103 protein-coding genes, 1 tRNA gene and 1 riboswitch (2 of these 105 cut by a window edge) are annotated in these 115,343 nt (G+C 65.0%); of the genes, 76 read left to right on the forward strand and 28 right to left on the reverse strand.

Features of this window, described 5'->3' with window-relative positions; translation table 11 throughout:
- Positions 1-204, reverse strand: the beginning of a protein-coding gene (locus KTJ89_RS05930; protein ID WP_259357065.1) for a histidine phosphatase family protein. Its footprint begins 456 nt before the window's first position; only the first 204 of its 660 coding nucleotides appear in the window; the start codon lies at positions 202-204; the stop codon falls past the left edge of the window.
- 85 nt (positions 205-289) lie between these two features.
- On the opposite strand from KTJ89_RS05930, the gene KTJ89_RS05935 reads away from it, so the two are divergent.
- From KTJ89_RS05935 to KTJ89_RS05980, 10 genes are all read left to right on the forward strand, one after another.
- Complete coding sequence (locus KTJ89_RS05935) at positions 290-820, forward strand: MaoC family dehydratase (RefSeq protein ID WP_259357066.1); 531 nt, start codon at positions 290-292, stop codon at positions 818-820.
- Between the two features lie 8 nt (positions 821-828).
- Positions 829-1,632 (forward strand): HpcH/HpaI aldolase/citrate lyase family protein, encoded by an 804-nt coding sequence (locus tag KTJ89_RS05940; protein ID WP_139468672.1) that lies wholly within the window; start codon positions 829-831, stop codon positions 1,630-1,632.
- A gap of 13 nt (positions 1,633-1,645) precedes the next feature.
- Complete coding sequence (locus tag KTJ89_RS05945) at positions 1,646-2,311, forward strand: peptide deformylase (RefSeq protein WP_259357067.1); 666 nt, start codon at positions 1,646-1,648, stop codon at positions 2,309-2,311.
- Between the two features lie 87 nt (positions 2,312-2,398).
- Positions 2,399-3,574, forward strand: coding sequence for a hypothetical protein (locus KTJ89_RS05950; protein WP_259357068.1), 1,176 nt, complete (start codon positions 2,399-2,401; stop codon positions 3,572-3,574).
- Positions 3,575-3,625: 51 nt separating this feature from the next.
- Positions 3,626-4,156 (forward strand): peptide-methionine (S)-S-oxide reductase MsrA, encoded by a 531-nt coding sequence (msrA, locus tag KTJ89_RS05955; RefSeq protein WP_139468669.1) that lies wholly within the window; start codon positions 3,626-3,628, stop codon positions 4,154-4,156.
- Positions 4,144-5,031, forward strand: coding sequence for a nitroreductase family protein (locus KTJ89_RS05960; RefSeq protein ID WP_259357069.1), 888 nt, complete (start codon positions 4,144-4,146; stop codon positions 5,029-5,031). The genes msrA and KTJ89_RS05960 overlap by 13 nt, the downstream gene beginning before the upstream one ends.
- Positions 5,028-6,281 (forward strand): MFS transporter, encoded by a 1,254-nt coding sequence (locus KTJ89_RS05965; protein WP_181270903.1) that lies wholly within the window; start codon positions 5,028-5,030, stop codon positions 6,279-6,281. Before KTJ89_RS05960 ends, KTJ89_RS05965 begins: the two co-directional genes overlap by 4 nt.
- A 213-nt stretch (positions 6,282-6,494) precedes the next feature.
- Positions 6,495-10,448: an efflux RND transporter permease subunit gene (locus KTJ89_RS05970; RefSeq protein WP_259357070.1), complete on the forward strand. Its 3,954-nt coding sequence runs from the start codon at positions 6,495-6,497 to the stop codon at positions 10,446-10,448.
- Positions 10,449-10,472: 24 nt separating this feature from the next.
- Positions 10,473-11,234 (forward strand): CPBP family intramembrane glutamic endopeptidase, encoded by a 762-nt coding sequence (locus tag KTJ89_RS05975; RefSeq protein WP_259357071.1) that lies wholly within the window; start codon positions 10,473-10,475, stop codon positions 11,232-11,234.
- Positions 11,235-11,440: 206 nt separating this feature from the next.
- Positions 11,441-13,981, forward strand: coding sequence for a PhoX family protein (locus KTJ89_RS05980; RefSeq protein WP_310650275.1), 2,541 nt, complete (start codon positions 11,441-11,443; stop codon positions 13,979-13,981).
- Between the two features lie 89 nt (positions 13,982-14,070).
- On the opposite strand, the gene KTJ89_RS05985 is transcribed toward KTJ89_RS05980, so the two are convergent.
- Positions 14,071-14,712, reverse strand: coding sequence for a VOC family protein (locus KTJ89_RS05985; protein ID WP_139468664.1), 642 nt, complete (start codon positions 14,710-14,712; stop codon positions 14,071-14,073).
- Between the two features lie 121 nt (positions 14,713-14,833).
- Between KTJ89_RS05985 and lysX the strand changes: the two genes are divergently transcribed.
- Genes lysX through KTJ89_RS06000 form a run of 3 tightly spaced genes read left to right on the forward strand, consistent with a single transcriptional unit; the run spans position 14,834 to position 19,740 of the window.
- The gene (gene lysX, locus KTJ89_RS05990) at positions 14,834-18,109 is read left to right on the forward strand and encodes a bifunctional lysylphosphatidylglycerol synthetase/lysine--tRNA ligase LysX (protein WP_259357072.1); all 3,276 of its coding nucleotides are present in this window, start codon (positions 14,834-14,836) and stop codon (positions 18,107-18,109) included.
- 1 nt (position 18,110) lies between these two features.
- The gene (locus tag KTJ89_RS05995; protein ID WP_180345610.1) at positions 18,111-18,845 is read left to right on the forward strand and encodes a DUF998 domain-containing protein; all 735 of its coding nucleotides are present in this window, start codon (positions 18,111-18,113) and stop codon (positions 18,843-18,845) included.
- Entirely contained in the window at positions 18,817-19,740 is a 924-nt protein-coding gene (locus KTJ89_RS06000) for an alpha/beta fold hydrolase (protein WP_259357073.1), read from the forward strand. Before KTJ89_RS05995 ends, KTJ89_RS06000 begins: the two co-directional genes overlap by 29 nt.
- 26 nt (positions 19,741-19,766) lie before the next feature.
- Here KTJ89_RS06000 and KTJ89_RS06005 read toward each other — a convergent pair whose 3' ends face one another.
- Complete coding sequence (locus KTJ89_RS06005) at positions 19,767-20,255, reverse strand: inorganic diphosphatase (protein WP_101545791.1); 489 nt, start codon at positions 20,253-20,255, stop codon at positions 19,767-19,769.
- A 108-nt stretch (positions 20,256-20,363) separates the two neighbouring features.
- On the opposite strand from KTJ89_RS06005, the gene dacB reads away from it, so the two are divergent.
- From dacB to tilS, 3 genes are read left to right on the forward strand one after another with little or no spacing between them, the layout of a single operon-like run.
- Positions 20,364-21,857, forward strand: a complete 1,494-nt coding sequence (gene dacB, locus KTJ89_RS06010; protein ID WP_259357074.1) for a D-alanyl-D-alanine carboxypeptidase/D-alanyl-D-alanine endopeptidase — start codon at positions 20,364-20,366, stop codon at positions 21,855-21,857.
- Complete coding sequence (locus tag KTJ89_RS06015) at positions 21,854-22,870, forward strand: Rv3626c family coenzyme F420 biosynthesis-associated protein (protein WP_139907225.1); 1,017 nt, start codon at positions 21,854-21,856, stop codon at positions 22,868-22,870. The genes dacB and KTJ89_RS06015 overlap by 4 nt, the downstream gene beginning before the upstream one ends.
- Positions 22,857-23,879, forward strand: coding sequence for a tRNA lysidine(34) synthetase TilS (tilS, locus tag KTJ89_RS06020; RefSeq protein WP_259357075.1), 1,023 nt, complete (start codon positions 22,857-22,859; stop codon positions 23,877-23,879). Before KTJ89_RS06015 ends, tilS begins: the two co-directional genes overlap by 14 nt.
- A 3-nt stretch (positions 23,880-23,882) precedes the next feature.
- Here the strand turns inward: tilS and KTJ89_RS06025 are convergent, their stop codons facing one another.
- Complete coding sequence (locus KTJ89_RS06025) at positions 23,883-25,157, reverse strand: amidohydrolase family protein (RefSeq protein WP_259357076.1); 1,275 nt, start codon at positions 25,155-25,157, stop codon at positions 23,883-23,885.
- Positions 25,158-25,273: 116 nt separating this feature from the next.
- Between KTJ89_RS06025 and KTJ89_RS06030 the strand changes: the two genes are divergently transcribed.
- The 12 genes from KTJ89_RS06030 to KTJ89_RS06085 all read left to right on the forward strand — a co-directional run bounded on the left by KTJ89_RS06030 (position 25,274) and on the right by KTJ89_RS06085 (position 37,879).
- Positions 25,274-26,545: an MFS transporter gene (locus KTJ89_RS06030; RefSeq protein WP_259357077.1), complete on the forward strand. Its 1,272-nt coding sequence runs from the start codon at positions 25,274-25,276 to the stop codon at positions 26,543-26,545.
- Between the two features lie 47 nt (positions 26,546-26,592).
- Positions 26,593-27,144 (forward strand): hypoxanthine phosphoribosyltransferase, encoded by a 552-nt coding sequence (gene hpt, locus KTJ89_RS06035; protein WP_139468656.1) that lies wholly within the window; start codon positions 26,593-26,595, stop codon positions 27,142-27,144.
- A gap of 179 nt (positions 27,145-27,323) precedes the next feature.
- Entirely contained in the window at positions 27,324-29,510 is a 2,187-nt protein-coding gene (ftsH, locus tag KTJ89_RS06040) for an ATP-dependent zinc metalloprotease FtsH (protein ID WP_259357078.1), read from the forward strand.
- On the forward strand, positions 29,510-30,133 hold the full coding sequence (gene folE, locus KTJ89_RS06045; protein ID WP_172173815.1) for a GTP cyclohydrolase I FolE: 624 nt from the start codon (positions 29,510-29,512) through the stop codon (positions 30,131-30,133). The genes ftsH and folE overlap by 1 nt, the downstream gene beginning before the upstream one ends.
- Before the next feature lie 23 nt (positions 30,134-30,156).
- Complete coding sequence (folP, locus tag KTJ89_RS06050; protein ID WP_259357079.1) at positions 30,157-31,038, forward strand: dihydropteroate synthase; 882 nt, start codon at positions 30,157-30,159, stop codon at positions 31,036-31,038.
- Positions 31,035-31,991 carry a 2-amino-4-hydroxy-6-hydroxymethyldihydropteridine diphosphokinase gene (gene folK, locus KTJ89_RS06055; RefSeq protein ID WP_259357080.1) on the forward strand — a complete coding sequence of 319 codons (957 nt, stop codon included), beginning with the start codon at positions 31,035-31,037 and terminating at the stop codon, positions 31,989-31,991. Before folP ends, folK begins: the two co-directional genes overlap by 4 nt.
- A 28-nt stretch (positions 31,992-32,019) precedes the next feature.
- Entirely contained in the window at positions 32,020-32,481 is a 462-nt protein-coding gene (locus KTJ89_RS06060; protein WP_139468652.1) for a DUF3180 domain-containing protein, read from the forward strand.
- Entirely contained in the window at positions 32,478-32,978 is a 501-nt protein-coding gene (locus tag KTJ89_RS06065) for a PH domain-containing protein (RefSeq protein WP_259357081.1), read from the forward strand. The genes KTJ89_RS06060 and KTJ89_RS06065 overlap by 4 nt, the downstream gene beginning before the upstream one ends.
- 2 nt (positions 32,979-32,980) lie before the next feature.
- On the forward strand, positions 32,981-34,840 hold the full coding sequence (locus KTJ89_RS06070; protein WP_259357082.1) for a PH domain-containing protein: 1,860 nt from the start codon (positions 32,981-32,983) through the stop codon (positions 34,838-34,840).
- On the forward strand, positions 34,837-35,727 hold the full coding sequence (locus tag KTJ89_RS06075) for a Rossmann-like and DUF2520 domain-containing protein (RefSeq protein ID WP_259357083.1): 891 nt from the start codon (positions 34,837-34,839) through the stop codon (positions 35,725-35,727). Before KTJ89_RS06070 ends, KTJ89_RS06075 begins: the two co-directional genes overlap by 4 nt.
- Positions 35,728-35,771: 44 nt before the next feature.
- Positions 35,772-37,331 carry a lysine--tRNA ligase gene (gene lysS / locus KTJ89_RS06080; protein ID WP_259357084.1) on the forward strand — a complete coding sequence of 520 codons (1,560 nt, stop codon included), beginning with the start codon at positions 35,772-35,774 and terminating at the stop codon, positions 37,329-37,331.
- Positions 37,332-37,549: 218 nt separating this feature from the next.
- Positions 37,550-37,879, forward strand: a complete 330-nt coding sequence (locus KTJ89_RS06085) for a histone-like nucleoid-structuring protein Lsr2 (protein WP_092015973.1) — start codon at positions 37,550-37,552, stop codon at positions 37,877-37,879.
- Between the two features lie 294 nt (positions 37,880-38,173).
- Here KTJ89_RS06085 and KTJ89_RS06090 read toward each other — a convergent pair whose 3' ends face one another.
- Positions 38,174-39,064 carry a macrolide 2'-phosphotransferase gene (locus KTJ89_RS06090; RefSeq protein ID WP_259357085.1) on the reverse strand — a complete coding sequence of 297 codons (891 nt, stop codon included), beginning with the start codon at positions 39,062-39,064 and terminating at the stop codon, positions 38,174-38,176.
- Positions 39,065-39,214: 150 nt separating this feature from the next.
- Between KTJ89_RS06090 and KTJ89_RS06095 the strand changes: the two genes are divergently transcribed.
- Both KTJ89_RS06095 and KTJ89_RS06100 read left to right on the forward strand, forming a co-directional pair.
- Positions 39,215-41,755 carry an ATP-dependent Clp protease ATP-binding subunit gene (locus tag KTJ89_RS06095; RefSeq protein WP_259357086.1) on the forward strand — a complete coding sequence of 847 codons (2,541 nt, stop codon included), beginning with the start codon at positions 39,215-39,217 and terminating at the stop codon, positions 41,753-41,755.
- A 106-nt stretch (positions 41,756-41,861) separates the two neighbouring features.
- Complete coding sequence (locus tag KTJ89_RS06100) at positions 41,862-42,446, forward strand: amino-acid N-acetyltransferase (protein ID WP_139468645.1); 585 nt, start codon at positions 41,862-41,864, stop codon at positions 42,444-42,446.
- Positions 42,447-42,570: 124 nt separating this feature from the next.
- On the opposite strand, the gene KTJ89_RS06105 is transcribed toward KTJ89_RS06100, so the two are convergent.
- The gene (locus KTJ89_RS06105) at positions 42,571-43,602 is read right to left on the reverse strand and encodes an iron-sulfur binding domain-containing protein (RefSeq protein WP_259357087.1); all 1,032 of its coding nucleotides are present in this window, start codon (positions 43,600-43,602) and stop codon (positions 42,571-42,573) included.
- 36 nt (positions 43,603-43,638) lie between these two features.
- Here KTJ89_RS06105 and KTJ89_RS06110 point away from each other — a divergent pair, with 36 nt between their 5' ends.
- Positions 43,639-44,442: a hypothetical protein gene (locus tag KTJ89_RS06110; protein WP_259357088.1), complete on the forward strand. Its 804-nt coding sequence runs from the start codon at positions 43,639-43,641 to the stop codon at positions 44,440-44,442.
- Between the two features lie 4 nt (positions 44,443-44,446).
- Here the strand turns inward: KTJ89_RS06110 and KTJ89_RS06115 are convergent, their stop codons facing one another.
- From KTJ89_RS06115 to map, 3 genes are all read right to left on the reverse strand, one after another.
- Complete coding sequence (locus tag KTJ89_RS06115; RefSeq protein ID WP_259357089.1) at positions 44,447-44,839, reverse strand: VOC family protein; 393 nt, start codon at positions 44,837-44,839, stop codon at positions 44,447-44,449.
- A 43-nt stretch (positions 44,840-44,882) separates the two neighbouring features.
- Entirely contained in the window at positions 44,883-46,250 is a 1,368-nt protein-coding gene (radA, locus tag KTJ89_RS06120) for a DNA repair protein RadA (RefSeq protein WP_259357090.1), read from the reverse strand.
- A gap of 171 nt (positions 46,251-46,421) precedes the next feature.
- On the reverse strand, positions 46,422-47,189 hold the full coding sequence (gene map / locus KTJ89_RS06125) for a type I methionyl aminopeptidase (protein ID WP_259357091.1): 768 nt from the start codon (positions 47,187-47,189) through the stop codon (positions 46,422-46,424).
- Positions 47,190-47,561: 372 nt separating this feature from the next.
- On the opposite strand from map, the gene KTJ89_RS06130 reads away from it, so the two are divergent.
- On the forward strand, positions 47,562-47,810 hold the full coding sequence (locus tag KTJ89_RS06130; protein ID WP_259357092.1) for a hypothetical protein: 249 nt from the start codon (positions 47,562-47,564) through the stop codon (positions 47,808-47,810).
- 104 nt (positions 47,811-47,914) lie between these two features.
- Here the strand turns inward: KTJ89_RS06130 and KTJ89_RS06135 are convergent, their stop codons facing one another.
- From KTJ89_RS06135 to KTJ89_RS06145, 3 genes are all read right to left on the reverse strand, one after another.
- Complete coding sequence (locus tag KTJ89_RS06135) at positions 47,915-48,139, reverse strand: PLD nuclease N-terminal domain-containing protein (RefSeq protein ID WP_172173788.1); 225 nt, start codon at positions 48,137-48,139, stop codon at positions 47,915-47,917.
- Between the two features lie 194 nt (positions 48,140-48,333).
- Positions 48,334-49,869, reverse strand: a complete 1,536-nt coding sequence (gene amaB, locus KTJ89_RS06140; protein WP_259357093.1) for an L-piperidine-6-carboxylate dehydrogenase — start codon at positions 49,867-49,869, stop codon at positions 48,334-48,336.
- Between the two features lie 102 nt (positions 49,870-49,971).
- Positions 49,972-51,192, reverse strand: a complete 1,221-nt coding sequence (locus tag KTJ89_RS06145; RefSeq protein ID WP_259357094.1) for an NAD(P)/FAD-dependent oxidoreductase — start codon at positions 51,190-51,192, stop codon at positions 49,972-49,974.
- A 178-nt stretch (positions 51,193-51,370) separates the two neighbouring features.
- Here KTJ89_RS06145 and KTJ89_RS06150 point away from each other — a divergent pair, with 178 nt between their 5' ends.
- The 3 genes from KTJ89_RS06150 (at position 51,371) to KTJ89_RS06160 (ending at position 53,267) form a co-directional block, all read left to right on the forward strand.
- Positions 51,371-52,246, forward strand: coding sequence for a LysR family transcriptional regulator (locus tag KTJ89_RS06150; RefSeq protein WP_139468638.1), 876 nt, complete (start codon positions 51,371-51,373; stop codon positions 52,244-52,246).
- Between the two features lie 22 nt (positions 52,247-52,268).
- Entirely contained in the window at positions 52,269-52,871 is a 603-nt protein-coding gene (locus tag KTJ89_RS06155; protein WP_139468637.1) for a class I SAM-dependent methyltransferase, read from the forward strand.
- A 75-nt stretch (positions 52,872-52,946) separates the two neighbouring features.
- On the forward strand, positions 52,947-53,267 hold the full coding sequence (locus KTJ89_RS06160) for a putative quinol monooxygenase (RefSeq protein ID WP_172173783.1): 321 nt from the start codon (positions 52,947-52,949) through the stop codon (positions 53,265-53,267).
- A gap of 30 nt (positions 53,268-53,297) precedes the next feature.
- Here KTJ89_RS06160 and KTJ89_RS06165 read toward each other — a convergent pair whose 3' ends face one another.
- The gene (locus KTJ89_RS06165) at positions 53,298-54,218 is read right to left on the reverse strand and encodes a LysR family transcriptional regulator (RefSeq protein ID WP_172173780.1); all 921 of its coding nucleotides are present in this window, start codon (positions 54,216-54,218) and stop codon (positions 53,298-53,300) included.
- A 127-nt stretch (positions 54,219-54,345) separates the two neighbouring features.
- Between KTJ89_RS06165 and KTJ89_RS06170 the strand changes: the two genes are divergently transcribed.
- The 5 genes from KTJ89_RS06170 to KTJ89_RS06190 all read left to right on the forward strand — a co-directional run bounded on the left by KTJ89_RS06170 (position 54,346) and on the right by KTJ89_RS06190 (position 59,628).
- Positions 54,346-56,262, forward strand: a complete 1,917-nt coding sequence (locus KTJ89_RS06170) for an APC family permease (protein ID WP_259357095.1) — start codon at positions 54,346-54,348, stop codon at positions 56,260-56,262.
- On the forward strand, positions 56,259-56,960 hold the full coding sequence (locus KTJ89_RS06175) for an SDR family NAD(P)-dependent oxidoreductase (protein WP_181270880.1): 702 nt from the start codon (positions 56,259-56,261) through the stop codon (positions 56,958-56,960). Before KTJ89_RS06170 ends, KTJ89_RS06175 begins: the two co-directional genes overlap by 4 nt.
- Before the next feature lie 62 nt (positions 56,961-57,022).
- A complete protein-coding gene (locus KTJ89_RS06180) occupies positions 57,023-58,333 on the forward strand; it encodes a flavin-containing monooxygenase (protein WP_259357096.1) in 1,311 nt (436 codons plus the stop codon).
- Positions 58,330-59,046 (forward strand): SDR family NAD(P)-dependent oxidoreductase, encoded by a 717-nt coding sequence (locus KTJ89_RS06185; protein ID WP_259357097.1) that lies wholly within the window; start codon positions 58,330-58,332, stop codon positions 59,044-59,046. Before KTJ89_RS06180 ends, KTJ89_RS06185 begins: the two co-directional genes overlap by 4 nt.
- Positions 59,047-59,085: 39 nt before the next feature.
- Complete coding sequence (locus KTJ89_RS06190) at positions 59,086-59,628, forward strand: hypothetical protein (RefSeq protein ID WP_259357098.1); 543 nt, start codon at positions 59,086-59,088, stop codon at positions 59,626-59,628.
- Between the two features lie 89 nt (positions 59,629-59,717).
- On the opposite strand, the gene KTJ89_RS06195 is transcribed toward KTJ89_RS06190, so the two are convergent.
- From KTJ89_RS06195 to KTJ89_RS06205, 3 genes are read right to left on the reverse strand one after another with little or no spacing between them, the layout of a single operon-like run.
- Positions 59,718-60,545, reverse strand: coding sequence for an energy-coupling factor transporter transmembrane component T family protein (locus KTJ89_RS06195; protein WP_259357099.1), 828 nt, complete (start codon positions 60,543-60,545; stop codon positions 59,718-59,720).
- Positions 60,546-60,555: 10 nt separating this feature from the next.
- A complete protein-coding gene (locus KTJ89_RS06200; protein ID WP_259357100.1) occupies positions 60,556-62,088 on the reverse strand; it encodes an ABC transporter ATP-binding protein in 1,533 nt (510 codons plus the stop codon).
- The gene (locus KTJ89_RS06205; RefSeq protein ID WP_039206491.1) at positions 62,088-62,717 is read right to left on the reverse strand and encodes an ECF transporter S component; all 630 of its coding nucleotides are present in this window, start codon (positions 62,715-62,717) and stop codon (positions 62,088-62,090) included. Before KTJ89_RS06205 ends, KTJ89_RS06200 begins: the two co-directional genes overlap by 1 nt.
- 22 nt (positions 62,718-62,739) lie before the next feature.
- A riboswitch (TPP riboswitch) is annotated at positions 62,740-62,848 on the reverse strand.
- 371 nt (positions 62,849-63,219) lie between these two features.
- On the opposite strand from KTJ89_RS06205, the gene KTJ89_RS06210 reads away from it, so the two are divergent.
- On the forward strand, positions 63,220-65,019 hold the full coding sequence (locus KTJ89_RS06210) for a purple acid phosphatase family protein (RefSeq protein ID WP_259357227.1): 1,800 nt from the start codon (positions 63,220-63,222) through the stop codon (positions 65,017-65,019).
- A gap of 36 nt (positions 65,020-65,055) precedes the next feature.
- Here the strand turns inward: KTJ89_RS06210 and KTJ89_RS06215 are convergent, their stop codons facing one another.
- Both KTJ89_RS06215 and KTJ89_RS06220 read right to left on the reverse strand, forming a co-directional pair.
- On the reverse strand, positions 65,056-65,973 hold the full coding sequence (locus KTJ89_RS06215) for a universal stress protein (protein WP_259357101.1): 918 nt from the start codon (positions 65,971-65,973) through the stop codon (positions 65,056-65,058).
- A 157-nt stretch (positions 65,974-66,130) separates the two neighbouring features.
- The gene (locus KTJ89_RS06220; protein ID WP_139468629.1) at positions 66,131-66,670 is read right to left on the reverse strand and encodes a DUF4916 domain-containing protein; all 540 of its coding nucleotides are present in this window, start codon (positions 66,668-66,670) and stop codon (positions 66,131-66,133) included.
- 195 nt (positions 66,671-66,865) lie between these two features.
- Here KTJ89_RS06220 and KTJ89_RS06225 point away from each other — a divergent pair, with 195 nt between their 5' ends.
- The 10 genes from KTJ89_RS06225 (at position 66,866) to proC (ending at position 78,646) form a co-directional block, all read left to right on the forward strand.
- Entirely contained in the window at positions 66,866-68,362 is a 1,497-nt protein-coding gene (locus tag KTJ89_RS06225) for an MmgE/PrpD family protein (protein ID WP_139907247.1), read from the forward strand.
- Positions 68,362-69,267: a methylisocitrate lyase gene (gene prpB / locus KTJ89_RS06230; RefSeq protein ID WP_259357102.1), complete on the forward strand. Its 906-nt coding sequence runs from the start codon at positions 68,362-68,364 to the stop codon at positions 69,265-69,267. Before KTJ89_RS06225 ends, prpB begins: the two co-directional genes overlap by 1 nt.
- Complete coding sequence (locus tag KTJ89_RS06235) at positions 69,264-70,385, forward strand: bifunctional 2-methylcitrate synthase/citrate synthase (protein WP_259357103.1); 1,122 nt, start codon at positions 69,264-69,266, stop codon at positions 70,383-70,385. The genes prpB and KTJ89_RS06235 overlap by 4 nt, the downstream gene beginning before the upstream one ends.
- A 24-nt stretch (positions 70,386-70,409) precedes the next feature.
- Positions 70,410-71,237 carry an enoyl-CoA hydratase/isomerase family protein gene (locus KTJ89_RS06240; protein WP_259357104.1) on the forward strand — a complete coding sequence of 276 codons (828 nt, stop codon included), beginning with the start codon at positions 70,410-70,412 and terminating at the stop codon, positions 71,235-71,237.
- Positions 71,238-71,246: 9 nt separating this feature from the next.
- A complete protein-coding gene (locus tag KTJ89_RS06245; protein ID WP_139468624.1) occupies positions 71,247-72,224 on the forward strand; it encodes a Ppx/GppA phosphatase family protein in 978 nt (325 codons plus the stop codon).
- A gap of 188 nt (positions 72,225-72,412) precedes the next feature.
- Positions 72,413-74,131 (forward strand): glycerol-3-phosphate dehydrogenase/oxidase, encoded by a 1,719-nt coding sequence (locus KTJ89_RS06250; protein WP_139907251.1) that lies wholly within the window; start codon positions 72,413-72,415, stop codon positions 74,129-74,131.
- Positions 74,132-74,263: 132 nt separating this feature from the next.
- Positions 74,264-74,986 carry an MIP/aquaporin family protein gene (locus KTJ89_RS06255; RefSeq protein ID WP_139907252.1) on the forward strand — a complete coding sequence of 241 codons (723 nt, stop codon included), beginning with the start codon at positions 74,264-74,266 and terminating at the stop codon, positions 74,984-74,986.
- A gap of 59 nt (positions 74,987-75,045) precedes the next feature.
- The gene (glpK, locus tag KTJ89_RS06260; protein ID WP_139468621.1) at positions 75,046-76,578 is read left to right on the forward strand and encodes a glycerol kinase GlpK; all 1,533 of its coding nucleotides are present in this window, start codon (positions 75,046-75,048) and stop codon (positions 76,576-76,578) included.
- A 95-nt stretch (positions 76,579-76,673) separates the two neighbouring features.
- Positions 76,674-77,675 (forward strand): sugar phosphate isomerase/epimerase family protein, encoded by a 1,002-nt coding sequence (locus KTJ89_RS06265; RefSeq protein ID WP_139907253.1) that lies wholly within the window; start codon positions 76,674-76,676, stop codon positions 77,673-77,675.
- Positions 77,676-77,809: 134 nt separating this feature from the next.
- Positions 77,810-78,646, forward strand: coding sequence for a pyrroline-5-carboxylate reductase (proC, locus tag KTJ89_RS06270; RefSeq protein WP_259357105.1), 837 nt, complete (start codon positions 77,810-77,812; stop codon positions 78,644-78,646).
- A gap of 15 nt (positions 78,647-78,661) precedes the next feature.
- Here the strand turns inward: proC and KTJ89_RS06275 are convergent, their stop codons facing one another.
- Entirely contained in the window at positions 78,662-79,543 is an 882-nt protein-coding gene (locus tag KTJ89_RS06275) for a helix-turn-helix transcriptional regulator (RefSeq protein WP_259357106.1), read from the reverse strand.
- Positions 79,544-79,650: 107 nt separating this feature from the next.
- Between KTJ89_RS06275 and KTJ89_RS06280 the strand changes: the two genes are divergently transcribed.
- From KTJ89_RS06280 to KTJ89_RS06300, 5 genes are all read left to right on the forward strand, one after another.
- Entirely contained in the window at positions 79,651-79,992 is a 342-nt protein-coding gene (locus KTJ89_RS06280; protein WP_139468617.1) for a DUF485 domain-containing protein, read from the forward strand.
- Positions 79,989-81,641, forward strand: coding sequence for a monocarboxylic acid transporter (locus tag KTJ89_RS06285; RefSeq protein WP_172173732.1), 1,653 nt, complete (start codon positions 79,989-79,991; stop codon positions 81,639-81,641). Before KTJ89_RS06280 ends, KTJ89_RS06285 begins: the two co-directional genes overlap by 4 nt.
- Before the next feature lie 414 nt (positions 81,642-82,055).
- Complete coding sequence (locus KTJ89_RS06290) at positions 82,056-83,045, forward strand: hypothetical protein (protein ID WP_259357107.1); 990 nt, start codon at positions 82,056-82,058, stop codon at positions 83,043-83,045.
- A 283-nt stretch (positions 83,046-83,328) separates the two neighbouring features.
- Positions 83,329-83,399: transfer RNA gene (locus tag KTJ89_RS06295), tRNA-Gly, on the forward strand.
- Positions 83,400-83,677: 278 nt separating this feature from the next.
- On the forward strand, positions 83,678-84,361 hold the full coding sequence (locus tag KTJ89_RS06300; RefSeq protein ID WP_259357108.1) for a hypothetical protein: 684 nt from the start codon (positions 83,678-83,680) through the stop codon (positions 84,359-84,361).
- 122 nt (positions 84,362-84,483) lie between these two features.
- On the opposite strand, the gene KTJ89_RS06305 is transcribed toward KTJ89_RS06300, so the two are convergent.
- Together KTJ89_RS06305 and KTJ89_RS06310 are read right to left on the reverse strand one after the other, a co-directional pair.
- Complete coding sequence (locus KTJ89_RS06305; RefSeq protein WP_101546810.1) at positions 84,484-85,146, reverse strand: potassium channel family protein; 663 nt, start codon at positions 85,144-85,146, stop codon at positions 84,484-84,486.
- The gene (locus KTJ89_RS06310) at positions 85,139-86,557 is read right to left on the reverse strand and encodes a TrkH family potassium uptake protein (protein WP_259357228.1); all 1,419 of its coding nucleotides are present in this window, start codon (positions 86,555-86,557) and stop codon (positions 85,139-85,141) included. The genes KTJ89_RS06305 and KTJ89_RS06310 overlap by 8 nt, the downstream gene beginning before the upstream one ends.
- A 59-nt stretch (positions 86,558-86,616) precedes the next feature.
- Here KTJ89_RS06310 and KTJ89_RS06315 point away from each other — a divergent pair, with 59 nt between their 5' ends.
- From KTJ89_RS06315 to ccsB, 14 genes are all read left to right on the forward strand, one after another.
- Complete coding sequence (locus tag KTJ89_RS06315; protein WP_139907257.1) at positions 86,617-87,813, forward strand: acetoin utilization protein AcuC; 1,197 nt, start codon at positions 86,617-86,619, stop codon at positions 87,811-87,813.
- 250 nt (positions 87,814-88,063) lie between these two features.
- Positions 88,064-88,162 (forward strand): 30S ribosomal protein bS22, encoded by a 99-nt coding sequence (locus KTJ89_RS06320; RefSeq protein WP_009882927.1) that lies wholly within the window; start codon positions 88,064-88,066, stop codon positions 88,160-88,162.
- 72 nt (positions 88,163-88,234) lie between these two features.
- Entirely contained in the window at positions 88,235-88,480 is a 246-nt protein-coding gene (locus tag KTJ89_RS06325) for a glutaredoxin family protein (RefSeq protein ID WP_259357109.1), read from the forward strand.
- Between the two features lie 27 nt (positions 88,481-88,507).
- Positions 88,508-89,203 (forward strand): redox-sensing transcriptional repressor Rex, encoded by a 696-nt coding sequence (locus KTJ89_RS06330; RefSeq protein ID WP_039206526.1) that lies wholly within the window; start codon positions 88,508-88,510, stop codon positions 89,201-89,203.
- Positions 89,200-91,677: a glutamyl-tRNA reductase gene (hemA, locus tag KTJ89_RS06335; protein WP_259357110.1), complete on the forward strand. Its 2,478-nt coding sequence runs from the start codon at positions 89,200-89,202 to the stop codon at positions 91,675-91,677. The genes KTJ89_RS06330 and hemA overlap by 4 nt, the downstream gene beginning before the upstream one ends.
- The gene (locus tag KTJ89_RS06340) at positions 91,674-93,278 is read left to right on the forward strand and encodes a bifunctional uroporphyrinogen-III C-methyltransferase/uroporphyrinogen-III synthase (protein WP_139907261.1); all 1,605 of its coding nucleotides are present in this window, start codon (positions 91,674-91,676) and stop codon (positions 93,276-93,278) included. The genes hemA and KTJ89_RS06340 overlap by 4 nt, the downstream gene beginning before the upstream one ends.
- A gap of 1 nt (position 93,279) precedes the next feature.
- Positions 93,280-94,308 carry a porphobilinogen synthase gene (gene hemB, locus KTJ89_RS06345; RefSeq protein WP_181271823.1) on the forward strand — a complete coding sequence of 343 codons (1,029 nt, stop codon included), beginning with the start codon at positions 93,280-93,282 and terminating at the stop codon, positions 94,306-94,308.
- Positions 94,308-94,775: a MarR family winged helix-turn-helix transcriptional regulator gene (locus KTJ89_RS06350; RefSeq protein WP_139468609.1), complete on the forward strand. Its 468-nt coding sequence runs from the start codon at positions 94,308-94,310 to the stop codon at positions 94,773-94,775. The genes hemB and KTJ89_RS06350 overlap by 1 nt, the downstream gene beginning before the upstream one ends.
- Before the next feature lie 69 nt (positions 94,776-94,844).
- Entirely contained in the window at positions 94,845-96,206 is a 1,362-nt protein-coding gene (hemL, locus tag KTJ89_RS06355; protein WP_139907263.1) for a glutamate-1-semialdehyde 2,1-aminomutase, read from the forward strand.
- On the forward strand, positions 96,203-96,844 hold the full coding sequence (locus KTJ89_RS06360) for a histidine phosphatase family protein (RefSeq protein WP_139907264.1): 642 nt from the start codon (positions 96,203-96,205) through the stop codon (positions 96,842-96,844). The genes hemL and KTJ89_RS06360 overlap by 4 nt, the downstream gene beginning before the upstream one ends.
- A complete protein-coding gene (locus KTJ89_RS06365; RefSeq protein WP_139468606.1) occupies positions 96,841-97,440 on the forward strand; it encodes a TlpA family protein disulfide reductase in 600 nt (199 codons plus the stop codon). Before KTJ89_RS06360 ends, KTJ89_RS06365 begins: the two co-directional genes overlap by 4 nt.
- Positions 97,437-98,201 (forward strand): cytochrome c biogenesis CcdA family protein, encoded by a 765-nt coding sequence (locus KTJ89_RS06370; RefSeq protein ID WP_259357111.1) that lies wholly within the window; start codon positions 97,437-97,439, stop codon positions 98,199-98,201. The genes KTJ89_RS06365 and KTJ89_RS06370 overlap by 4 nt, the downstream gene beginning before the upstream one ends.
- Complete coding sequence (gene resB, locus KTJ89_RS06375) at positions 98,201-99,868, forward strand: cytochrome c biogenesis protein ResB (RefSeq protein ID WP_259357112.1); 1,668 nt, start codon at positions 98,201-98,203, stop codon at positions 99,866-99,868. The genes KTJ89_RS06370 and resB overlap by 1 nt, the downstream gene beginning before the upstream one ends.
- Before the next feature lie 155 nt (positions 99,869-100,023).
- The gene (ccsB, locus tag KTJ89_RS06380) at positions 100,024-101,028 is read left to right on the forward strand and encodes a c-type cytochrome biogenesis protein CcsB (RefSeq protein WP_139907266.1); all 1,005 of its coding nucleotides are present in this window, start codon (positions 100,024-100,026) and stop codon (positions 101,026-101,028) included.
- A gap of 515 nt (positions 101,029-101,543) precedes the next feature.
- Here the strand turns inward: ccsB and KTJ89_RS06385 are convergent.
- On the reverse strand, positions 101,544-101,987 hold the full coding sequence (locus KTJ89_RS06385) for a PLD nuclease N-terminal domain-containing protein (protein ID WP_139468603.1): 444 nt from the start codon (positions 101,985-101,987) through the stop codon (positions 101,544-101,546).
- 84 nt (positions 101,988-102,071) lie between these two features.
- On the opposite strand from KTJ89_RS06385, the gene KTJ89_RS06390 reads away from it, so the two are divergent.
- A complete protein-coding gene (locus KTJ89_RS06390; protein ID WP_101546796.1) occupies positions 102,072-102,362 on the forward strand; it encodes a DUF4229 domain-containing protein in 291 nt (96 codons plus the stop codon).
- Positions 102,363-102,499: 137 nt separating this feature from the next.
- On the opposite strand, the gene KTJ89_RS06395 is transcribed toward KTJ89_RS06390, so the two are convergent.
- The 3 genes from KTJ89_RS06395 to KTJ89_RS06405 are packed head-to-tail and all read right to left on the reverse strand — an operon-like array spanning position 102,500 to position 105,649.
- Entirely contained in the window at positions 102,500-103,432 is a 933-nt protein-coding gene (locus KTJ89_RS06395) for a 1,4-dihydroxy-2-naphthoate polyprenyltransferase (protein WP_062861278.1), read from the reverse strand.
- A 38-nt stretch (positions 103,433-103,470) separates the two neighbouring features.
- Positions 103,471-104,703, reverse strand: coding sequence for an AMP-binding protein (locus KTJ89_RS06400; protein ID WP_259357113.1), 1,233 nt, complete (start codon positions 104,701-104,703; stop codon positions 103,471-103,473).
- A gap of 25 nt (positions 104,704-104,728) precedes the next feature.
- Entirely contained in the window at positions 104,729-105,649 is a 921-nt protein-coding gene (locus tag KTJ89_RS06405; RefSeq protein ID WP_062861280.1) for a 1,4-dihydroxy-2-naphthoyl-CoA synthase, read from the reverse strand.
- 112 nt (positions 105,650-105,761) lie between these two features.
- On the opposite strand from KTJ89_RS06405, the gene KTJ89_RS06410 reads away from it, so the two are divergent.
- Complete coding sequence (locus tag KTJ89_RS06410) at positions 105,762-106,922, forward strand: o-succinylbenzoate synthase (RefSeq protein ID WP_259357114.1); 1,161 nt, start codon at positions 105,762-105,764, stop codon at positions 106,920-106,922.
- Positions 106,923-106,974: 52 nt separating this feature from the next.
- Here the strand turns inward: KTJ89_RS06410 and KTJ89_RS06415 are convergent, their stop codons facing one another.
- The gene (locus KTJ89_RS06415; RefSeq protein WP_259357115.1) at positions 106,975-107,685 is read right to left on the reverse strand and encodes a hypothetical protein; all 711 of its coding nucleotides are present in this window, start codon (positions 107,683-107,685) and stop codon (positions 106,975-106,977) included.
- 15 nt (positions 107,686-107,700) lie between these two features.
- Entirely contained in the window at positions 107,701-109,227 is a 1,527-nt protein-coding gene (locus tag KTJ89_RS06420; protein WP_259357116.1) for an alpha/beta hydrolase, read from the reverse strand.
- A gap of 59 nt (positions 109,228-109,286) precedes the next feature.
- Here KTJ89_RS06420 and menD point away from each other — a divergent pair, with 59 nt between their 5' ends.
- On the forward strand, positions 109,287-111,053 hold the full coding sequence (menD, locus tag KTJ89_RS06425; RefSeq protein ID WP_259357117.1) for a 2-succinyl-5-enolpyruvyl-6-hydroxy-3-cyclohexene-1-carboxylic-acid synthase: 1,767 nt from the start codon (positions 109,287-109,289) through the stop codon (positions 111,051-111,053).
- A 57-nt stretch (positions 111,054-111,110) separates the two neighbouring features.
- On the opposite strand, the gene KTJ89_RS06430 is transcribed toward menD, so the two are convergent.
- A complete protein-coding gene (locus tag KTJ89_RS06430; RefSeq protein ID WP_259357118.1) occupies positions 111,111-112,481 on the reverse strand; it encodes an isochorismate synthase in 1,371 nt (456 codons plus the stop codon).
- Between the two features lie 82 nt (positions 112,482-112,563).
- On the opposite strand from KTJ89_RS06430, the gene KTJ89_RS06435 reads away from it, so the two are divergent.
- From KTJ89_RS06435 to KTJ89_RS06445, 3 genes are all read left to right on the forward strand, one after another.
- Positions 112,564-113,292 (forward strand): demethylmenaquinone methyltransferase, encoded by a 729-nt coding sequence (locus KTJ89_RS06435; RefSeq protein ID WP_139468597.1) that lies wholly within the window; start codon positions 112,564-112,566, stop codon positions 113,290-113,292.
- 2 nt (positions 113,293-113,294) lie between these two features.
- The gene (locus KTJ89_RS06440) at positions 113,295-114,596 is read left to right on the forward strand and encodes a geranylgeranyl reductase family protein (protein ID WP_259357119.1); all 1,302 of its coding nucleotides are present in this window, start codon (positions 113,295-113,297) and stop codon (positions 114,594-114,596) included.
- 94 nt (positions 114,597-114,690) lie between these two features.
- Positions 114,691-115,343 carry the 5' portion of a polyprenyl synthetase family protein gene (locus KTJ89_RS06445; protein WP_259357229.1) on the forward strand. It continues 358 nt past the right edge of the window, so only the first 653 of its 1,011 coding nucleotides appear in the window; its start codon is at positions 114,691-114,693; the stop codon falls past the right edge of the window.

Below are 115,343 nucleotides of genomic sequence, written 5' to 3' on the forward strand. Positions count from 1 at the left end.
CCTGCGCGTCCGTTTGAGATCAGAGGTGAATACCGGCGCGGAGGCGGCCGTCGGGATCCGCGACCGCAGTTCGGCGGCGATGCGATCGGCTTGGAGTTTGCCGCGGACGGTGAGCTCGGAATCGTGCCACCCGCCGACCCGGGCCTCGAGATGGTGTCGGGCCTCCGGGTGGGTGACGACGAAGAGGGATCGTGTGATGGCCATGGTGTGCTCGATCCTACCGACCCCCGGGTCGCAGGGGTCCGGTGAATGGCGATAAACTCAAATCACGACGAGTGAGGAGCGTTACATGAGTGACAAGGTCATTGCACAACGAGGTCTGTGGCTGGACGAGATGGAAGTCGGCGCCACCTATAAGCACGCACCGGGCCGCACAGTCACCGAAGCGGACAACACCCTGTTCACGGCCGTGACGATGAATACCCAGGCCCTGCACCTCGACGCGGCATGGTCGGCTACCGAACCCTTCGGCGAGCGCCTCGTCAACTCGATGTTCACCCTGGCCACCCTCATCGGTCTGTCCGTGTCACAGCTGACGCAGGGCACGACAGTCGGAAACCTCGGCTTCTCCGAGGTCAGCTTCCCGGCACCGATGTTCCACGGCGACACTCTCTACGCAGAGACGACGATCCTCGACAAACGCGATTCGAAGTCCCGTCCGGGCCAGGGCATCGTCACCTTCGAACACCGCGGCTACAACCAGCACGGCAAACTCGTCGCGAAGGCCGTGCGCCAGGCGATGATGTTCGACTCCAGCCACGAGTCCACGGCGGCGAAGTCCACCGCCGACACCGCCGATCAGACCGACACCGGAAAGTGAGCCCCCATATGTCCCTCGAGTTCAAACCCGCCTGGCTCTTCGTCCCCGGCGATCGTCCCGATCGGTACACGAAAGCAGCCGAACGCTCGGATATCGTCATCCTCGACCTCGAAGACGCCGTCAACGAGGCCGACAAAGCTGCCGCACGGGAGTCCATCGTCGACTTCCCGCTCGACCCGACCCGCACGGTCGTGCGGGTGAACTCCCACGATTCGGGCCACCTCGGCGAAGATCTGAAGATGCTCGCGCGCACCGAGTACACGGCCGTGATGCTGCCGAAGGCGGAGCTTGCATCTGATGTGTCGATCCTGTCCGGGTTCCAGGTCATCGCGCTCATCGAAACCGCGCTCGGAGCCGTCAACGTCGCCGAGATCGCCGCTGCGCCGAATGTCTATGCGCTGATGTGGGGTTCGGAGGATCTCATCGCCGACCTCGGCGGAGGCTCCTCCCGCAGGGCCGATGGTGGCTACCGGGAGGTGGCCAAGCATGTGCGCAGTCAGACCCTCCTCGCCGCTCGGGCCCATCGCAAGTTCGCGCTCGACTCGATCTGGGCGGACATCCCGAACCTCGAAGGACTGGCAGCCGAGGCCGAAGACGCCGTACAGTCTGGGTTCTCCGGCAAGGTCTCCATCCACCCCAACCACGTGCCCGTCGTCCGCGACGCCTTCCGCCCCAGCGACGAACAGCTGACCTGGGCGCGGTCCGTGCTCGACCTGGCGAAGACGGAGAAGGGCGCATTCTCCTTCGAGGGCAAGATGATCGACGCCCCGCTGCTCAAGCACGCCGAACTCATCGTCGCCCGCGCGAACTGAGGGACACCACCTCGTGAACGTCTCCGATGCGCTCATCGCCGCCCAGATCCGCGCCGTCCTCGCTGCCGCCGAGGCGGGCGATGGGACCGCGCCCATCGTCGAGGCGGGGGACCCGGTCCTGCGCACCGACACCCGACCCTACGACGGGCAGGTCGACGACGCCGAGCTCGAGCAGCTCGCCGAGGTGATGCGAGCGACCATGCTCGCCGCCCCGGGAGTCGGCCTTGCCGCCCCGCAGGTGGGCATCGGCCTGTCGATGTTCGTCGCCGAAGATCCTGGTGCCCGTGATCCCGAGGTCGCGAAGGTCCGGCAGCGGGAGCCGATGCCGCTGAGGGTGGTCCTCAACGCGGGCTGCGAACGCGCCGGAGGCGAGGACGTCGCCTTCTATGAAGGATGTCTGTCGATCCCCGGCTACCAAGCCGTCGTGGCCCGCCCCCGCAACATCGCATTGACGGGCAGAGACCTGCAGGGCGACCCCATCGCCGAGGAGGTCTCCGGCTGGTCGGCGCGCATCGTCGCCCACGAGACCGACCACCTATCCGGGATCCTCTTCCTCGACAAAGCCGAGATGCGATCCCTGGCGACGAACGAATCCGTGGCGAAGTTCTGGCACCAGCCCTCGACACAGAAGGCCGCCGCAGAACTCGGCTTCTCCTTGCCTTCGGGCATGGTGATGTGAACCTCCGCCGCGGTCGCCGGTCCGGATACCGCCGAGACTGTTGACCGCTCTCATCTGCGTCACAGGCGGGCATGTTTCGATAAGGACATGCGACTTCCCGACATCCCCCTTCGTCATCACCGAACCGTCCGTACCGCTGCCGCACTCGGCACCGGCGCCCTCGCGCTGGTGCGCCGCCGCGACGTCTCCGCCGAACGCCAGACCGGCCTGAGAGCGGGAACCGCCCTGGCCAATGCGGGCCTGACCTGGCTCACCGGGTCCCGGGCCTTCCTCGGCAAGGTGGGCGGATCGAGCGGCATCGACGAATTCCTCGGAGCCTTCTCCACCAGAGGGAGCGGTCCCGTCCGATATGCTTCCTCTCCTGCGCACATCTCTGACGTCGGAGTACTCGACGGCGATGCCGCCGCGGATACTTGGTGGGACGAACAGGCGAGCGTGACTTCCCCGGCGTTCCTCAATGCGGTCACCGCGGCAGCAGCGGGAGCGGCCTCATGGGCGCTCTGGCCGCTGACGGAGCAGCTGGCGGAGGCTATCGATGCGAAACTGCCGACGGGCGTCGGCCGAGGTCTCAATGCCGTCGTCAACGGCGGGCTCGTCGCGGTGACAGCGGTCCTCATCGACAAGGTCGAGAAATGGGCCGACGACGTCGAGGACTTCGACTACGCGCCGGTCGAGATCGAACTGCCCACCCGCATCCGGGAGTCGGTGAACCTCCTGTTGTCACAGCCGCATCCCGTCGCACAAGCCACCGCCGAGGCAGTGTCCGAGCAGCTCGACACCGCGCGCTTCTTCGTCTGGGTCACCTACCCGAGAGCTGAGTATCCGGGAAACGAGCCGATCATTCTGGACCCCGACCGGCTGGCCGAGATCATCAGGAACGAAGACATCGAGAGCATCCACGTCTACCCCGCAGCATCATCCCCGCGGGTGGTCCCGGCAACGCAGACATACCCGGTCGTTGGGATCAGGCACAGCGCGGACCAAGATGGGGGAGAGACGGCTGAGAGGGAACTGAGTCTGAGCATCGTCAACGGCTATCTCGACGCCATCTCGTTCAGCTCGCCTGATTCAGATTTCAGGGTCTCCGAGGATCTTCCCGAGGACTCTGTGCCGGGAACGCTGCATCCCGAGGGCCTCGAACAGGAGTCAGACTATGCGGGCTACTCGAACAGCTTCGAGATCCTCGACGAGGACGAACATGTGACCGTGCTGGCGACGTGGCCTGCCCCCGATCAGCTGACCTTCCGCGCCGATGGCAGCTGATCGTACCGCTGGGGCCGGGAATAACCTGCTCGCGTCATCGTTATACGTTGCATGAGCGATCTTCGTACCCTCACCCTCGGCGCCGGCTGCTTCTGGTGCCTCGACGCCGTCTACCAGCGGACCACCGGCGTGAGAGAAGTGATCTCCGGCTACACCGGCGGACACACCGACAACCCCGGATACCGTGAGGTCTGCTCCGGGATGACCGGCCATGCCGAAGCCCTGCAGGTGACCTTCGACGCCGACATCGTTCCCGAAGACGTCATCCTCGGCCTGTTCTTCACCGGCCACGACCCCACGAGCCTGAACCGCCAGGGCTACGACGTCGGCACCCAGTACCGGTCGGCCATGTTCTATCGCGACGAGACCGAGAAGCAGCACTTCGCCGAGGCCATCGAATCCGCGCAGAACCTGTTCGACGATCCGATCGTCACCACCCTCGAACCTCTCGGTACCTTCTATCCCGCCGAGGCGGTCCACCAGGACTTCTACACCGCGAACCCGGACAACGGCTACTGCCGTGTCATCATCGACCCGAAACTGCACAAGGCCCGCACCGCCTTCGCCGAATGGGTGAGCTGATGGGCAGTCATAAAAAGGACAGATGCAAGAAGTCCAAACACAAGGACCGCAAACGGTCCAAGGACTCGGGCAAGGCCTGCGATGTGACGAAAGACCGCGTCCGTGCCCACTTCCTCGACGGCAACACCGGGCCATGGGCGAAGAGCCTGGCCGCGCAGGAAGCCCAGAACATCCAGGGCGCACAGTTCGATGTGTCCCCGCGGGACGGGGCTCACCCCACCGAGGCGGCCGCCGCCTCAGCGACGGACCGCACCTCAGCCGTGACGCCCACCCGACGCGGTCCCGACTACTCAGCGCCCTCGTCGATCGACATCGTCGCCGATCCCGTCCTCCACGCCCTGAGCACCCGACGGTCGATCTCAAAGGTCGACCCGGAGACCCCGAACGACTCCGACCTGCTCGAGATCATCCGATCGATCTCCTCGGTCGCCGACCACAAGTCACTGCGCCCCTGGCGCTTCCTCATCATCCGCGGAGACGACCGGCACCGCCTCGGCGACGCCCTCGACGAAGCCGCCGGCGTCGTCCGCAAACCCGGCGAGACCAATACGAAGCCGCTGCGGGCCGAACTTCTGCTCGCCCTCGTCTCCTCACCGGTCGAACATGACAAGGTTCCCGAATGGGAGCAGCACGCCACCGCCGCCGGTGCCGGCCACCTGCTCGAACTCGCCCTGTGGCAAGCCGGATGGGGAGTCATGTGGCGCTCGGGAACCCTGACGAACACCGAACCGGTCCGCCGCCTCCACCGCCTGAACGATCATGAACTGCTCATGGGCTGGTTCTACATCGGAGCCGTCCCCGAACGCTACCGACAGCGCCTGACCACGAGCACCCGCCCCCTGCCGAAGCCCGAACAGTTCCTCGATACCCTGTGAGCACACCCGACACCGACACTCCGGAAACGCGCCGCCTGCCCAAGGAGATCTATGTCCTCGTGGCAGCGGCCTTCATCGTTGCCCTGGGCTACGGAATCATCGCACCCGTCCTGCCGCAGTTCGCGGCGAGCTTCGACTTCGGGGTCACCGCCGCAACCATCGTCGTCTCCTCGTTCGCATTCTTCCGGTTCGTGTTCTCACCCTCATCCGGGCGCCTCGTCGATGCCTTCGGCGAACGCCGCATCTACATCACCGGTCTCCTTATCGTCGCAGCCTCCACCGCGGCCGTCGCCTTCGCTCAGAACTACTGGCAGCTGCTGATCTTCCGCGGACTCGGCGGCATCGGCTCGACGATGTTCAGCGTCTCCGCGATGGCGCTCATCGTCCGCCTCGCCCCGATCGACGCCCGCGCGAAGGCATCGTCGACGTATGCGACGGCGTTCCTCGTCGGCAATATCGCCGGACCCGTCCTCGGCGGTGCCATGGCCGGATGGGGGATGCGCATTCCGTTCATCATCTATGCCGTCGGTCTGCTCATCGCCGCCATCGTCGTCCGCGTCTTCCTCGCCTCCACCGCATCCTTCGGCTCCTCGACGAAATCCGGGCGTGCCCGGCTGGAAGCGGAGAAGGACAAGCAGCAGCAGGAAGTCATGTCCTTCCGGGAAGCCTGGAAGGATTCGGCCTACCGGTCGGCGCTCATCTCCGCCTTTGTCCAAGGCTGGTCGGCGATGGGCATCCGCGTGGCCATCTACCCGCTCTTCGCCATCCAGGCCCTTAAAGCCGATACCGCAGTGGCCGGACTGGCGCTGACCATGTTCGCCATCGGCAATGCCTCGGCCGTGACGGTGGTCGGACGCTTTGCCGACACCGTCGGGCGCAAACCCTTCATCCAATGGGGCCTGTTCGTCCTCGGCGTGACCACCGCGGCGCTGGCCTTCATCGATTCGATCTGGCTGTTCTTCGTCTTCTCCATCATCGCCGGGATCGGCTCCGGCCTGGCCAACCCCGCTCAGCAGGCCACCGTCGCCGACGTCATCGGCCGCGACCGCAAGGGCGGCCGAGTGCTCGCCCGCTACCAGATGGCCCTCGACGGCGGAGCCATCCTCGGCCCGATCATCGCCGGAGCCGTCGTCGATCACTTCGACTACTCGTGGGCGTTCCTGCTCACCGGTGTCCTCGGCATCGTCGCCGCGGGCCTGTGGTTCTTCGGCCGTGAGACCCGTCCCCGCCGACCGGCCGGCGTTCAATAGCCTGCCGACAGCTCGGCGCACCGGCAACAGCTCGGTGCACGGACCGAGCTGTTGCCGGTTCACCGAGCTGTCGCACGAAACGCGACGCGTCGGGATTCTGATTCCGAAAAGTCAGGTTTTCCTCATGTGCGGTTCAGGGGACACTCACTAGGATGGTTGGTTGAGTCGGCGTTCTGCGTCGTCGCCCTGTCTACGACAAAGAAAGTCCCCCTCGTGAGTTTCCTGACCCGGCTGAGTCTGAAGAACCGGGCGCTCATCGCGCTCATCTCCGTCGTCGCCATCATCTTCGGCGTCATCGGTGCCGGTGCTCTCAAGCAAGAGCTCTTCCCGTCCCTCGACAACCCACAGGCCACGGTCACCGCCTCCTATGAGGGAGCCACCCCCGAGGCCGTCGAATCCGAAGTCACCGACCCACTCGAAGGGGCGCTGACCGCACTGCCCGAGGTCGAGGACATGACCTCGACCTCCTCGGCGGGCAGTTCGCAGATCACCGTGAGCACGAAGTACGGCGACGACTCCGATGACGTCGTCCGTGCCCTGCAGCGCGCCGTCTCCCAGGTGCAGCCGACCCTGCCCGACGGGGTCGAACCGAACGTCATGATGATGGGCACCGATGATATTCCGGTGCTCGCCCTGTCCGTGACCTCGGATGCCGATGAAGACCAGCTGGCGGCGAATCTCGAAGACATCGTCGAACCGGAGCTGAAGAAGGTCGACGGCGTCTCCCAGGTCCAGATCGCCGGAGCGAAGACCAAACAGGTCGAGATCAGCATCCGCCGCGACGACCTCGAGGACGAAGGAGCCAACCTCGACGAGGTGGCCGGAATCCTCCAGTCCAACGGGGTGCCCACCTCGGCCGGTGAGCTCAAGGGCGACGACGGCACGGCCCCGGTCGAGGTCGGCACCCGCATCCGCTCGATCGATGCGATCAAAGACCTCGTCATCTCCGGCAAGGACGGACCGATCCAGATCTCCGACGTCGCCGACGTCAAACTCGTCGACGAGCCGATCGAGTCGATCTCGCGCACCAACGGCGAACCCTCGCTGTCCGTGTCGGTGATGAAGGAATCCGACGCGAACACCGTCGACGTCTCTCACGCGGTGGCCGACAAGCTGCCCGAACTCGAGAAGATGATGGGTGACAACACGGAGTTCGTCTCCGCGTTCGACCAGGCCCCGTTCATCGAACAGTCCATCCACGACCTGCTCAACGAGGGTGGGCTGGGCCTGATCTTCGCGGTCCTCGTCATCCTCGTCTTCCTGCTCTCGGTGCGGGCGACGATCATCACCGCCATCTCCATCCCGCTCTCCCTCCTCATCGCCATGATCGGGCTGTGGATGGGCGGGGAGACCCTCAACATGCTCACCCTCGGTGCGCTGACGATCTCCGTCGGCCGCGTCGTCGACGACTCCATCGTCGTCATCGAGGCGATCCGCAGACGCCACGCCTCCGGCGGCGACAAGTTCTCGAACATCCTCGCCGCCGTCTCCGAAGTGGCCGGTGCCATCACCGCATCGACGCTGACCACGGTGGCCGTTTTCCTGCCGCTGGCATTCGTGACCGGGCAGACCGGAGAGATGTTCCGGCCCTTCGCCCTGACCGCGACCATCGCCCTGCTCTCGTCCCTGTTCGTGGCACTGACGATCGTGCCCGTCCTCGCGTACTGGTTCCTGCGTCAGCGTGAAGCGAAGGTCAAGCTCACCCGTGCGGAGAAGGCGGAGATCCGTCGCAGCCGCAAGTCGATGCTGTCGCAGTGGCGGGCAGAGAAGAAGGAAGCGAAGAAGGCCGACAGGAAGCGCGACCTCGTCGCTGCCGGTGCCGAAGCCGAGGACACCGGTCCTCGAGACAGTGTTGAATCGTTCCCGCGCGCTGATGCCTCCGCACAGGCCGGTGCCACGACTCGAACCGATGCGACCGGAGTGGCAGCGGGCGGACCGCGCTACGGCGAATCCGAAGACGGAACGGAAGCGGTCGACGAGCTCGCCGGAATGCATTCGCCGGTGACGCGACTGCAGAAGACCTATATGCCGGCCATCGGGTTCTCGACGAAGCACCCGATCATCATGATCCTCATCGCCGTGCTCGTGCTCGCAGGCACCGGAGCGATGATCCCACAGCTGAAGACAGAGCTCTTCGGCGACACCGGGCAGGACTCACTGCAGATCTCGCAGACCTTCGACCCGGGCACCGACCTCGATGAGGCCTCGGAACAGGCGAAGAAGGTCGAGGACATCCTCGCCGACGAATCCGATGTCGACAACTACCAGTTGTCGCTCGGCGGCACGTCGTTCGGCTTCACCGACGATTCGTCGCTGACGGGCACCTATATCGTCAACACGAAGTCCGGAGTCTCGGCGCAGTCGATCTCCGCAGATCTGCAGAAACAGTTCGACGGCCTCAAGGGCGCCGGCGACGTCGAGGTGGCAAGCCAGAGCTCGACCCCGGGTGCGCAGACCATCGACGTCACACTCACGGCCACCGATCCCGAAGAACTCGAGGACGCGACGAACAAGGTCAGCGACAAGCTCGAGGGCGTATCGTCGGCGCAGTCGGTGACGAGCGATACCGCCGCGGTCCAGCCCGTGATCGAAGTCAAGGTCGATCATGAGAAGGCCGCAGAGGAGAACCTCACCGAGGCGGCCATCGGCCAGTATGTGCAGCGTGCCATGCATGGCCAGCAGATCGGTGAGGTCGTCATCGACGATGTCTCCCATTCGGTGCTGCTCTTCGATCGCAATGCCGACACCGTGGAGAAGCTGCGCGAACTCAAGATCCCGGGCAAGCCGGAAGAGACGGCTCCCGCTGGAGGAGCCGGCGCAGGTGCGGCAGGCGGCGCCGGTGGTGCGGCCGGAGGTGCCGGTGGCTCAGGTGACGCCGGCGCGGCCGGAGGTGCCGGAGGAGCTGGCGGAGGCGCCGGAGGTTCGGGCGACGCTGGTGGCGCAGGTGGTGCCGGTGGTGCCGGCGGCGCAGGCGGTGCTGGTGGTGCGGCCGGTGGTGCCGGTGCGACAGGCGGCGATCCGAACGCGGGCGCTCCCGTGACATCGGAGCCGCGATTCATCGAACTCGATGAGGTCGCCGACGTCAAGGAGGTCAAGACCGCACCGACGATCCGCCACACGGATTCGCAGCGTTCGACCACCGTGTCCGTGACTCCGGAAGGCGATGACCTCGGAGCCGTGTCTACCGAGGTCCAGTCCGCCCTCGACGACGTGGACCTGCCCGATACGGTGTCCGTCGACACCGGCGGTGCCACCCAGGAGCAGAACGAAGCGTTCTCGCAGCTGGGACTGGCGATGCTCGCGGCGATCCTCATCGTGTTCGTCATCATGGTCGCCACGTTCAAGTCGCTGCTGCAGCCGCTGATCCTGCTGGTCTCGATCCCGTTCGCGGCCACCGGTTCGGTTGCGCTCTCGCTCATCACCGACACTCCGCTGGGGCTGACGTCGATGATCGGACTGCTCATGCTCATCGGCATCGTGGTGACGAATGCGATCGTACTCATCGACCTCATCAACCACTTCCGAATCCGCGGGGTCGATCTGCGTACGGCCATCGTCCACGGCGCCCGGCTGCGTTACCGTCCGATCCTCATGACCGCGGCCGCCACGATCTTCGCTCTGCTGCCGATGGCCCTCGGGCTCACCGGCGGGGGAGTGTTCATCTCGAAGCCGCTGGCCATCGTCGTCATCGGCGGACTGGTCAGCTCGACGCTGCTCACGCTCATCCTCGTGCCCGTGCTCTACCTGCTGCTCGAAGGGGTCAAGGAACGCCGAGCCGAGAAGAAGTACGTGAAGAACATGGCTCGCGGGGAGGTCCTCGACGCAGCCGAGGCACGGGCGCATGAGCGGGAGACCGCCGCTGTGCCTGCCGGTGCCGGGGCCGCTGCCGCCGGTTCCGACGACACTCGGGCACGGGCAGAAGGAGAGGCCCCCACCGAGGCGACCGCACCGACCGCGGACTCGACGTCCGCGGATTCGGGCAGGGCCGCCTCGGCGTCGGACGAATCGACGGACGCCGACCGCCTCGGTGACCGCCGCGACGACGAACCGACCGGCAGCGACGGACGTGACGACGACGGGATCCGGGGCGATGGGCCGGGAACGGACTTCACCCTGCGCAGCCAGCAGCCGCGTCGTGATGACGGGGACGGCGAACCCAAACACTGACCCGTCCCGGCTAGAGTTGAGTCCATGACGACCGAGCTCGAACCACAGGAGAGAAAGCGCCTGTGGTTCGAGCTCGGTCTCATTGCGGCCCTGTCCCTGGGGCAGGCATCCGTCTATGCGATCGTCCGTCTGGCAGACATCGCCACGCGCGGACCGATCAGCGACGCCCAGGCCAAGCTCAACACCTCGATCTCGCCCCGGCCGGCCTTCGACCTGATCTACCAGCTTCTCGACATCGGCTTCACCCTCGTGCCCGTCGCCCTCGCGATCTACCTGCTCAGTCGAGACCGACCGGCCCAGCCGCTGCCGATCAGGCTCGGAGTCGACGGGCACCGACTGCGCGACCTCGGTCACGGTGTACTCATCTTCCTCGTAATCGGCATCGGCACCCTCGGGGTGTACGCGGGCGGCAGGGCACTGGGGATCACTGCCGAGATCCAGCCGTCCAACCTCGGCGATCATTGGTGGACGATTCCCGTGCTGCTGCTCTCGGCCGCGAAGAACGGAATCCTCGAAGAGGTGCTCATCTTCGGCTTCGGGGCGCTGCGACTGCGGCAGCTGGGCTTCGGATCCTGGCCGATCATCATCTCCCTGGCGATGTTCCGCGCCAGCTACCACCTCTACCAGGGCATCGGCCCGTTCATCGGCAACGTCGCCATGGGCATCATCTTCGGCTGGTACTTCCTGCGCAAGGGCAGACTCATGCCGCTGGTGTGGGCGCATGTCATCATCGACGCCGTCGGATTCCTCGCCCCGGGAGTGCTCGCCCTCGTCGACTTCGGCTGAGTGCTGCAGGCGAGGTCGGGACAGGCGAGGTTGGGACAGGCGAACGGGACACTCATTCCTCCCTCCGGGTTCACCTCTGATTCACCGACGGGTAGTTCCAGGGCCGCTTGCCGGTGACAGTCTCGATCGGGTGAGTCCTTCCGGTTCCGCCCTCTGTACCGGGTGGGCCCCGGACTGGGAAGATACCCGATACAAGGAGAGAATCGATGCGAACCTTTCTGCCGATGGCCGACCATGTGCGTGGCAAGCGCAGCCCCGTCACGTGCGCACTGAAGTGCGACAACGCCTGCCTCAAGGCCACCTGCAACACATCGGCAAATGGGTATTTCCGCGATATCGTCAATGCGAAGCTCAGCCGTCGCGCGGTTCTCGGTGCCTCGGCTGCAGGTGCCTTGGCCATCGCAGTGACCACCGCACCGAGTCCGACCGCACGCTCTGCCGCAGCAGCCACCGCAGGCAGTCTGGCCTTCACCGCCATCGACCCGGTCCAGCATGAGGTCGACGAATTCGTCGTCCCCGAAGGCTACTCCTGGCATCCGATCGTCCGCTGGGGAGACCCCTTGTTCCCCGACTCTCCGAAATTCGACCCGGAGAATCAGAGCCCAGAGGCGCAGCGCCGCCAGTTCGGCTACAACAACGACTTCCTGTCCATCCAGATCGACCCCGATGACTCCAACCGGGCCGTGCTCTTCGCCAACCAGGAATACACGAACGACGCCATCATGTACCCCGAGGACATGGACGGAGCCGATCAGCGGGCGATCAGTCGCGAAGCCCACGGACTGACCGTTGCCGAACTCATCCGCACGGACGAGAAGTCGACGTGGACGATCGATGTCAACGGAAAGAAGAACCGCCGGTTCCTCATCGACACCGAGTACGAGTTCACCGGTCCCGCTGCCGGTTCCGATCTGCTGCGGACGAAGGACTACCCGAACGGTGACAAGGCGCAGGGCACTCTCGGCAACTGCTCGGGCGGGCTCACGCCCTGGGGCACTCTGGTGTCCGGTGAGGAGAACTTCAACTCGTACTTCAAGGCGCAGGGCACCTCGGCGGCCGATAAGCGCTACGGTCTCGACAGCGAAGATTCGGCCAACGGGTGGGAAGCCGATGTCGACCGATTCGATACGAACAACCCGGGCTACGCGAACGAAGCGAATCGCTTCGGCTGGATCGTCGAAGTCGACCCCTGGGACCCGAAATCCACCCCTCATAAGCACACGAACATGGGCCGCTTCAAACACGAAGGGGCGAACATCACGATCTCCGATTCGGGCCACGCCGTGGCCTATATGGGAGACGATGAGAAGTTCGACTACCTCTACAAGTTCGTCTCGAAGGACACCTACGTCGAGGGCGATCGCGAACACAACAAGACGCTGCTGACCGACGGCGACCTCTACGTCGCGAAGTTCACCGGCAACTCACCGAAGTCCGAGATCGACGGCAGCGGTGAGGTTCCCGCCGACGGCGAGTTCGACGGCAGCGGACAGTGGCTTCCGCTGGTCAAGGACGGCAAGTCGCAGGTGTCAGGATTCTCCGTCGAAGAGGTCCTCGTCAACACCCGTCTGGCCGCCGACAAGGTCGGACCGACGAAGATGGACCGCTGCGAAGACGTCGAACCGAACCCGGTCAACGGCCGAATCTACGTCGCCTGCACGAACAACTCCGACCGCGGCACCGACGGGAAGGCCGCCGCAGATGAGGCCAATCCGCGCACGGAGAACCGCGACGGGCACATCGTCGAGATCACCGAGCGCTCCGGCGACCATACGGGCACCGAATTCGACTGGACGCTGCTGTTGGTCTGCGGAGATCCGAAGCAGGGCGACGCCACCTACTTCTCCGGCTTCCCCGCCGATCAGGTCTCACCGATCTCCTGCCCGGACAATGTCGCCTTCGACACCGCCGGAAACCTGTGGATCTCCACCGACGGTGCTCCCGACGGCATCGGCTACTGCGACGGGCTGTTCAAGGTCACGATCGACGGTGACCAGCGCGGTCGGGTCGAACAGTTCCTGTCCGTGCCTCGCGAAGCCGAGGTCTGCGGACCACTCGTCCACGACGAGTATGAGTCAGCTTTCGTTGCGGTCCAGCACCCAGGTGAGGACGGCTCCTATGCCGATCAGCACTCGCAGTTCCCCGACTATGTCGACGCGACCGATGTCGATAAGGGAGTGGCCGCGATGCCGCGGCCCACGGTCGTGCAGGTCATCAAGGGCGACGGCGGATCGGCACCGGATCCGACTGAACCGCCGAAGGACCAGGACTCCGACGCCGACGGCACAGATGAAGGGGCCAAGGACTCGGATGAGAACGGCAGCTCAGATGGTGCCGGAACGGGTGAGGACACCGACGCCAAGGGTGACAGGACCGGAACGGATGCCGACAGCTCCGGATCGACTGCCGGGTCGCAGGACGGTGCGAAGGATGCCGCGGCAGCTGGTGCGGCCGCGAGCGCCGGAAGCGACGGCGGCTCAGGTTCAGGCGGCTCCGGCGGATCCGGCTCGGGCGGCGGTTCTTCGAACGGCGGCTCGGGTTCAGGTGGGTCCGGTTCAGGCGGGTCCGGGTCGGACGGCGGTGAACTGCCGTGGACCGGTACTGACAGCACTCTGCCGCTGCTCGGCGGCGGAGCAGGTCTCCTCGCCGTCGGCGGTGCGATGGCCACGGCCGCTCATCTGCGTCGGAAGAACGCAGACGGGACGGAAGGCGAGCAGGACTCGCCGACGGAGTTCCAGGGCGACTGATGACTCCAGGACCATAAGCTGAAGAAGGCCAGAGGCGACACTGCCTCTGGCCTTCTTCGACTCCGCAGAGTATGCGGACTCTGATGTGCTCAGATGGTGACGGGGCCGTTCTCCGTGTTGAAGCTCACCGACATGATGCCCGGCGTCCCGTGAGGTGCGGACCAGTCGATGTTGATCTCAGAGATCGGCTTGGCATCCTGAGTGCCCAGCCAATCGCGCAGACGATCGCGGTCCCCGGCGATCTGCAGGGTGTCGATGTCGACGCCCTGATTCGTCTTGTACGTCGACGGGTGCTGCGAGGAGTCGGCGGACCACTTGATGAAGAACGGCAGCTGGGGATCGGCGATGAGCCCCTTGACACCGATCTGCAGCCACCGAAGTTCCAAACCGGACTCCGGCGTGCGGTTTCCATCGACAGCCTTGCGCTCGAGGCGAGTTTCGACTGCGGTGAGATCGTCGACCGAGACGCACCAGCCCATCCAGCCGCCGCCGAGCTCGGAACGAGCCCGGACCGCCTGACCGAAGGGCGTCGAGAGAGCGGCCGGATGCTCCAAGGCTTCCACGACTTCGAGGTAATGGCCGTTCGCTAGGGGGAAGATGAGGTTTCTGGTGCCGAATCGAGGATGCACACCGCCGTCGTAGGGAGCCACTCCGAGCTTCTCCGCGATCCGCTCGGCGGTCGCACGATAGCCGTCAGGTTCACTGGCGTATGACACATGATCGAGTTTCATGACTCGACAATCGCATAACCTGGCTCACACTGCCCCTTAGGCTTACCTAAGAAATCGTGACCGATGTCACTGATTGCAGTGCCTGACAGTGGAGATCAGCCTCCTGTGGCACTATTCGTCCATGGACCCCTCCGCGCGCATCCCCGTCCCCCACGGCGCTCGTCCACACACCTACACGGCGAAGCAGGTCGCCTCCGGAAGCAGGACCTCCGATGTCGGCGCGAATCCACGTCGATCGACGTTCTTCGTCCGGTGGCTGCCGCGGGTGCTCACCCTGCTCGCTCTCCTCATGCTCACCCACCTCGTGGTTCCGACAGGCGGCTGGGCGGATGCGGCGCTGAACTGGGTCTGGACCTGGCTGGTACCGATCACACCGGTCGACTTCGTGTCCTCCGTGGTGCTCGTCATCCTCGCGGGGGCGCTCGCAATCGGAAAGCGAGTCGCCTGGTGGAGTTTCCTCGTCCTCATCGCGCTCGTTCTCCTCGCCCTCGGATTGATCGCGGTGCTCTACGCCCTCGTCGACCCGAGGCTGCTCACCTGGGACTTCGCCACTGGTTCCGTGCTGCCGCTGTTCACCCTCATCGAACTCGTCCGTCACCGCCGGCACTACACGGCGAAGACCCAGCCGCGCGGATTCCTCAAGGCCCTCCTCATCCTCATCGTCGGAATCGTCATCGCCTGTGCACTCGTGCTCACGATCCAGTACGTCATCGGAGGCCTGAATACGGTCCAAGCCAAACAGATCCTGGCTGAGCTCTTCGGGCTGCGGGAGGAGACCGAATCGAGTTGGATGCTGACTTTGTTCGGCTTCTGCTCCGGCGCAGTGATCATCGTCGCCTTCTGGACGCTGCTGCGCTCGCAGCGGCAGACCGAACGGATCGGCTTCGCTGAGGAGAAGTCGATCCGCGGCCTTCTCGCCGCCGAGCACTCGGATTCCCTCGGCTACTTCGGCACCCGTCGCGACCGTTCCGCCCTCTTCACCGGCGGCTGCATCGTGAGCTACCGCGTGGAGAAAGGCGTGTGCCTCGTCGCCGGAGACCCGATCGGCCCGCACTCCCGGTGGAACGAAGCGGCCCGTGAATTCGTCTCCCACGCGAGGTCCTATGGCTGGATTCCGGCGGTTCTCGCCGCCAGCAGACAGGGCGCTCAGGCGTATCAGGCCGCCGGGCTGCGCGTCCTTCTCGTCGGAGACGAGGCCGTGCTCCACAGTCGCGACTTCTCCCTGCGGTCGCTGCCAGAGGTCAACCGCTCAGTCGCCAAACTCACCGCCGCCGGATACGCCGTCCGGATCCGACGTCAATCGGAGATCTCCATCGACGAGCTCGCCGCCCTGGCCGACTTCGCCGAAGATTGGCGCGCGGGGGAGACCGAACGCGGATTCTCCATGGCACTCGGGCGCTTCGGCGACGGTGCCGATGGCCAGTGTCTCGTCGTCGAGGCTCTCTTCCCCGACGGCGACACCACTCACGCGCGTACCACCGCAGGACTGCTCAGCTTCGTGCCGTGGGGAGACAATGGAGTCTCCCTCGACCTCATGCGGAGGCACCCTTTGGCCGAGAACGGGGTCACCGAGTTCATGGTCGCCGGTCTCATGACCGAAGCAAGTGAGATCGGCATCGCCTCTGTGTCGTTGAACTTCGCAGTCTTCCGCTCCGCGTTCGAGCAGGGCAGGGAACTCGGAGCAGGACCGGTTAAGAGGCTATGGCGAAATGTCCTGCTCTTCGCCTCACGGTTCTGGCAGCTCGAATCGCTCTACCGCTCGAACGAGAAGTACCATCCCGAATGGGTGCCGCGGATGCTCTGCTATCCCGACAGCTCGTATCTCGCCCGCATCGGCCTGGCTGTCAGCATCGCCGAGGGGTTTCTCACGCCGCCGTCGATCTTCGGTTCCGGCCCAGTCGGCCAGCCTCTCTACAGCCGGGAGGAAGCCGCGGAGCTGCTGACCGTCCCGCCCGCAAACGAACCGAACGCGGCGCCGAAACGCGTATCCGATCAAGTCGGGTACCGGCTCAGAGTGCGTGAGTCGATGCTCGCGGCCGGAGTGGAGCCCTATCCCGCCGAAGCGAAGGTCACGGCGCTCAGCGGGCGTGTGCTCAGCGTCCGCGACCACGGTGGAGTCGTCTTCATCGATCTGCTTTCGGAAGGCCGTGGCACTCAGCTGCTCATCGAACGGCAGGCAATGGACTCGGAGTCGTTCGCAAGACTGCACCGCTGGGTCGCCCGAGGAGATCGCATCGACGTGACAGGAACTCCCGGTCGCTCCCGAACCGGCACGGAGTCCTTCCTCGTTGTTGACTGGTCGATGGCCGCGAAGTCGCTGCAGCCGTGGCCCAGCCTCCGACAGGGTGTGCGCGACCCGGAGACGAAGGTCCGCCGACGCTACCTCGACTTCACCCTCAACACTTCTGCACGCGACGTCATGGTCGCCCGAGCGAACGCCTTCCGTTCGCTCCGTGAGACCCTGCAGAGCCGGAACTTCCTCGAGGTGGAGACGCCGATCCTGCAGACGGTGCACGGAGGAGCCAATGCCCGACCGTTCCAGACGCACATCAACGCCTACCACCTCGACTTGTTCCTGCGCATCGCACCCGAGCTGTATCTCAAGCGGCTCCTCGTGGGCGGGTTCGACCGCGTCTTCGAGATCGGACGCAACTTCCGCAACGAGGGAGTCGACGCCACTCACAATCCCGAGTTCTCGATGCTCGAGGCCTATCAGGCCGGCGGCGACTATTCGACCATGCGCGAACTCACACGCACTCTCATCGTCACCGCCGCCGAAGCATCTCTGGGCACCACCGTGGTGCGAGGAACCGTTGACGGCGTCGAACACGAGGTCGATCTCGCCGACGACTGGACGACGGTCTCTCTGACCGAGGTCGTCTCGGACAAACTGGGGATCGAGGTGTCCACAGCCACCGACGTCGAGACGATGCGGTCCCACGCCCGGGCGGTGGGGCTCGAACCGCGTCCGAACTGGGGATGGGGGACTCTGTTGCAGAAGATATATGAGCAGGTCGCCGAGTCATCGAACATCGCTCCGACCTTCTACACGGACTTCCCGGCCGAGACCTCGCCGCTGACCAGGCAGCATCGCCGCAACCCGATGCTCGCTGAGAAATGGGACCTCATCATCTTCGGCTCCGAGATCGGAACCGCATATTCCGAACTCGTCGACCCGGTGATCCAGCGTCAGCGGTTGACCGCACAGTCACTGGCCGCAGCCGGAGGCGATCCGGAGGCGATGGCGCTCGACGAAGACTTCCTCCTCGCCCTCGAACACGGAATGCCCCCGGCCGGTGGCATGGGAATGGGACTCGACCGACTCGTCATGCTGCTGACGAATCAGTCGATCCGCTCGACCATCGCCTTCCCCTTGGCCAAGCCGAAAGGATATTGAGGTGCCGGGGCGGATCGCGGGGACAGGGCCGACGGCGAGGGCAGAGACGATCACCGGTTTCGAGCGGTTTGCAGGGTGGGGACTGGCTGTGGCCGTCATCGTCTTCTACAACACCTGGACCTTGGCCTTCCTCAGTCCGTACACGGATCCGCTGGCCGGCTACATCTCTGAACTCGCCGCCGACAACCAGCCTGCTGCCTGGGTGTTCCGCGGTGGTGACCTCATCTCCGGGATGCTGATGGTCCTCATCGCCTGCCGCACGCTATCCGGCTCGCGCGTCCAAGTGCGCGACTGGAGGTGGGTAGTTGCCGCCGGAACGGCGCTGACGGGGATCGGAACGATCGCCGATGTCATCTGGAACATGCCATGTTCGCCGAGCTTCGACGATGCGTGCCGGGCCGCCGCCGACTCCGGTGCGCTGGAGCCGGAGTTTCTCGCCCACACCATCACCTCTTCGGTAGTCACTGTGGCGGTGTGCGCGAGCATGATCGCCGCAGCGATCCCCAGCCGCGGGCCGCGACGCTGGGTGCCGGTCATCCTCACGGTCCTCATCGTGCTGTCCTCGGCGGTCTCGGGGGCCATCGAAGAGCTCATGCGCTCGGGCCAGGGCTATGTGCAGATCTCGCAGATCCTCATCGTCTCCGGCTGGATCGGCTGGCTCGCCGTCGATGTGCACCGCCCACTGATGATCGAGCGCGTCCTTTCCGATGCCGAAGCCCTCGCCGATGGTCGCTGAGAACCCGCTGGCCCGGTGGGCTGTCGAAACCATCGACGGGCACACCATCTATCGCATTGCCGCTCGAACGGCAGGACAGCCCGTGCATGACCGGCCGCCGGTGCTCCTCCTCAACGGATGTGCGATCCCGGCAGGCGGGTGGTCGCCGGTCATCGAGGGTCTTCCCGGCCATAACGTCCTCGCGCTCGATCGTCCGGGTTTCGCCGGCACCCCGTTCGGCGGGGGAGTACCCGACCTCGCCGGGGAGACGGCACTGCTGCAGCAGGTCCTCACCCGGCACGGGGCCACGAGACTCACAGCCCCCAGCACAGCTGCCCGCTCCATGACCGTGCGGGCTGTCATCGTCGCGCATTCGATGGCGGCCTTCCGCGCCGAGGCTCTTGCCAGGCTCCGTCCGGAACTCGTGGCCGGGATCGTTCTCGTCGACCCCTCGGTCGAGTTCGACAGGGTCAGGGGCCTGGCGGATCGACTCTTCGGAGGGTCCCAACTGCGGTCGGTCCGGACTCTGCTCTCATCGCGGAAGATCAGGTCGATCAGCGCTTCGATCGCGCACCGAGGCTTTGTGCGGGAGACGGTGTCCGGCACGGTCCTCGACGAGGGAGTGTTCAAGGACCCCTACGCTGATCCAGAAACCCTGACCTCGGCGTTCGCGGAATGGCTGAGCTACCGCTCGCAGGGGGCAGACCTCACCGCCCTGCGGGCGAGCACGGGAGAAGTCCGGGTGCCCACTTCGGCCCTTTTCGCCTCGGGCCTGCCGGGGCAACGACGACTGCGCGCCCTCGAAGCCGGACTCACCCGCCTCGAGACCCGCGTTGTCTCCGGTTCGGCACATCTCATGATGATCGACCGCCCGGATGAGATCATCCGGGCGGTCGAGGAGAACGCTGCGCGCTGAGACGTCAGCGCTTGTCCGAAGTCGGCTCAGTGGCCCTCGGCCTTGAAACGCTCGATCGAGGCGTTGATCTCGGCCTCGGCGGCTTCGCGGCCGGCCCAGCTCGAACCCTTGACGTACTTGCCGGGCTCGAGGTCCTTGTACCGGGAGAAGAAGTGTTCGATCGAGTCGAGCATGAACTTGTCCACGTCCGAGATGTCGGTGTAGGAGTCCCAGCGAGGATCTCCGGCGGGCACGGCGAGGACCTTGTCATCGCCTCCGGCCTCGTCTTCCATCTGGAACATGCCGATGGGACGGATGTCGATGAGCACACCGGGGAACAGCGGCTCGGGCAGCAGCACGAGCACATCGAGAGGGTCGCCGTCGTTTCCGAGCGTGTCCTCGATATAGCCGTAGTCGGCGGGGTACTGCATCGAGGTGTAGAGGTAGCGATCGAGCTTGACCCGACCGGTCTCGTGATCGACTTCGTACTTGTTGCGGGACCCCTGGGGGATCTCGATTGTGGCCAGCAGTTCCATAGTGCTCCTTCACGTTAGGGGTGCATCACTAGAATAGATGGTACAAGTCCCCGTCACCGCCCACCGACGGCGACCGCCTCACGGTCGTCGAGGAATGAGAGCCTGCGTTTGAACGACACCGATGCGCCGCAGAACCCGTCGGACTCCGGCTCCCCGCGCCGCGACCGCAGAGAGGCGACCTCGCGGCGGAAGAAGGGCGGTGCGATCACCGCAGGGATCATCGTCCTCGCGCTCGGTGCCTATGCCGCCGTCGACGCCTACGACCTCGTGCCCGGCCTGCCCGGCGTGCTGACCACCGAACCCCAGGTCGAGGTCCAGACCGTGCCCACTCCGCAGGCCCACGCCCAGCAGGTGCCCGCCCCCGCCTCGGCGGTCGACGATTCCGCTCCTGTGCCCACACAGATCCCGAAGACGATCGACGCCGTGCTCAAGGATTCGAAGGTCAAGGGCTTCGGCCTCGAGGTCCGTGACGGGATCAGCGACGACGTCCTCTACGCGAAGGACGAGACGCAGCCGCGCACTCCCGCCTCCGTGACGAAGGTGCTCACAGCGGCCGCCTCACTGTCCGCGATCGGCGGGGAGAAGCGTTTGGCGACGACGACGGACTTCGACGCGGACACGAACACCCTGACGCTGACCGGCGGCGGCGATGTGCTCCTGTCGGCCGGAGACTCCGATCCCGGTTCGGTCAACGGGCACGGGGGACTGCGGACCCTGGCCGAAGACACCGCGGCCGCCCTCAAGGACCAGAACATCACCGAGGTGGCCCTCAACCTGGACACGAGCCGCTACGTCGGCGAGGACTTCGACTCCGGCTGGTCCCGGTCCGATATCGCCAAGGGCGTGATCACCCCGATCCAGCCGATCATGGTCGACACCGCCTACGTCGGGTCGAAGAACGCCGACTGGCGGGGCCGCAGCGAACACCCGGCGAAGGACGCGTTCTCGATCTTCGAAGAAGAGCTGAAGAAGACCGGGATCACCGTCACCGAGGCGACCGACCGGTCCGAATCCGAGGCGCCGTCCGAGTCCGAGAACCCGAAGGAACTTGCCCGGGTGGAATCGGCGACGATCTCCGAGATCGTCGAATACGCGCTCGTGCACAGCGACAACGTCGTCGCCGAGATGCTCGGCAACGAGGTCGCCATCGCTCAGGGGCAGGACGGCAGCCTCGAGAACGGTCCCAAGGCGGTCCTGGAGGCCCTCGGCGAATCCGTCGATCTCGGGCGCACTCACCTCGTCGACACCTCGGGGCTGTCCTATGACAACCGGATCGCCCCGCACGATCTCACGACCGTGCTGCAGGCCTCGGTCGTCGCCGATGACTCGCTGGCCGGGCTCGTCAGCTACTTCCCCGTCGGCGGACTGACCGGCACCCTGCACGACCGATTCCTCGACGAGAGGAACGCCTCAGGGGTGGTGCATGCGAAGACCGGAACGCTGTCGACCGTGACCTCCCTGGCCGGGGGAGTGCTCGACGCGGAAGGCCGCTACCTCGTATTCTCCATCCAGATCGACGACGTGGATAAGGACAAGATCTTGGAAGCCAGAAAGACCGTGGACGATATCGTCACAGCCCTCGCGAACTGCGGCTGCCGATGATCATCGACGAGAACTTCGCCGCCCGCACCGCCCGTGAGCTCGTCTCCGCGGCGAAGGTCCCCGAACCGGGTGTGCTCGACGGACTCGTCGAGGGGATGAAGGACAATGCGCTGACCGCCCAGGACCTCGTGCTCGACTCGTTTCTGCTGCCGCCGGAGCACGCCGATGATGTGCGCGGACGGCTCGCCGCCGGTTCCGTGCTCGTCCTCGACCAGGTCAGCTGGGTCAAAGCCAACGCGCAGTCCGTCAATGGAATGCTCGATGAGGCGGCCCTGCCCGCCCCGGTCAGCCCCGCCACCGCGAAGGCCGGCGCCGTCGAGGTCGCCGGGGTGCTCTCACTCCTGTCGACTCGCGTGCTCGGCCAGTTCGACCCCTTCGCCGTGGAGACGGGACGGCTGATGTTCGTTGCCCCCGCCGTGCTCATCGCCGAGAGGGCCATGGACGTCGATCCGCGTGACTTCCGCATGTGGGTGGCCCTCCACGAAGCCACCCACCAAGTGCAGTTCGCGACCGCGCCCTGGCTGCGCGAACATATGCGCACCCTGCTCTCCGGAGCCGTGTCGACCCGACTGACGATGCCGGGGGTCGGCGGGATCGTCGACCTCTTCGCGACCCTCGGGCGCATCGTCAAGGGCGAGGCCAGCATCATCGACCTCATCCGTGACGAGAACATGCGCACCGCACTCGACGAGGCCACGGCGATCCTGTCGCTGCTCGAAGGCCACGCCGATGTCGTCATGGACGAAGTCGGAGCCGGTGTCATCCCGAGCGTGCGCCGGCTGCGCCGCAAGTTCGAGGCCCGCCGCGATGCCGCCCAAGGCGGGTTCCTGACGAATCTGCTCGGAATGGACCTCAAACTCGCCCAATATCGCGACGGAGCGAAGTTCGTCCGTGCTGTCCGCCGCGAGGTCGGACAGAAGGGCTTCTCCCGCATCTATGCCGAACCCGCGAACCTGCCGCGCACGGCCGAAATTCACGAACCGCAGCTCTGGCTCGACCGTGTCCACGGCTGAGGGGCCGCGCAGCGCATCGTCGCCGAGGCGGCCGACCCTCGACCCAGCCAGCGCAGCCATCCGCAATGCCGTGCGCGCAGCGCTCGCCGTCGCAGGAGCGTCTGTCCCGGGCCTCATCGTCGCAGTGTCCGGGGGAGCGGATTCGATGGCGCTGCTCCATGCGACCGCATTTCTCCATCGACGCGGTGAGATCCGGGCCCGTGCCGTCACCGTCGACCACGGCCTGCAGACCGTCACCGCCGAAGTGGCCGACCGGGTTGCTGTCACCGCCGAATCCTGGGGTGTGCCCGCCGAGGTGATGAGGGTGAGGATCGATGCCGGCGAGGAAGGCCTCGAGGCCGCGGCGCGCACCGCCCGCTATGCGGCCCTCGAAACCGCTCGGGCCGCGGCCGGAGCCGACTGGATTCTCACCGCCCATACCCGCAGCGACCAGGCAGAGACCGTTCTGCTCGGCCTCATGCGCGGATCGGGCACACGGTCTCTGGCCGGGATGAGCCCGCTGGCCGGTCGCCTCATGCGTCCCCTGCTCGTCCTCGACCGAGACCAGACCGAAGCGTCCTGTCAGGCACAGGGCATCGAGATCTGGAACGATCCGATGAACGCCGACACCGCGTTCACCCGAGTCCGGGCCCGGCAGCTGCTGGCCGGACTCGAAGCCGAACTCGGCCAACCGATCACCGCTAACCTCGCCCGCACCGCCGACCTCTGCCGAGCCGACGCCGATTTCATCGACGCCCACGCCGAGGCGGCAGGGCAGACGATCCGCGGAGCCGCCTCGGTGCCGGTGGAGGTCTTCACCGCACTCGACGATGCCGTGCTCAGCCGAGTCGTGCGCGACTGGGTGATCTCACTCGGCGTGCCCGGACAGAACCTCGGAGCGGTGCGGGTCGCCGAACTCTGTGCCCTCATCTGTGACCGCAGGCGCGGTCGACTGTCCCTGCCCGGGGACACGGAAGTCGTCGTCTCCGACGGTCGGGCCGTGTTCCAACAGGCCGCGAAGGCCCGCTGAGACTCAGCTCAGCCGCGGCCCGCCCGCCAGTTCGCCGCCGGAGGCGATGAGTCGACCGCTCTTGAACACATCCCTGTCCCTCGGGCAGTCCATGATCGCCGAGGTGACCGTGTCGGCGTCGACGAGTAAGAAGTCGGCGGGAGCGCCCACCGCCAGACCGAACCGGGAATCGTCAACCAGAGCCGAACCGTCGGAACGAGCACCGGCCATGACCTGCGCTCCTCCGCGTGAGGCGATGTCGAGACAGCCTTCGATATCTGCGTCTGCACGGAATCCGTTCGTGAACGCCAGCTGCCAGGTCCGGCGCAGCAGATCGCCGTCACCATAGGGACTCCAGTAGTCCCGCTGACCGTCCTCGCCGAGTCCCAGAGCCATTCGGCGCTCACGGATGAGACTCTGCGGCAGCGCACCCTTGGCCGGGGCAACCGTCGTCAGGGCCACTCCCGCCTCGGCGAGGACATCGAGGATCCGAGCGACCGCGGGTTCCGGGTTCGTGTTGAGCGCGAAAGCATGGGAGACCGTGACCTGCCCGGCCATGCCCGCGGCTCGAGTACGCGCAGCGATCTCCTCGAGCGTGAAGAGTCCCGCAGTGCCCGCTTCGTGGAGGTGGATGTCGATGCCCCTGCCGTGCTTCTCAGCCAGGCCGAAGACGACATCGAGGTGGGAGACCGGATCCCGGTCGTAGAGCAGCGGATCGAGTCCGCCGACGAGGTCCGCGCCCTCGCTCAGAGCCGTATCGAGGAGCTCCCGGACGCCCTGCTCGTGCACGATTCCGGCCTGCGGGAAGGCAACGATCTGGAAGTCGAGGACATCGACATGAGCCTCGAGCGCGGCCCTGACCCCGTGGAAGCGCTCGAGACCGCAGTCGGCATCGACCTGTGCGTGTGAGCGGATGCGCGTGCCTCCGGACGCGATGATCTTCGCAATTGCGTACGCGGCCTGATCGGCGACGCTGCGCTCGCCCTGCCGCCAGTTCTCGCGATCGTTCATGATGTACCCGTGCAGAGTGCCGTCGGCGGTGTGCGGACGGAACGTCTGGCCCATCCGATTCGAATCCAGATGAGCGTGGACATCGCCGAGGCCAGGCAGCAGGATCCGCCCCGCTCCATCGATGACCTCGGCCCCGGTCGATGTCGTCCCGGTCGCCGGTGGCGCGGAATCGGGGGCGGCATCCTCGGCGGGGGAGAGGCGAGAGAACCGTCCCTCGGTGATCTCGACGTCGACGGCGGGAGCATCGGGCGTGCGAGGGAACAGGCGCACATTCTTCACAACGATCATGTGCTCAGCCTACGACCGTCAAACGGTATACCATCGGAAGCTGTGCCTGTCTGCGTGCCTCTATGGGGCCGCGGCCCGCGCGCACGACGACTACAGCGGTCTGAAAGGATGAGGCCATGACGACTTCGCCCGTGCAGGGATTCCGACGCAACCGCGGCCTCGACGTTCTGGCCCTGGCCTGCCTCGTCCTCATCGCCGCCTCGCTGCGCCCAGCCGCCTCCTCCCTGGGGCCCGTTCTCTCCGAAGTCAGCGACGGATTCTCCCTGGCCGAATGGCAGACCGGTCTGCTCACGGCTCTGCCGGGACTCGTGTTCGCCATCTGCGGCATCATCGCCGTACCCCTGCTCAAGCGCCTCGGTCTGTTCTCCGCTCTGGCCCTGAGCGCCGCCCTCATCGTGGCAGGCATCGGTCTGCGCGCCATCGTCACCGAATGGGTGGCCTTCGCTCTGCTCACGGTCCTCGCCCTGGCCGGAATGTCGATCGGCAACGTCATCCTGCCGGTCTACGTCAAGTCCCGCTTCCCGCACCGGCCCACCCTGGGCGCGACGACATTCACGGTCTCGCTCGGCCTCGGTTCGATGCTGCCCTCGCTGCTGACTGCGCCCCTGGCCGAACAGTTCGGCGGGTGGCGCTTCGGTCTCGGCTTCTGGCTGGTCCTGCCCTTGTCCGCGCTCATCACCTGGACTGTGCTGCGGACACTGAAGTCCGTGCCCGTCCTTTCCGGACAGGCCGCGGAGCCCGGTGGGCAGCAGGAGGAGGCGCCGCCTCGGCGAGCGGTTTTCACCTCGCCCAAGGCACGGTATATGGCCATGTTCTTCGGCCTCCAATCGGCCAATGCCTATCTCCAGTTCGGATGGCTGCCGCAGATCTACCGCGACGCCGGACTCGACCCCTTCCTCGCCGGGATCATGCTCACGATCGTCACCTTCGGCGGTCTGCCCGGCGGATTCCTCGCCCCGCAGATCATCGTCCGGGGCATCGCCCCGCGCGCCTTCCTCGTCTCCTTCGGGGCCAGCGCCGTCGCCGGCTATACCGGACTGCTGCTCAGCCCGGTCAGCCTCCCCTGGCTGTGGGCGGCTCTGCTCGGATACGGCGGATTCGCGTTCCCCGCCGCGCTGGCGCTCATCACCTCCCGCACTCGCGAGGTCTCCGTCACCGCCTCGACTTCGGCGTTCGTCCAGTCCTCGGGCTATGTGCTCGCCGCACTGTGCCCCCTGGCCGTGGGCGGACTGCTCGGGGTCAGCGGCGGCTGGCAGGTGCCGCTGTGGTTCATGGTCATCATCTCCGCACTCATGGCGATCACCGGTTGGCTGTCGGCCGGTCCGGGGACCGTCGACGACGAACTGGCACCGACATCCGGGCCCACTGGCACCGGTGAGGCAAAGTGACCCATAATGGAATCTCCAGGACCCGCATCTGAGGAGAATCGACACTCGTGGACATCAACGATCTCGGCAATGACATCGAAAAAGTACTCGTCTCGGAAGAGCAGATAGCCGCACGACTCGTTGAACTGGCCGCCGCCATCGATGCAGACTACAAAGACAAGGACATCCTCCTCGTCGGCGTCCTCAAAGGCGCCGTCATGGTCATGGCCGACCTCGCCCGCGCCCTGCACTCTCCTGTGACGATGGACTGGATGGCCGTGTCCTCCTACGGTTCGGGCACCAAGTCCTCCGGCGTTGTGCGGATCCTCAAGGACCTCGACACCGACCTCACCGATCGGCACGTCCTCATCGTCGAAGACATCATCGACTCCGGCCTCACTCTGTCCTGGCTGGTCCAGAACCTGCGCACCCGCGGAGCTGCCACCGTCGAGATCTGCACTATGCTGCGCAAACCCGAAGCCGTCAAGGTCGACATCGACGTCAAGTACGTCGGCTTCGACGTGCCCAATGAATTCGTCATCGGCTACGGCCTCGACTATGCGGAGAAGTACCGCAATGTGCCGTTCGTGGCGACCCTGGCCCAGCACGTCTACAGCTGAGTCCGCTGGCACCGCTTTTTACGCCCGCGGCGAACCCGGGCCGAGTCCGGGGTCTGTGACGGAATAGATTCGGCACGCATTCGGGCTATAGGGGTGCGAAGTACTAGGCTGTGGGGGATGTTCCCAGGCAGCCTCGGTAGCCTGAAACGGTTGCCCACATCTTTTTCCTGAGAGGACTTATGGCCGAGTCGAACAAACGTCGCCCCCTGCTGAACAAGGCGACGAAGGGCCCATTGGTCTGGATCGTCCTGGCGCTGCTCGTCGTATCGATCGGTGCTCTGCTGTTCAGTCAGTCCGGGTTCAGCCAGATCGACACCGAACAGGGTCTGCAGTTACTCAAGGACGACAAGGTCGAACAGGCCAAGATCGTCGACAAGGACCAGCGCGTCGACCTCACTCTCAAGGACGACTACAAGGTCGACGGCAAGGACTTCGGCAAGAAGGTCCAGTTCTTCTACGTCGAACAGCGCGGAGAGCAGGTCGTCAAGGCCGTCGACTCCGCCGGCCCGGACAAGGGCTTCACCGACGAGGTGCCCAAGCAGAGCTGGCTGATGTCGCTGCTGGGCACGCTCATCCCGTTCGTCATCATCTTCGTCGTCTTCTGGTTCCTCATCTCGCAGATGTCGGGCGGGAAGATGATGAACTTCGGCAAGTCGAAGGCGAAGCTCGTCAACAAGGAGAACCCGGACGTCACCTTCAAGGACGTCGCCGGAGTCGACGAGGCGCTCGAAGAGCTCGAAGAGATCAAGGAGTTCCTCGCCGAGCCGGAGAAGTTCAAGGCCGTGGGAGCGAAGATCCCCAAGGGCGTGCTCCTCTACGGACAGCCCGGCACGGGCAAGACCCTGCTGGCCAAAGCCGTCGCCGGTGAGGCCGGAGTCCCGTTCTACTCGATCTCCGGTTCCGACTTCGTCGAGATGTACGTCGGCGTCGGTGCCTCCCGAGTTCGTGACCTGTTCGAACAGGCGAAGTCGAACGCCCCCTGCATCATCTTCATCGACGAGATCGACGCCGTCGGCCGCCAGCGCGGCGCCGGAATGGGCGGCGGACACGACGAGCGCGAACAGACTCTCAACCAGCTGCTCGTCGAGATGGACGGATTCGACGTCAAGACGAACGTCATCCTCATCGCCGCGACCAACCGTCCCGACGTCCTCGATCCGGCGCTGCTGCGTCCCGGTCGCTTCGACCGGCAGATCCCCGTCGAAGCCCCTGATATGAAGGGCCGCAAGCACATCCTCGAGGTCCACGCCGCCGACAAGCCGCTGGCCGACGAGGTCGACCTCGGGCAGGTGGCGAAGCGGACCCCCGGATTCTCCGGTGCGGACCTGGCCAATGTCCTCAACGAGGCGGCCCTGCTCACCGCACGTGAGAACGCGAAGGTCATCGACAACCGGATCCTGGATGAGGCCATCGACCGTGTCATCGCCGGCCCGCAGAAGCGGACGCGACTGATGAACGACAAGGAACGCCTCGTCACCGCCTACCACGAGGGCGGGCACGCACTGGTCGCCGCGGCCATGAACCAGACCGACCCGGTGACGAAGGTGACGATCCTCCCGCGCGGACGCGCACTCGGCTACACGATGGTGCTGCCCAGCGAGGACAAATACTCGACGACCCGCAACGAGCTGCTCGACCAGCTCGCCTACGCCATGGGCGGGCGTGTGGCCGAGGAGATCGTCTTCCACGACCCGACCACAGGTGCCAGCAATGACATCGAGAAGGCGACGAACATCGCCCGGAAGATGGTCACCCAGTACGGAATGAGCGAGAAACTGGGCATGGTCAAGATCGGCGACGACCAGTCCGAACCCTTCGCCGGCCGCGGTTACGGCGGCGGCGACGAATACGGGGATTCGACCCTGTCCTCGATCGATCGCGAGGTCCGCGGTCTCATCGACTCCGCGCACGCCGACGCCTACTGGGCGCTGACGCACAACCGCGATGTGCTCGACAACCTCGCCTACCAGCTGCTCGAACGCGAAACGCTGGACCAGGCCGCCCTCGAGGAGATCTTCGCCCCCGTCGTCAAACGCGCCACCCGCGAAGTGTGGCTGGCCCACGACGATCGCCCCGTGTCCGAACGCGGCCCCATCGTTCCGCCCGCACCGCAGAGCGAACGCAGCGACGGTGAAGGATCGACCGGCGCCGAGGTGGACACCACCGACATCCCCGGAGCCGGACCCACGGGCGTCAGCGGACCTCACGTCCCGCACAACCCGCCCGGACTCGAGAACCCGAACGGCCCGACCGGCCCGACGGGCGGCCCCACCGGGGGACCGACAGGAGGACCAGGCACAAGCGGTCCGGGAACCGGGGGACCGGCGACGAATGACACGAACGAAGACAGAGGGAACAACGACTGATGGCCGATATCGAAGAGGTCTCCGCCGGTCTCGGCCCCGCCCCCGCAGGGCAGGACAACAAGGTCGACCAGGAGCGCATCGCCGCTGCCGTGCGTGAGATCCTCATCGCCGTCGGCGAAGACCCCGACCGGGAAGGTCTCGTCGAGACTCCCGGCCGAGTGGCTCGAGCCTATGAGGAGATCTTCGCGGGACTCCACCGCGACCCGGCCGAAGTCCTCGGCGTCACCTTCGACATCAGCCACGAGGAACTCGTCCTCGTCCGCGATATCGACCTCTACTCGACCTGCGAACACCACCTCGTGCCCTTCCACGGAGTCGCCCACATCGGCTACATTCCGAGCAAGAACGGCAAGGTCACGGGACTGTCGAAACTGGCCCGCCTCGTCGAGATCTATGCGCGGCGCCCCCAGGTGCAGGAACGCCTGACCTCACAGATCGCCGACGCGCTCGTCGATCATCTCGAACCGCAGGGCGTCATCGTCGTCGTCGAAGCCGAACACCTGTGCATGACCATGCGCGGAGTGCGCAAGCCCGGAGCCTCGACCATCACCTCGGCCGTGCGCGGGCAGCTGCGCGAAAGCGCCTCCCGAGCAGAAGCGATGAGTCTCATCCTCGGTCGCTGAGGCAGAACACGGATCACACAGCGATGGACGAAACAGCCGCTAAGACGACGCAGATCATGGGCGTCCTCAATGTCACCCCCGACTCCTTCTCCGACGGCGGGCTGTGGTTCGACCATGACCGAGCCGTCGCCCACGGACTCGAACTCATGGCAGCCGGTGCCGACATCATCGACGTCGGTGGCGAATCGACGCGTCCGGGATCGGCCCGCGTCGATGAAGCCGAAGAGCTGCGCCGAGTCGTCCCGGTCGTCCGTGAGCTCGCCGCAGCCGGAGCTGTCATCAGCGTCGACACGATGCGCGCCCGCGTCGCCGCAGAATCCCTGGCAGCCGGGGCTCATATCATCAACGACGTCTCTGCCGGACAGTCGGACCCCACCATGCTCAGCGTCGCTGCCGGGTCCGGAGCTCCCATCGTGCTCATGCACTGGCGCGGCTACCTCGATCAGGCTTCCGCAACGTTCCACTACGACGATGTAGTCGCCGAGGTGATCTCCGAGCTGCGCACCCGCATCGACGAAGCCATCGCCGTCGGCGTCGAACCTGCGAATATCATCGTCGACCCCGGCCTCGGGTTCTCGAAGAACGCCGAACACAACTGGCAGCTGCTCTCCGCGCTCGACGAATTCGCCGCCCTCGACCACAGACTCCTCGTCGCCGCCAGCCGGAAGCGCTTCATCGCCTCCCTGCTCAGCCCCGACGACCCGAAACAGGCCGAACAGGCGGCGAAGGATCAGGCCACGGCCACGATCTCCGCGATCTCCGCACAGGCCGGTGCCTGGGCGGTCCGCGTCCACGATCCGGCCACCTCGGCGGTCGCCTGCAAGGTCATCGCCGCGGTCAGGGAACACTCCGCAGCAGCGGCACACCCGGCAGCGGACTCCGGGACTGAGGGAGCCGGGCGATGACCGGCGCAGAGGCGACTCCCGACCGCATCGAACTGCGCGGACTGACGGTGCGCGGAAACCACGGCGTCTTCGACTTCGAGAAACGAGACGGCCAGGACTTCGTCATCGACGTCACCCTCCACACCTCCGTCGCACGTGCCGCGGCCACCGACGACCTCGCCGAGACTATCCACTACGGCGAACTCGCCGAAGACGTCGCCGGAATCGTCGAGAACAACACCTTCGACCTCATCGAAACGCTGGCCGAACGCATCGCCGACCACTGCCTGAGCCTGTGCGAACACGTCGAGGTCGTCGTCCACAAGCCCTCGGCACCGATCCAACGGACCTTCGACGATGTGCGCATCCGAGTCGAACGCAGACGCGCCGACTCTGCCGCCGCCTCGGTGAGGGAGCCTGCAAGGGCCGCGGACGCGCCGCGCGGTTCGGGCGACACGGCCGAGGGCGAGACCGAAGCGTATCTCAATCTCGGGGCGAACCTCGGCGATGCCGCGGACACCCTCGACCAGGCGGTGGCCGCCCTCGACCGGCATCCGGACATCACCGTCACCCGCCGGTCCTCACTCTTCCGCACCGCCCCCTGGGGCGGAGTCGACCAAGCCGACTTCCTCAACCTCGGAGTGCTCGTGACGACCACATTGTCGGCTCTCGAACTGCTCTCGGTGGCACAGGGCATCGAAGTCGCCTGCGGGCGGACGCGCGAACTCAGGTGGGGACCCCGCACCCTCGACATCGACCTCATCCGCTTCGGAGACGAGGACGGGGAACAGCACAGCCGGACCCCGCGACTGACGCTGCCGCACCCGCACGCTCACGAACGCGCCTTCGTCCTCGCGCCATGGGCGGAACTCGTCGGAGACACACTCATCGACACCCCACAGGGACGCCGCCCCATCAGCGCGGTCCTGGCCGAACTCGACGACCAGGACATCGCTCGGATCACCTCTGGATAACCGCCCGCGATCTGAGAGACTGGGAACCATGCAGAGAACCTCCTCGTCCACCCTCGCCGTCTGGGCCGTGATCGGCACGGTTCTCGCGATCGTGGTCGACGTGGTGCTCGAAAGCCAGGGGTTCTCACTGCCGGGACTGCCGTGGTTCGCCATCATCGGCATGCTCGTCCTCGCAGCCATCCTGTTCCTGCTCGGCTGGCCCATCAAGAAATGGAACGACGGTGACCGGACGAAGGAGATCGACCCGATCCAAGCGGCGAGAGTGGCGATCATGGCCAAGGCCAGTGCCCTGACCGGAGCCGGACTGGCCGGCTGGTACCTGGGCAACGCCGGCTACTACTTCCTGTCAGCCCCCGGGATCCGCAATGATCTGGCCGCAGGTATGCTTGTCGCGATGATCTCGGCCGCAGTGCTCATGATCGTCGGTATGATCGTCGAGGGATTCTGCGAGATCCCACCCCAAGACCCGCCGGGAGCTGAAACAGCATGAACCGCGACCTCTCCTTCTCCATCGGAGCCGATGTGCCCTTCAACAGGGTGAGTCCGAAGTACGGGCTGAAAGAGGTTCTGGCGTCACTGACCCTGCTCGTTCCGATGCTCATCGCCGGGCTGGTCTTCGCGATCATCTTCAACTCCGAGGTGCCCTGGTTGCACCTCATCTGGATCGCTGTCGTCGTCTACGGCATCATCTCGACGATCATCATCCTCCGTCAGGCTCGCGCCATCGGCTATGCCGAACGGGAGGACGACCTGCTCGTCCGTCGCGGCATCATGTTCCACCGTGCCACCGTCGTGCCCTACGGCCGACTCCAATTCGTCGACGTCGACGCCGGCCCCATCGACCGCATGTTCGGCCTGGCCACCGTCAAACTGCACACCGCGTCAGCCGCCACCGACGCGACGATCCCCGGACTGCCCCGCGCCGAAGCCGATCGCCTGCGCGACAGCCTCGCCGGACTCGGCCAGGCCAATCTCGCCGGGCTGTGACCATGAGCGACGCATCTTCACCCGAAACCCCGAACCCCGGCACCGAGGCGGCCGCACCGGAGGTCTGGCACCGCGTCCATCCGCTGACGCCGATCCTCGAGAGCCTCGGCGTCCTCGTCGGCATCTTCATCGCCGCGGCCTACGGTCTGCAGAACTTCTTCCAGAGCGCCGTCGAAGACCTCGCCTCCGGCCGGTCCGTCAACCTCACCTTCGCCGAATGGCTGGGCGCTCACCCGCTGGTGATCCTCGCCGTCGTCGGCGGAATCATCCTGATCCTGGTCCTCACCGCCTTCTTCAGCTGGCTGGCGTGGCGAGTCATGGGGTATCGGGTCGACGCCGAGGCGATCTACTACCGTCGGGGGCTGCTGTCGAAGAAGCTGCGCAAGGCCCGTCTGGACCGCGTCCAGTCGATCGATCTGCAGCAGAAGCTGCTGCCGCGCATGCTCGGCATGGCCGAACTCGTCTTCGATGTCGCCGGCGGCACCGACTCGAACATCTCCCTGAAGTACCTGTCGAAGAAACGTGCCGAAGAGCTGCGCGATGAACTTCTCGCCGCGGTGAAAGCGAAGAAGAACGCATCCGCGACGTCTGCGACGTCCACCGATGCGGTGCCCGGAGTCGCAGCCGACCACGGTGGGACCGAGGCCGATACAGAGGCAGGCGGCGGCGCAGGAGCCGATGCATCTGCGGGCGACACTGTACGCTTCGGCGCCGGTGGCCACGACAGCCCGGACCCAGGTGCGGACGGAGAACAGCCGGGCATCGACCGCTCAGTGCCCGAACGCAGCGCCGACAGCATCGGAGTGCGACTGAGCAAGCGCCTGGGCGTCCTGGCCGACGACGTCTCCCACGAAGCGGAACGGAGCCTCAACGACCTGCTGGCTCCGTACAACCTCTCGGCCGATGTCGGCGAAGAGGGAGAGATCATCCGTGTCCCCGCCCATCGGGTCATCGTGTCCTCCCTACTCAACACCGGAACGCTGATCTCCGTCGGCGTCATCATCGTCCTCGTCGCCATTGCCGTCGTGTTCCTCCTCGTCGGAATCGAGGAGGCCTTCCTCCCGATCCTCATCGGTGGATTGCCCGGCATCTTCGCCGCGTTCGCCGGGTTCAAGAAGAACCTCGATAATGCCAACTTCGTCGTCCGCATCAGCGAAGACGGATTGGCCGTCAGCCACGGACTCTTCTCCACCTCCCGCAAAGTCATCCCGCTCGACCGGCTCCAGGCCGTCTGCCTCCACCAGCCGCTGCTGTGGCGCTGGGCCGGCTGGTGGAGGGCCGAATACAACATCGCCAGCGACGGCGGAAAGAGCGACGAGAACCTGCTCCTGCCGGTCGGCGATATCGACCAGGCACTGCTCATGGTGGGTCTCGCTCTGCCCGACCCGCAGCTGCCCGAAGGCATCTCGGCCGACGGCCTCGTCCGGTCGGCCATGTACGACAGGAAATCCACACACCCCGACGCAGCGGCGGCCGAGGAGCTGTTCCACGCGCAGCCGCGCTCCTCACGGATCCTCGACCCCCTCGTCTGGAGACGACGGGCCTATGCCCTCACCGATTCCCTGCTCGTGCTGCGCCTGGGAGTCCTCGATCGCCGGGTCGACTTCGTGCCCCATGTCAGGGTCCAGTCCCTTCGCTACTACCAAGGGCCGCTGATGAGGTCGCTGAAACTGGGCAGCGTGGCCGTGCACTCGACCGCCGGACCCATCACCCCGCTCGTGAAGCATCAGGACGCCGAAGCTGCCAAACGCTTCTTCACCGAACATGCCGAACGTACTCGGATCGCCCGCCAACGCTTCGACGCCGCCGCGAAGTCGGCACACACCGGCCCCATCGAGACCCACGAGGAAGACAACGGATGAGCCAGGACGACGCACCACGGCTGGGCATCGGAATCATCGGCTGCGGCCGAGTCGGAGCCAGCATCGGTGCCGCCTGGAGGCAGGCCGGTCACGCGATCATCGGAGTCAGCGCCACCTCGACGGCCAGCCTCGAACGTGCCGAGGACATGCTGCCCGGAGTGCCGGTCCTCGACCCCGACGCGATCACCGAACGCGCCGAACTCGTGCTCATCGTCGTCCCCGACGACGAGATCGCACCACTGGTGACCGGACTGGCGAACCTCGGCCGCATCCATGCCGGGCAGATCCTCGTGCACTGCTCCGGCCGATACGGAACGGACGTCCTCGAAGCCGGGACCCGCCTCGGCGCTCTGCCCATCGCTCTGCACCCATCCCTGACATTCACCGGCACCGAGGTCGATCTCAGCCGTCTGCGGCAGGCGACGATCGCGGTCACTGCGCCCGCGCCGATCCGTCCGGTGGGCGAGGCCCTCGTCGTCGAACTCGGTGCCGAACCGATCGACATCGCCGAGGCGGACCGTCCTCTCTACCACGCGGCCATCACCCACGCGTCGAACCATTCGATCACGATCCTCGCCGAGGCCATGGAACTGCTCGCCGAGGCAGGGGTCGCCGATCCGTCGGCCGTCCTCCACGCCCTCGTCGACGCCAGCGTCGCCAACACCATGCAGAACGGACCGAAGGCGCTGACCGGACCGATCAGCCGTGGTGATGTCGGAACCATCGAAGCGCACCTGGCGGCACTGAGCGAGTTCAGCCTCAGCCGATCGAACCCGGCCGTGCGCAACAGCTACATCGCACTCGCCCGATCGACGGCCGCGAAAGCACTGGCGATGGGACGGATCACAGAAGCTCAGGCACAGCAGATCCTGAGCGCTCTGGACTGACCGCCGAATTCCCCCGTGCGGCCCGTCCACGGTAGCCTTGAAGCATGGCGAATACCGACTCGAAGACACCTGAGAACGCAGACCTTTCACCCGAACACCTCGATCCGGAACAGATCCGGATTCGAAAGGACAAGCGCCAGCGTCTCCTCGACGACGGAACCGATGCCTACCCGGTGACGGTGCCCCGCACCCACAGCCTCGCCGAGGTCCACGCCGCCCACGACGGACTCGAAGCGGGGGAGGAGACCGATGCTGTCGTCGGCGTCATCGGCCGAGTCGTCTTCGTCCGCACCACCGGCAAACTCTGCTTCGTCACACTGCAGTCCGGTGACGGCACCCGCCTGCAGGGCATGCTCTCGCTGCGCGAAGTCGGCCAGGAGCGCCTGGATGACTTCAAGACCGACGTCGACCTCGGCGACTTCCTGTTCCTGCACGGAAAGGTCATCAAGTCCAAGCGCGGTGAGCTCTCCGTCCTCGCGGACTCCTGGACCATGGCGTCGAAGGCCCTTCGTCCGCTGCCCGGATTGCATACCGAACTCGCCGAGGACACCCGCGTCCGCCAGCGCTACCTCGACCTCATCACCCGCGAGCAGGCTCGGGAGACGATGCTCACCCGTGCCAAGGTGATGTCGTCGCTGCGGAAGACCTTCGCGGACCAGGACTTCGTGGAGATCGAGACGCCGATGCTGCAGACCATGCACGGCGGTGCCTCGGCACGCCCGTTCAAGACGCATATGAACGCCTACGACATCGACATGTACCTGCGCATCGCCCCGGAGCTGTTCCTCAAGCGGGCGATCGTCGGCGGAATCGAGAACGTCTTCGAGATCAACCGCAACTTCCGCAACGAGGGTGCTGACTCCACTCACTCCCCGGAATTCGCGATGCTCGAGGCCTATCAGTCCTTCGGCGATTACCATTCGATCGCCGATCTCACGAAGACCCTCATCCAGAACGCCGCCCAGGAAGCCACCGGATCGCTCGTCGTCACTCTCGACGACGGCACGGACTACGACTTCGGCGGAGACTGGCCGGTCGTGAGCATGTACGACTCCCTGTCCGAGCTGTCCGGCGTCGAGGTGACCCCGGAGACCGGGCTGGACGTCCTCGACAAGATCGCCGCCGACAACGGCGTCGACATGGGCGGAGTCTTCCGCTCACACGGAAAGTACGTCGAAGAGCTGTGGGAGCACTTCTACCAGGACAAGCTCTGGGCTCCGACCTTCGTAACCGACTTCCCGGTCGACACCTCACCACTGGTGCGTGAGCACCGGACGAAGAAGGGCGTCGTGGAGAAGTGGGATCTGTATGTGCGCGGCTTCGAGCTGGCCACCGGCTATTCGGAGCTCGTCGATCCGATCATCCAGCGTCAGCGTTTCGAGGCTCAGGCCGCGGACGCCGCCCGCGGTGACGATGAGGCGATGGGCCTCGACGAAGACTTCCTCATGGCGATGGAGCACGGAATGCCGCCGACCGGCGGAATGGGCATGGGACTCGACCGTCTGCTCATGGCGCTGACCGGTTTGGGAATTCGTGAAACCATTCTGTTCCCATTCACCAAGCCTTTGGCTTCTTCGCAGGAGGACTCGGCTCAGGAAGGCTGATCTGATTATGTTGGATATCCTCAAAGCTCTGCTCCCGTCGATCTGTGTGGGATTGCTGTTCTGGTATGTGTTCCGGAATATCGTCCGCGCAGATCGCAATGAACGCGAACAGGTAGATAAATACTATTCAGAGATTGACGTTAGCGAAGTCGACGATAATCCCCGAACGGATGTTAAGATGACAGCGACAAAATCCTCTGATTACGAAAAGAGTGAACATGGCAAGGGAAATGCGCCTCGTTCTCACGGATGATTTCGACGGAAGCGAAGCGGCGGAAACCGTTCGTTTCAGCCTCGACCAGGCAACGTACGAACTCGAGCTCTCAACCGAGAACGCCGATAAACTCCGTGAGACGTTCGCCCCATTCATCGCCAAAGCACGTCGTGTAGCCAACACCGGCGGCCGTGGCCGCCGTGCGGGCTCGTCGGGTCCCAAGCGGGACACGGCGAAGATCCGCGAGTGGGCTCAGAACAACGGGTACCAGCTCGGTGATCGTGGACGGATCCCGCTGGAGATCGTCGAAGCATACGAAGCAGCGGAGAAGTAAGAGGCTCATTCGAAAGCCGATAACTTCCGATTAGGCCTGAGGGGCCAGCGAATTGAATCGCTGGCCCCTCAGGTATTTTGTGCTCAGCCTCGGTATTGTCAATTGCCCTCTTCCGGCGATGCAGCAACACAGCAGTGATGAAACATCACAGACAATTGCCAGGTGGAGAGTAGTTGAAAATCATATCGATTGATGGCGCAGCCAAATGATTCGATGAAGCTGCACATGAATCAAGGGAGCCTGCACTGCGGGTGAGGAAAGACCTCTGCTCACCGTACGGCTATTGAAGTCGGTTCAGTTCTCCGGGTTCAATTGAGTTCGTGCCGCACTCATATGCTCCGGGTCTCCGGTCTGCAGGGCGAACAGCCCCAATTCGACGGGCGACGTCGAGTAGAGCTCGCCGCAGTGCTCCGCGAACCTGGGCCAGATCCGTCCGCCGGCTTCCACGTATCGCGCGCTCGTGTTCTCGAACGCTGAGGCCGAGACACTGGCGTGATGGAACATGAAATCCCTGGCGGGATCGCCGATTGCAGCGGTCGTCCAGTCGAGGATGCTCAGATTGACGGGTCCGTCCATGAGCTGATGCGCCGGATACACCTCGCCATGAGTCACGGTTGAGAACGACGGCCAATAGCTGTCATCGTCGAGCCACGCGGTCCACCGCCGGAGCAGGGACGGCGCCACCTCGAACTCGGCGGCGACGTTGTCGATGTCTTCGCGCTTGCGCTGTCGGATCTCGGTGGGGGAGAACTCCGGAATGCCTGTGTCCCGAACGACAGCCGGGTCGACGGTGTGAAGTTCGGCGAGGACTGATCCGAGCGATGCGGCATACTCAGAGGATTCGACATCGAAATGCCACTGCGGCTGACCACTGTCATCGATCGTCAGTCCGGGTGTTCCCGGCAGCAGCGGGTAGGCGATGAGGTCATTCGAGTGGATCTGCCAATCGGGGACCGCGACGCTCAGATGCGGTGCGATGGCGCCCAGGAACCGGCCCTCGACGGCGGCGCGGGCAGAGACATCCGGACGCCGAGGGATCCGGAGCACCCACGCTCCGCCGTCGACCGCCTCGGCGATGGCGACCTGGAAGTCGAGGCCGAGCTCGTTGATGACGATGGAATCGGTGATGATGTCGAGACCGTGAGCCCGGGCCAGGTCCCGGATGATCGTGGGATCGGTGGGCATGTCTGCGTCCTCTCTGACGTTGCTGTGTGGGTCTCGAGTCTAGAGAATTTCGCCCACAGCCAAACGGTTTCGGCTGATGGCGAAACCTGCAATAGAACCGCGGTCGTGGTGGTTAGGCTCAGAAGAATCAGAAGACCGAGGAGGATGAATATGTTCGAGCGGTTCACCGACCGAGCACGACGCGTCGTGGTGCTCGCGCAGGAAGAAGCGAAACTTCTCAAACACAACTACATCGGCACCGAGCACATTCTGCTCGGCCTCATCCATGAGGGTGAAGGTCTGGCAGCGAAGGCACTCGAGGGAATGGACATCTCCCTCGAGCAGGTGCGCGACCAGGTCCAGGAGATCATCGGTCAGGGACAGCAGGCTCCGAGCGGCCATATTCCCTTCACCCCGCGGGCGAAGAAGGTCCTCGAGCTCAGCCTCCGTGAAGCACTGCAGCTGGGTCACAGCTACATCGGCACCGAGCACATTCTGCTCGGCCTCATCCGTGAGGGCGAAGGCGTTGCCGCGCAGGTGCTCGTCAAGCTCGGCGCGGACCTCGGACGCGTCCGCCAGGAAGTCATCAAGCTGCTGTCGGGTTACCAGGGCAAGGAACCCGTGTCCGCCGGCGGCCGCGAAGAGGGAACACCCTCGGGATCGCTCGTGCTCGACCAGTTCGGCACCAACCTCACCGCTGCGGCCCGCGAGGCCAAGCTCGACCCGGTCATCGGCCGGCACGAGCAGATGCAGCGCGTGATGCAGATCCTCTCGCGCCGGACGAAGAACAACCCGGTCCTCATCGGTGAACCCGGTGTCGGCAAGACGGCTGTCGTCGAAGGACTCGCACAGGCCATCGTCAACGGCGATGTCCCCGAGATCCTCGCCGACAAGCAGCTCTACACACTCGACCTCGGTTCGCTGGTCGCGGGCTCCCGCTACCGCGGTGACTTCGAAGAGCGTCTGAAGAAGGTTCTCAAGGAGATCCGCACCCGCGGCGACATCATCCTCTTCATCGACGAGATCCACACCCTGGTGGGTGCCGGAGCCGCCGAAGGTGCGATCGATGCCGCTTCGATCCTCAAGCCCATGCTGGCTCGCGGAGAGTTGCAGACCATCGGTGCGACCACGCTGGACGAGTACCGCAAGCACATCGAGAAGGATGCCGCTCTCGAGCGCCGGTTCCAGCCGATCCAGGTTCCCGAACCGTCGCTGGCGCATTCGATCGAGATCCTCAAGGGTCTGCGTGACAAGTACGAAGCGCACCACAAGGTCACCGTCACCGACGGAGCCCTGGCAGCCGCTGTCAACATGTCCGATCGCTACATCAACGACCGGTACCTGCCGGACAAGGCGATCGACCTCATCGACGAAGCCGGTGCCAAGCTGCGCATCTCGCGTCTGTCGGTTCCCCAAGAGGTGCGTGACCTGGAGGAGAAGATCCTCGAGGCCCGCCACCGCAAGGAAGCCGCAATCGATGCTCAGGACTTCGAACTGGCAGCCTCGGAGCGCGATTCCGAGATGAAGCTGCAGAAGGAGAAGGAAGAGCAGACCGAGGCGTGGCGCAAGTCCGGCACCGACACCTCGAAGGTCGTCGATGCCGATCTCATCGCCGAAGTGCTCGCCTCTGCCACCGGCATTCCGATCTTCAAGCTCACCGAGGAAGAGTCCTCGCGTCTGCTGCGGATGGAAGACGAGCTGCACAAGCGCGTCATCGGTCAGGACGATGCGGTCAAGGCGATCTCGCGGGCGATCCGTCGTACCCGCGCCGGGCTGAAGGATCCGAAGCGCCCCTCCGGCTCGTTCATCTTCGCGGGCCCCACCGGCGTCGGCAAGACCGAGCTGGCCAAGGCTCTCTCGGAGTTCCTCTTCGGCGATGAGGATTCGCTCATCAGCCTCGACATGTCCGAATACTCGGAGAAGCACACAGTTTCGCGACTGTTCGGTTCGCCTCCGGGATATGTCGGATACGAAGAGGGCGGTCAGCTCACGGAGAAGGTCCGCCGGAAGCCGTTCTCGGTCGTCCTCTTCGACGAGGTGGAGAAGGCCCACTCGGACATCTTCAACTCGCTGCTGCAGATCCTCGAGGATGGTCGACTGACCGACTCGCAGGGTCGTGAGGTGGACTTCAAGAACACCATCATCATCATGACGACCAACCTCGGTACGCGTGATGTCTCGAGCGGACTCCAGCTCGGATTCCAGGTCGAGGGTGACACGAAGACCAACTACGACCGGATGAAGCAGAGGGTCAACGAAGAGCTCAAGCAGCACTTCCGTCCCGAGTTCCTCAACCGTGTCGATGACACGATCGTGTTCCCGCAGCTGAGCATGGTCGAGATCATCAAGATCGTCGATCTCTTCCTCGAACGTCTCGACGTCCGCCTGGCCGATCAGGGCATGAAGGTCGACGTCACGGCCAAGGCGAAGGATCTGCTCGCCGAGCGCGGCTACGATCCCGTCCTGGGTGCCCGTCCGCTGCGTCGGACGATCCAGCTCGAGATCGAGGACACTCTGTCGGAGAAGATCCTGTTCAAGGAGATCGGACGCGGCCAGACCATCAAGGTCGACGTCAAGGGCGAAGGAAAGGACGCTGAGTTCACTTTCGAAGGCATCGAGACCGAGAGCCTGAAGCCCGCTGAGGATGGCGAAGGCGAACTCGCAGGTCTGGGTTCGTCCGGTTCGAGCGGATCCTCGGAGACCTCGGCCTGATCGTTCATCACCTTCTCGGATAACGCATAAGAGTCCGGGGAGTCGGCAGCAGCCGACTCCCCGGACTCTTTCGTGTTCGCCTCCGGCGATGGTGTTGAATGTCGGTATGAGCTCACACGCAGGCGACTTCGATCACGGACTGATCTCCGAGGACCATCATTCAAAGCACGAACTCCCAGGAGGTCTGTACCTGCGACGCGCGAGGACCGGCGACGTCAAAGGCATCGAAGCCCTGGTCGCCCCACTGGCCGGCGAGCGGATCCTGCTCGCCAAGGACACGGTGACCTACTTCGAGTCGCTGCAGGAGTTCTGGCTGGTCGTCGACCCGCAGCCCGATGGTTCCGAGATCCTCGCCGGCTGCGGCGCCCTGCACATCATCTGGGCGGATCTCGCCGAGGCGCGCACGGTCGCCACGTCACCGGACTATCGGGGCAGGGGAGTGGGCAAGGCGATCATCAAGCAGCTGCTCGCCGATGCTCGTGAGATCGGAGTCGACCGGGTGTTCTGCCTGACCTTCGAGACCGGATTCTTCGGTTCGCTCGGCTTCGAACCGATCAAGGGCATCCCCGTCTCACCCGAGGTCTACGTCGAGCTGCTTCACTCCACCGATGAGGGCGTCGCAGAGTTTCTCGACCTGGCCAGGGTCAAACCGAATACCCTGGGCAACTCACGGATGATCAAATACCTCTGAGGCAGACCCTGATCCTGCCCGTCACCGGCGGGCGTCGGTCTTGGCCACGCTCTCACAGGCCAGTGTAGGCGACTGCCGCACACGCACCGTCCAGTGGCGACGTCTGCCATGTTCGGGTCCTGATTCAGCTGTTCGGCAATGCCAATCGGCCATCGACCTGTTGTGCCAGACCGTCGTCGACGAGGTCGGAGATGAGCCGATTGATCCTGTCCTGGTCCGCACTGAGTTCACGCACTCGCGCCACCGCCGTGGCCGTCGATTCGGCCAGTGAGTCGAGAAACACCGGGTCGAAGTCGGTCACCGAGGCGGTGAAGACGTCGAGCCGGACACCGCGTCGGTCGTCCCCGGCGACGTGCGCTGCCTTGAGGACATCCATGATCGCACCGCGCAGCTGTCGATCGGTGCCTGACCACTTCTGAGTCTTCGGTTTCGTCGCCGAGGCGGGTCTGCCCAATCGGTTCCATGTGCAGATGTCCTGGAGCGGGCAGGCGGGGCAGTCGGGATTGCGTGCCGTGCAGACGAGGGCCCCGAACTCCATGACTCCGGCGTTCCACTCAACGTGCTTGTCCTCGGGCACCAGGGCGGCCGCCCAGGCAGTCTCCTTCCGGCCAGGTGAGGTGGTGGGGCGTTCCCGGCCCGCGAAGAGGCGGATGAGGACCCGACGCACGTTCGTGTCGAGCACGGTCGTCTTTCTGCCGAAAGCGAAGGAGGAAACCGCGGCGGCGGTATAGGAACCGATGCCCGGCAGTCGTTCGAGCTCTTCGGTCGTTTCGGGAACCCGGTTGTCCAGGTCCGCAGCGATGACTTCGGCGGCTTCCTGCAGTCGCAGCGCTCTGCGCGGATAGCCCAAGCGATCCCAGGAGTGGAGGACTTCGGCGGTCGGGGCGGCGGCGAGGTCGGCTGGTGTCGGCCATTTGTCCATCCACGCACGCCATCGCGGTTCGACTCGGGCGACAGGGGTCTGTTGGGACATGATCTCACTGACGAGGATTGCCCAGGCACTCGTCTTCGGGTGCCTCCACGGCAGGTCCCGGGCGGTGTCCTCGAACCAGGTGATGATGGTGTCCTGGACTCGTCTGAGCACAGGTTCGGACACCTCGGGGAATGCGGAGGTCGACCCGGAGGGATTCGATTCGGGACCGGCTCGGTGTGTCATTTGGATGCTCAATCGCTTCGGCCTAGGCTCAAAGCGATGACTCCTTCCAATCGTGGTTCGCAGCCGAACAGAGCTGCCGGGCAGCCTCGCCAGTCTAGCGGGAAGCTGCCTGCTCACGTGTACCGCCGACGCCGCATCACGCTTGCTGTGGCCAGCCTCCTCGTCCTGGGGCTTCTCGTGCTCGGAATCGTCGGTATCGTCAAAGCCATCGGCGGCCGCAGCGACGGATCGGACAAGGTGGCAGCCGAGGAGACTACCCCGGCCGAATCGACGACGGCGGCACCCGTGCCGGATAAGAAGGCAGCGAGCGGAAAGTGCCCGGAGGACAAAGTCTCGCTGAAGGCGAAGGTCGATCCGAAATCCGTGAAGGACGGGACAGAACCCGAATTCGGCATGGTCATCGAGAACGGCCACACCGCCACGTGCCTCATCGAGGTCGGTACCGATAAGCAGGAATTCATCGTCGAAAAGAACGGTGATGTCGTGTGGTCGTCGGAGTACTGCGCGGCGGCGAAAGACGAGAATGCCGAAGCTTCCACGGAGTTCGCACCGCAGTCGGAGAAGACTGCGAAGCTCAAATGGAACCGGATCAAGGTCGACAAGAACTGCAACCGCGAAGACGCTGACTTCGCCCCCGGCGACTACGAGCTCATCGTGAAGCTCGATGACAAGAAGAGCGAACCGACGCCGTTCGAGCTCGAGAAGAGCGCCGCCGATAAGGCCAAGGAGAAGAAGGCCGCGGAGGAGAAGAAGAAAGCCGACGAGGAGAAGAAGTCGGAAAAGGAATCCGGCGAGAAGGACTCCTCGGATGAGAAGCAGTCAGAGGAACCGCAGGACTGAGTCCTCAGGCACCACGGTAGGAGCCGACTCCCCAAGAGTTCCCGTCGTGGTCGCGGAAGTCGAATTCGCGGCCGCCGTAGTCTTGAGTCGCTACCGGTCGCACGATCGCATGCCCCAGGTCGACGATCTCCTGGTAGAGTCGGTCCACTTCTCGTTCGGTGTCGACGACGACGTAGATCGAGCTTCCGCCCACTGCATCGAGTGCCGATCCGTCGTTGCGGACCGAACCGAACATGATCCCGCCGTTGTCACCGAGCGCGAATTCGGCATGCTCGACGAGGGCCGGGTCCCGCTCATTGCGCACGAGCAGTCTTTCGGTGAACCCGAGCGTGACCAGCAGTTCGATCGTCGCTGCGGCATCGGTGGTCCGGAAGGCGGGAAAAACTGTCGTGGTCATGACACCAGGATGCTCCAAAACCAAGCGAAAGTCCCGAACTTTCTCACTTCTGCTCCCGAAGACCCTGCTTCGTCAGCATCAGTTCGACCGCCCCGGCGATGTGTTCGCACTCCTCGACCTCCATCTTGTCCGGTGCCGCCACATTGGTCATGGCTCCCTTGGCGACGACGGCATGAGTGATGCCCAGTCGTTTGGCTTCGTTGAGGCGTTGGCCGAGATTGGGGACATTGCGGATCTCCCCTGACAGGCTGACTTCGCCGATCGCGACGAGGTGGCGAGCCAGCGGCTTGCCGAGCAGCGCCGAGGCCAGGGACATGCAGATCGCGAGGTCGCTGGCCGGCTCGGAGAGCTTCGCTCCGCCGACGGTGGCGGTGAAGACATCGCTCTTGGCGAGGTTCGCCTGCGCGACGTTCTGGCTGAGCACAGCCAGCATCATCGCCACTCGGGAGGAATCGACTCCGGAGACCGAGCGACGGGACTGGCCGCCGGCGGATTCTGTGATGAGCGATTGGACTTCGACGAGCAGCGGTCGCTTGCCCTCCTGCGTCACCGTTAGGCAAGTGCCGGACGGATTCGCACCGCTGCGCGAGAGGAACAGTCCCGACGGGTCCTCGAGACTCTTGATCCCGTTCTCCTCCATATCGAAACAGCCCACGTCGTCGGTGGGGCCGAAGCGATTCTTCACCGCGCGCAGCATACGCAGACGCGAATGCCTCTCACCTTCGAAGGTGCATACGACGTCGACGAGGTGCTCGAGAAGGCGAGGACCGGCGATCGTGCCGTCCTTCGTGATGTGGCCGACGAGCACAGTCGGCAGAGACCGGGCCTTGGCTTCCCTGATGAGGGCGGAGGCGACTTCGCGGACCTGGGTGACTCCGCCGGGGATGCCTTCGACCTCGGAGGATGCCAAAGTTTGGATCGAGTCGACGACGAGCAGCTCCGGCTGTTCGGATTCGATCATTCCCAGTACCGACCCCAGATCGGTCTCGGCGGCGAGGAGCAGCGAGTCGGCCAGGGCATTGATCCGTTCGGCGCGCAACCGCACCTGACCGGCGGATTCCTCACCGGTGACATAGAGAACCTTGACCCCGAACATGGCGATCTTCGCGGCGACGTCGAGCAGCAGCGTCGACTTGCCGACCCCCGGCTCGCCGGAGAGCAGGACAACGGCGCCAGGCACGATGCCACCGCCGAGGACCCGATCGAACTCGGGGACGAACGTCGATCTCGCCTGCGCGAGCGTCGAGTCGATCTCGCTGATCGGCTTCGCCGCATTGGATTTCTTGACCTTCGTCTTCACCTTCGACGAGTTCGCGCCCTTTTCCTCAAGGGTGCCCCAGGCCTGGCATTCGGGGCAGCGTCCCAACCATTTGACCGTCGAATAGCCGCATTCCGAGCATGTGAAAGACATACCGCAATTCTGGCACGGGCCGCTGACACGAGAGTCCTTGCTCGAGAGTCCGGCCTCAGTGACAAGGAGAGCTGGCCGGTGCGCACTGCAGCGGGGGAGCCCGGTGAATGCAGAAGGGCGCCCGACGATGAGTTCGTCGGACGCCCCTGCCGGCAGAGTGCGGCAGCCAAGTCAGTCGAGCGTGGTGAGGATTCGGGGACCATCCTCGGTGATGGCGATCGTGTTCTCCGAATGGGCACCATTCGAACCGTCGGCCAGGCGCAGGGTCCAACCGTCCTTATCGACGGACAACTTCTTCGAGGTGAACGACCACCACGGTTCGATCGCCAAGGTCAGACCCGGTTTGAGCACCAAGCCGCGACCTCCCTTGCCGCGGTTGGGCACGTGCGGATCCTCGTGCATCGTGTGGCCGAGACCGTGGCCGCCGAAGTCGAGGTTGACGGGGATGCGGTGGGCATCGGCGACGTCACCGATGGCCTTCGAGATATCGCCGAGGCGGTTGCCTGCTTGGGCGGCACCGATTCCGGCTTCGAGGCCGGCCCAGGTGGTGTCGATGAGTCGCTGGTCCTCGTCGCTGCCGTCGCCGACGACGACGGAGCGTGCGGCGTCGGCGACCCAGCCGTCGATGGATACGGCGAAGTCGAGGGTGAGCACGTCGCCGTCCTTGAGGACGTAGCTGTGGGGCTTGCCGTGGAGGACGCCGTCGTTGACGGACAGGCAGATGACGTTGCGGAAGGGGCCGGAGCCGAAGGAGGGGGCGTAGTCCCAGTAGCAGGACTTCGCTCCGGCATCCTCGATCATCTTCCGCGCGGTCTTCTCCAGGTGCATGATGTCCATGCCCGGTTCTGCGATCGAGGTCAGCTCGGCCAAGGTCTTCGCGACGAAACGGCCGGTCACCGCCATCTTGTCGATCTCGGCGGGCGTCTTCAGCTCAATCACAGGGGTCTCCTTCAATGAGGTGCAGGGTTTCAACAGCGTTCACTGGTCCAGACTCGATTTTAGTCCTCGGCAATGCCGAAGTCGCGGCCGCACCCGGATCTGTGGGCAAGCAGACAGTCGCGGTCGGAGCTCAGTGTCACTTTGTTCGGTCTACCGGACAGCTGACTTCTGCCCGAAACCTGCTCGTTCAAGGGTTCGCTCGAATATCGCCCCGTTTACGTCGTGTGATTCGAGCGAGCCCTTGATCGATGCGCGAAGGCGGGCGTTAAGAGGTCGGGGACCTCTCGGAGGTGGGGTCGTGAACCAGGCAGCAGTTCCGATTTCGGGCAAGGATACTTGTGACAAAGTTCCCTGGTGCGTAGGGTGCGGAGCATGAGGCACATCATCATGGCTTTCGGCGCAGGCATCGCTCTGGCAACTTCGGTGTTGTCGGGTGAAGAGGACCTCCGTGCAGGCGGGCCCTGGGTTCTCACGCTCATCGTCTTTCCCGCCTGCTCACTGCTCTGCCTCGCTTTCGTTCTCCGTGACCAGCGGCGGAGAGAGCGTGCAGACGGCCAGCGTGAGCATGATTCTGCATCCTCGACTGCAGAGACAGGCGGGAGCGTGAGCAGCGAACGCTGAGGACGCTGTCCTGCACGAGAGTTGATCAGTCAACGCGAAACTCGAAAGAGTCGTCACTGGCGACGACTTTTTCGAGTTTCGCGTGACCTGAGCGCGATTGCGCGTCAGCTGAGACTGGTGTCCGACTTCTGCGGTCGTGCAATGAGCCAGCAGATCGGTCCGACGACGGGCAGCAGCAGGACGATGATCGCCCAGACGAGTCTCACCCGAGGGTCGAGTCCTGATCGGGCGATGCTCACCATTGCCCAGATGAGCAGGACGACGAGCACTAGGACGACTCCGGACCAGATCACGTCATAGGCGGCGGGCAGTAGCGGATTTTTGCTCATGGCATCAATCTACCTTGGTTTTTGTACGAAAGTCGCTCGTTCAGGGGCCAGCGCGGATATCGCGTCGTGTACCACGTGATATCAGCGCTGGCACTTGAACGACGTGAAGGGTCGTCGATGGACCGGTCTGCGCTTCGATCAGCTCACCGGCCCACCGGACGAGGGCCTCACTTCGCCCAGAGGACACAGCTCTCTCAGAGGAACTCGACTCCCTGCGCCAGCGGCAGCTCGCCGGAGTAGTTGATCGTGTTCGTGGCCGGACGCATATAGGCCTTCCACGAGTCCGAACCCGACTCGCGTCCGCCGCCGGTCTCCTTCTCACCGCCGAAGGCGCCGCCGATCTCCGCACCGGAGGTGCCGATGTTGACGTTGGCGATTCCGCAGTCGGAGCGGGACAGGAACTTCTCGGACTCGGCGAGTTCGGCAGTGAAGATCGCCGAGGACAGCCCCTGCGGCACCCCGTTGTGGATCTCGAGCGCCTCATCGAGGTCCGAATACGTGACGACGTAGAGGATCGGGGCGAACGTCTCCTCCTTGACCACTGCGCTCTGATTGGGCATCCGCACCACTGCCGGTTCGACATAGTGGGCATCCGGGCGTTCATCGGCGAGTACCCTGCCGCCTCCGCAGAGGATCTCGCCGCCCTCTGCCTCTGCCTGCTTGAGGGCCGCCTGCATCGCATCGTACGAACCCGAATTGATGAGCGGTCCCACGAGCACTCCGTCAGCGGTCGGCGATCCGATGCTTAGCGTCTTGTACGCGGCGACGACCTTGTCGACGAACTCGTCGGCGATGGACTCGTGCACGATGAGCCGCCGCAGGGTCGTGCACCTCTGACCTGCGGTCCCGGCGGCTGCGAAGACCACTCCGCGCAGCGCCAGATCGATGTCGGCGCTCGGGGCGACGATGGCGGCGTTGTTGCCGCCGAGCTCGAGCAGGATCTTGCCGAAGCGCTCGGCCACGACGGGTCCGACCTCGCGACCCATCCGCACCGATCCGGTCGCCGAGACCAAGGCCACCCGAGAATCCCTGACCATCACATCGCCGATGTCCCGGCCACCGACGAGGACAGGCGCGAGATTCTCCGGTGCCCCCACCTCGGTGGCGGCCCGGGTCAGCAGCGACTGTGCCCCGAGGGCGGCGAGCACGGCGTTCTCTGAGGGCTTCCACACGACCGCGTCACCGGCGACCAGGGCCAGGGCGGTGTTCCAGGAATACACGGCCACGGGGAAGTTGAATGCGGAGATGACCCCGACGACGCCGAGGGGATGCCACGTCTCCATGAGCCGGTGACCCGGCCGTTCGCTGGGCATGGTCTTGCCCCACAGCTGCCGGGACTGACCGAGTGCGAACTCGCAGATGTCGATCATCTCCTGGACTTCGCCGGCCGCCTCGGAAGGGGTTTTGCCGGCTTCGACAGTGATGATCTTGGCCAGATCCTCCTTGTACTCGCCGAGCAGCTGTCCCCACCGCTGCACCAGCTGACCGCGGACGGGAGCTGGCACGTCCCGCCAGGTCTCGAACGCGGTCTGGGCTGCGGCGATCTTGTCCGCCGCTGTCTGCGCGGTGTCCGCGGCGATCGTGCCGAGGTCTTGTCCCGTGATGGGGGAGCGGGCCGGAAGGCTCGCCGAGGCGGCCGATCCCTTGAGGACGGATGCGTCTACTCCGCAGGCGCTCAATCCTGAGGTGAGGAGGTCGGTGATGGTCTGATCGGTGGGCAGTGCGGTCATTGCTGTCCTTTCGTCGTCTGCTGTGTCGATCGGCTGCTGCGCCGGTCGGTGGAGTTCAGTCGCTGCGGGGAGGTGGGAGATGAGGGGCGGGTGTGCGAGGACTCAGATCACATTGAGCTCCTTACGCAGTCCGGTGGTGGAGAAGCGTCGTTTGTCCATGGGAGTCACATCGACGAGGGGAGTGCGGCCGGTCATGAGGTCGGCGACGACCTCTCCGACGGCCGGGCCCATGAGGAAGCCGTGACCGGAGAACCCGCAGGCGTAGAAGAATCCCGGCCTCTCCTCGGCCTCGCCGATGAGGGCATTGTGGTCGGGCGTCATCTCATACAGTCCCGCCCACCCGTGTTTCGCTTCGACATCGCCGAGCTTCGGGGTGCGGGCTTCGATGTGCTCGGCCAGGGTGGCCAGCCAGTTCGGGTCGCGTTTGTCGTTGAAGGACCAGTCATCGACCTCATCGGGGCAGCCGAACAGCAGCCCGGCTCCTTCCGGGTGGACGTAGTAGCTGGTGGCGAAGTCAATCGTGAAGGGCATCCGCGAGGTGTCGAAATCGACGGGCTCGGAGACCATGATCTCCCGCCGCAGCGGCTTCACGGGCAGGTCGACCCCGGCCATGTCCCCGATGGGGCCGGACCAGGCTCCCGCCGCGACGACGACCTGTTCGCAGCTGATGGTGCCCTGATTCGTGATCACCGAGGTGGCCATGCGATCCGTTCCGCCGTCGGTGTCGAATCCGGTGACCTCGCAGTTCTTGACCACCATGACCCCGCGCTCGCGGGCGGCGGTGACGAAGCCTGCGACGACGGCCTCGGGGGTGCAGTGACCGTCGCCGGGATTGAACGCCCCGGCGATCAGCCCTTCGGTGTTGACGAACGGGGCCAGCTCGGCCACCTCGGCGAGGGTGAGCATCCGCGAATCCAGCCCCATCCGCTGTTGCAGGGCCACGTTGTCGGTGAACGCGCGCACGTCGTCATCGTTGTCGAGGAGGAACAGATAGCCGTTGCTGACCAGGTCGATGTCGACGCCGAAATCGGTTTCGAAGTTCCGCAGCACTTCGAGCCCGCGGGCGGCCAAGGCGATGTTGACCTCGTCGGAGAATTGGCAGCGCACACCTCCAGCGGCCTTCGACGTCGATCCGGCTCCGGGGGTGTCGCGTTCGACGATGACGATGTCGCGGACTCCGCGTTCGGCCAGGTGGTAGGCGATGGCCGCTCCCATGACGCCGGCGCCGATGATGACGACGGAGGCTTCGGTGGGCAGGGCTCTGGACGTGTCGGGGACCCCGTCGGTGTGAGGGGTGGTGGTTGATGCGGTGGGGGATTCCACGGTTCACCTCGCTGTCTGCTGCCGGGGCGACCGTCGTTGGTCGCCCCGGAAACGGAGAGTGCCGACGGCGATGTCGGCGTTTGTGTCTTGACTTCATTGTGGTTGCCATCACACTTAAGAACAAGGGAGAGTTTGTGAACATTGTGTTCAAGAAACCTAAAGACAGGAGAGCGCTGCCATGACATGGACGCTCGGACAGCTGCGCACATTCGTCGCTGTCGCCGAACTCGGATCGATGACGCGGGCGGCCGACCACCTCGGCTACAGCGTCGGGGCCGTGTCCCAGCACATCTCAGCCCTGCGCAGAGTCGTCGATTCCGACCTGTTCCGACGGCGCGGCCGTGGGCTCGTCCTCGCCGAAGCCGGGCGCACCCTGCTGCCCAGGGCGCGGAACATCCTCGCCGCTCAGCAGCAGGCGGAGATGGCGATGCTCGGCCGGGACTTCCGCAGCGAGGCCATCGTCACCCTCGGCGTCTTCGGATCGGCATCGACGACGGCGCTGCCGAAGGTGGTGCGGGCGCTGGCCGAGCGCCATCCGCATATCGAAGTCCGGGCGCGGGAGATCAATGTCGAGACCATGTCGGCCGCCGTCATCGACGGGATCATCGACCTTGGGATCGGGATCAACTACCCGGCCGCGCCGCTGCCGCCGATGCGCGGGCTGAGTTGGGAAGCTGTGGCCGAGGAAGACTTCGGCATCGTCGTCCCCGCGGGGACGTCCCGGCCGAGCGATGACGATCTGGCCGAGGCCGACTGGATCCTACCGCCGGCCGAGGAGCTCTTCGGCCGCGCGATGCGGTTGGCCACCTCGGCGCTGGGAATCAATGCGAAGGAGACCCATATCGTCACGGACACCGCGGTCGCGCTGGCGCTCGCCGGAACCGGGCTCGGCCTGACCCTGGCGACGCCGATCATGATGTCGTTGGGTGGGTCCGACGTCGACCTCCACCCCGTCGTCGAGGCGGGCGGACGCGAGATCATCGTGCTGACTTCCCCGGACCCCAGCGATCCGGTCCGGGCGGTCGCTAAGGTGGTCACCGAAGTCTTCGCCTGAGATTCCGGCCTAGGATGAGGGCATGAGCTTCGACCATCAGTGGAATAAGGTACGCAGGGCCAACCCCGACCATTCGGCGAACTACGCGCAGCGGTGGCGAGATCTTGCGGCCGCCGGGCATGACATCGGCGGTGAGGCCAGGTTCGTCAACGCCATGGCTCCGCGGGGATCGCGCATCCTCGATGCCGGCTGCGGAACCGGCCGGGCCGGCGGACTGCTCATCGACGAAGGTCACACCGTCTTCGGCGTCGACCTCGACGAATTCCTCATCTCCGTCGCCGAGGAGGACTTCCCCAGCGGTGAATGGCACACCGGCGACCTCGCCGACTTCGATTTCGCCGGCGCCGGGATCACCGAGATCGATGTGGCCTTCTGCGCCGGAAACGTCCTGTCCTTCCTCGATCCCGCCTCGCGCCGGCAGACCTTGGGCAATATCAAATCGACGCTCAAACACGGCGGCCGGTTCGTGTCCGGCTTCGGTGCCGGACGCGGGTATGATTTCGACGATTTCATCGAGGACGTCAAGGCCACGGGGATGTTCGTCGACCAGAAGTTCTCCACCTGGGAACTCCGCCCCTTCGAAGCTGACAGTGACTTCCTCGTCCTCATCGCCGAAAGGCTGTGAGCCGGTCGATTCGCAAGGGCGGCAGAATTAGGCTGGGATCGACCCATACTGCTGATCAACTGAAGGAGAATGATCATGATCTTCATCGTCGTGAAATATGACGTGAAACCCGACAGCGTCGAGAAATTCCCCGAAGCCGTTCGGGCCTTCACCGAGGCAACCCGCGCCGAACCCGGCAATCTCTTCTTCGAATGGTCGAAGAGCCTGGAGAACCCGAACGAGTTCGTGCTCGTCGAGGCATTCACCGACGAAGGCGCAGAACCGCACGTCACCAGCGATCACTTCGCCGCCGGCCTCGAAGCCATGCGCCCGCACCTGGTGTCGACCCCGAAGATCATCTCCCGCAAGATCGACGGTGAAGGCTGGGACGAGATGGGCGAGCTCAAGATCGGCTGATTCGTCTCGGAGCAGCCGAGTCCGCACCCTTCACCAGGGCCCCTGGAACTCTTCCAGGGGCCCCTTCGACATCGCGATGAAAGCCTCGGTCGCCGGTGAGAGTTCGGCATCGCTGCGCGAAATGAAAGCGAAATCGACCGGGAAAGCGGGGGAGAGATGGGCCCAGGACAACTGGTCCCGCAGAGGATGGCGCTGCAGTTCTACGAGCGGCAGGATCGTGTCGAACGTCCCTCGTGAGACTATCTCCAGGGCCGCATCGCCGTACTCGACCTGGATGAACGGATCGAGGTCGATCTGCTCCGACTGTGCTCTCTCAGCAAGGAGCCGGCGCATCGGATCTCGAGTACCCCAGCTCGCCTCGGCGAGGACCAGGCGACTGGGCACAACCTGATCGAGAGAGACAGGGCGTCTGGTCCTCTCGCCATGAGCACTGATATAGACAACGTCGTCCGAGAGCACCGGCGCCGAAACCTGCAGTCCGTGCGGATCGACAGGCAGCTCGACGAGACCGGCTTCGAGGTCGCCGCGGCGCACTGCATCTGCGACGTCGGACGAATTGAGGCCGACGACCCTGACCCGCACGTTCGGGAACCGCTCATTGAAGGCGAGGATCAACGGAGCAAGCAGGTAATGCTGGGCGCTGCGGAACGAACCGAAGGAGACCTCTCCTCCCGACAGATCGGTGGTCACCTTCGCGACCCGTGAGACCTCGGCCGCGGCCTCGATCGCCGCCTTCGCCTTCGGCACGAGCTGCCGGCCCACGTCGGTCAGCCGCAGACGCGAGTTCGTGCGCACGAACAACGTCGTCCCCAGGCGTCGCTCGAGCCGCCTGATCTGCTCGGACAGACTCGGTTGAGCCATATGCTCCTTCGTCGCAGCGGCCGCGAACGACCCCTCGTCGACGGTGCGGATGAAGTATTCCAGCTGCCTCAGCGTCGGACCCTCACTCATGTCGACAGCATAACGCGCTCAAGGCTCAGCCTTGGGCGGATGCTCTGATTTGCCGTCTTCCGCCTGTGTCGAGTTCTCGGCAGACTGTTGCCACCTGGTCAGTACGACGGATCCAAAGGGGGACCTCATGGCCGCAGTCACCTATCGCAGTGACGCACGTTTCAAACGCAGCATGACGCTGCAGTCCGCGATGTTCATCGCCATCGGCGGGCAGATCGGTTCGGGATGGCTCTTCGCAGTACTCTCGGCTGCCGGAATGGCCGGTCCTTCGGCCGTGATCTCCTGGCTCATCGGTGGCGCACTCGTCACCCTCATCGCCCTGTCCTGGATGGAAGTCGGCGCAGCACTGCCGTTCTCCGGAGCGATTGTGCGCTACCCCTATCTCTCACACGGCGGGCTCACCGGTTGGCTGATGGGCATGTCGTACTGGCTGGCCAATCTCGCTCTGCCGCCGATCGAAGCGGTCGCCGCAATCACCTACGTCGGCGGTCTGTTTCCCAATCTCGGGCTCCTCGAGACGCGACAGGGAGTCTCGATGCTCGCCTGGCCCAACGGCATCATCACCGGCATCGTCGTGATGTTCGTATTCATGCTCATCAACATCTTCGGGGTCAAGCTGCTCAGCGAAGCCAACCGATGGATCACCTGGTGGAAGATCATCATCCCGACTGCCACCTTCGCCCTCCTCTTTCTCGTCTTCAACGCCGGCAACTACACCGACCACGCATTCTTCGGCAACGCAGGTGGCACGAAGGAAGGCTTTGGTGCGACCTTCCAAGCTGTGGCGATCTCCGGCATCGCCTTCGCCATGATGGGCTTCCGCGGTGTCATCGACTTCGCCGGCGAAGTGAAGAACCCCAAGCGCAATATCCCCTTGGGCACCATCGGGTCCATCCTCATCCCTCTGGGCATCTACACCGGACTGCAGATCGCTTTCATCGGCGCCATCAACTGGGCCGACGCCGGAGTCAACCCCGGCGACTGGGCGGCACTGATGTCGAGTTCTTGGGCCGATGGGCCGCTCGGCGCCGCGCTCAAGGCTTCCGGGATCGCCCTCCTCGGAGCATTCGTGTCCCTGCTCCTCCTCGACGCAGTCATCTCTCCCGGAGCCGCCGGGTACCTCTACCTCGGCAGCGCCTCCCGAGTCGCCTACGGCCTGGCGACGAACAAGTTCTTCCCGTCCATCCTTACCCGGATGAACCGGCACGGCGTCCCGGCCTGGGCGATCATCGTCAACTTCGCCATCGGGCTGGCCTTCTTCCTCCCGGCCCCGAGCTGGTACCGCCTCGTCGGATTCATCTCCTCCGCCCTCGTCCTCTCCACACTCACCGCACCGGCGGCGATCCGAGTCATGCGACACCACGCTCCGCAGCTGCACCGGCCCTATCGTCTGCCGTGGTCGAAGGTGCTCGCCCCGATCGGCTTCATCGCCTCGACGATCATCATCTTCTGGTGCGGGTTCATCACCCTGGCGAACCTCGACGCCATCCTGCTCGGTTCAATGGTCTGCTACGCGATCTTCTTCAGCGTCAAGAACGGGTGGACGAAGCGGGCCCCCTCGATCGTCCTCTCCATCGTCTTCATCATCGCTTGGGTGATCGTGTGTGTCCGCGGAGGGTTCATCCTCGCCCCGTCGGACATGGCGGTCGATGACCCCGGGAAGGTCTATGAGTTCCTCATCGGCATCACCGTGCTCACCGTCGCCTTCCTCTTCGTGCTGCGGCTGATGACCAAGCGAGAGGGAGTGCGCCACCTGCGTGCAGGCTACTGGCTGGTGTTCCTACTCCTCGCCGAACTCATCCTCTCCGCGTTCAGCGAGTACGGACCTTTGCCGACCCCGGCAGTCATCTTCCCGTGGGACTCGCTCATCGCCGTCATCATCGGCTACATCGCCTACCTCGGGGCCGACAAGACCGGATTCGCAACTCCGGAGCTGAAAGCTCTGGAACAGGAGAGCATCGAACGCGAGGCCGCGAACGACGGCGATGACAGCTTCGACGACGTTCCTTCGACACCAGCACAGGAGAGGAGAAGTCCGGAATGAGCACAGCAGTCGTCACCGGTGCTGCCAGCGGAATGGGGCTGGCCACCGTGCGCACCTTGGCCGCCGACGGCTGGACGGTGGTGGGCATCGACATCGCCGAGGCGGTGGAAGAGGTGGACAACACCACCTTCCTCACCTGCGACATCACCGACAGAGACAGTCTTGGCCGGGTCCTCGGCGACTACCTCGGGGAACCGGGAGACGAACAGTCAATCGACCTCGTCGCGAACATCGCCGGCATCTTCCCGCCGACGACGATCGAAACCTACACCTCCGACACCGTGCGAGCGATCTTCGATGTCAACGTACTCGGCACTCTCAACGTCTCCGCCGAATCCCTGCCGTGGATGTCGCAAGGCTCAGCGATCGTCAATTTCGCCTCCGTCGATGCGTTCACCGTCTCTCCCGGCCAGCTCGTCTACGGGGCGTCAAAGGCCGCAGTCGTCATGGTGACAAAGAGCCTCGCCCTCGAGCTCGCCCACCGAGGGATCCGCGTCAATGCCATCGCCCCCGGCTGGGTCGACACTCCAGGCAACAAGGCCACCGGACGGATGGAAGCTGCCGCCGTCTCCGTGCCTCTGGGGCGAGTTGCCCAGCCAGAGGAGATAGCACGCTGGGTCGCTATCCTCGCGTCGGCCGATGCCGGATTCATGACAGGGGAGACCGTCGTCCTCTCCGGCGGGGACGTGATCCGCTGATGCCTCCCTGCGATACCCCGCATATCTGCCCACCCCAATCCCGTCGGGAAGGAACCACCGCTATGACCACACCGAAGTACGCCGTCATCGGTGCCGGAGCCGCCGGACTCTCCGCGCTCGCCCAGCTGCGCAAGGCCGGGATCGACGCGGACTGCTTCGAGAAGGACGACCGCGTCGCCGGACACTGGAACACCGACTATGATGCGCTCCACCTCATCACCGCCCGGGATCAGACGTTCTTCGAAGACTTCCCGATGCCGGCGGACTATCCGCACTTTCCACGCCGAGACCAGGTCAGGGACTACATCGTCTCCTTCGCTGAAGAGTTCGCACTGACCGATCACATCCGCTTCTCCACCGCAGTCGAAGCGGTCGAACCGATTGGCGGAGCGAACTCGGCCGGCACAAGGGGATGGACCGTACGCACGCGGAGCAGCGACGGCACAGTTTCCGAACGCGACTACGACGCGGTGCTGGTCGCCAACGGGCACCTGCGCGATGCGAAGATCCCGAACGTGCCCGGGACATTCACCGGCAAGCAGATCCATTCCTCCGAGTATGCGAACACCGGCGACATCGACGGTGACCGGGTGCTCGTCGTCGGAGCAGGCAACTCCGGTTGCGATCTTGCAGTGGATGCAGCGCAGCATCGCTTCGAGGTCGACATCGTGATCCGCAAAGGCGTCTTCTTCCAGCCCAAGACCTACTTCGGCAGGCCCCGACAGATGCTTGAGTGGATGAACCAGTTCTCCGCCGAGGAACAGGACTTCATCTCACGCCTGCTCGCAAAGGTCTCACTCGGCGACAACACGGAATATCCCGGACTGCCGGCGCCAGCCGTAAGTACCCTGGCTGAAGGCTACGCGGTGGTCAACGACCTGCTCCTCTACTGGATCCATCACGGGCGGATCAGCGTCCGCCCCGCAATCGAACGGTTCGACGGACGGACAGTGACCTTCGACGACGGCACACAACGGGACTATGACACGATTCTCTACGCGACAGGGTTCAATCCGAGCCTTCCGTTCCTCGACGATCGGCTCGTTGCGAAGAACGGGACGATGCCCGTCAAACACGCGGCCGGAATCATCCCCGCCGGTCTCGACAACCTGTACTACATCGGACTGACTGCACCGCGAGGGCCGCAGATTCCCATCTACGGCATGCAGGCCGCGCTCGTGGCGAAGATGCTGCAAATTCAGGAATCAGGGACGGTCTCCGTCGCAGAGTTCCTTTCGGAGCGATTCCCACCGGAGCACGGCATCGATATCGTTCGTGCACCATGGCTGAAGGAGCTCTCTGAAGTCGAGACGGCAGTCGATGCCCTCCTCTTCGCCGAGAAGTCGACGACGGCGACAGGAGCGCGAGCATGAGGACCGCACTGATCACCGGAGGAGCAAGAGGGCAGGGGCTCTCGCACGCCAAACGGCTGGCGGCGGCCGGGTGGGCTGTCGTCATCGGCGATGTCCTCGATGAGGACGGCACAGCCTCGGCGAAGGAGCTTTCCGACCTCGGGCACAGAGTCGATTATCGTCACCTCGATGTCTCCGATCCCGACAGCTGGGAGTCGGTGATGGAATTCGTGCGCGACGAGCATGGCAGTCTGCACGGACTGGTCAACAACGCCGGAATCATCCACGTTGCCGACATCGTCGAGGAGTCGCTGGAGGTGTGGAACAGAATCGTCTCCGTCAACCTGACCGGCAGCTTCCTCGGACTGAAGGCGGCGTCCCCGCTGCTGGAGGTCGGGTCGTCAGTGGTCAATGTTGCTTCTGTGTTCGGCCCGATTGGCGCCAGGGGCTACGCGGCGTACTGCTCGACGAAGGCGGGCATCATCGGGTTGACCAAGGTCGCCGCGCTCGAGCTGGCCGAACGGCGGATCAGGGTCAACGCCATCTGCCCCGGCGGGGTATCCACGAAGATGAATGAAGACGAGCCTGAAGGCGGCGTCTCCGATGACACCCCGTTCGGTCGCCGCGCGGAGGTCGACGAGATCTCGGGAACCGTGGCATTCCTCCTCTCCGACGATTCCCGATTCATCACGGGCACGGAAATCACCATCGACGGGGGGCTGACAGCGAAATAGGTGTGTTGGCAGGTCGGAGAACTGTCTACACTCGGACCCATGGCGACCAAAGCGCAGAACATCGCATCGATCGAAAAGGCCCTCGGCGAACCATGGGCCGACACCCGTGCTCGCTTGGAAGCGGCCGGGGGAGCGTCGGCGAGTCACAAGGAACTCGCCGACGCTCTCTATCCCCAATTCGACGGCAGAGTCGACAACCACGGCTGGTGGGTCCAGGGCGCCGTCGTCGCCTATGAGCAGGAGATCGGACGTCGAGTCCCCGGCCAGCGCGCCGACGGCACCTTCGACGTCGCCGTCTCCCGCACCATTCCCGGCGATCGTTCCGCACTCATCGAAAAATTCGCGTCCCTCGTCGGCGACACCCTCAACGAGGTGGCCCTCGACGGTGATCCCCGCACCTCGGAGACAGCGAAGCGCTCCTTCTGGCGAGCCAACCTCGACGGCGGAATCAAGGTCGAAGCCGCAGCCGAGACGAAGAGCGAAGACAAGACACTCTTCGTCCTCACCACGTCAAAGCTTCCCAGCCCCGAAGCCCTCGAGGAATGGCGGGCCTTCGGCAAGGATTTCCTCAAACAGCTCTGAGCTCTGACCGTCCGGCAGCTCTGATCGACCGGCGGCGGAACGGCTCCGACTTCTCGTGAGCACGGCAGCTCCGATACACCCGATCCGCCTCAGTCGATGATCGGGTTCCAGACTCCGAGCACGTGAGCTGCACCGATCGCGACCGTGCAGACGGCCAGACTCATCAGCACCGCCACGACATCTCGGACCGCGAACTTCGACCGCCTGCGCCACGTGCGGCCCGGACGACCGAATGCCCGTCCCTCCATCGCCATCGCCAGGGTCGTCGCCCGGCGAATCGAGACCACGAGCAGGACGAACACTCCGCTGAAGAGGCTGCCCGTGCGCCGCAGAAGCGAACCGCCCGCGACGCCTCTGGCCCGCCTGGCCATCGCCAGTACCTGCCACTCACTGACCAGCAGTCCGAGCAGACGTGAGGCCGCGAGAACGGAGACCACGACGACCTCCGGCAGCCGCAGGTGCTGAATGAGCGCATCGGCGAGGTCGCGCGGATCGATCGTCGACGCGAGAACGATGAGCGGGATCGCCAACGCCAGGGCACGGACGAAGATCGCCGCGGCGGCCGTCAACGAACCCGTGGTGAACAGAATCGGACCGAAGTCGACGACCACATCCCCGGTCTTCTCCGCCAGCAGCGCTGTGCCCCAGGCCGCAAGCAGGGCTCCGGCGGGGAGGAACCACAGCCGCTTGGCCGCGGCCATCAGATCGAGTCCCGTCGCCGGCAGAGCCAGCAATGCTGCCAGCAGCACCACTCCGGCAGAGACGAGATCGATGCTCAGCAGCGCCCCGACCATGAGGATGAGCGCGACTGCGATCTTCGTCAGCGGATTGCACCGAGCCAAAGCGGTGGAACGCACCACGGGGATGAGCTGCCCCGGATCCTCTGCGGCGACCTCGGAGGCGGGGCGAGAATTCATATCGAGACTGTCACTCACCGCGATCACCCGCCCTGACATGCGAATCCGACCCACTGATGTCGGCTTGTTCTGCGCTGCTGCGGTCGCCGAGCTGGAGGAGATCGGCCCCTATGGCCTCGAGGAACGCCTGATCGTGGCTAACCGCGACCACCGCGGAACCGTGTTCCAAGACATCGAGGAACATCTCCACCAACCGCGCCCACGTCAGCGCATCCTGACCGAAGGTCGGCTCATCGACGATGAGTACCCGGGGCCGGGGAGCCAGCATCGCCGCCACCGACAGGCGACGCTTCTCCCCACCTGAGAGACTCTGCGGATGAGCCTGCGCCAACCCGGTGAGACCGAGTCCCTCAAGAAGCTCATCCACCCGTGCCTGCGACTCGGCGGCAGACCATCCGGCCAGTCGGGGGCCAAGCTCGAGTTCGGTCGCCACGCTCGAGGTGAGGAACTGGTGCGCCGGTTCCTGGAAGACCATGCCGATGCGCGCCGCCAACTGCTTCGACGGCCAGGCGAAAGGCCGGGCCCGTTTGGCTCCGTCCTGCAGGGGCGCCTCGGCGAGGACCTGTCCGGAGAATTCGGGCAGAAGGCCCGCCAGGGTCAGGGCCGTGGTCGATTTGCCTGCCCCGTTCGCACCGACGATTCCGAGCGCCTGACCGGCACGCAGGCTCAGCTCCAGGCCGGCCGCGGTGGGGGCGGCCATGCGCGGTCGAGCAACGCTGAGCCGATGGGTGCGCAGCAGAACCTCGCCGAGGCGGCCCGTCGTCCTATTGATTTCTGCGGTTCCGCCTCGGCGCGGGTCGGGGGAGTGCCGCGGCATCCAGATTCCGCAGTCGACGAGTGTGTCGGTCGGGTCCGGATCGGAGAAGATCTGCGCGGGCGGACCTTGGGCAGCAATGCCGTCGCGGCCGAGCACGATGACCCGGTCGACGTGATCGATCCACAGCTCGACCCGGTGTTCGACGACGAGCATGGTCGCCTGTGTCTCGGCCTGCACGGTGAGCACGGCATCGCGGACCTCGGCGGCCGAGGCGGGATCGATATTGGCCGTCGGTTCGTCGAGGACGATGACCTCCGGGGCCATCGCATGGATCCCGGCCAGAGCCAGCCGCTGCTTCTGCCCACCGGACAGAGCGGCACTCGGATGCTCCGGCGGCAGATCGAGTCCCAGCGCCTGCAGGGACTCGGGGACCTGAGCGTCGATTGTCTCGGACGGGAGTCCGAGGTTCTCCATCCCGAACGCCACATCATCACCGATGCGGGAGAAGATCACCTGAGAATCGGGATCTTGGAGGACCAGCCCGGTGCTGCCTCGGCGGGGATCCGGTTTCTCACCGCCGACGAGGAGTTCACCGGTGGCCTCACCCGATTCCTCGGGCAGGACACCGGCGACGGCGTGGAGGAACGTCGATTTGCCGGCCCCGGAGGCGCCGAGCAGCAGCACTTTCTCTCCGGCCGCGATCTGCAGGTCGAGCGGACCGACAGCCGGCTGGTCACGGTCGGTGTGCGACCATGAGAAGCCGGCGGCCGTGATCGGCAGCGCCATCAGCGCAGACGGCCGGAGGCGAAGGAGCTCAGAGCACCCGTGGCCGCGATCGCCCGATAGGCGAACCAGGCGCCGATCCCGGAGATGACGAGGCCGGAGACGATCGCGCAGACGGCGTAGATCGCCTGGAAGCCGAACTGCCATTCTGCGTTGTACATGATGTTCTCGCTCACGGCCATGAACGCAGCCGCCAGCATGCCCGATGCGGCGGTGACCCACAGGGTGAAGCGCTTGTAGCCGAAGGCGGCGAAGACGAGTTCGGCACCGAGGCCCTGCAGCAGACCCGAGAGCAGAACGGTTGCTCCGAAGTGGGAGCCGAGGACGGCTTCGACGATGGCGGCGATGAGTTCGCACAGGAGCGCGGCACCGGGTTTGCGGATGATCGCACCGGCGAGCGGACCGGCCAGCACCCAGAGCCCTGCGATGAGACCGATCGACGGCGGGAATGCCTGGAAGGCGAGTTCGAGGACCTTCCAACTCAGCGCCAACACCCAGAACACGAGTCCCACGGCGATGCCGAGAACGGCGGTGGTGACATAGTCGACCACCCGCCACTGTTTGGATTTCGGCGCCGCGGTGAAGGCGCGTGAAGGGGTGGGTGTGGTGTTCGGCGTGGTGGTTTTCGGCATTGTGCCTCCTCATTTCAAGGAGGGGTGAAGAGTCTCGACTTCCTTCGACGGTGCTAACCGCATCAGGTTCGAGGGTCTGCAGCTTCTTCTGCACTCTCAGCGCCCCTGACGGCGCTCCCCTGTCGTAGCCACCACTGTACAACAGGGGAGCGGGGCAGCGACCGGGATCCGTGGCGACGCGGAGGCCGGGGGCGGTCATCGAGGATTCACTTCCCGTTCCCATTCCCGTCGATGGGCCTCGAACAATCGGACATTACTGGTCAGTAGGAATGGGCGGGTGAATACGCATCGACTTAAGAGACCGCTCAGTGCCCTGTCCGCCGCCACCCTGCTCGCCGCTCTGGTGGCGGCCCCGGTGCCCGTGCGTGCCGAACCATCTCTCGGCTCCGGAGGGCCGACCGCGACCCAGGGTGCGAATGCCGACTCTGTTCAGACTCCGAGCCCTGACCGGACGGATTCGCCCGCCGTGGCGGATGCTGGGAGCGAGGCTATCACCGATACCGTGTTGCAGGTCGGGGCCGACTCCACGGCGCGCAACCTCTCGTGGATGAGTGAGAGTGCCGGTGGGGGAGAGGTCCGGTGGGCGCCGGCGAGTGAGCTCGTTGGCGGAAAGCTTCCGGCCGACGCGGCAACAGCTGAGACCACGGACTCCGGTCTTGCCACCGACCTCAAGCGTCACTTCAACCATGCGAGCATGACCGACCTGGAACCCGACACCGAATACGCCTACCAGGTCGGCAGCGACGAGGACGGGTACACCGGGGTGGAGCAATTCACCACAGGATCTGCTGGAGGAGACGACGAATTCCTCGTCTTCGGCGACCCCCAGGTCGGCGCCGGAGGCGGGGATCCCGACGACGCGGCCGGTTGGGACCGGACCCTGTCCTCGGCGGCGGCCACTGCTGACGACCCGAGCTTCTTCTACTCGCTGGGAGACCAGGTCAACTCCGCCGGCAACCAAGAGCAGTACGCTCAGTACCTGGCACCGGAAGCGACCCGGACGATCCCGCAGGCGACGACGATCGGCAACCACGATGTGTCATCGAAAGCCTACGAGCAGCACTTCAACCGACCCAATGTCAGCCAGGACCACGGCGGTGGCGGCGTCATCACCTCCGGCGGCGACTACTGGTTCATCGAGGACGGAGTCCTGTTCCTCAACATCAACTCGAACAGTTCGGATATGGACGCCCACGCCGATTTCATCGAGGAAGTCGTCGCCGAGCATGGTGACCAGGCACGGTGGACTGTGCTCGGGTTCCACCACTCGATCTATTCGACGGCCACGCACTGGGACGACCTCGACGTCAAACGGCTGCGGAAAGCGATCCCTCCGGTCGCGGCCCGCAATGACATCGACCTCGTCGTCTCCGGCCACGACCACATCTATAACCGCACCTTCCTCATGGACGGCGAAGGCAAGCCTGTTGAGGGCTCCGAAGCGGGAGCCGAGGAAGAGAAGGAAGACGGGCAGACGCTCTACCTCACGCTGACCTCGTCATCAGGGTCGAAGTTCTATGACTACGTTCCCGGCCTCGACTGGGAAGGCAAGAGCGTCCACAACGACGTGCCCGCCTTCACGCGGGTCCGGGTCAGCGACGAGGCGCTGCGGGCGACGACCTATGAGGTGCCAGCAGGCGGGGCACCGGCCGATGGTGAGCGCGCGGAGGCGCAGGCCGCAGCCGAGCAGATCGACGATGTCGAACTCAGGCGCGCCGAGGCGGAAGAACCAGCCCCGGATGACGACCCGGAGGCCGATGCCGGTGTCGAAGCCGGCGCCGAAGCCGATGCAGGTACCGACTCCGGGGCAGGCGCTGATGGTGCAGGTGCGAATGATGACGCCGACGGTGCTGGAACGGGAGACGACGCGGACGCAGGTGCCGAGGGTGCGGGAACCAGCGACGACGCAGACGCAGGTGCCGATGGTGCGGGTGCAGATGCCGACGCTGGTGCGGGTGGCGCCGCCTCCGACAGCGCCGCCTCCGACGGTGCTGCCTCGGGTGGTGTCGGGTCTGACGGTACCGACGACGAGAACGGAACAGACTCGGGGACAGCAGATGCCGGCACTGCCGACTCCGGCTCCGAGGCAGATGCAGCCGAGGCAGATGCGACCGAGGCGAACGCCGCAGGAACGGGCGATGATTCGGATTCATCCGGGACCGCCTCGGCGAGTGGGGATGGAGACCTGCCCCGCACCGGCGGTGGGCTCGCACTGCCCTTGGCCGTCGGCGCGGGAGCGCTGGCACTCGGTGCGACACTTCTCGTGGTGAGCCGTCGCCGCCGAGGTGCCGGGCTCAACTGATCAGCACCTCCTGGCTGATCAGCACGGCGCTGCCGATCAGCTCGGAACCACCATGACCGGGCCTTCGGCGTGGTTGAGGACTCCGCGCGAGACGGATCCCAGCAGTGCGCTGCGGATCCGTCCGCGCCCACGGGTGCCCATCACCGTCAGCTGTGCGCGGGAGCTGATCTCGACAAGAGTCTCAGTCGGATCGCCGACCGGCACCGAGGTGGTCACCGCCAGGTCCGGGAACTGCTCCGACAGCGTCGCGGCTTCCTTCTCGAGTGATTCGGTCAGCTGCCTCTGCCGGCGCGCGGTGACCTCGGAGCTGAGTTCGAGGTCGGGGTACCAGTAGAGCCATTCCTCACCGGCCGGCAGCACCACGACGAGTTCGAGTTCCGTGCCGCGTAAGGCGGCCTCGGCGGCTGCCGTGAACATGGCGACCCGTCCGGTGTCGGATCCGTCGACGGCGACGACGACAGGGCCTGTGTCCGCGGATGCTGACGTCGACCGTTCGGAAACGACGATCGTCGGGCAGTGGGAGTGGGCCGGCAGGGCCGTGGACACGGATCCGAGGACTCGACCCATGAAGCCGCCGCGGCCGCGGGCGCCGACGATGACGATCTCGGCATCGGCGCTGAGCGTGACGAGCGCACCGGCGGAATTGCCGGGCGCGGTGCGGAAGGACTTCTCACCGGAGTAATCGCGCAGAAGTTCGACCGCCTCGGCGAGGGTCTTCTCTGCTTCCTTCTTCGCCTTGTCATCCTCGGGTTCACTGGGGATGGAGGCCATATTCGGATAGATCATCGTCGGCAGCTCATAGGCGGTGACGACGGTGAGAACGGTTCTGCGGCGTTCGGCCTCGACTGCGCCGTAGCGGACGGCTTGGGCGGCGAGTTCCGAGCCGTCGAAGCCGACGAGGACGCCGAGTTCGAGGTTGAGGCCGGATTCGGACGAACTGGTTTGAGCAGACATCTCGCACCTCTCGATCGGGGCCTGTCCAACCCAGACGCCGACGACGGCCCCGACTGGCGGTATCGTCCGCGTCGCTTTCAGTCTACCAAGACGGTTCTACAACTTGTAGAAAAAACGTGGGGCGAGAAGGTCCGTCTCACCTGGGCGTGTATCCGGCTCAGACGCGGAAGCCCAGATGGGCCAGTGCGATGCGCAGGATATGGTCCTGGCCGTAGCAGAGCTCGCCGACGATATCGGGACGCATGGTCTCCTCGGGGGTCAGCCAATCGAGGCTGAGGGCATCGGCCCGCGGGGTGCATTCGCCGCGGACCTCCATGATGAAGCACATGGCGATCGCATGCTGGCGCGGATCGTGGAGGAGGGCCGAACCCTCGGTGGGGAAGTACTCGGCGATGTGGAACGGGCTGATCGCAGGCGGAATGACCGGCAGCGCCATCGGGCCGAGGTCGTTCTCGGCATGACGCACCAATGCGGTTCGGATCGTCTCGTGGAAGCGGATCCGCCCGCCTACGACCTCGCGTCCGAGGGTGCCGTCCTCGAGGCTGCGCAGCAGCAGGCCGATGCGTTCGACATTGCCGGTCTCGCCCACCCGCACCGGGATGGCGTTGACATAGGGGATCGGCATGCGTCTGCGCAGGCGCGCGTATTCCGCGTCGTCGAACCAGTTCTCGTCGAAGTCCAGGGCAGTCCGAGTCATGACCCAATATTCCCACAACCATCCCTCGCGGCAGAAGAGCATGGGGACCCCGTTGGTGAACTGGGACACGCTTCGGGTAAAATATCTTGATGTCGAGATAAATTTCCGACCGGCAGGGACCTGTCGAGTGACGTGGCCTACAGTTGTGTCAGCACTATGTGACCATTTCCGGTCAAGGACTATGAAGGGGTATCCATGATCAATCATGAAGTCCGCACCTACAAGAGCTCAGAGAACCTGGCTCGCGAAGATCAGCTCGCATGGAAGATCGCCGAGGTCGCATCCGACCCGACGCCGGTCGATTCCGAAGTCACCGAAATGGTCATCAACCGCGTCATCGACAACGCTTCCGTCGCTGCCGCATCCGTGCGCCGCTCCGCTCCCACCCACGCTCGCGAGCAGGCTCAGGCTCACCCGTTCAATCCCGGTGCCAACATCTTCGGCCTGCCGGTGACCGACCGCTTCTCACCGGAATGGGCCGCTTGGGCCAACGGTGTGGCCGTGCGCGAACTCGATTTCCACGACACCTTCCTCGCCGCAGAGTACTCACACCCCGGTGACAACATCCCGGCAGTGCTCGCAGTCGCCCAGCACAAGGGCATCGGCGGCAAGGACCTCATCAACGGCATCGCCACCGGCTACGAGATCCAGGTCGACCTCGTCAAGGGAATGTGCCTGCACGAGCACAAGATCGACCACGTCGCCCACCTGGGCCCCTCGGCCGCAGCCGGCATCGGCGCCCTGCTCCACCTGCCCACCGAGATCACCTTCCAGGCCGTCCAGCAGGCCCTGCATGTGACCACCGCGACCCGTCAGTCGCGTAAGGGCGAGATCTCGTCCTGGAAGGCCCACGCTCCGGCGTTCGCCGGCAAGATGGCCGTCGAATCCGTCGACCGTGCGATGCGCGGCGAGGGAGCCCCGAACCCGATCTACGAAGGCGAGGACGGCTTCATCGCCTGGATCCTCTCCGGCCCCGAAGCCCGCTACACCATCCCGCTGCCGGGCAAGGGCGAATCGAAGCGTGCGATCCTCGACACCTACACCAAGGAGCACTCGGCCGAGTACCAGGCTCAGGCGCTCATCGACCTCGCCCGCAAGCTCGGCGGGCAGATCGAGGACCTGACGAAGATCAAGCGCATCGTCATCCACACCTCGCACCACACCCACAACGTCATCGGCACCGGTGCGAACGATCCGCAGAAGATGGATCCGAAGGCCAGCCGTGAGACCCTCGATCACTCGATCATGTACATCTTCGCCGTGGCCATGCAGGACCAGGGCTGGCACCACGAGCACTCATACGCTCCCGAACGCGCCGGCCGTCCCGACACCGTCGAGCTGTGGCACAAGATCGAGACCACCGAGGATCCCGAGTGGACCCGCCGCTACCACTCGATCGACCCGAACGAGAAGGCCTTCGGCGGACGCGTGGAGATCGAATTCGAGGACGGCTCGACGCTGACCGACGAGATCGCCGTCGCCGACGCCCACCCCTTCGGTGCTCGTCCCTTCGCCCGTGCGAACTACATCGAGAAGTTCAAGACCCTGGCCGAGGGCATCGTCTCCGATTCGGAGCAGACCCGGTTCCTCGATCTCGCCGAGAACCTCGAGAGCCTCGACGCCAAGGGCGTTGCGGAACTGAGCTTCACGGTCGACGGACTCGAGCACAGCGGATCGAAGGGCATCTTCTGATGCTCGGCGCACAGGCAACCCCCGCCGAGCGCCGCGCCAAGTTCCGCGAGCTGCTCGCAGGCGACGAGATCGTTCAGTTCCCCGGCGCCATCAACCCGATCAACGCTCAGATCATCGAGCAGACCGGCTTCGAAGGCGTCTACATCTCCGGTGGCGCGTTCTCCGCGGCCATGGGTCTGCCCGATATCGGGCTGACCACTCTCACCGAGGTGGCCGACCACGGACGCAATATCGCCCGAGTGACGAACCTGCCGACCTTCATCGACGCCGACACCGGATGGGGCGAAGCCATGAACGTGGCCCGCACCGTCCAGGAGTTCGAGGACGCCGGAATCTCGGGCATGCACCTGGAGGACCAGGTCAATCCGAAGCGCTGCGGCCACCTCGACGGCAAGGAAGTCGTGACCGCGGCCGAGATGTCCAAGCGCATCAAGGCCGCCGTCAAGGGCCGCCGGGACGAGAACTTCGTCATCTGCGCCCGCACCGACTCCCGCGCCGGGGAAGGTCTCGACGCCGCCATCGACCGGGCGAAGGCCTACGCCGATGCGGGAGCGGACATGATCTTCCCCGAAGCGATGCGAGACTTGGGCGAATTCGAGAGATTCGCCTCGGCCGTCGAAGTGCCGATCCTGGCGAACATGACGGAATTCGGAAAGAGCGAACTGTTCACCACCGAACAGTTGGCGAATGTCGGAGTCAAACTTGTGATCTACCCGGTCACGACTCTGCGCATCGCCATGGGTGCGATCAAATCGGGCCTGCAGACCATTCGGGACAAGGGCACTCAGGTGGACCTGCTCGAGGGCATGCAGACCCGTGCGGACCTGTATGACACGATCGACTACGCGGCGTACAACGAGTTCGATGCCGCAGTCTTCAACTTCTCACAGGAGGGTCACCAGTGACCGAAGAAATCAAGAAGGGCCTCGCCGGTGTCGTGGTCGACACCACCGCAGTGTCCAAAGTGGTCCAGGAGACCAACTCGCTGACCTACCGCGGCTACCCCGTGCAGGAGCTCGCCGCCAAGCGCAGCTTCGAGGACGTCGCCTACCTCATCTGGAACGGCGAACTGCCCACCGAGGCGCAGCTGGCAGAATTCCAGGAACGCGAACGCTCCCAGCGTGAGATCGATGACAAGCTCGTCGACCTCATCCTCGGCCTGCCCAAGGACTGCCACCCGATGCACGTCGTGCAGACGGCCGTGGCCTACCTGGGCGCCGTCGACCCCGAAGCCGACACCGAGGGAGCCGAGGCGAACCTCGCGAAGGCCGAGCGTCTCTACGCCCAACTGCCGACGATCGTGGCCATCGACCACCGTCGCCGTCACGGCCTCGACCCCGTCGCCCCGACGAAAGACCTCGGCTACGCCGCGAACTTCTTCAAGATGGTCTTCGACGAAGTTCCCGCCGAGGAGGTCGTGCGCTGCTTCGACGTCTCGATGATCCTCTACGCCGAGCACTCGTTCAACGCCTCGACCTTCACCGGTCGCGTCATCACCTCGACCACATCGGACCTGTACTCGGCAGTCGCCGGTGCCGTCGGCGCACTCAAGGGACCCCTGCACGGCGGAGCGAACGAAGCCGTCATGGCGATGCTCGAAGAGGTCGGCACCGCAGACAAGGCTTCGGCCTGGATCGACGAGGCACTGGCCAAGAAGGCGAAGATCATGGGCTTCGGCCACCGTGTGTACAAGAACGGCGACTCGCGCGTTCCCACCATGCGCAAGGCCTTCGAAGACATGGTCGCCGTCAAAGGTGCGAACGACCTGCTGGATCTGTACAACACCTTCGAAGAGGACTTCGTCGGGCGCAAGGGCATCTACCCGAACCTCGACTACCCCTCGGGCCCGGCCTACCACCTCATGGGCTTCGACACCGAGCAGTTCACCCCGATCTTCGTGATGGCACGCATCACCGGCTGGACCGCTCATATCTTCGAGCAGCAGGCGAACAACGCCCTCATCCGTCCCCTGAGCGCCTACGACGGTGAGGACCAGCGCGAGGTTCCCGACAACCGGGGCTGACCTCTCGAAAGGCAGAACACACATATGAGACCAGACGGCTCCTACCGTCCGGTCGATCTCGAGGGTTTCGACTTCACCGTCTCCGGTGGGGTCGGAACCCTCGTCATTGATCGGACCGAAAAACGCAATGCGATCTCCCGGCCCATGTGGCGGGCGCTGCCGCAGATCATCGCGAACGTCGATGCCGACGATTCGATCGGCGCGCTGGTGATCACCGGGGCCGGCGGGCACTTCTCCGCCGGTTCGGACATCGCCGACCTCAACGTCGCACTCGCGGATTTCTGGGAACTCAATTCCACCGCCGAGGCGGCTCTGGCGAACTCGCGGACACCGACGATCGCCGCCATCACCGGCAACTGCGTGGGCGGAGGGACGGAGATCGCCGCGGCCTGCGACATCCGCATCGCCGCCCCCGGATCGATCTTCGGCGTCACCGCAGCCAAACTCGGACTCGTGTACCCGGCCGGACCCACGAAGCGGCTGGCTGAGATCCTCGGCGACGCCTGGGCACGGTACCTGCTCATCACGGCCTCGATCGTGAAGTTCGAGAAGATGGCCGACCTCGGGTTCTTCCACGAAGTCTCCGACACCCCGCTCGAGACGGCACAGGCCCTGGGGGAGCGGATCGTGGGACTGTCCCGGCTCAGCCAGGTCGGAGCCAAGGCGATCCTCGACGGTGAACTGACGGAGGACACGGAGCCGCCTCGGTGGCTCGATGATGCCTACCGGGACGAGATCATCCGCGGTCAGGAAGCCTTCTTCGCCAAGGAGCCGCCGGAATTCGGCTTCGCCAAATCCGCATGGCAGAACGGTCCCCAGGTTCGTTCTCACGGAGTCCCGCGGAGAGGATAAACTGAGCGAATGCGCCTAGCAGTCCTCGATATCGGCTCCAACAGCGTCCACCTCCTGGTCGTCGACGCCCACGTCGGAGCACCGCCTCTGCCTGCCACCTCGCACAAGGAGGTGCTCAGACTCGCCGAATTCCTCAGCGACGACGGAACGATCGACTCCGAAGGGCAGGAACGGCTGCGCTCCTTCATCGCCGATGCCGTCGAGATCGCCGAAGACCAAGGCGCGGAGCAGATCCTCGCCTTCGCCACCTCGGCGGTCAGGGAAGCTCCGAACGGGATCGGACTCATCGAATCGATCAACGCTCAGCTCGGGGTCACCCTCAACGTGATGTCGGGTCGGGACGAGGCCCGCGTGACCTTCCTTGCCGCCCGCCGCTGGTTCGGGTGGTCGGCCGGGAAGATCCTGCTGCTCGACATCGGCGGTGGCTCGCTCGAGATCGCGGCGGGTCAGGACGAATACCCGCAGGCGGCCGTGTCGGTTCCGCTCGGCGCCGGACGCACCTATTCCGAGTTCCTCCCGGACCCGATGCCCACTGAAGAGGACATCCACCGCCTGCGCAAACATGCCCGGGCGCAGATCGGACGCATCGCCGGCGACATCAACAGGGTCGGAGTGCCCGACCAGGTCGTCGGGTCGTCGAAGACCTTCCGCTCGCTGGCCCGCATCGCCGGCGCAGCCCCGAGCGGAGACGGAATCTATGCTCCGCGGAAGCTCTTCCGCCGCGACCTCGAAGGCATCATCGACACCCTCGCCTCCCGCACCCCCGAGGAACGTGCCACCCTGCCCGGCGTCTCCGAAGCCCGAGCCGGACAGGTGCTGGCCGGAGCGATCGTCGCCGAGGCGGCCTTCACGATCTTCGACATCGGCGTCATGAACATCTCCCCATGGGCGCTGCGTGAAGGCATCATCATGCGCAAACTCGACCTCCTCGACTCGGCCGAACAGTCATCGGCGATGCGCGTCGAGCCCGTCGCCGCCCTCGACTGAGCCTTCGGCGGGTCGCACGCCGGCGTTTCCGGACACGGTTGAGCCGCCTTCGCATCTGTCGGATTGCTACCGGAATTCAGGTTCGCCTGCTAGTTTTTGATTAGTCGCCGAGGCGGCACCCGCACTGATCTGCCCGTGCCGACATCGGTGAAAGCCCGAATCTTCTGACGGAAAGCACGAATCTGCTGATGCGAAATGGTGAGCTGTCCCCGAACTTCCGCGACCAGGCGCTGGAGACTCTGAAGAAGACGAGCGCGGCCGACCCGCTCGACGTCTTCGTCGTCGGCGGGGGAGTGACCGGAGCAGGATCGGCCTTCGACGCAGCCACCCGCGGACTCAAGGTCGGCGTCGTCGATGCCAAGGACTGGGCCTCGGGTACCTCGTCCCGGTCCTCGAAGCTCATGCACGGCGGACTGCGGTACCTCGAGATGCTCGACTTCAAGCTCGTCGCGGAGGCGCTCAAGGAACGCGACCTGCTGCTCCAGCACACCGCGCCGCACCTCGTCGAACCCGTCGCCTTCGTATTCCCCTTCGAGCACCGCCTCATCGACCGGGCCTTCATCGGCTCCGGCGTGCTCCTCTACGACACGATGGCCACCCGGCCGGGCCGCAAACGGGCTGTGCCGATGCACCGCCACCTCGGGAAGAAGGCACTGAGCGCCCACTTCCCGGGCTTGGCCGACGACGCCGCCGTCGGAGCCCTCGAATACTATGACGCGAAGGTCGACGACGCCCGCTTCGTCATGAACCTGGTCCGCTCGGCCGTGAGCTACGGAGCCGCTGCCGCCAACCACGTCTCCGTCATCGGCTACCTCCACGACGGCGATCAGGTCACCGGCGTCCACGCCCGGGACGAGATCACCGGTGAGGAGTTCGACATCCACGCTCGCCGCACCATCCTCGCCGGGGGAGTCTGGACCGAAGAGCAGCAGGATCTGGCGAAGGCCGATGCCGGGCTCAAGGTGCTCGCCTCGAAGGGCGTGCACATCACCGTGGCCGAAGACAAGATCAAGGCCGACCCGAACACCGGAATCATCTCGAAGACGGAGAAGTCCGTCCTCTTCGTCATCCCGTGGGAAGGCTACTGGGTCATCGGCACCACCGACACCCCGTGGAACGAAGACGTCGACGCACCGGTGGCGACCTCGCAGGACATCGACTACCTGCTCGAACATGCCAACGCCATCCTCGCCGACAAACTCACCCGCGAGGATGTCATCGGCGTCTACTCGGGACTGCGTCCGCTGCTCCAGCCGGTCGTCAAGGAAGGACAGGCCTCGACGAAGGTCTCCCGCGAACACACCGTGATGGAGGTCGAGCCGGCCCTCGCCGCGATCGCCGGCGGCAAGTTCACCACCTACCGAGTGATGGCCGAAGACGCCGTCGATTTCGTCCTCGGCGACGATGCGAAGGACCGCAGGTCACTCACCGAATCCGTGCCGCTGCTCGGTGCCCAGGGCGTCGGTGCACTGAGGCGCGGCCAATCCGGAATCGCGGAGAAGTACGGATGGGACGAGGACCGCGTCAAACGACTCATCCGCCGCTATGGCACCCTCATCGAGGATCTGCTCGACCTCGTCGATGAGGATCCCGAACTCGGTCAGCCGCTGGAAGGCGCCGAACGCTACCTGCGCGTCGAAGCCCATTACGCGGCCGCCGCGGAGGGGGCCGTCCACCTCGGCGACATCCTCGAGCGGCGGATGCGGCTGAACTACGAGACTCGCGACCGGGGGAAGAACGCCGCCGAGGCGGTCGCGGCCATCGTCGCACCCGTCCTCGGGTGGGACGACGACCGGCAGACGGCCGAGGTCGAGGCGTTCAACGCCCACGTCGACGCCCAGGTCGCGGCCGAATCCACCGACGATGACGCCTCGGCGGCGGCCCTGGTCGGTGCGACCCTCCACTGAACCGTTCACAGAGAAGTGCGGGACCACAACCGAATACCGACAATCGAATATCGACCGACCCCGGAGCACCCTCCGGGTCGACCATCGACCGGGACACCCTCCGGAAAGACAAACAATAGGAGTTTGTGAGATATGGGCACCATCTTCCTCTTCGAGATCGCCGGTACGGCGATGCTCATGCTGCTCGGCGTCGGCGTCGTCGCCAATGTCGTCCTCGGCAAGACCAAAGGCAACGGCGGAGGCTGGCTGCTGATCTCCTTCGGCTGGGGCCTCGCGGTCTTCGCCGGTGTCTTCGTCGCCTATAAGACCGGCGCACACCTCAACCCCGCCGTGACCTTCGGCATCCTCGCCAGCGGAGCCGACGAATATGCACCCGGCATCGCCGTGACTTTCGGCAACACCATCGCCTATCTCGCGGCCGAGATGATCGGAGCGATGCTCGGCGCGGTCCTCGCGTGGGCCGTGTACAAGAAGCACTACGACGAGGAGAAGGACGCTGGCAACATCCTCGGCACCTTCTCCACCGGTCCGGAGCTCCGCTCCTACGGCTGGAACTTCGTCACCGAGGTGATCGCGACATTCGTCCTCGTGTTCGTCATCCTCCTCTTCGGCAAGACCCCACACGAGCTTGGACCCTTGGCCGTCGGCCTCCTCGTCGTCGTCATCGGAGCTTCGCTGGGCGGGCCCACCGGCTACGCCATCAACCCGGCGCGTGACCTCGGTCCGCGCATTGTCCACGCACTGCTGCCGATCCCGAACAAAGGCGGCTCCGACTGGGCGTACTCGTGGGTGCCGATCGCCGGACCGCTGGTCGGCGGCGTCGTCGCCGGTCTGGCCTCCCAGGCATTCGTCTGAGTACGATCACAGACAACTGAGCACGCTCACAGACAAACCACTTCGACACAGGAGTCAGAATGAGTCAGGAAAAGTTCATCCTCGCCATCGACCAGGGCACCACCTCGTCGCGGGCGATCGTCTTCAACCATGACGGGCAGATCGTGTCGTCCGGCCAGCTGGAACACGAGCAGATCTTCCCTCGCGCCGGCTGGGTCGAGCACGACCCGGTTGAGATCATCAAGAACACCAACGAGGCGATCGGTCAGGCCCTGGCTCGGGCGAATATCAACCGCCACCAGCTCGAGGGCGTGGGCATCACGAACCAGCGTGAGACCACCGTCATCTGGAACAAGAACACCGGCGAACCCGTCTACAACGCCATCGTGTGGCAGGACGCACGCACCCAGAAAGTCTGCGACGAACTCGCCGGGGACGAAGGACCGGACAAGTACAAGGACCGGGTGGGTCTGCCCCTGGCGACCTACTTCGCCGGCCCGAAGGCCAAATGGATCTTCGACAACGTCGACGGGGTCAAGGAAGCCGCCGCGGCCGGGGACCTGCTCTTCGGCACCATGGACACCTGGGTGATCTGGAACCTCACCGGCGGGGTCAACGGCGGAATCCACGTCACCGACGTCACCAACGCCTCGCGGACGATGCTGATGAACATCGACACCCTCGACTGGAACCCTGACATCGCGGCAGATATGGGCATTCCCGTCGAGATGCTGCCCGAGATCAAGTCCTGCTCGGAGATCTACGGCTACGGGGCGAAGAACGGACTCATCATCGACACCCCGATCTGCGGCATCCTCGGCGATCAGCAGGCTGCGACGTTCGGTCAGGCCTGTTTCGAGAAGGGGCAGGCGAAGAACACCTACGGCACCGGCAACTTCATGCTCATCAACACCGGCAATGAGCCGGTGGCCAGCAAGAACGGGCTGCTCACCACGGTCGCGTACAAGATCGGCGAGGACGATGCCGTCTACGCGCTCGAGGGATCTGTGGCGGTGACCGGTTCGCTCGTGCAGTGGCTGCGCGACAACTTCGGCATCATCAAGGACGCCCCCGAGGTCGAGACCCTGGCCAAACAGGTCGAGGACAACGGCGGCTGCTATATCGTGCCGGCGTTCTCCGGACTCTTCGCCCCGCACTGGGAGTCCGATGCTCGCGGCGTGATGGTGGGTCTGACCCGGTATGTGAACAAGAACCATATCGCCCGTGCCGCCCTGGAATCCGTGGCTTTCCAGTCGCGCGAGGTCCTCGATTCGATGAACCTCGACTCCGGTGTCGAACTCACCGAGCTCAAGGTCGATGGCGGCATGGTCGCCAACGAGACGCTCATGCAGTTCCAGGCCGACCTCCTCGGCGTGCCCGTCATCCGTCCCGAGGTCATCGAGACCACGGCGCTGGGTGCGGCCTATGCGGCGGGCATCGCCGTGAAGTTCTGGAACGGTGAGGACGACGTGAAGGGCAACTGGCGTGAGGACAAGCGCTGGAATCCGTCGATGGATGATGAGACGGTCGACCGCCTCTACCGCCTCTGGAACAAGGCGGTGGAGAAGTCGAAGAAATGGGTCGACGACGACACCGAAGCCCTCTACGCCTGAATTACTACCTGACGGCGGCCCAGCAACCTCGCGCGAGGTTGCTGGGCCGCCGTCAGGTAGTTCTGGGGAGGGGGAGCCGCGTTAGACTGGAAGAGATGAGCAAGAAGTCGAAGTCCCAGCGGAAGGTGTTGACCACCAAGAATTCTGCGCGCTCGAATTCGAAGCGCCATAAGGAGTACTTCGACAAACACGACGTCTATGAGAAAGACGCCCATCACGTCTCCGACAACCGGATCAGGCTCGGCCTATCCAGCTCCTCCGTCTCACCCATGACCGTCGAAGAGACCTTCACCCAGGCAGCCAAACACGGCTACGACGGCGTCGAGATCATGGTCACCCATAACACCGAGACCCGCGACGTCGACCTCATCAACGGGCTCGCCGGCGACACCGGACTCGACGTCATCTCCCTGCACGCCCCGACCCTGCTGTTCCTGCCCCGAGTGCTACACAAAGACCATTGGGAGAAGCTGCGGATCACCGCGAACCTCGCCAAGGCAGTGGGCGCCGACACGGTCGTCCTCCACCCGCCGTTCCGCTGGCAGGGCGAATACGCCCTCGGCTTCGTCGACGGCGTCCGCCAGGTCGCCCAGGAGACCGGTGTGAGACTGGCCGTGGAAAACATGTACCCCTGGCGGGCCGGCCTGCGCGAGATCCAGGTCTACTACCCCGACTGGAACCCCCTGGACGAGGACTACGACGACCTCACCTTCGACTTCTCCCACGCCTCCACCGCCGGCATGAACGCATTGGAGACGGTGGGCGAGATCTTCGACCAGCTCCGTCACGTCCACCTCACCGATGGGGCCGGCTCGCTCAAGGACGAACATCTCGTTCCGGGCGAAGGCACCATGCCTGTCGCCGAGACCCTGCAGTACCTCGCCAAACACAATTGGCAGGGCGACGTCGTCGTGGAGGTCAACACCCGATTCGTCCGCAGACAGTCCGCGCGCGAGAAGATGCTCGCCGACTCCATCGCCTTCGCCCGTGAGCACCTCGGCCTCGACGCGGATACTCGACGACGCAACGCCCACAGCCACACCCGCACCTCCGAGCACAAGCCCTCGCGGTCCGGAAGGGCCGGCGCCGAGAGCTGACCCTGCGAGCGACCGCGACGTCGCACATCACCCTGCCCGTCTTCGCCTCGCTTCGCTCGGTCACGCATCGGCACGCTTCAGCGCATGGACACCCACCGACCACCGCACATCAGATATCGAAAGGCTGACGCACTTTGACCACCATCGCCTCCATCGGAACCGGCAACATGGGCACGGCCCTCATCCAGGGAATCCTCACCGCCGACGCGAGCATCACCGTCCGCGCGACGACGAACTCGACCGACTCGGCGCAGCGGCTCCGCAGTGATCTGCCCACCGCCACGGTCACCTCGCTGGAGGATGACGCCGACGCGAATCGGAAAGCCGTGTCCAGTGCCGATTTCGTCTTCCTCGGTGTGAAGCCGTGGATGATGGCCGATACCCTGCGCGAACTCGCCGACGACCTTGACCGGGACTCCGTGCTCGTGTCCATGGCAGCCGGCGTCGCCGCGGCCGACCTTGCGAAGCTCGCCCCCGAGAATCCGATCGTGCGGATCATGCCGAACACGCCGAGCGCCATCGGCCACGGCGTCATCGCACTGGCCCCCACCGCCGAGGTGACCGCCGCCAGTGTGGACACACTGAAGTCCCTGCTGTCGGGCGCTGGCCTCGTCGTCGATCTCGACGAATCCCAGATCCCGGCCATGACCGGCATCTCCGGGTCCGGAGTGGCGTACTTCTTCCTCCTCGCCGAAGCCATGATCGCCGCGGGCGTCAAGCAGGGTCTCAGCGAGGACGTCGCCCGCCAGATGGTCGTGGCCACCGCCGACGGTGCCGGCCGACTCCTGACCGAGAAGCCCGACCCCGCCGCTCAGCGTCAGGCCGTGAGCAGCAAGGGCGGAACGACCTTGGCCGGTCTCCAGCAGTTCCTCGACTCCGGGATCTTCGATATCGCCGAGGCGGCCGCGCAGGCGGCAGCGGACCGTTCCCTGGAGATGGAACAGGAGAACTCCGAGGTCATCAACGGCTGAGCCGGATCTCCTCGCTCATGGGAGGACGTGGGACGAGCGGGCGATCGACACGGCCTCATGCCGGGTCCGTGCCGAGAGCTTGACCATCGCCGTATTGAGATAGGACTTCACCGTCGACTCGCGCAGCGACAGCGCCTCGGCGATGCGGGCATTCGGCCATCCCAAGGCAACATGCGAGAGGATGTCGGTCTCCCTCGGCGACAGCCTGACTGCGGGTACCGGCGTCTGGAAGTTCTCCGGATTGTGTCCGGAGAGAATATCGGCCAGGCGCGCCTCGATGCCGGTGAGCTTCTCCCTGGTCTCCTCATCGACTATCCCGGAGCGGATCGCCCTCAGCTCGGCATAGGTGTGCCGGAGAGCTTCGCGTCCCGAGGGATCCAGATCCGGGTAGAGCGGTTCCAATTTGACGGGGCCGCGCGGTTCCTGCCGGTATCCGAGTCGAGCCAGATCGACCGAGAGCTGTCGTACCCGTCTGACGAGGTCTCCCGTCTGCGGGGCGGCGGCGTTGTAGTCCGCTCGGTGGCCGCAGTAGACCATACCGGTGACCTCACCGCCGTGCAGAGTGGGGACGGCGACGAGGACGCGGATGCCCTCGCCGAGCACCTCCTCGTCGTAATGGTGGGTGATGAGCGGGTCGATCTCATAGTCGCGGGTCAGCTGCGGAGTGCCTTCGGTCATGGCCCGACCGCCGAGGCCGCGCCCTGTGCTGACGATGAGGGTCGAGAGCAGGTCCTTGTCGGCCCCGGCGACGGCTTCGACCGCGACCGAATCCTCTTCGACCATGCCTCCGAAGACGACGTCACCGGTGCCGCTCTGGTGCAGGGAATCGACGGCTTCGACGAATAGGCGACGGGTCTCGACCTTGAGTGCCCGCGTTTCCTTGGCGTGCGCATTCATGTGAACAAGCTACCAACTTTCGGTGGTATTCCCTAGCGCATGCTGAACGTTACCTTTGGGTCATGTGATTCAGGACACTGATGTTCTGTCCATTCAAAGGAGAAAGAATGACTGACCCTGTCAACACCGGTGTTGACTTCCTCGCAGAGGAGGAGAAGCCGGAGTTCAAGGCCCTCAAACGCAAGCGCTTCTCGGTGGTGATCCCGCTGTCGATCGCGTTCCTCGTCTGGTACTTCCTCTACGTCATCCTCAGCACGTACGCCCACGACTTCATGTCGACGAAGGTCGTGGGGGAGATCAACATCGGACTCGTATTCGGGCTGCTGCAGTTCGTGACGACCTTCGCGATCACGATGTTCTACGTCTCGTTCGCCAACAAGAAGCTCGACCCTCCCGCGGAGGCGATCCGTGAACGACTGCAGGCCGAATCGGAAGGACACCGCTCATGAGCACTCTGGCAATCGGAGACTTCGTCGCTTCGGGAGTCGACCTCCTCAGCGCAGCGACCACCGAGGTGGAGAACAACCCGGTCCTCAACATCACGATCTTCGCCGCATTCGTCGCGGTCACGATGTTCATCGTTCTGCGGGCCAGCCGCAACAACAGATCCGCCTCGGACTACTATGCGGGTGGCCGGTCGTTCACCGGACCGCAGAACGGCTTCGCCATCGCCGGTGACTACCTCTCTGCCGCATCCTTCCTCGGCATCTGCGGTGCGATCGCCGTCAACGGCTATGACGGATTCCTCTACTCGATCGGCTTCCTCGTCGCCTGGCTCGTCGCTCTGCTCATCGTCGCAGAACTCATGCGCAACACGGGCAAATTCACCATGGCCGACGTGCTGTCCTTCCGCCTCAAACAGCGCCCCGTACGCATGGCAGCAGCCCTGTCGACCCTGGCGGTCTGCTTCTTCTACCTGCTCGCGCAGATGGCCGGTGCCGGCGGGCTCGTGTCTCTGCTCATGGGGATCGACGGCAAGGTCGGCCAGTCGCTGGTCATCGCCGTCGTCGGCGCGCTGATGATCATCTACGTTCTCGTCGGCGGAATGAAGGGCACCACCTGGGTGCAGATCGTCAAGGCGATTCTGCTCATCGCCGGTGCTTTCGCCATGACCATCTGGGTGCTCGCACTCAACGGCTTCAACCTCTCGACCCTGCTGGCCTCGGCCGTGGACAACGCAGCCGAAGGAGTCGGGGAAGGCGTCCTCAACCCGGGTCTGCAGTACGGCGAGAATCCGCTCGACTTCATCTCCCTGGCACTGGCGCTCGTGCTGGGCACGGCGGGTCTGCCCCACGTGCTCATGCGCTTCTACACAGTCCCCACGGCTAAGGAAGCTCGCCGATCCGTGGTGTGGGCGATCTGGCTCATCGGTGCGTTCTACCTCTTCACCCTCGTGCTCGGCTATGGTGCGGCCGCACTCGTCGGCGCCGACGCGATCAAGAACGCTCCTGGCGGCGTGAACTCCGCGGCTCCGCTCCTGGCGCTTCAGCTTGGCGGGCCGCTGCTCATGGGCTTCATCTCCGCGGTCGCGTTCGCCACGATCCTCGCGGTGGTGGCGGGCCTGGCGATCACCGCGGCGGCCTCGTTCGCTCACGATATCTACGCAAACGTCATCAAGAAGGGCAAGGTCGAAGACTCCGAGGCGGAGGTCAAGATCGCCCGTCGCACCGTCGTCGTCATCGGTGCGGTCGCGATCATCGGCGGCATCGGAGTGCAGGGGCAGAACATCGCATTCCTTGTGGCGCTGGCCTTCGCCGTCGCCGCCAGCGCGAACCTGCCCACGATCGTGTACTCGCTGTTCTGGAAGCGCTTCACCACTCGCGGTGCGGTGTGGTCGATCTACGGCGGACTGATCTCGGCGATGGTGCTCATCGCCTTCTCGCCGGTCGTCTCCGGCTCCGAGACCGCGATGATCCCCGGTGCCGACTTCGCGATCTTCCCGCTGTCGAACCCCGGCATCATCTCGATCCCGCTCGGCTTCATCCTCGGGTGGATCGCCTCGGTGACGGATCGAACGGTGGAGAGTCCCGAGCTGGCCGCCGAAATGGACGTCCGTGCCCATACCGGATTCGGCGCCGAGGAGGCTGTCGAGCACTGACCCATTCCGCCATCCGCGTGTTCGAAGTGCAGACGACCCGATTCCGATCAGCACGCATGCACTTCGAACACGCGGTTGTGGATACCGCAGCGTTATGGCCGCGTCGTGACCATCTCGGCGCACGCACCCTTGCGCTGAGAACTCGGCTGCAATCGAGTACCACGCGGGGGCGGAGGCGCCGCTGACTCAAACGCCGTGGACTGTTGACAGCATGCGGACTCGGACGTCTTATGGGTGTGGATGCCGAGGGCGATTCCACAGGCGGTTGAGGAGGCCTTGTCGGAGTCTCATTCGTAGCGACAGTCTTGCCGCATGTACAACGTGGTCCGCACCAGTGAACTCAGGGCGCGTGGGGTGCAGAGCAGATGCATCCGTGACGCCAAAGACTGCTGCCTTTTGGCACTCACTCAAGGGATGTATTCTGTCATCGCCCGCTGCTCGAATCTCAGACATGGTGCGATAGCGGAGTTCATCACGGACGAAGCGTGGATTCACAGAGTCGTCGAGCAGACCGACCCGGAGTCGGGGAGGCCTCGTTTCGAACTCCTCGACATGTTCGAGAAGCTGCGAGTGGCTTCGTACCCGCACTACCGATTTGACGACGTGATCTGGGGAGTCTCCGCCGCATTCGTCCATGACCTTCCGCTGCATCGACCGCCTCGGGGGAAGGTCTTCATCGCTCACCCGAAGAAGCGACACAACAGCGCCGACGTGTCGAGGACGTCGAAGACCGTTCCTGAAGAGGACGTCGTTCGCATAGGCAAGATGTCGTTGACTTCACCCATTCGCACCGCCTTCGATCTTATCGGCCAACTTGGTGAACCGGAGGGCTTCGTCGCACTCGAACGGTGTCTGCGCAGATCAGCATTCGGGTCTGACGAAGGGGCCGACGAGGCGGCAAGATTCGGATATCCGCCGGACACTTTGGGATTAGCTGAGCTCTGCATTGCTGAAGACTTCATGCCTGTGCTCGGCCGGCTGTCAAAGGGCCAAGCGAGAGCTCAACGTCTGCTGTCTTCAGCGGGGCCGCTGTCGGAAAGCTACGCAGAGAGCCGTTTCGTGTACAACCTCATGCAGCTGAGACTGACCGGATTCAGCCAGCAAGTCAGGATCCGGGACGGGCACACGGTCATCGCTCGCGTGGACTTTCTGCACGAGAAATCGCGGACTATCGTGCTCATCGACGGCTTCTCCAAATATGCCGATAACGGAGTTCGGCTCATTCGGAAAGAGGTCCGTCAATTCAATCGGCTGCTGGAGCTCGGGTACAGAATCGTCCGTCTGAGCTTCGACGAGGTGACCCACCTTGAAGAGTGCGCAACCAAACTCTTCGGGCAGGCCCCGCAGCTCAGGGCGTTCATCGCCCCGCGAAAACGGTCCGGTGCCCGGCAGAGCCGGACGTAACAGCCGTGGCGAGACATTGCTGTGCGACCAGACAAGTGTTCAGTTGCTTCGAAATGCAGATGCCCTGACCGAAGTCACTGCGTCCACACTTCTGACCAGCGATTGTCGCTGGCCGCGGCAGAATGGCCAGTGGAATGCAGCTTGGTGGGCGTCGTGGGTGCGCATATGGCGAATGGATGTGATGCACCCGAGGTGGGAAGCTGTAGACTGGTTCGAGTTGCCGATCGCGGTATGTCTGCACCGGGTTTCACCTGGGTGAATGTCTGCCGACCACGGGCGACGCGCGGGCGTAGCTTAATGGTAAAGCTTCGGCTTCCCAAGCCGATGACGCGGGTTCGATTCCCGTCGCCCGCTCTCGTTGTGTCGTGATGCGGCCACGGCTGTATCACACCGAGACGATGACTCCGACTCAGCGTTCTGCTCTTAGGGCCCGATCTGCTTCGGTGGCGCTTCCAGGTGCAGGTCTGCAGGCTTCATTTCCTGGTCGTGTCAGGGGCCCATCGTATTCTCCCCTCGATAGGGATTGCCGCAGCGGCATCCGGTCGGGGAGGGGAGTGGTGAAAATGGACAACAATGACGAATTCTTCCGCGTGGCGAGGCTGAGCAGGGAGCTCCGGGAGATCGACTCCGAATTGGCCGAAGCAGCACGACGTCGTGCGGAGCGCGAGGCGATTGCGAATCTCGATCCGCATCTTCCGCTCGTGCAGGATGATGTAGCGTCCGTGGTCGGACAGTGGGAAACCTGCGTGGCACGGGAGGCTGAGTTTTTAGAGTCCAGGGAAGATGTGGTGGAGCGACTCCTCCCAGCTTTCCTCAATCTTGCCGCACTCGAATTCGGCCGCTTGGATGAGGAGTTCGGCTCGAAAGAGTGGGGCGACACCGCAGAACGATGCCTGGATGCCATTGAAACGTTGGCGCAGGCCTACACGCACCGACTCCAGCAGGCGATCAACCAGTGGAATCATGTCGCGGAGGCACTGCTCGACATGTCGCACGGGCTGCCGGGAGATGACGCGGAACGCGAAATGGAACCGAGCTCCACCGATGCATCCGGCTCACCAGGTGATTCAGCTGGTTCGGCGATCAGACGGATCGGACCGACCGCCTCGGGCGGGTATACAGGGATCGAGGTGAACGGACAGGCGATCGAGATGGTCAGTCATCACGAGACCATCGACGAATTCCTCACCGCGTTGGAGTCAGGGATGAAGGGGATGCTGGCGGAAGCCAGAAAGAGCCTGCTCTCGGGTTCCGACTGCTCTACCGAGGTCGTTCTCGACCCGTCACCGTCGCATCTCATCTGGCGGCAGATGTGACGCGATTGGTGTGCGCCAACTGCCTCGAAATGCAGATGCCCTGATCAAGATCACGGCATACACGCTTTGGACCCGCGGATGCAGCCGGTCGGTGAACCGGCGGTTCGACGCGGACTCGGAAGCTACGGGCGGCCGGCGAAGCGGCCGAGCAGCTCGACGTGACCGGCGACGATGAGCAGATCCTGTTTGCCCACGCGGGTCGTCGGATCGGCGTAGGTGAAGTCGCGGCCGGGGCTCTTGATGCCCACGATCGTCACTCCGTACTTGTCGCGGACACCGGACTCGCTGAGAGTGAAGCCCTGGATCTCCCGCGGCGGCCGCATCTTCACCACGGCGAAATGGCCCTCATCGAACTCGATGTACTCCATCATCCGGGAGCTGACCAGGTGGGCGACGCGGCGACCTGCGTCCGACTCCGGGTAGAGCACATGGTGGGCGCCGATGCGGTGGAGGATCTTGCCGTGCGACGGCGAGATCGCCTTCGCCCACACCTGCGAAACGCCCAGGTCGACGAGGTTGGCGGTCGTGAGCACGCTGTCTTCGATCGAGGTTCCGATCCCGACGACGGCAGTCGAGAAGTCACCGGCACCGACCTGCCGCAGTGCGTCGATGTTCGTCGAATCGGCTTCGACGACGTGCGTGAGTTTGCCGCTCCAATCCTTGACGAGCTCGGGGTTGTGCTCGATGGCCATGACCTCGCGCCCCAGGCGGGCAAGAGTCGCCGCGGTCGAGGACCCGAAACGCCCCAGTCCGATGACCAGGATTGAAGTGTGTTCGTTAGCCAACGACCGGCCTTTCCTCGGGGTAGCGGTACAGGCGCACCGAATCCTGCATAGACAGTGCAGCCGCCAGTGTAATCGTACCGAGTCGACCGATGAGCATGATCACCGACAGAACATAGAGTCCCGAATCCGGCGAGGTCGCCGACACCCCGGAGCTCAGACCCACGGTGCCGAATGCGGAGATCACCTCGAACAGCACCCGATCGAGCGGTTCCGCACTGATCTGCAGCATCGTCAGGGTGCCGATGAAGACGATCATCGCACCGGTGAGCAGAATCGAGATCGACAGTTTGATCGTCGACGACGTCAGCCGCCGACCGAACACGTGCACGTCCTGCAGACCCCTGGCCTCGGCATACGCAGCGAGGACAAGCACGGCCACCGTCGTCACCTTGATTCCGCCTGCTGTCGACGACGAACCGCCGCCGATGAACATCATGAGGTCCATGAGCAGATGCGACGCCTGGCTCATGTCCGCGACCTCCATCGTCGAGAAGCCGCCGGACCGGGGCATGACCGCCATGAACAGCACTTCGACGAAGGTATGGCCGGCATTCTTATCGCCCAGGGTCGCCGGGTTCGCCGACTCGAACAGCGCCAACAGGAGCAGACCGATCGCCAGCACCGTCGTCGTGGTCGTCAATGTCAGCTTCGTATGCAGATCCCAGCGGCTGGGCCGGTTCCAGAACATCGCGACCATGAGCACGACGGGGAACCCCAGCGACCCGACGAACACCCCCGCCATGAGCAGGGACAGAATCCACGGATCCGAGGCGAAGTACGCCGCACCGCCTTCGTGGATGGTGAAACCGGCGTTGTTGAACGCCGAGATCGAGTAGAACACCGAGTACCAGATGGAGTCGCCGAGCGATTCCCCGCGGATGAGGAACCGTGGGAACAGCAGCACCGCGAGGATCGACTCGGCGGTGAAGATGGTGATGACCACTGTCTTGAGCAGCGAGCCGACCTGACCCAGATTGAGCGCCGAGGTGGCCTGCTGAGCGATCAGGCGCTGCCGGACTCCCAGCCTCCTGGAGACCGCCATGCCCAGCACCGAGGCGAGGGTGAGGATTCCGAGACCGCCGACCTGGATGCCGGCGGTGATGACCGAGATCCCGAAGTCCGACCAGTACTCCTCCGTGACGACCGGGGTCAGTCCGGTCACACACACGGCCGAGACCGCCACGAACACCGAGTTCGCGATGTGCGTGGCCTGATCGACCGAACCGGGGTCGCGCATGCTCGCCGGCATCATCAGCAGGATCGCGAACGCCGCGACGACGGCGACGAAGGACCCGATCGCCAATCGTGCCGGTGAGGCCACGGCGAGGTCGTCGACGAAGTCACGGACCCACCGGCCCGGCTTCAGCAGCCGATCGAAGCGCGGCGAGGAATTCTTGGACACAAGCACCATGGTAGAGCCGGTGGCCCCGGAATCGGCGCAAGTGAGCTGTGCCATATAGCATGGTGGGCATGGCCGAAAATGATGTGTATGTCGTTTGGGACGACGAAGTGACCGGTTACAACTTCGGTCCCAGCCACCCCATGCACCCTCTCAGGCTCGACCTGACAGCGAAGCTCGCCGAGGACTTCGGACTCTTCGACGCAGACAACGTCCACATCAATCCCATCGGTGAGATCGACGAGGCGAAGCTCGCCCGCCTCCACGACCCCGACTACATCGCCGCGGTCAAGCAGGCCGGCACCGAGGAGGGCCTCGAGGAGCAGGACGCGAACAGATACGGAATCGGCACCGAGGATGTTCCCGGGTTCGAGAATATGCACACCGCCTCGGCGCTGCTGTTCCAAGGCAGCGTCAACGCCGCGAACGCGATCATCTCCGGAGACTTTCGGCGCGCGGTGAACTTCTGCGGCGGAATGCACCACGCGATGCCCGGCAAGGCCAGCGGCTTCTGCGTCTACAACGACGCGGCCGGAGCGATCACCGAATTCCTCGACGCCGGATACGAGCGCATCGTCTACCTCGACATCGACGCCCACCACGGTGACGGTGTCGAGACGTTCTTCTGGGACGACCCGCGAGTGCTCACGATCTCGATCCACGAATCGGGGAAGTTCCTCTTCCCCGGCACCGGATTCCCCGCCGATATCGGGGGACTCAAGGCGGCCGCCTCGGCGGTGAATATCGCCCTGCCCCCGCGCACGGGCGACGCGGACTGGCTGCGCGCCTTCGACGCCACTGTCCCGCAGGTCGTCGCCGCATTCGAACCTCAGGTCATCGTCTCCCAACACGGGTGCGACGGTCACCGGGCGGACCCGCTGACCCATATGCGCCTGAGCGTCGACGCGATGCGCATCGCCGCCGAACGCATCCGCGACCTCGCCGTCGACCATGCCGATGGACGCTGGCTGTCCGTCGGGGGAGGGGGCTACGCGATCATCGACGTCGTGCCCCGCGCCTGGACGAACCTGCTGGCCGTCGCCGCCGGCCGCGATATCGATCCCGGAGCCCGGATCCCCGGACGCTGGGCCTCCTACGCGCAGACGAAGACCGGGAGGGAAGCGCCGCTGTCGATGACCGACGGCTTCGACGGGGCGTTCGAACCATGGTCGAAGGGGTTCGACCCCGAAGTCGAACTCGACCGCGCCGTGATGGGCACTCGGAAGAACATCTTCCCCTTCTTCGCACTCGACCCCTACTTCGACTGAGCGAGGGCTGCTTCGACTGAGCGAGATCGGTCGACGCCCGTCGACCCAGCCGAACGCGAGTCCGGCCCTGCCGTGCACGCCACCCGGGCCGAACCCGATCCCCGCGTCCGCGCGGATCGCCTGGCACCGCCGTTGTGGATCTGGACACAGTTTTGGGAAAGCAGGCGGCCAAGCGATAGAATTGCACGGTTAGTTCAATGGGTGGGCACCTGATGTTCACCCTCCACCGACAAGCACAAGGGGTACCCGAGTGGGCTCAGTCATCAAGAAGCGCCGCAAGCGTATGTCGAAGAAGAAGCACCGCAAGCAGCTTCGCAAGACACGTCACCAGCGTCGCAACAAGAAGTAAGACCCAACGGTCCTACGCCCCCGCTCGAGTGATTTCTCGGCGGGGTTTGTTGCACCCGATGAGGAGTGAGCCATGGTCGATCTGACCTTTCTCACACGTGTCGACTGCCATCTGTGCGCTGATGCGCTGCAGAACGTCACCGAGGTGGCTGCAGGCAGAGATGTGACCGTGACCGAGATCGACATCGATACGGATGACGATCTGGCCGCGCAGTACGGCTGGGACGTTCCCGTCGTTCTCCTCAACGGGCGACAACACAGTTTTCATCGAGTCGATAGGGATCGGCTGGCCAAGGCGCTCGACGCCTTGGGCGCATGAGATCGATTGAAGGAGTGAGGCGGATTCGTGGGCGAGATTCTGTCCGCCAACAGGATTGAGGGTGTCGTTCGCAAGGACGTACCCGAGCGCGTGATATCCCGACTCCCGATCTATCTGCAGACCGTCGAGACGATTGCCGCCACCGGCCAGGACACAGTTTCGTCGGAGGACCTTGCCGCGCGCAGCGGTGTGTCCCCGTCGATTCTGCGCAAAGACCTCTCCCAGCTGGGGCGATCGGGAACCCGTGGGGTCGGCTACTCCTGTCCGGAGCTGGCCGCGACCCTGCGGACTTTCCTCGGCCTCGACCGCGACCGCCGCGTCGCCATCATCGGCGCCGGACGTCTCGGCTCGGCACTGGCCGACTACGCCGGATTCCGTCGGCGCGGCCTGCGCCTGACCGCCGTCTTCGACATCGACGAGGAGAAGATCGGCACCTCCATCGGTGCCCTGACCGTCTCTTCCCTGGACGACCTTCCCGCCTGGTCCGAACACATCGACCTGGTGGTCATGGCCGTCCCCGCAGCCGCGGCACCCGCGGCGGCCCAGAAGGCCGTCGAAGCAGGTGTGCGCGGCATTCTCAACTTCTCACCCACCGTGCTCGACGCACCGGATACCGTGCGTGTCCATCAAGTCGACTTGGCCAGTGAGCTGCAAGTACTCGCATACTATTCGGCGCTGGACACGGCACCGCTCAACCCTGGTTTTGAGGAGCACAGGAATTGACTCTCTTGGTTCTCGGCATTTCACATCAGTCGGCTCCGATCGACATGCTCGATCGAATGGCCTTCGGCGCCGGTGAGGTCGGCACTCTGCGACGGGACGCCCTGGCCGGAGAGAACATCGAGGGACTCGCCGTGCTCTCGACGTGCAATCGCCTCGAACTCATCGCCGACGTCTCCGCCTTCCACGGGGGACTGGCCGACCTCGGCAACGCGCTCGTGTCGTCGATCGACAAAGAATGGTCAGATATCGCCGGGCACTTCTACGCCCACTACGACCACCAGGCCATGGAGCACCTGCTCAAGGTCGCCTGTGGACTCGACTCCATGGCCATCGGCGAAGCCCAGATCCTCGGTCAGCTCCGGACGGCGTTCACGGAATCGCAGTCGGACAAGGCACTGACCTCCGAACTCTCCCAGGCGCTGCAGCAGGCGCTGCGTGTGGGCAAGCGCGCCCATTCGGAGACCGACCTCGGAGACGTCGCACGGTCCCTGTTCGGTGCAGGCATCGAGGCATCGGCCGCGCACATCGGGTCCCTGCGTGCAGCGAATGCACTCGTCATCGGCGCCGGAGCCATGTCGGGGCTCGTCGTGTCCGGGCTGCACAAGGAAGGCGTCGCCCACATCACCGTGCTCAACCGGACGCTCGACAAGGCCGAACGCCTCGTCGCCGAGGTGGGCGGACGTGCCCGCGAACTCACCCCGCGCATCATGGCCGAGGAGATCGCCGACGCCGACCTCATCGTCTCCTGCACCGGTGCCCGCGGAGTCGTCGTCAGCCGCGACGACATCGTCGCCGGACTCTCGCAGAACCCCAAGGGCGCGGCGAACAAGGCGTTCATCGACCTCGCCCTGCCGCACGACATCGACCCCAGCGTCCGCGAGTTCGAACATGTCGCCCTCTTCGGCCTCGGCGAGATCCGCGAACTGCTGCGCGGCTCCGATAAGGAAAGCGATGCGAAGGTCGCCGGCACCATCGACGAAGTCCGCGCCATCATCGCCGCCGAGCTGGAGAACATCGCCACCGGCAACAAGGAGCGCTCGGTCGCTCCGACCGTGACCGCTCTGCGCTCCCATGCCAAAGATGTGCTCGCCTCCGAGACACAGCGCCTGGAGAAGAAGCTCGGCGACTCCGTCGACGAGAAGGCGTTCGCAGAGATCCGCAAATCCCTGCACCGGGTGGCGGAGAAGCTCATCCACACCCCGACCGTGAAGGTCAAGGAACTCGCGGTGACCGAATCCGAGGTCGACTACGCCCAGGCTCTCATGCAGCTCTTCGACCTGCCGGTCAACAAAGTCGCCCACGCCAAGACCGCTCCGGAGACGAAGGTCGCGAAGGCCGCCAGCGCGCATCATGTCGAGGCCGACGGCATCCGCCCAGTCGCCGATCACACCCTCGACATCGTCGAACCCGAACACTTCACCGGCCGCACCGTGCGTCTGGGCACCCGCCGGTCACAGCTGGCTCGTTCCCAGTCCACGGCGATCGCCCACCAGATCGCGGCTCTGACCGGCTGGCGCGTCGAGATCGTCGAGGTCGTCACCGAGGGCGATGTCAATATGTCGCCCCTGGCCGGTTTCGGCGGCACCGGAGTCTTCGTCTCCGCCGTCCGACAGGCCCTCCACCAGGGCAAGATCGATCTGGCCGTGCACTCGCTCAAGGACCTGCCCACCACCCCCGAGGTGGGAATCCAGATGGCAGCCATCCCACCGCGCGTCGACCCGGCCGACGTCCTCATCGGCCGCGACGGACTGAGCCTGAACGACCTGCCCTCCGGGTCCGTCATCGGCACCGGTTCGCCGCGTCGTGCCGTTCAGCTGCGTGCCGCACGTCCCGATATCGAGGTCCGCGGAGTGCGTGGAAACGTCGACACCCGCATCGCCCATGTACGCGACGGCCGCCTCGACGCAGTCGTCCTCGCCGCCGCCGGAGTGCGTCGCATCGGGCGGCTGGCCGAGGCCACCGATTCGCTCAACTTCGATGTCATGCTCCCGGCCCCGGGCCAGGGAGCCTTGGCGGTCGAGACTCGCAGCGCCGACAGCGCCTTCGCCACCACTGCGGACATCCTCGACAGCGACGCCGAGGTGCGGGCGGCTCTGCGCCGGATCCACGACCAGACGACCGACCTCGCCGTGACCTGCGAGCGCGCGATCCTCTCCCGTGCCGAAGCCGGCTGTTCGGCTCCGATCGGCGCGCTGGCGAAGATCGAGGGCACCGAGTTCATCGTCGACGCCGTGATGGCCGATGATGACGGCAAGCTCGCCCGCACGCGTCAGAGCACCGAGCTGCCCGCCCTGCTCGACGTCGACTGGAGCAGCACCGGCGAGCAGCAGCTGTCGGTGACCGCGAAGGAACTCGCCCGTATCGCCGACGAACTCGGCACCGCAGCGGCCGAGGATCTGCTGGGACGCCTCGGCATCGACCCGGCCGCCAGCGCCGAACACCTCACCCCCGTCAAGGCTCAGGAGCAGGGATGAACAGCGAACCGACAACGGGCCAGGTGCAGCCGCGCCGACTCCTGCCGGCTGCTCCGCGCGTCGTCTTCATCGGCAGCGGGCCCGGCGAATCGGGTCTGATGACGATGCGCGGCGCCGAGATCCTCGCCACCGCCGAAACCGTCGTCTATGACGCCGATGTGCACTCGGAGATCGTCACCGCCTATGTGCCGCAGGCCGCAACGCTCATCGATGCCGCCGACCTCGGAGTCGCCGCCTCGACCCGAGGTCGCCGCATGGCCGAACTCGCCCGCCCGGACAAGACCGTGGTGCGGCTGAGCTCGGACGACGGAATCATCTTCACCACGACGACAGCGGAAGCCGGAGTCTGCCGCAAGGAACAGGTCGAGGTCGAAATCGTGCCCGGAGTGGGACTCTCCGCCTCGACGGCTGCCTACACCGGAACGGCTCTGACGACCAACCGCGTCCGGTCGGTGCGTTTCATCGAAGCAGGACCGCAGACCCATGTCGACGTCTCCCGCCACCGGAACACGACCCACGTGCTCACCGGCAGCGCAGCCGCCCACGAACAGGCCATCGAAGCCCTGCTCGCCGACGGCTGGGACGAGGACACGAAGGTCCTCCTCGGGTGGGGGATCTCCACCATCGAGCAGACGAGCGTGGAGACGACTTTGCAGCAGGCGCTGTCCATGGCGCAGACAGGTTCGGATCGTATGGTGGTGATCATGGGGCAGGGAGTGGAATCCAGAGGAGAGCTCAGCTGGTTCGAATCCAAACCGCTCTTCGGCTGGCAGGTGCTCATCCCGCGGACGAAGGAACAGGGCACCTCCACCGCCGAAGCCCTGGCCGAGCTCGGCGCCGTCGGCACTGTGGTGCCGACCATCGCCGTGCAGCCGCCGCGCACCCCGACCCAGATGGAGAAGGCGATCCGCGGCCTCGTCGACGGATCCTACGAATGGGTCGGCTTCACCTCGGTGAACGCCGTGCGTGCCGTGCGCATGTGGTTCGAAGACTTCGGACTCGATTCCCGTTCGATGGCCGGCGTCAAGGTCGCCGCCGTGGGCGGTCGCACCGCGGCAGCGCTGGTCGACTGGGGGATCACCCCCGACCTCGTCCCCGACGGGGAGCACTCCGCACGCGGGCTGGCCGCGGCCTGGCCGGACTTCGTCGATGACATCGACCCGATGAACACGGTCCTCCTGCCTCGTGCCGATATCGCCACCGAGGTGCTTGTGGCCGGACTGCTGGAGAAGGGGTGGGACCCCGACGACGTCACCGCCTACCGCACCGTGCGCGCCTCTCCGCCGCCGGCTCCGATCCGCGAGTCGATCAAGGCCGGAGACTTCGACGCCTTCCTCTTCACCTCCTCATCGACGGTGCGCAACCTCGTCGGCATCGCCGGCAAACCCGCCCCCACCTCGGTGATCTGCTGCATCGGCCCGGCAACGGCGAACACTGCAGCCGAACACGGACTGCGCGTCGACGTCCTTGCCGAGGAAGCCAACCTCACCTCTCTCATCGACGGTCTCGTCGAATTCGCACTCACCCAGCGCGCCGATGACGTGGAAGCCGGGATCTCCCCGCAGCGTCCGAGCCAGAAGCGCCGCAGAAGGAAGGCCTGACATGTCATTGGTTCCCGGAACCGTCCGTCCCCGTCGGCTGCGGTCGACCCCGGCACTGCGTCGCCTCGTCTCCGAGGTGCGACTCCACCCGACCGAGCTCATCCTTCCGATGTTCGTCAAGGAGGGCCTGAGCGAACCTCTGCCGCTGGGCGGAATGCCCGGAGTCGTCCAGCACACGATGGACTCACTGGTCGAGGCAGCCCGAGAAGCGGTGGCGGCCGGAGTCGGCGGACTCATGCTCTTCGGCATCCCCGAACACAAGGATGAGATCGGCTCACAGGCCGATGACCCCGACGGCATCCTCAACCGGGCGCTGTCGCTGCTGGCCGGCGAATTCGGCGATGACACCGTGATCATGGCGGACCTGTGCCTCGACGAATACACCTCCCACGGCCACTGCGGAGTCCTCGACGAGGCCGGTGCGGTCGACAACGACGCCACCCTCGACCGCTACGCCTCGATGGCGCTGGCCCAAGCTCGCGCCGGGGCCGAGGTGCTCGGGCTGTCAGGCATGATGGACGGCCAGGTCGCTTACTGCCGGGAAGCCCTCGACGCCGCCGGATTCACCGACACCGTCGTCATGGGCTACACCGCGAAGTACGCCTCCGCCTTCTACGGTCCCTTCCGCGAAGCCGTCGACTCCGAGCTCAAGGGCGACCGCAAGACCTACCAGCAGGATCCCGCGAACGGTCGCGAGGCGCTGCGCGAACTCGGCCTCGACCTGGCCGAAGGCGCCGACATCGTCATGGTCAAGCCGGGTCTGCCGTATCTCGACGTGCTCGCCGAGGTGGCCCAGGAATCCATCGTGCCCGTATGGACCTACCAGGTATCCGGAGAATACGCGATGATCGAATTCGCGGCCGCCGCCGGAGCCATCGACCGGGAGAAGGCGATCGAGGAGTCCCTCATCGCCTTCAAACGTGCCGGTTCCGATGCGATCCTCACCTACTGGGCAACCGAGGTCGCCCAGCGCCTCCAGTCCGAGGCCGCAGGCCATCTGACCAAGCGCAGCGCCGACGGAGGCCGGTGATGACCGAGCCTCGCTGGCTGTCGGCAATCGACCAGAGGGCCTGGCGCAGCTACCTCAACGGCTCTCAGCTGCTCAGCACACAGCTGGACAAGGAGCTGCGTGAGAAGCACGGCATCGGTCTGCCCGAATACGAGATCCTCGTGCGTCTGTCCGAACACGACGACCGGACGATGCGGATGGCGCTGCTGGCCACCGATACGACGATGTCCCGATCACGACTGACCCACAGCGTCGCCCGAATGGAGAAGCGCGGACTGCTCGAGCGCTCCGCCATCCCCGAGGACGGCCGAGGGGTCAACTGCGTGATGACCGAGGCCGGATGGCAGCTGCTGCGAGCCGCGGCCCCCGACCATGTCGCCGGAGTCCGCAGCCACCTCGTCGATCTCCTCGACCCCGAGGAGATGGAGACCCTGGGGCGGATCTTCACCAAAGTCTTCGACCATATGAGCGACATCGACGGCTCCTGAGCCGTCCCCACACATCACTGAGAACGATCCCGGGACGAAACCCGACCCGCGAAGAATCAGAGGAGAACCATGACGACAGCAGAGACGAACGGTCACATCACCGATCGGTCCGCCGCCCTCTTCACCCGCGCCGAGGCGGTCATCCCCGGCGGAGTGAACTCCCCGGTCCGCGCGTTCAAGGCCGTCGGCGGAACCCCCCGTTTCATCACCGAGGCGACCGGTGCGTGGCTGCGCGACGCCGACGGCAACGACTACATCGACCTCATCGGATCCTGGGGTCCGATGATCATGGGCCACTCCCGCCCCGAGGTCGTCGCCGCCGTCCAGGAAGCCGCCGTCAAGGGATTCTCCTTCGGCACCCCGTCGACCGGTGAGGTCGAACTCGCCGAGGAGATCGTGCGCCGCGTCGATCCCGTCGACCAGGTGCGCCTCGTGTCCTCAGGCACCGAGGCGACGATGTCGGCGATCCGTCTGGCCCGCGGTTACACGGGACGGTCCAAGGTCGTGAAGTTCGCCGGCTGCTACCACGGTCACGTCGACTCGCTGCTGGCCCAGGCCGGCTCCGGGCTGGCCACCTTCTCTCTGCCCGACACACCCGGAGTCACCGGAGCCCAGGCACAGGACACGATCGTCGTCGACTACAACGACGCCGCCGGTCTCGAAGCCGTATTCGCCGAACACGGTGAGGACATCGCCTGCGTCATCACCGAGGCCAGTCCCGGCAATATGGGCGTCGTGCCTCCCCGCGACGGTTTCACGAACACCATCCGCCGGCTGACCAAGGCCCACGGTGCGCTGATGATCAGCGACGAAGTGATGACCGGTTTCCGCGTCTCCGCCGCCGGCTGGTACGGCTATGAGTCCGAGACTCTCGGCTACCCGGAGGGCCCGGCCGACCTGTTCACCTTCGGCAAGGTCATGGGCGGCGGCTTCCCGGCAGCGGCCTTCGGCGGTCGCGCCGAGATCATGGCCCACCTCGCCCCCTCCGGCCCCGTCTACCAGGCCGGAACGCTCTCGGGCAATCCGGTGGCCACCGCTGCCGGTCTGGCCACGCTCAAGCTGACGACCGAACTCGACGTGTACTCGCACATCGGTCGTGCCGCGGACATTCTGCGCCCGGCCGTCGCTGCAAGCCTGGAAGCTGAGGGCGTCGCCCACGTCATCCAGTCGGCGAACTCGATGTTCTCCGTGTTCTTCACCGACACCGACGTGACGAACTACGACCAGGCACGGGCTCAGAACGTCGACCGCTACACCGCCTTCTTCAACGCCATGCTCGATCAGGGCATCCATATGCCCCCGAGCGCGTTCGAAGCCTGGTTCCTGTCCTACGCCCACACCGATGAGATCCTCGACCGGATCATCAGCGCCCTGCCGGCGGCGGCCAAGGCAGCGGCCGCGGTTCCGGAGGCCGGGAAGGCGCAGTCATGACCACCATCCACCTCGTCCGCCATGGCGAAGTCGACAACCCCGACGGCATCCTCTACGGGCGTCTGCCGCATTTCGGTCTCACCGAGCGCGGACACGAGATGGCCGTGCGCGTGGCCGAGCACTTCCACGCCGCGCCCACTCGTCCGGTCGAACTCGTGGCCTCCCCGCTGCTGCGGGCACAGCAGACGATTCGTCCGCTGTCGAAGTCCCTCGACCTGCCGGTGTTCGACGACGACCGGGTCATCGAGGCGGCGAATTCCTTCGAGGGACAGAAGCTCAATGCGCGTCGGCTGGCCGAGCCGAAGAACCTGGTGCGCCTCTACAACCCGCTCACCCCGTCCTGGGGAGAGCCGTACAAGCAGATCGTGCTGCGCATGCGGGCCGCGATGGCCAGTCTGAGAGCCAAGCTCGACCTCCACGGTCCGGACGCCGAAGGAGTCATCGTCTCCCACCAGCTGCCGATCTGGATGACGCGCCTGTCGGGGGAGGGACGTTCGCTCGTCCACGACCCGCGCAGACGCGAATGTGACCTGGCTTCTATCACCAGTTTCACATTCGATTCCTCCACACTGGTGTCCGTGAGCTATGAGAGCATCTGTGCGGATCTGCAGCCGGGCACCGCGGTGGCGGGAGCATGAGCTTCGGACGCCGTTCCCTCAACCGTCGGGCCCTCTTCACCTCGGCACTCGCCGCCGGAACGGCCCTGGCGCTCAGCGCCTGCAGCGAGAACGATGAGCTGGCCGATCAGGCCGGATCCGACCAGGGGTACGTCTCCGGCTCGGGAGTCGTCTCGCAGGTGGCGGCCGAGGACCGCGGCGAACCCCTCGATCTGAGCTTCGAGACCCTCGACGGAAAGTCGATGTCCCTGGCCGATCTGCGTCCCACCCCGGTCGTCGTCAACCTCTGGTACGCGGCGTGCCCGCCGTGCCGGAAGGAAGCCCCGGACCTGAAGTCCGTGTCCGAGGAATTCGGGGACAAGGCGCAGTTCATCGGCGTCAACGTCCGTGACCAGGAGGCTGCGGCCAACGCGTTCATCCAGAATTACCAGGTGCCGTACCCGAACATGCTCGATTCGAACGGTGAGATGGTGTCTCTGCTCTCCGGAGTCCTGCCCCCGCAGGCCACCCCTTCGACGGTGGTCCTCGACGCGAAGGGCCGCGCCGCGGCCAGAGTCGTCGGTGAGATCGATGCCTCGACTCTCAAGGGACTCATCGAGGACGTGCTGGCCGAGTGAGTGGACTCGGGGCGGACTTCGCCCAGACCGTCCTCTCCGGCCCGCTGCTGCTGGCTGCCGGCGCAGCGGCCCTGGCCGGACTCGTCTCGTTCGCCTCCCCGTGCGTGCTGCCCCTGGTCCCCGGCTATGTCGGGTACGTCACCGGGCTGTCCGGATCATCGCTGAGGGACAAGCAGACGTGGCGAGTGGTCGTGGGCATCAGCCTGTTCGTCCTCGGCTTCACCGTCGTCTTCGTGCTGCTGGGGACCAGCTTCTCCGCGCTGGGAGCGCTGTTCTCCCAATGGCAGTCGGTCATCCTGCGCGTCCTCGGCGTCCTCGTCATCCTTGCCGGGTTCGTGTTCATGGGCGGATTCGGTCTGCTGCAGAACGAACGTCGAATCCGCGCCAGACCGAAGGCCGGACTCTGGGGCGCACCGGTGCTCGGAGCGACCTTCGCCCTCGGATGGGCGCCCTGTGTGGGACCGACCCTGTCGGCGGTGCTGAGCATGTCTGTGAGCTTCGGCGGTGACGGGATGATCTGGCGCGGAGCGCTGTTGGCCTTCGTCTACTGTCTCGGCCTGGGCATCCCGTTCATCCTCCTGGCGCTGGCGATCCACAAGGGCGCGGGGCGACTCGTTTGGGTGCGCAAGCATCAGACCGCGATCGTGCGGGCCGGGGGCATCATGCTCATCATCCTCGGTGTGCTCATGGCCAGCGGCGTATGGAACATGTGGATGACCTCTCTGCAAGGTCTCATCAATGGATTCGAAGTGGTGATCTAGTGGCGGGCTCAACCGAAGGCTCGGAGAAGACACAGCCGAAATCGGGTGCGAAGACGACGGCGAAGCAGGGAGACAAGCCTGCCGCGAAGTCGACCGTGACGCAGCCGCAGCTCGGGTTCATCGGCATGTGCCGGTGGGCCTGGACCCAGCTGACGACGATGCGTGTGGCACTGATCCTCCTGCTCATCCTCGCCCTGGCCTCGATCCCGGGATCTCTGCTGCCGCAGCGGATCCAGGACCCGGGCCGGGTGAACACCTTCCTGGAGAACAACGGTGCCTGGGGACAGTTCCTCGACACCATCCAGATGTTCGACGTCTACTCCTCGGTGTGGTTCTCCGCGATCTATCTGCTGCTGATGATCTCCCTCGTCGGCTGCATCATCCCGCGGACGAAGCAGCACTGGAAGGCGATGCGCTCGTCCCCGCCCAAAGCACCGAGGCGGCTGTCCCGGATGCCCGGATACGCCGCCTTCACCTCGGCGCAGGCAGACGCAGACACCCGTGAGGATGCGGATGAGGCGTTCCTCGACGCAGCGGAGGCCCGGCTGAAGAAGTCCGGGTACCGCATCAACCGGCAGTCCGATCACATCGCCGCCGAACGCGGCTATCTCCGCGAGACCGGCAACCTCGTCTTCCACATCGCGCTGCTCATGGCGACCCTGACGATGGCGATCGGATCGCTGTTCGGCTACGAAGGTCAGCGCATCCTCGTCGAGGGGGAGACGTTCTCGAATTCGCTGGTCTCCTACGATTCCTTCGAACCCGGCTCCTACTACGATGCCGACAATCTGCCGGATTTCCGGCTCAAGCTCGACTCCTTCACCTCCACCTTCGACGATCAGGCGGCGGGCAACCAGTTCGGTCAGCCGCGCACCTTCGATGCGAAGGTGACGACGACGGCGGACGGGACGACCGAATCGCACGTCCTCAAGGTCAACGAACCGGTGCGCGTGGGCGGCGTCGGCGTCTATCTCACCGGCAACGGCTACGCCCCCGAGGTGACCGTGCGTGATGCGAAGGGCGATATCGTCCAGTCCGGTCCGCAGGTGTTCATCCCGGACGGCGGGGACCCCGGATACACGTCCGAGGGCGTCATCAAGGTCCCGGACTCGGCCGGCACGCAGATGGGCTTCGTCGGGGTGTTCCTGCCGACGGCCGCGCAGAATGAGGACGGTGAGCTGATCTCGAGCTTCGCCGAGCTGCGCAACCCCTACCTCGTGATGAGCGGGTACACCGGCGACCTCGGCCTCGATTCCGGAGTCCCGCAGTCCGTGTACTCCCTCGACGCAGAGAACATGACGGAGATGACCGACGAGTCGGGCAACCCGCTCGTCATCCAGCTCGCCGAGGGGGAGACGCAGAAGCTGCCGAACGGCGGTTCGGTGACCTTCGACGGAGTCAAGAAGTACATCGCCGTCGACATCTCCCAGGACCCGACACAGGCGCTCATGCTCATCAGCGCGATCCTTGTCCTGGCTGGGCTCGGCCTGTCCCTGTTCATTCCCCGCCGACGCGTATGGGTGCGGATCAAGAACGGCGACGCCGAGGTGGCCGCCCTGGCCCGCGGTGAGGATCCGATGGTCGAACGCGCCGTCAATGACCTGGTCAAGGACCTGCGCGATCCGGAACCCGATGAGAGTGAGCGCGGTGACGACGACGAAAGATGAACCCGAAGTACTACGCGGAGTAGAATAGCCGCGGAGTGCGCGTCGCCGGTGGCTTCGTCACGGAGTCGGCAGGGCGCGCACCGACATATGGTCAGACAGAGAGTCTGGCAGCAGCAACCTGCGACATAAGAGCACTTCAGCGGTGCGGAGGATGAATGGACGTCAACACTGACCTCGCAATGTGGTCGAACCAGCTGATCATCTCGGCGATGATCGTCTACGCCGTCGCCATGATCTTCTACGCCTTCGATCTCTTCGGCGCGCGTGAGCTCAAGACCTCCGAAGCCGAGGTCGCCACCTCGGCCAAGGCCAGCACGGTGCGGCGGACGAACCGGAAGACGGCGACGACTGCCGTCCTCGACCGACCCGGCGACGACGACTCCGCGACGGTGAAGTCATCCCGGAAGAACAAGCACCGCGGAGCCCGCATCGGCACCTCGCTGCTGGTGCTCGCCATGCTGCTGCACGTCGGCGGCGTTCTCACCCGTGCCCTGTCTGTCTCCCGTGTGCCGTGGGGCAACATGATGGAGTACGTCCTCACCGCCACCGCGATCACCGTCATCGTCTTCCTCGTCGTGCTGACGAAGAAGGACGTGCGCTATCTGGGAACGTTCGTCTCCGGGGGAGTCCTGCTGTGCCTGGGACTGGCGATCACCGTCTTCTACACGCCTGCCGCGAAGCTCATCCCGGCGCTGGATTCGTACTGGATCGCCATCCACGTGCCGATCGCGATCCTCTCGACCTCACTTCTCTACATCTCTGCGATCTTGGCAGTCTTCCAGATTCTGAAGAGCGTGCACGAGACCAAGGATCCGAAGTGGCTGCGGTTCCTCCACCGTCTGCCCTCGAGCACCGACCTCGAGCGGATCTCCTACCGGATCGCGGCAGTCGGCTTCATCACCTGGACGTTCACACTCATCGCCGGTGCCATCTGGGCCGAAGTGGCCTGGAGCCGTTACTGGGGCTGGGACTCCAAAGAGATCTGGACGTTCGTCGTCTGGGTCATCTACGCCGCGTACCTGCACGCCCGTGCGACCCGCGGTTGGGGCCCGACGAAGGTGGCTGTGCTCAACCTCATCGGCATCGCCTCGGTGATCTTCAACTTCACCGTCGTGAACATGTACTTCAACGGCCTGCACTCGTACTCCGGGCTCGACTGAGGCGCTGGGTCGCCCTCAAAGCCGCTCTGACGTAGCCGAATTCTGCTGACGGCCCAGTCTGAGGCGAACAGCCCATGTTTGAAACAGGGCTCTCCGCCTCAGACTGGGCCGTTTGCGTGCTGATTCGATGGCGTGATCTGGCGGCGGACGACCGTTTCGGCTCGGACTGCTCTGAAATCACCACGTTCTTCGGTGTGTAATTCAGAGAAAGCAATGACTATTCGTTGAATCGCAGCATGGCAACGCGCCTGCAATATCGATGCCGTTGTCGAACAGCGGCAGTGCGGCGCGGCTGCGGCAGGGGGTGAGAGCGGGAAGCTGCTTGTCCGCGAAGACTTGTCTGCTTCACGGCAGCAGCTGGCCCGCGAGGGGTCTCTTACCGCGGAGACGTCTTCACACGGGGATGATCTCGCACACCAGATGGGTCAGCACGCGAGGATGGTCGAGCTCGCCGGAGACGTCAGAACGCGAAGATGGTCTCGCACCGATGAGGCGAAAGTGCGCCGAGGATGTGCTCAGTTCGAGCGGCCGCGGCCGTCGCCCTTGGTGCCCCGGTCATCGGAATCGGCTGACGTATCAGCGGAGGAATCAGCGGGATCGCCGTCATCTTCCGGCTTGCCAGAATCATCGCGCGGAGATTCCTTCTCGTCGTTGTCCTGAGCCGGAGGCGCATGCTTGCCGAGCTTGAGTTCGCGATCGACCTGTCGCAGATAGTCCGGATCATCATCCGGGGCGACCTGACCGCGAGGGCGGGTGCCGCGGGTGGGCTTGTCTTCCGAACCGCGTCCGAACAGGTACCAGAGGATGAACCCGAGGACGGGAATGAAGAGGATGATGAGTGCCCATACGGGTTTGGGCAGGACTCGAATCAGACCCCGATCGCGCAACAGGCAATCGAAGAGTCCGTACAGTGTCACCGCTGCCGCCAGGACGATCGCGGCAATGAGTAGTCGAGCCATGCAACAAGGATAGTCCACCAACCTGAGCGCGGCCTCCAGCGGGCGGTGACAAGACTGTCACGATCGGAGGCTAAAATGAGTTCAATGCGCACCTTCTGGCTCTACACACTCGCTCGCTTCGGCCTCATCATCGCCGCCGGCCTCGTTCTGTTCCCGTTCCTCGGCTTCAATCTCGTCATGGCGATCGCCGCCATCATCATCGGCGCGCTGCTGAGCTACCTCTTGCTCGGCAAGATGCGCGCCCAAGCAGCGACCGAGATCGAAGCGAAGGTCGCCAAGCGAGCCTCCAAGCCCAAGCGCGTCGGCGCCGACGAAGCGGCAGAAGACGAGATCGTCGAGGAGCGCCTTGGAGAAGACGGCGACCAGTCCAAATGAACTTGTGGCTCAGCCGAATGAGCTGCGGCTCGGCTGAGCCGGCTCAGATCCGAATGAGCTGGGGCCTTCCAGCGCGCTGATCCTTGGAACACCAGGCGGCTGAGCCTTGGAACGCCAGGCGTCAGCACTGAAATGCCTCAGAGTGCCAGGCCGAGACCCATCAGTGCGGAGAAGGCCAAACCGGTCAATCCAGTGGATTTGATCGGCGGAATCAGGCCAGGGCCCGTTGTGCCGCTGAGCACCGTCTTGAGTGGGTTGAGTGCTGGGACGAGGGCAAGGATCGCCAAGGCCACGGCGGGATGTCCGTCGAGGATCGCCAGCGCCAGCAGCGCGAATGGCAGCAGCACGAGCACCGCATAGGCGATGCGTGCGGCATTGTCGCCCATCCGCACGGCCAGGGTGATCTTGTCTGCCTCGATGTCTGTCGGGATATCGCGGAGGTTGTTGACCATGAGCACAGCCGAGGCCAGAGACCCGATTGCCACGGCACCGGCCCAGCCGCTGAGGCTGAGATGACCGACCTGCATCCACATCGTGCCCAAGGTCGCCACGAGCCCGAAGAACACGAACACGAAGACCTCGCCGAGGCCCATATAGCCATATGGTCGTTTGCCCCCGGTATAGAACCAGGCGGCGGCGACGGCTGCGGCTCCTACGACGAGGAACCACCAGGCCTGTGAAATGAGGATGAGCACGATGCCCGCGACTCCGGCCAGGCCGAAGAAGATGAAGGCGGCCCGTTTGACCTCGTGAGGTTCGGCCAGTCCGGTCGCGGTGAGACGGACTGGTCCGACACGTTCGTCATCGGTGCCGCGGATGCCGTCGGAGTAGTCGTTGGCGTAGTTCGAGCCGATCTGCAGGCACAGGGAGACGAGGAGAGCGAGGAATCCGCGCAGCAGGATCTGTCCGAAGCTGACGTGGTCGTCCTTGCCCGAGATGTCGTCGAGGATGAAGGCGGTGAATCCGCCGAGCGATCCGATCGCGGCGCCGGTTCCGATGAGGACGGGTGCGAGAGCCAGGGGCAGAGTTCGCAGTCGAGCTCCAGAAATCCACTGGGCGGCATCAGCCATAGTCCTCGCTCACCTTCCTGTCGAATTGTGGAGCCGTCTTATGTTACCGGTAGTTCACCGGGATGGGTATTCGCATCACGCGCGATGAGATCGGCGGCGATGCGGGCCGCCGCCCGGCGATCGGGTTTGCCGATCGACCGGTTCGGAATCTCGGCGACCGCGAAGACGAGCTGCGGCAGCAGCTGCCCCGTCATCCCGTGATCGAGGGCGTTGAGTCTCTGTGCCGATTCTTGCGGATCCTCGGCTCCGACACCACCTCCGCCGTCGGCGAGGCGAACGAGCGCGACGATCCGTCTGCCCCATTCCTCGTCGGGCACCCAGGTCACGAGCATCTCCTCGATTCCCGCCTTCTGCCAGCTCGGCAGCAGGCCGGTCTCCAGGGCGTGCGGGGAGACGTTCGTGCCCCCGGAGACGATGATGTCGTCGGCTCGACCGAGCACGCTGAGCACACCGGAATCGATCCGACCCAGATCGCTGGTGTGCATGATGCGCCGTCCCGCCTCGTCGACGGTGAAGGCGGGGGACTCGACCGGTCTGATGGTTCCATCGATGCCGATCTCGACGTAGCCGTCGGCGACGACGGGGCCGCTCAGATCGATCGTTCCCGCCTCGGTGATGGTGACGTCGACGCCGTCGAACGGAACCCCGTCATAGACGCAGCCGCCCGCCGTCTCGCTCATCCCGTAAGTCCGTACGATCGCCAGGCCCGCGGCCTCGGCGCGCTCGAGCAGGGACGGTGAGATCGCCGCCCCGCCGAGGAGGATGTGCGTGATCCGTGCGGCTGCAGCGGTCGCCGCGTCGTCCTCGAGGATGCGGTGGAGCTGGGTGGGCACGAGCGAGGTGTACGTCGGTCGGTCGCCCGCCCGTTCCAGCAGAGTCGCGACCTCGGCGGCGAAGGACTGGGCGGTGAACCTCGCCGAGGCGGCCCTGACCGGGGCGCGGCCCGCCAGACGGGCGCGCAGCTCGACTTGGAACCCGGCGATGTGGTTGACCGGCAGGCACAGATGCCAGTCACCCGGCCCCGAGAGGAACCGTTCGGTCGCCCGGGCCGAGGTTGTCAGCGCGTCTGCTGACAACGCCACCGCTTTCGCCTTCCCTGTCGACCCGGAGGTGAAGAGGATGAGGGCCGGAGCGGGAACAGGTCCTGCCCACTTGCCGGGGGACGCCTCGGTGACGGCACCGTCCCGATCCGAGGGGAGGATGAGGATCGAGGTCCTGGTCAGTGCCCGATCAATCGCCTCGGGCAGCTCGTGAGGGCTGAGTTCGCGCATGGACACAGTTATGGGAACCGGCCGCTCAGTAGTACCAGGGGAACGGCGACCAGTCGGGATCGCGCTTTTCGAGGAAGGCGTCGCGGCCCTCGACCGCCTCGTCGGTCATATAGCCCAGTCGGGTGGCTTCGCCGGCGAAGACCTGCTGGCCGACGAGCCCGTCGTCGACGAGGTTGAAGGCGAACTTGAGCATGCGCTGCGCGTTCGGTGACTTGCCCAGGATCTCCCGCGCCATCTGCAGGGCTGCGGTCTCGAGATCGGCGTGGTCGACGATTTCGTTGACGGCACCCATATCGGCCATCTCCTGCGCGGAGTAGGTGCGGCCGAGGAAGAAGATCTCGCGGGCTTTCTTCTGCCCGACCATCTTCGCCAGGTAGGCGGAACCGTAGCCGGCGTCGTAGGAGCCGACATCGGCATCGGTCTGCTTGAACTTCGCGTGTTCGCGTGAGGCGATCGTCATATCGCAGACGACGTGGAGGCTGTGGCCTCCGCCGGCTGCCCAGCCGGGGACGACGGCGATGACGACCTTCGGCATGGTGCGGATGAGGCGCTGGACCTCGAGGATGTGGAGGCGGCCGGCACGAGCCGGATCGACGCTTTCACGGGTCTCACCGGAGGCGTACTGGTAGCCGGAGCGGCCGCGGATGCGCTGGTCGCCGCCGGAGCAGAAGGCCCAACCGCCGTCCTTCTCGCTCGGGCCGTTGCCGGTGAGCAGCACGGCGCCGACGTCGGAGGTCTGGCGGGCATGGTCGAGGGCGCGGTAGAGCTCGTCGACGGTGTGCGGACGGAAGGCATTGCGGACTTCTGGGCGGTCGAAGGCGATGCGCACACAGCCGATGTCGTTGCCGGTGGCGGGGTCGATGGCCCGATGGTAAGTGATATCGGTGAAGTCGAAGCCGGAGACTTCGCGCCAAGCAGAAGGGTCGAAGATTTCAGAAACCGTCATGACCCCAGCCTAGCGCTTGGTCGTTGAGGTCAGGTTCGGGGCCGGGCGGCGGACGGTGAGGTTCCGAACGGCAGACAGGAGTGGCAGGGTCGGCGGAGGTTAGTCTGGGCTCATGGCCGATTTCGCACGTTCGCACCCTGGCACACTGGACTCAGAGGCTCCGGCTGCCGCACTTCTTGATCTGCCGCAGCGCTTCGAGGAGGTCATCGAGGACCTGCATGTGGTGCGGCTGCCGATGGTCACCCGGTTCCGGGGGATCACGGAGCGGGAAGTGGCGCTCTTCACCGGCCCCTCCGGGTGGGCGGAGTTCTCCCCGTTCGTCGAATACGGCACCGAGGAGGCCAGCCGGTGGCTGCGTGCCTCCCTCGAATTCTCCGGGCTGATCCCGCAGAAGACCGGCCTCGCCGAGGCGGCCCCCTCCACCGTTCCCGTGCGCGATTCCTTTCCGGCGCAGGTTGAGGCGGGGACGAGCGGTGAGACCGTCGACGTCAACGGCACCCTGCCCGCCTGTCCACCTGATCAGGTCGCACCGATCCTGTCGCGCTATGACCGGGTCGGCACCGTCAAGGCGAAGGTCGCCGAGCACGGATTCGCCTCCCTCGAGGAGGATCTGACACGCCTACGGGAATTCCGCAGGCTCTACCCCGAGACGACGCTGCGCCTGGATGCGAATGCCGGATACACGATCAGCGAAGCCCTTGATGCCTGTGAGACATTTGCCGAGTTCGACCTCCAATACTTCGAACAGCCGGTGCCCGAGGTCGAGCAGCTGGCCGAACTGCGCGAGGAGCTTGCCCGGCGAGGACTGCCGATCGTCATCGCCGCCGACGAATCCATCCGCAAAGCCGAGGACCCGCTGCGCGTGGCCGAACTCGGAGCGGCCGAGGTCATCATCGTCAAGGTCCAGCCGCTGGGCGGGATCGGCGCCGCCCTCGAAGTCATCGGCGCTTCGGGCCTGCCTACTGTCGTGTCCTCGGCTCTCGAGTCATCCGTCGGCCTGGCCGCCGGAGCCGAACTCGCCGCCAGACTGCCTCGCACCGATCGCAGCCGGGACATCCTCGGCGATCGGGTGGCCTGCGGGCTGGGCACCGGGCGTCTCTTCACCGCCGATGTCGTCGCGGAGGAGGCGGCCCTGACTCCGGTCAACGGCGCCATCCCGGTCACGCGAATCGTCCCGGACCCTGACCGCCTGGAGCAGCTGGCGGTGGATCCGGGACGATTCGCGTGGTGGGCCGACCGGCTCCAGGATTGCTGGAGCGCCTTGCGAGACTGAGCCGATTCTGATTGAACTGATACCGCCTGAATCGACTCGCGGGCGAACCGGGTCAGCCTGCGTTCTTCACCGCGTCGACGAAGGCACCGGCGGTCTTCGTCACGGTGGCCTCTTCGACATCGGCGATATTGGAAACGGCCACGACATTGTTGCCGACGAGGGCGTAGACCATGCGCAGGTTCATTGCTGTCTGTCCGCCGGCCTCGACGGAGGCGACGATTCCATTGGTCTCGTCTGCCCCGTCGACTTTGGCGTCGAAGGTCTTGTACTTCATCGACATCTCGACGCCGGCGGTCTTGATCTTCACATCGCTGCATTCTTCTGCGATCTTCGAGGCGCCCTCGATCTGGGTCTGTGCGCCGTCCAGATCGTCATAGCTCGACAGTGCCGCGGAGAGGATGTTGTCGGTGGAGGTTCCAGCGACCGTGGTGCCTTTGGAGGCGAGGTTGGCGTTGAGGAGGTTCATGGTGATGTCTTTGCACTTGGCCGGTTCGAACTCAGAACTCTCCAGGGCCTTGACGGCCTCGCTGGAGGAATTGCCGGCACCGTCGACGGCCTTGAACGATTGACCCTCGGCCTTGGTCGACTCAAGGATCTCCTTGAGCTTCGCCTCATCGAGTTTGCTTGCCTGCGGGGTCTCTTCGGCTGGCGCCTGCGAGGAGTCACCGCCGCTGTCAGCCTGGTCCGGCTTGTCTCCTCCACCCGTGCAGCCGACGAGGGAGAGTCCGGCGAAAAGAGCGATGGCTGGGAGTATGCGTTTCATGGTTGACCTCTCGAGTCAGCGTTCTGAAGAATCAGCGGCCGTCGATTCGCGACCGCTCTCAATATAGACGCCAGTGGGATCGTCCGTGGATTCTGTCTGTGACGGATCTGGAACATCGGCTGTGGACCTTTCGCCATCGACGGCCGTGTCGCCCGGTGCCGAGGCGATCCTCACCGTGGTCACCTCGTCCTGTCCCAGCGTGGCGAAATGAGCGGTGCGCTTTCCGGGGATGATCGGATCGTGCATGGCCGCGGCCAGGCGACCGGTGAATGTCAGCCGCCCTTTCTTGTCGGCTTTCTGCTGATAGGCATTGTCCCCGCTGGGACCGGACACGCTGATGTCGTAGCGGCGGCCGGGATCGAAGAGACCTGGAGTGCGCACGCGGAAGCTGCCGGTCCCGGTCAGAGAGAATCCGGCGGCGCTGACGGCGTCGAAGCGCACCACCTGCGCGCGACGACGGGAGATCTCCACCCGCCACCCATGGATGTCGAAGAGGGCATGGCCGGTGAGGAAGGTGAACTGTCCGCCATCGGCCACGCGATCTGTCCGACGACGATCCGAACTCGCATAGTTGCGCCGCCTGGAGAGGGTCTTCAGCCAGGCCCCGAGTTCCCGTTCCCAGCTCGTCCAGTTGTGCAGGCCGCTGGTGCGCGGAAACCAGGAATGGCGGATGCCGAGGGAGTTGAGACGGGCAGAGAAGCGCTCGCCCTGCGAGCTGATCATCGACTCCAGAAGGTCGCGATCCTTCGCCCCTTCGAGGCTGCCGGAACCGGCGCTGAACCACAGGTCGAGGCCGCGGAGGTTCTCGGCCAGAGCGTACGGGGAATTCGCCAGCCATTCGCTGCGGTCGAGAGCGGGATCGCCGAACAGGCTCAGTGATCGCGCGCCTTCGCGCATCGCGATGATGTCGAAGGCGGGCACGGTCGACAGAGGATCCAGAGGAGAGGAGAACGCGGCGGCCGATCCGTACCTGTCGGGATGCCAGGCCGCGTACTTCATCGCCCCGTACCCGCCCATCGACAGCCCCGCCACCAGCTGGCTGGCAGGCGCCCAGTCGACGGAGAAGTTCGCCTTGAGGAACGCCGGGATCTCCTCGGTGTGGAAGCGCGGCCAGTCGTGGACCTTGCTGCCGACAGCTAGACGCGAATAGGTTCCTGCTCCGCCGTCGGGCATGACGACGAGGTACGGGGAGTCGAGGGTGAGCCCCTCGGCGGATCCGAAATCCGTCCACGACCGGAAATCATCGCCGCCTCCGTGGAAGAGGTGGATGACGGGGCTGACCTCGGCGGGAATCCCCGGCAGCAGCACACGCACGCCGACGGTGCGACCGAGCGCGGGGGAGTAGAGGAAGAATTCGCGCAGCCTCGGCGAGAGCTTCCGTTTGTCCCGGATATGCCAGGTCCGGGCGTCCTTCCCGCGGGGTTCGGGGCCGAGGAAGGAGGTGGTCTGGTCGCGGGCGGGATAGCGTCCGCGATGGGAGCGGGCCGCGGTCAGAGTGCGGATGGCTCGTGCTCCCATCGCAATGATCAACGAGCGGCGCATTTTTCGAGGTTAGAGGGCGGAGGTGAACCACAGGTGGTCAGGTGGTTGAATAACAGGTGATGTCGAATTCGAGCGCGGTGGCGCAGCAGATTGCCCGAAGCCTGGTCCATTCCGGGGTCAGTGATGTCGTCTTCGCCCCCGGTTCACGGTCCGCCCCCTTGGTCTATGCTCTGGCTCCGCTCGCCGAGGCGGGGCTCATCCGCACTCACGTGCGCGTCGATGAGCGTGATGCCGCCTTCCTCGCCCTCGGCTTGGCCCGCGGTCTGCGTGCGCGCGGCTGTGAGTCCGCCGTGGCGGTCGTGACGACGTCCGGCTCGGCCGTGGCCAATCTCCATCCCGCCGTCCTCGAGGCCTCGTACGGGCACGTGCCGCTGCTGGCGCTCACCGCGGATCGTCCCGCTCGGCTGCGCGGCACCGGAGCCAACCAGACCATCGATGACCAGTCGCAGGTGCTCAGCGATGTCCGCGCCCGGTTCGATATATCCGCCGGTGAGACCGCGGAGGCGGTCCACCGAGCGATGTCAGACGCCGTGGCCGCAGCGTTGGGATCACGCTCGGACACCGCCACCGAGGCGGCCGGCCCCGTCCAATTCAATGTGCAGTTCGACACCCCCTTGGTTCCCACCCCGGAGGAGTTGGACACGTGGAAGGACGAGATCGGCGAGCTGGTCGGGAACGCCGCCGGGCAGCGTTCGGCCACAACCGGGTCGGAGTCTCATTCGAACCTCAGTGTCATCGTGACCGAAGGAACCGTCATCGTTGCCGGAGACGCAGGCGGGCATTCGGCCGAGTCCCTGCGCGCGCTCGCCGCCGATCATCATCTGCCGGTGCTTGCCGAACCCTCGAGCCCGCTGGCCCGCACCTCTGCCGATCATTCGAACTCGTCGGCCACAGGAGCCGCCGAAGCGTCGACTCTCGTGCCCGCCCATGCCCGCGTGCTCAGCGATCGCTCCGATCTGTGCGAGGCGATCCGCACCGTCATCGTCCACGGAAAACCGACCCTGACCAGGCCCGTCGCCGCGCTGCTCGCCGACGAAACCGTGACCGTGCAGCGAATTCCCGACGCCGTCGATGCATTCGACCTGACCGTCCGCGACGAGAGAACCGTCGCGGACGACGAGACGGCTGCGGGCGAGACGCAGGGCGCCGCCGCCTCGGAGCAGACCTGGGTGCGCGACTGGATCGACGCCGGGACGTCGCTGCTCGCAGCCGCACGAACAGAGCGGTCTGCGGAACGATCCCCGGAACCGAGCACGGGAGAGACTTCGGGCGCCGCCTCGGCGAAGGATTTTCAGGCGACGGCACGGACGATCACCGAGCACCTGGCCGCCCAGGACATCACTCTCTTCGTCGCCAGCTCGAACTCGGTGCGTTACCTCAGCGACGCCACCGATATCCGCGCCCGCATCCACGCCTCACGCGGACTCGCCGGAATCGACGGACTGATCTCGACGGCGACAGGACTGTCGCTGGGCCTGGGGGAGCCGGTCGTCCTGCTCATCGGTGATATCGCCATGCTCCACGACATCGGTGGACTGCTCACCCCGAGCGCCGAGGATGCCGGTGACGTGACGATCGTCGTGCTCAACGACGACGGGGGAGCGATCTTCTCCGGGCTCGAACATTCCCAGCCCCACCTCGAAGGTTTCCTGGAACGATATTTCACCGTTCCCCACGGTCGCGGTTTCGCCGACCTCGCTGCAGGGTACGGATGGGATCATGAACAGGTGACCAGCGCTGAGGAATTCGAAGCGGTTCTCGGCCGCATCGACGGACAGCGAGACGCCGGTGCCCGTCGCATCATCGAGGTGACGGCACCGCACTAGGCGACGGAACTGTCACCGGTCTTCCGAAAGCAGGGGAGGTGCGGTGAGCGCGAGAAGTCAGTCTCGGTCGAGACCGAGCGCCCGGCGCATCGGGGCCAGCTTCGCGTTCGTCTCGGCCACCTCGGTGGCGGGATCCGAATCCGGCATGATCCCGGCACCGGCATACAGTCGGATGCGGTTGCGGTCCTCGAGCTGGCCGCAGCGCAGGGCGATGCCGAACTGGCCGTTGCCGCGCCCGTCCATCCATCCCACGGGACCGGAGTAGCGGCCGCGGTCGAGGGGTTCGAGCTCATCGACGCGAGCCACGGCGCTCGCCTGCGGGTAGCCGCCGACGGCGGCAGTGGGGTGGACCGCTGCGGCGACGTCGAGGGCGGTGAGCCCGGAATCGGGGGAGAGATTCGCCTGCGCATCGGAGGCCGAATGGATGACATTGGCCAAAGGCAGCAGGTGGGGGCGCTCATCGACGGTGACATCCTCGGCGACCGAACCCAGACTGCGCTGCAGCGAGGCGATGGCGAACGCATGTTCGGTGCTGTCCTTGTGCGCGCTCAGCAGCTTCCGAGCCGCCGGCATCTCCTCCATCGGGTTCTTCTCCACCCGGTAGGTTCCGGCCAGCACTCGTGAGGTCACTCTGTTGTTCTCGACCCCGATGAGCAGCTCCGGGGTCGACCCGATGAGACCGGCGATATCGAAGGTCCAACAGCTCGGGTAGCTGCGGTTGAGCGCACCGAGCACCGCACGCACGTCGATGTCCTCTCCGGTGGTGACGACCTCGTCGCGGGCGAGGACGATCTTGCGCAGAGTCGGATCATCCGAGAACGCGTCCACCTGCGCCGAATTGTCGATCGGAGTGAGCATGGCGGCGACCTGCTCGACGAGCCGGGACCATTTGTCGGGATCGAGCTCGCCAGCTTCGGCATGGGCCGAGTGCACGCGCTGCAGCGGTTCGGCATGGAGGATCGGCGGCAGGGGAGGTACCTCGGCCGTCGAGATCGAGGTCAGCCACACGCGGCCGCCGCGGCGGCCGAGGACGAATTCGGGGACATGGATGATCGAATCGACCGCGGATTCCCCCGAATAGGCGACCGTGGCAAAGCACATGAGTCCGGAACCGAGCAGATCGACCTCATCCTCGATCTCAGCCGCCTCGGTGATGGCCTTCCACGCATCCGAGAGTTCGGTGAACCTCTCGGGGCCGCGGGCCCGTATGCGCAGAGTGCGGCCGAAGCCGATGAGGCCGGAGGTGTCACGGACCCAGCAGGAGAAGCCGTCGGTGGGCAGCAGTTCGAGCGTCTGCTCCACGGTCGTGGGCAGTCCCGATTCGAAGGGGAAGCCAGGCCCCGGATCGACATCGTCGACGAAACGGGACCGCACATGCAGGCGCGGAGGGGCGGAGAGGATGTCGGAAGTGCCGAAAGTCGTAGTCATGTCGCCTCGATTCTAGTTGAGGATCGCGAGTACCAGGGATCCGGATTCGCCCTCCCGGTTCGGGTGTTGAGAGAATATGGTCATGAACCGTGCCAAGCTGGACAAACAGCCCGCAGACGTCGCGTCGATGTTCGACGATGTCGCCTCCCGCTACGACCTCACGAATGACGTCCTCTCCTTGGGCTTCGCCCGTGCCTGGAGGCGCACCGTGGCCCATTCCGTGGCCGCCGGGCCCGGTGAGCGCGTGCTCGACTTGGCTGCCGGCACCGGCACCTCCTCGATGACGTTCACCCACCACGGCGCCGAGGTGGTGGCCGGGGACATCTCCACGGGAATGCTCGCCGAGGGACGCCGTCGGCACCCGCAGATCGACTTCATCTACGCCGATGCGATGGACCTGCCTTTCGCCGATTCGAGCTTCGACGTCGTCACGATCTCCTTCGGCATCCGCAACGTCCACGATGTCGACCTGGCGCTCACCGAGATGCTGCGCGTGCTCAAGCCCGGAGGACGTCTCGTGATCTGCGAATTCTCCACTCCGACGCTCGATGCCTTCAGCCTCGTGTACAAGGAGTACCTGATGAGAGCCCTGCCGCCGCTGGCCCGTGCCGTGTCGTCGAACCCCGAAGCCTACGTCTACCTGGCCGAGTCGATCCGTGCCTGGCCGAACCAGGACGCCTTCGCCCATCAGATCCTCGACGCCGGCTTCGACCAGGTGAAATACCGCAACCTCACCGGCGGAATCGTCGCAGTCCACCATGCCCTCAAACCCACCGAGGCGGCAGGCGCCACGGAGCCGGCCCAGCCTTGACGATGAACGAGTTCGATGCCGAAGTCGTCGTCGTCGGTGCCGGCCCGGCCGGCTCGGCGATCGGCGCCTATCTCGCCCAAGCCGGGCACGAGGTCATCATCCTGGAGAAGTCCGGATTCCCGCGCGACAAGATCTGCGGCGACGCCCTGACCCCGCGCGCGGTCAAGGAAGCCGGCTACCTCGGAATGGAGCTGCCGGAATCCGACGGCTGGCACCGCAACAAGGGGCTGCGCCTCATCGGCGGCGGCCACCGGCTCGAACTCGACTGGCCCGAGATCGACGGCACCCCGAACTACGGGGTGACTCGCCCCCGGATGAGCATGGACGAAGCCTTCGCTCGTCATGCCCAGCGCAGCGGGGCCCGGCTCTTCGAACAGGTTCGCGCCATGTCCCCGGACGTGGGCGACGACGGGTGGATCCGCGGCGTCCACGCCTCCGGAACAGATCACCGCGGTCGCCGAGTGGGCCCCGAAGCCCACTTCCGGGCACCGATCGTCATCGCCGCCGACGGAGTCTCCTCCCGCCTGGCCGTGTCCATGGGGTTGGAGAAGCGCGACGACCGTCCGATGGGAATCGCCGCCCGCGCCTATCACACGACGCCACGGCATGCCGATGACTACATCGAATCCTGGGTGGAGATGCGGTCGACGAACGCGGCCGGGGAATCCGAGACCCTGCCCGGATACGGGTGGATCTTCCCCCTCGGCGACGGCACGGTGAACATCGGTGCCGGACTGCTCGACTCCTCACCCCAGTTCAAATCCGTGGATCTGCGGGGAATGATGAACCAGTGGATCGCCGACATGGGCCACGAGTGGGGCATCGACGAAACCACCTCACTGGGTCCGATCAAATCCGCGGCCCTGCCGATGGCCTTCAACCGCACACCGCACTTCCACCGTGGACTGCTGCTCGTCGGCGACTCCGGCGGAATGGTCAACCCGTTCAACGGCGAAGGCATCGACTACGCCCTGGAATCCGCACGCATCGCCGCCGAGGTGATCTCCACCTATTCGCGCTACCCGCAGTCCGTGATGCGTCGTCGGTTGGAGGAGTACCCGGCTCTGCTCGGAGATTCGCTGGGCGGCTACTTCACCCTGGGACGCGTTTTCGCCTCGATCATCGGCCATCCTGCGCTCATGCAGTTCGGAATCAAGTACGGTATGGGTGTTGACGTTGTGATGGAGTTCGTCGTCAAATTGTTGGCGAACCTCTACCGCGACCCGAAGGTCTCCGAGGCCGATCTCATCGACAGGATCATCTCGGCCCTGACCCGAATCGTCCCGGCCACCAGCAATGTCTGAGCGCAAGGACCACGGTGAGACCACAGTGAAGAACTCTGAGCGCAAGGGCTGCGACAACACCATGCCGACACCGACTACGACGAATGACGAGGACATGAGCCACCCAGCCTCTCCGGCCACCTTCACCGGTGACGACGCCCAGCTCGCGGCAGAGCTCTCGACTCAGTTGGAAACCGTGGAGGCCCGTCTCTACGAGGTCACCGAACAGACGCGGAGACTGCCGGACGAGACATCGAAGCATCTGCTGGCCGCCGGCGGAAAACGCGCCCGCCCGAACCTCGTGCTGCTCACCGCCCGCCTCGGCGATGCGGAGAACGACGACATCATCGATGCGGCCGTCGCCGTCGAACTCATCCACCTCGCCTCGCTGTACCACGACGACGTCATGGACGATGCTCCCGTGCGCCGCGGTGCGAAGGCCGCCCATGAGGTGTGGGGCAATTCGGTGGCGATCCTCACCGGCGATCTGCTGTTCTCCAAGGCCTCCGGCGTCACCGCGAAGCTCGGTCCCGAAGCCGTGCGCATCCAGGCCGAGACGTTCGAGCGTCTCGTCCTCGGTCAGCTCAACGAATTCGCCGGCCCGCCCGAAGGCGCCGACGAGATCGAGCATTACATCCAGGTACTCGCCGACAAGACCGGATCGCTCATCGCGACCTCGGCGCGCTTCGGCGTCATGTTCTCCGGAGCCGATTCGGCCCTGGCCGAACCGGTCCGGGTCTTCGGCGAACGCGTCGGTGTGGCCTTCCA

Origin of the sequence: Brevibacterium sediminis (assembly GCF_024895295.1) — a bacterium.
Lineage (GTDB): Bacteria > Actinomycetota > Actinomycetes > Actinomycetales > Brevibacteriaceae > Brevibacterium > Brevibacterium sediminis.

Bases quoted from the DNA above. Each gene is read 5' to 3' on its own strand.
- KTJ89_RS05935 (WP_259357066.1), top strand. From the start codon at position 290: ATGAGTGACAAGGTCATTGCACAACGAGGTCTGTGGCTGGACGAGATG.
- KTJ89_RS05940 (WP_139468672.1), top strand. From the start codon at position 829: ATGTCCCTCGAGTTCAAACCCGCCTGGCTCTTCGTCCCCGGCGATCGT.
- KTJ89_RS05950 (WP_259357068.1), top strand. From the start codon at position 2,399: ATGCGACTTCCCGACATCCCCCTTCGTCATCACCGAACCGTCCGTACC.
- msrA (WP_139468669.1), top strand. From the start codon at position 3,626: ATGAGCGATCTTCGTACCCTCACCCTCGGCGCCGGCTGCTTCTGGTGC.
- KTJ89_RS05960 (WP_259357069.1), top strand. From the start codon at position 4,144: ATGGGTGAGCTGATGGGCAGTCATAAAAAGGACAGATGCAAGAAGTCC.
- KTJ89_RS05975 (WP_259357071.1), top strand. From the start codon at position 10,473: ATGACGACCGAGCTCGAACCACAGGAGAGAAAGCGCCTGTGGTTCGAG.
- KTJ89_RS05980 (WP_310650275.1), top strand. From the start codon at position 11,441: ATGCGAACCTTTCTGCCGATGGCCGACCATGTGCGTGGCAAGCGCAGC.
- KTJ89_RS05985 (WP_139468664.1), bottom strand. From the start codon at position 14,712: ATGAAACTCGATCATGTGTCATACGCCAGTGAACCTGACGGCTATCGT.
- lysX (WP_259357072.1), top strand. From the start codon at position 14,834: ATGGACCCCTCCGCGCGCATCCCCGTCCCCCACGGCGCTCGTCCACAC.
- KTJ89_RS06000 (WP_259357073.1), top strand. From the start codon at position 18,817: ATGCCGAAGCCCTCGCCGATGGTCGCTGAGAACCCGCTGGCCCGGTGG.
- KTJ89_RS06005 (WP_101545791.1), bottom strand. From the start codon at position 20,255: ATGGAACTGCTGGCCACAATCGAGATCCCCCAGGGGTCCCGCAACAAG.
- KTJ89_RS06015 (WP_139907225.1), top strand. From the start codon at position 21,854: ATGATCATCGACGAGAACTTCGCCGCCCGCACCGCCCGTGAGCTCGTC.
- KTJ89_RS06025 (WP_259357076.1), bottom strand. From the start codon at position 25,157: ATGATCGTTGTGAAGAATGTGCGCCTGTTCCCTCGCACGCCCGATGCT.
- KTJ89_RS06030 (WP_259357077.1), top strand. From the start codon at position 25,274: ATGACGACTTCGCCCGTGCAGGGATTCCGACGCAACCGCGGCCTCGAC.
- ftsH (WP_259357078.1), top strand. From the start codon at position 27,324: ATGGCCGAGTCGAACAAACGTCGCCCCCTGCTGAACAAGGCGACGAAG.
- folE (WP_172173815.1), top strand. From the start codon at position 29,510: ATGGCCGATATCGAAGAGGTCTCCGCCGGTCTCGGCCCCGCCCCCGCA.
- folP (WP_259357079.1), top strand. From the start codon at position 30,157: ATGGACGAAACAGCCGCTAAGACGACGCAGATCATGGGCGTCCTCAAT.
- folK (WP_259357080.1), top strand. From the start codon at position 31,035: ATGACCGGCGCAGAGGCGACTCCCGACCGCATCGAACTGCGCGGACTG.
- KTJ89_RS06060 (WP_139468652.1), top strand. From the start codon at position 32,020: ATGCAGAGAACCTCCTCGTCCACCCTCGCCGTCTGGGCCGTGATCGGC.
- KTJ89_RS06065 (WP_259357081.1), top strand. From the start codon at position 32,478: ATGAACCGCGACCTCTCCTTCTCCATCGGAGCCGATGTGCCCTTCAAC.
- KTJ89_RS06070 (WP_259357082.1), top strand. From the start codon at position 32,981: ATGAGCGACGCATCTTCACCCGAAACCCCGAACCCCGGCACCGAGGCG.
- KTJ89_RS06075 (WP_259357083.1), top strand. From the start codon at position 34,837: ATGAGCCAGGACGACGCACCACGGCTGGGCATCGGAATCATCGGCTGC.
- lysS (WP_259357084.1), top strand. From the start codon at position 35,772: ATGGCGAATACCGACTCGAAGACACCTGAGAACGCAGACCTTTCACCC.
- KTJ89_RS06085 (WP_092015973.1), top strand. From the start codon at position 37,550: ATGGCAAGGGAAATGCGCCTCGTTCTCACGGATGATTTCGACGGAAGC.
- KTJ89_RS06090 (WP_259357085.1), bottom strand. From the start codon at position 39,064: ATGCCCACCGATCCCACGATCATCCGGGACCTGGCCCGGGCTCACGGT.
- KTJ89_RS06095 (WP_259357086.1), top strand. From the start codon at position 39,215: ATGTTCGAGCGGTTCACCGACCGAGCACGACGCGTCGTGGTGCTCGCG.
- KTJ89_RS06100 (WP_139468645.1), top strand. From the start codon at position 41,862: ATGAGCTCACACGCAGGCGACTTCGATCACGGACTGATCTCCGAGGAC.
- KTJ89_RS06105 (WP_259357087.1), bottom strand. From the start codon at position 43,602: ATGACACACCGAGCCGGTCCCGAATCGAATCCCTCCGGGTCGACCTCC.
- KTJ89_RS06110 (WP_259357088.1), top strand. From the start codon at position 43,639: ATGACTCCTTCCAATCGTGGTTCGCAGCCGAACAGAGCTGCCGGGCAG.
- KTJ89_RS06115 (WP_259357089.1), bottom strand. From the start codon at position 44,839: ATGACCACGACAGTTTTTCCCGCCTTCCGGACCACCGATGCCGCAGCG.
- radA (WP_259357090.1), bottom strand. From the start codon at position 46,250: ATGTCTTTCACATGCTCGGAATGCGGCTATTCGACGGTCAAATGGTTG.
- KTJ89_RS06130 (WP_259357092.1), top strand. From the start codon at position 47,562: ATGAGGCACATCATCATGGCTTTCGGCGCAGGCATCGCTCTGGCAACT.
- KTJ89_RS06135 (WP_172173788.1), bottom strand. From the start codon at position 48,139: ATGAGCAAAAATCCGCTACTGCCCGCCGCCTATGACGTGATCTGGTCC.
- amaB (WP_259357093.1), bottom strand. From the start codon at position 49,869: ATGACCGCACTGCCCACCGATCAGACCATCACCGACCTCCTCACCTCA.
- KTJ89_RS06150 (WP_139468638.1), top strand. From the start codon at position 51,371: ATGACATGGACGCTCGGACAGCTGCGCACATTCGTCGCTGTCGCCGAA.
- KTJ89_RS06155 (WP_139468637.1), top strand. From the start codon at position 52,269: ATGAGCTTCGACCATCAGTGGAATAAGGTACGCAGGGCCAACCCCGAC.
- KTJ89_RS06160 (WP_172173783.1), top strand. From the start codon at position 52,947: ATGATCTTCATCGTCGTGAAATATGACGTGAAACCCGACAGCGTCGAG.
- KTJ89_RS06165 (WP_172173780.1), bottom strand. From the start codon at position 54,218: ATGAGTGAGGGTCCGACGCTGAGGCAGCTGGAATACTTCATCCGCACC.
- KTJ89_RS06170 (WP_259357095.1), top strand. From the start codon at position 54,346: ATGGCCGCAGTCACCTATCGCAGTGACGCACGTTTCAAACGCAGCATG.
- KTJ89_RS06175 (WP_181270880.1), top strand. From the start codon at position 56,259: ATGAGCACAGCAGTCGTCACCGGTGCTGCCAGCGGAATGGGGCTGGCC.
- KTJ89_RS06180 (WP_259357096.1), top strand. From the start codon at position 57,023: ATGACCACACCGAAGTACGCCGTCATCGGTGCCGGAGCCGCCGGACTC.
- KTJ89_RS06185 (WP_259357097.1), top strand. From the start codon at position 58,330: ATGAGGACCGCACTGATCACCGGAGGAGCAAGAGGGCAGGGGCTCTCG.
- KTJ89_RS06190 (WP_259357098.1), top strand. From the start codon at position 59,086: ATGGCGACCAAAGCGCAGAACATCGCATCGATCGAAAAGGCCCTCGGC.
- KTJ89_RS06195 (WP_259357099.1), bottom strand. From the start codon at position 60,545: ATGAATTCTCGCCCCGCCTCCGAGGTCGCCGCAGAGGATCCGGGGCAG.
- KTJ89_RS06200 (WP_259357100.1), bottom strand. From the start codon at position 62,088: ATGGCGCTGCCGATCACGGCCGCCGGCTTCTCATGGTCGCACACCGAC.
- KTJ89_RS06205 (WP_039206491.1), bottom strand. From the start codon at position 62,717: ATGCCGAAAACCACCACGCCGAACACCACACCCACCCCTTCACGCGCC.
- KTJ89_RS06215 (WP_259357101.1), bottom strand. From the start codon at position 65,973: ATGTCTGCTCAAACCAGTTCGTCCGAATCCGGCCTCAACCTCGAACTC.
- KTJ89_RS06220 (WP_139468629.1), bottom strand. From the start codon at position 66,670: ATGACTCGGACTGCCCTGGACTTCGACGAGAACTGGTTCGACGACGCG.
- KTJ89_RS06225 (WP_139907247.1), top strand. From the start codon at position 66,866: ATGATCAATCATGAAGTCCGCACCTACAAGAGCTCAGAGAACCTGGCT.
- prpB (WP_259357102.1), top strand. From the start codon at position 68,362: ATGCTCGGCGCACAGGCAACCCCCGCCGAGCGCCGCGCCAAGTTCCGC.
- KTJ89_RS06240 (WP_259357104.1), top strand. From the start codon at position 70,410: ATGAGACCAGACGGCTCCTACCGTCCGGTCGATCTCGAGGGTTTCGAC.
- KTJ89_RS06245 (WP_139468624.1), top strand. From the start codon at position 71,247: ATGCGCCTAGCAGTCCTCGATATCGGCTCCAACAGCGTCCACCTCCTG.
- KTJ89_RS06250 (WP_139907251.1), top strand. From the start codon at position 72,413: ATGCGAAATGGTGAGCTGTCCCCGAACTTCCGCGACCAGGCGCTGGAG.
- KTJ89_RS06255 (WP_139907252.1), top strand. From the start codon at position 74,264: ATGGGCACCATCTTCCTCTTCGAGATCGCCGGTACGGCGATGCTCATG.
- glpK (WP_139468621.1), top strand. From the start codon at position 75,046: ATGAGTCAGGAAAAGTTCATCCTCGCCATCGACCAGGGCACCACCTCG.
- KTJ89_RS06265 (WP_139907253.1), top strand. From the start codon at position 76,674: ATGAGCAAGAAGTCGAAGTCCCAGCGGAAGGTGTTGACCACCAAGAAT.
- KTJ89_RS06275 (WP_259357106.1), bottom strand. From the start codon at position 79,543: ATGAATGCGCACGCCAAGGAAACGCGGGCACTCAAGGTCGAGACCCGT.
- KTJ89_RS06280 (WP_139468617.1), top strand. From the start codon at position 79,651: ATGACTGACCCTGTCAACACCGGTGTTGACTTCCTCGCAGAGGAGGAG.
- KTJ89_RS06285 (WP_172173732.1), top strand. From the start codon at position 79,989: ATGAGCACTCTGGCAATCGGAGACTTCGTCGCTTCGGGAGTCGACCTC.
- KTJ89_RS06290 (WP_259357107.1), top strand. From the start codon at position 82,056: ATGTATTCTGTCATCGCCCGCTGCTCGAATCTCAGACATGGTGCGATA.
- KTJ89_RS06310 (WP_259357228.1), bottom strand. From the start codon at position 86,557: ATGGTGCTTGTGTCCAAGAATTCCTCGCCGCGCTTCGATCGGCTGCTG.
- KTJ89_RS06315 (WP_139907257.1), top strand. From the start codon at position 86,617: ATGGCCGAAAATGATGTGTATGTCGTTTGGGACGACGAAGTGACCGGT.
- KTJ89_RS06325 (WP_259357109.1), top strand. From the start codon at position 88,235: ATGGTCGATCTGACCTTTCTCACACGTGTCGACTGCCATCTGTGCGCT.
- KTJ89_RS06340 (WP_139907261.1), top strand. From the start codon at position 91,674: ATGAACAGCGAACCGACAACGGGCCAGGTGCAGCCGCGCCGACTCCTG.
- hemB (WP_181271823.1), top strand. From the start codon at position 93,280: ATGTCATTGGTTCCCGGAACCGTCCGTCCCCGTCGGCTGCGGTCGACC.
- KTJ89_RS06350 (WP_139468609.1), top strand. From the start codon at position 94,308: ATGACCGAGCCTCGCTGGCTGTCGGCAATCGACCAGAGGGCCTGGCGC.
- hemL (WP_139907263.1), top strand. From the start codon at position 94,845: ATGACGACAGCAGAGACGAACGGTCACATCACCGATCGGTCCGCCGCC.
- KTJ89_RS06360 (WP_139907264.1), top strand. From the start codon at position 96,203: ATGACCACCATCCACCTCGTCCGCCATGGCGAAGTCGACAACCCCGAC.
- KTJ89_RS06365 (WP_139468606.1), top strand. From the start codon at position 96,841: ATGAGCTTCGGACGCCGTTCCCTCAACCGTCGGGCCCTCTTCACCTCG.
- ccsB (WP_139907266.1), top strand. From the start codon at position 100,024: ATGGACGTCAACACTGACCTCGCAATGTGGTCGAACCAGCTGATCATC.
- KTJ89_RS06385 (WP_139468603.1), bottom strand. From the start codon at position 101,987: ATGGCTCGACTACTCATTGCCGCGATCGTCCTGGCGGCAGCGGTGACA.
- KTJ89_RS06390 (WP_101546796.1), top strand. From the start codon at position 102,072: ATGCGCACCTTCTGGCTCTACACACTCGCTCGCTTCGGCCTCATCATC.
- KTJ89_RS06395 (WP_062861278.1), bottom strand. From the start codon at position 103,432: ATGGCTGATGCCGCCCAGTGGATTTCTGGAGCTCGACTGCGAACTCTG.
- KTJ89_RS06400 (WP_259357113.1), bottom strand. From the start codon at position 104,703: ATGCGCGAACTCAGCCCTCACGAGCTGCCCGAGGCGATTGATCGGGCA.
- KTJ89_RS06405 (WP_062861280.1), bottom strand. From the start codon at position 105,649: ATGACGGTTTCTGAAATCTTCGACCCTTCTGCTTGGCGCGAAGTCTCC.
- KTJ89_RS06410 (WP_259357114.1), top strand. From the start codon at position 105,762: ATGGCCGATTTCGCACGTTCGCACCCTGGCACACTGGACTCAGAGGCT.
- KTJ89_RS06415 (WP_259357115.1), bottom strand. From the start codon at position 107,685: ATGAAACGCATACTCCCAGCCATCGCTCTTTTCGCCGGACTCTCCCTC.
- KTJ89_RS06420 (WP_259357116.1), bottom strand. From the start codon at position 109,227: ATGCGCCGCTCGTTGATCATTGCGATGGGAGCACGAGCCATCCGCACT.
- menD (WP_259357117.1), top strand. From the start codon at position 109,287: ATGTCGAATTCGAGCGCGGTGGCGCAGCAGATTGCCCGAAGCCTGGTC.
- KTJ89_RS06430 (WP_259357118.1), bottom strand. From the start codon at position 112,481: ATGACTACGACTTTCGGCACTTCCGACATCCTCTCCGCCCCTCCGCGC.
- KTJ89_RS06435 (WP_139468597.1), top strand. From the start codon at position 112,564: ATGAACCGTGCCAAGCTGGACAAACAGCCCGCAGACGTCGCGTCGATG.
- KTJ89_RS06440 (WP_259357119.1), top strand. From the start codon at position 113,295: ATGAACGAGTTCGATGCCGAAGTCGTCGTCGTCGGTGCCGGCCCGGCC.